Source organism: Caniella muris (assembly GCF_943193035.1).
GTDB classification, from domain to species: domain Bacteria; phylum Actinomycetota; class Coriobacteriia; order Coriobacteriales; family Atopobiaceae; genus Granulimonas; species Granulimonas faecalis.
The window spans coordinates 575349-688129 of the sequence record NZ_CALPCK010000001.1 but is presented as its reverse complement, the minus strand read 5'-3'; the positions used below and the strand labels follow the sequence as shown (position 1 = coordinate 688129).

Here is a 112781-nt window from a genome sequence, read left to right as displayed (position 1 = left end):
TCCTGCAGGTGAACACCATCCTGTCCGACGTGGGGACCGTCACCGGGGCCGCCTCCGACGCCACCACCGCCGTGAGCGGCGTCGTCGACAAGGCCGCCGCCGTCGCGGGCCGCGCCGTCAGCAAGATCACCGGCAAGGGCGGCGAGCAGGAGGCCCAGCCGCTGCCCGAGGCCGAGGCCGCGGCCATCGACGCCGCGGCCCCCGAGGTCGAGACCGTCTCCGACGACAGCGGGTACTTCACCTATCCCGCCAGCGCCCCCACCGACAGCGACAACGAGTAGGAGAGGTCCCATGGAAAGCAAGATCGTCGAGCTCAAGACCCCCGCAGCGGCGGAGTTCGCCCGCTCGGTGCGCATGCTGGCAGCCAACCTGGCCGTGGTCTGCGGCCTGTCCATCGACGACGTCGAGGACGTCCGCATGGCCGCCGAGGAGGGCTTCGTCTACGCCTGCGCCACCGAGCAGGACTTCTGCGACATCCTCTTCGCCATCGACGAGGCCCAGATCCAGATGAGCTTCTCCCTGGGCCCCTGCCGCGACGTGGAGGACGCCTACGAGGAGGGCTCGTTCGACTACGCCCAGCTCATCCTCGGCTCGGTCACCGACGAGTACTCCATCGACGACGGCCACACGCGCCTCACGGTCCTCAAGAAGATGGGAGGGGCCGAGTGAGCGAGTCCAGGCCCCAGGTCTCCCGGACCTCCGGCATTCACGCCCGCCGCATGTCCGCCGGTGCCGGCAGAGGCAAGCTGGCGTGGGACAAGGAACGCACGCGGGAGCTCTTCGCCCTGTACAAGGACGAGGGCGACGAGGACGCCCGCGAGCAGCTCATCGTGAGCCACCTCAACCTCGTGCGCTTCCTCGCCTCCAAGTTCAAGAACCGCGGCGAGTCGCTCGACGACCTCATCCAGGTGGGCACGATCGGCCTCATCAAGGCCATCGACCGCTTCGAGCCGGAGCGCGGCCTGGAGTTCACTACCTACGCCACGCCCACCATCATGGGCGAGATCAAGCGCCACTTCCGCGACAAGGGCTGGTCCGTGCGCGTGCCCAGACGCCTGCAGGAGCTCTCGGCCAAGGTCAACCAGGCCACCGACGAGCTCACCAAGGACCTCCAGCGCTCGCCCTCCGTGGACGAGATCGCGGCCTCCCTCGGCGTCACCGTCGACGAGGTCCTCGAGGCCATGGAGTCCTCGAGCGCCTACAGCTCCGTGCCCCTCGAGGGCGGCGGGTCCGGCGACCAGGACGCCCCCTCGGTCATCGACCACTACGCCACCGAGGACCAGGACCTCCTCGCCTCCGACGACCGCATGGTCATCGAGGACACCATCGGCTCCTTCTCGCCGCGCGAGCAGGAGGTCCTCAAGATGCGCTTTCAGGACGGCCTCACCCAGGTGGAGATCGCCAAGCGCCTCGGCGTGAGCCAGGTGCAGGTCTCGCGCTTCCTGCGCCGCACCCTCAAGAAGGTCCAGGACCGCATCGACCCCGAGGGGTTGATGGGGTAGCATGGCCGGCCAACCGTCAGGACAGCAGCCGACGGGGGTCCCCGCGTCCGACCGCCTGCGCATGGTGCGCGTGTGGACGGTCGTGGGGTTCGTCCTCGTCTTCATCTTCGTGGTCTGGGCCCTGGGCTTCCTGGCCCCGGCCATCGAGTTCCTCGCCGTGGGCATCATCGTGGGCTTCATCTGCAGCCCGCTCGTCAACTGGCTCGAGAACCACGGCGTGGGGCGCGCCCTCGGCGCCATCATGGCCCTCGTGTGCGTGCTCGGCGTGGCCGCCGCCGTGGTGGCGGTGCTGGGCCCCGCGTTCACCGAGCAGCTCACGTCGCTCCTCGAGCGCATCCCCGGCTACCTCCGCGAGACCCAGGACTGGCTGCGCTCGCTCTTCGAGCGCTACGGCAACGCGGACACCGCGGACCTCCAGCAGAACATGACCGGCGTGGTGGACGCCCTGTCCACCATGGGGTCGAGGTTCGCCACCGACCTCGCGAGCCAGCTCTCCAGCGGCCTGCTGCCCAACCTCATGAACATCGTCAACGTGTTCTTCATGTTCTTCCTGGGCCTCGTCATGGCCTACTGGCTCGCGCGCGACTACCCCAGGATCGTGCGGGAGTTCGCCGTCATCGCCGGCCCCGCCCACCGCGACGACCTCACGCTGCTCCTGGCCGTCGCCAGCCGCTCCATGGGCGGCTACATGCGCGGCATCGTCATCACGTCCATCGTGGGCGGCTCCCTGGCGTTCCTCGGCTTCACGGTCGTTGGCCAGCCCTACGCCCCGCTCATGGGCATCCTCACGGGCCTGCTCCACTTCGTGCCCGTCGTGGGCCCCTGGATCAGCGCGGCCATCGCCACGGTGACGGCCCTGTTCGTGAGCCCGGTGTGCGCCTTCTGGACCCTCGTGGCGGCCATGGTGGCCGAGAACGTCACCGACAACGTCGTGAGCCCCGTCGTCATGCGCTCCGCCGTCCAGGTGCACCCCGCCCTGTCGCTCCTCGCCATCGTGGTGGGCTCGAGCCTCGGTGGCGCCGTGGGCATGGCCATCTCCATCCCGGTGAGCGCCGCCATCAAGGGCGTGTTCATCTACTACTTCGAGACCCGCACGGGCCGCCAGCTCGTGTCCCGGGACGGCGCGCTCTTCCAGGGCACGCCCTACCGCCATGCCGACGGCAGCCCGGCGCCCTCCTGCGACGCCCTCGACGACGACCACTTCTTCGCCACGAGCCGCCTCGTGTCCGAGCCGCCCGAGACCGACGTCACGGCCGAGGCCGACCCGGCGCCCAGGCCCGACGTCACCGAGGTCATCCGACGCCACGCCGCGGAGGCCGCCTCCATCCTCGAGCGCGGCCACGACCGCGCGTCGGGGCAGCGCGGCGACGCCCCCGACGACGGCCGGGACCGGGACAAGCGGTAGAATGCCCCCTGTATGCGACCAGCCTGCAAAGGAGAAGCCCCGTGGCTGAACTTGACTACCCGACCATGACCACCGCAGAGATCCGCTCCTCGTTCCTCGACTTCTTCGAGGCCCACGGCTGCAAGCGGTTCCCGTCCTCCTCGCTGGTCCCCGACGACCCGTCGCTGCTCCTCGCCAACGCCGGCATGAACCAGTTCAAGCAGTACTACCTGGGCACCAAGACCCTCAAGGACGCCATCGGCGCCACCTCGTGCCAGAAGTGCCTGCGCACCAACGACATCGACGCCATCGGTCTCGACGGGCGCCACCTCTCGTTCTTCGAGATGCTCGGCAACTTCGCCTTCGGCGGCTACTCCAAGCGCCAGGCCTGCGAGTGGGCGTTCGACTTCATCGTCAACCACCTGCACCTCCCGCTCGACCGCCTCTACTTCACCGTCTTCACCGACGACGACGACTGCGCGGCCATCTGGGAGTCCCTGGGCGTGGACCCGGGCCACATCTCGCGTCTGGGCGAGGATGACAACTTCTGGGCCGCCGGCCCCACCGGCCCCTGCGGCCCCTGCTCCGAGATCTACTTCGACCAGGGCGAGGAGCACGGCTGCGGCAGCCCCGACTGCGCCCCGGGCTGCGACTGCGACCGCTTCCTCGAGTTCTGGAACCTCGTGTTCACCCAGTACGACCGCCAGGAGGACGGCACGCTGGTGGACCTCCCGCACCAGAACGTCGACACCGGCATGGGCCTCGAGCGCATGGCCGCCATCATGCAGCACAAGTCGTCCAACTACGACGGCGACATCCTCTGGAGCCTCATCGAGCTCGGCGAGCGCCTCTCCGGCGCCACCTACGGCGAGGAGTTTTCCAAGGACGTCTCGCTGCGCATCATCGCCGACCACTCCCGCGCCGTCACGTTCATGATCGGCGACGGCATCCTGCCCTCCAACGAGGGCCGCGGCTACGTGCTGCGCCGCCTGCTCCGCCGCGCCGTCTTCCACGGCCGCCTGCTGGGCATCGAGGACGCCTTCCTCTGCGACTACGTGGCCGAGGTGACGCGCCTCATGGGCGACACCTACCCCGAGCTCGTGGAGAACGCCGCCCTCATCGAGGGCACCGTGCGCGCCGAGGAGGCCCGCTTCTCCTCCGTCATCGAGACCGGCCGCCTCTACCTGGAGGGGGAGCTCGAGAGGCTCGCGGAGGGGGAGACCCTCTCCGGCCACGTGGCCTTCACCCTGCACGACACCTACGGCTTCCCCGTGGACCTCACCCGCGAGATCGCCCTCGGCGCCGGCCACGACATCGACCAGGAGGCCTTCGACGCCGACATGGAGGCCCAGCGCTCCCGCGCCCGCGCCGCCGGCGCCACCGACTCCGACGCCTGGAGCCAGGTGGACGTCTGGACGGCCCTGTCCGACTCCGTGGACGCCACGGAGTTCCACGGCTACGAGGAGGGCGAGCTCCGCGGCTGCACCGTGCTGTCCATCGTGCGCGACGGCGAGAGCGTCATGCGCGCCGAGACCGGCGACGACGTGGAGGTCGTGCTCGACCGCACCCCGTTCTACGCCGAGATGGGGGGCGAGGTGGGCGACACCGGCGAGCTCTCCGGCATCGAGTTCCGCATGGACGTGGACGACACCGTCTCCCACGACGGCCTCACGGCCCACGTGGGTCGCGTCAAGGGCGGCTTCGTGCGTGTGGGCGACATCGTGACCGCCGAGGTCGACGAGCGCCGCCGCGAGCTCATCCGCCGCAACCACACGGCCACCCACCTGCTGGATGCCGCCCTCAAGCGTGTCCTGGGCGACCACGTGCACCAGGCCGGCTCCCTCGTGGCCCCCGACCGCCTGCGGTTCGACTTCACCCACTTCGAGGCCCTGACCCAGGCGCAGGTCCAGGAGATCGAGGGGCTCGTCAACGAGCAGATCTTCCTCGCCCTGCCGGTGACCACCGAGCTCATGTCCATCGAGGACGCCAAGGCCTCCGGCGCCGTGGCGCTCTTCGGCGAGAAGTACGGCGACGAGGTGCGCGTGGTGCGCGCCGGCGAGGGCCCCGAGCCCTTCTCGGCGGAGCTCTGCGGCGGCCTCCACGCCTCCAACACCGCCGAGCTCGGCATCTTCAAGATCGTCTCCGAGGGCTCCGTGGGCAGCGCCGCCCGGCGCATCGAGGCCGTGACCTCGCTCGGCGCCCTGGACTTCGTCAACGGCCGCCTCGACGCCCTCGACGCCGCGGCCGCCTCCCTCAAGAGCCGCCCCGCCTCCGTGGCCGGCGCCGTGGACGACATGCTCGCCCGCGAGCGCGACCTCAAGGCCAAGCTCAAGCGCGCGCTCTCCGGCGCCGGCGCCAACGCCGCCGCGGACGCCCTGGCCGACGCCATCCAGTGCGACGGCTACAGGGCCGTGGTGACGCGCCTGGACGGCCGCGACGCGCGCGACCTCCGTGGCGTCTGGGACACCCTACGCGAGCAGGCCAAGGGCCCCGTGGCGTGCTTCCTCGTCTCCCAGTCCGACGAGGGCAAGGTGTCGCTTCTGGCCGCCGGCACCAAGGAGGCCGTCGAGGCCGGCTTCGACGGCGGCGCCGTCGTGAAGGCGGTCACCGGCGCCTTCGGCGGCCGCGGCGGCGGCAAGCCCGCCATGGCCCAGGGCGGGCTGCCCGGCCCTGCGGTCGTCGCCGACGCCCTCGACGCCGTGCGCGAGCGTCTGGGCCAGGGGAAGTAGCCGGTGCGGTACCTCGCCCTTGACATCGGGGAGCGGCGCATCGGCGTGGCGGCGTCCGACGCCTCGGGCGCCGTCGCCTTCCCGGTGTGCGTGCTCCCCGCCAACGAGGTGCTCTCGGGCGCCCGGACGTTCCGGCGCGTCCTGGAGGACCACGAGCCCGACGCCCTGGTGTGCGGCAGGCCCAGGACCATGGCCGGCGACGACGGCCCCCAGGCCGAGCGGGTCATGGCCCAGGCGCGCGACATCGCCCGTGCCTGCGGTCTTCCTCTGGAATTCGCGGACGAGCGTCTCTCCAGCGCCGAGGCGAAGCGTATCTTGAGGGCCCAGGGCATGGACGAGCGCTCCATGCGGGGCAAGGTAGACATGGTCGCGGCGTCGCTCTTCCTCCAGGCGTTCCTCGACGCCCGACCCCACGAGAGTTAGGAACCCATGGCAGACCCCAGGAACCCCCGCGGCGGTGCCGGAACGGGGCCGGGACGTCCCGACCGCGCGCCCCGTCACAGCCGCCAGCAGGGCCGTCGTGCCGCGGAGACCTCCCGCGCCGGCGCCCCGCGGGCCCGCCATGCCGCCTCCCCGCGCCCCCAGGCCGCGGACCGCGCCACCTCCCCACGCCGCGAGGCCTCCCGCGCCACCTCCCCGCGCGTCGCCTCCGGCGCCACCACGCGCCGGGTCTCCGAGCGCACCCAGGCCCAGACCCGCAGCCGCGGCGCCGTGCGCCACCCCAGGTCCGGCGGCCCCGCCGCCCCCTCGCGCCTCCCCCTGGTCGTGGCCGCCGTCGCGGCGGTCGCCGCCGTCGTGGTCGCCTGCCTCGTGCTCTCGCGCTGCGCCGCCCCCGCGCCCGACGCCCCCTCCCAGGAGCCCGCGTCCGGCGAGGTCGAGATCCAGGTGGCCGAGGGCGCCGGCACCGACGCCATCGCACAGTCGCTCGTGGACGCCGGCCTCGTCAAGGACTCCGCCACGTTCACCAAGGCCGTCATGGCCCAGGGGGCGGGCCAGTCGCTCAAGCCCGGCACCTACCGCTTCGCCGCGGGCACCCCGGTCACCCAGATCGTGGAGCAGCTCGTGGAGGGCCCCAACACCACGTCCAACCGCGTCACCGTGCCGGAGGGCCTCACCGTTGCCAAGACGGCCGCCTGCGTGCAGGACGCCCTCGGCATCCCGGCTGACGACTTCGTGGCCCAAGCGAAGGCCTCCAACTACTCCGCCGACTACCCGTTCCTCTCCGAGGCCGCCGACGACTCCCTCGAGGGCTTCCTCTGGGCCTCCACCTACGACTTCTCCGGCAAGGAGGTCTCGGCCGACGCCGTGATCCGCGCCATGCTCGACCGTTACGCCACAGCCACCGCGTCGCTGGACTGGCAGTCCGGGGAGGCCGCCCTCAAGAGCACGTACGGCGTGGACTTCGACGACTACGACGTGCTCACCCTCGCCTCGGTCATCGAGCGCGAGGCCGTGACCGAGCAGGACCGCCCGCTCGTCTCGTCCGTCTTCTACAACCGCATGCGCGACGGCATGCCTCTGCAGTCCGACGCCACCATGGGCTACGTGACCGGCGGCGAGGTGACGGCCGACGACCTCAAGACGGAGTCTCCGTACAACTCCTACCTCAACAAGGGTCTGCCCCCCACGCCCATCTGCACGCCCTCCATCGAGTGCATCCAGGCGGCGCTGAACCCGCAGTCCACCGACTACCTGTACTTCCTCATCATCGAGAACGGCACCTACTCCAACCACACGTTCTCGCGCACCTACGACGAGCACATGGCCGCCATCGAGCAGGCCAAGCGGGACCAGGCGTCATGAGCGCCGAGCGCGGGGGCACGCCCCTGACCCGCCCGTGGGCCCGCTACCACGCGGTCCCCGACATCCCCGTGGGGCGCCTCGTGGACGAGGGTGTGCGGCTCGTGCTGCTCGACCGCGACAACACCTGCGTTCCCGGGGACGCCGAGCACGCGCCGGCCGAGGTGGCGGCGTGGTTCGACCGGGCCCGCGCGGCCGGCCTCGCCCTCTGCCTCGTCTCCAACAACTTCCACGGCACCCGGGTGGCCGCGAGCGCCGCCGAGCTGGGCGTGCCCAAGGTGGACCATGCCATGAAGCCGGCGCCCTTCGCCCTCTGGGCCGCGTGCGGGGCCATGGGCGTGCCCGTGGAGCAGACGGTGCTCGTGGGCGACCAGGTGTTCACCGACGTCATGGCCGCCAACCTGGCCGGCGTGCGCCCCATCCTCGTTGACCCGCAGTCCACCGAGGAGCTCTGGTACACCCGCGTCTTCCGCCTGTTCGAGCGGGCCGCCTCGGGCGACCCCGCCTACACCGCCGACCGCCCCTGACGCGGCCGTGGCAGCCTTCCTCGCCCTCGCCGCCTGGGCCTCCGTCGCCGACGCCCGCGAGCGCAGGCTGCCCAACGCCCTCCTGGCCGCCATGGCGGCCGTCGCCCTGGCCTTCCAGATGGCCCGGGCCCTCTCCCTGCCGCTCTCCCCGGGGCTCCCGTGGCTCGCCGCCCTCGCCGGCTGCCTTCCCGCCCCCGGGCCCCTGCTCGCGGGTGCCGTCGCCGTGACGGTCGCCGCCGCTGCGGCCGAGCTCTGCGCCCGGCGCCTCGGCCGGGGTGCGGTCGGCATGGGCGACGTCAAGCTCCTCGGCTGCTGGGCCGCGCTCCTCGGCTGGGGGCCGGCCGTGGCCGCCATGGCCGCCGGGCTCTGCCTCGGCGCCGCCGTCGCCGCCCTGCGCGGGCGGGCCACGTTCGCCGTGGGCCCGTGGGCGTGCCTCGCGGGCGCCGTCGCCGCATTCCTCTGCGCCTTCGGACCGGTGATACTATCGTTCAGGTGAAACCGGCGAGACGGGGGAGGGGGAGCCACCCATGGAACATGACGGCATGGTCGTGCATGACGACTGCGACCACGTGCTCTTCGTGGGCTTCTCCGGCGCCGGCAAGTCCACGGTGGCCCGCAACCTCGGCCACATGTTCCACCGGCGCTACGTGGACACCGACCGCCTCGTCGAGCGCCGGCTCCATGCCTCGCTGCCCGTGCTCTGGCACTCGAGAGGCGAGGCGGCGTTCCGCGACGCGGAGGCCGGGGTGCTCGAGTCGCTCAAGGCCGAGAAGTCGCTCCTTGTCTCCTGCGGGGGCGGCACCGTGGAAAGCGGGCGCAACCGGAGGCTCATGGGGGAGCTCGGCCACGTGGTCTTCCTCGACGGCACGTTCGAGGACTCCCTCGCCCAGATGCGGTCCATGCGGCGCAGGCCCGACCTCGTCGACCTCGCCCACGCCGCCAACGTGTATGAGCTCAGGCGCCCGCTCTACGAGAGCGTGTGCGACTACCGCGTGATCATTACCGGCAAGACGTTCGAGGAGGTCGCCTGCGAGTGCGGCGCCCTGCTCTGGGAGGAGGGGCTGCTGTGAGCGAGGAGACCGTGAACGACACGGCCGGGGCCGTCGAGGGAGTCTCGCCGGCCTCCCCGGACGCCGGTGCGGGGGCCGTGGCCCCGCTGCGCCAGACGGTGTCCGCCAACGGCGCCTCGTGCGACGTGCGGGTGGGCGACGGCGTGCTCGACAGGTTCGGCCGCGACCTGCGGGTCTGCTGCGGCCGCACCGGCACCGCCGCCCTCCTCGTGGAGGAGGGGGCGGATCCTGCTCTCGTGGAGTCGCTCCGCCGCCTCGTGACCGACGCCGGGTTCCTCGTGCGGCGTCTGGCGGACGTGCCGGCCGCCGACGCTGCGGAGGCGTCGCGCCTGCCCGGCCTCTGGGAGGCGCTCGGCTCGTCCGGCGTCACCTCCTCCGACGCCCTCGTGGCCGTCGGGGGCAGGGCCACGCTGTCCCTGGCGTCGTTCGCCGCGAGCACCTGGTGCGGCGGGACCCCGCTGGCCTGCGTGCCCCTGTCCCTCGACGCCCTCGTGCTCTGCCCTGCCCTGCCGCTGCCGCTCTCCTCGGGCGGCGAGGGGGCCATGGTCTCGGCGCGCTGCCGCATGGCCATGTGCTACGCCGAGCCCGGGACCCTGGACATCGCCGCCCTCACGCCGGGCAACGTTGCCGGCCGCGCCGCCATGGTGGCGGCCGCCGTGTGCGAGTCCCGCGACGCCTTCAACACCCTCGTGATGCGCTCGGAGGCCATGGCCGCCGGCGACGCGGCCGAGACGGCCCGGCAGGCCCTCGAGGCCGCCCGCGGCGTGGGCCGCGTCAACGCGTCCACGTCCGTGGCCGTGCGCCGGTCGCTCTCCTACGGCGAGACCTTCGCCCGGGCCCTCGGGCGCTTCCTGCCCGGGGTGGGCTGGGGCCTCCGGCTCGGCGAGGGCCTGCGCTTCGCGGCGCGGCTCGCCGTGGGCGCCGTGGAGGGCGACGTCGACCTCGTCTTCGCTCAGGATGCCCTGCTCGACCGCCTGTCGGTGCCCGAGGTGCCCTGCGCCCTCGACCCGGCGGCGCTCGGCCGCGCCTTCCGCGAGGAGGAGCTCGCCCGAACCAACCGCGCCATGGTGGCGCTGCCCCACGCCGTGGGGCGCGTGCGCATGGCCGCCGTGGACGACGCCGTGCTCGAGGAGCACCTCGGTGCGTGGTGCGCGGCGAGGTCGATCCTGTGAACCGCGCCCGGGGACGGGCAGGAGAGAAAGGGGAGTGCCGCATGTCCGAGGCACAGCAAGGAAGGGTCGCGCGCCTGCGCGCCCTCATGGGGGAGCGGGGCTACGACGCCGTGGTCCTGCGCAACAACGCCGACCTCCGGTGGCTCACCGGGGCCGAGCGCACCTTCGACGACGAGGTGGCCCACACCGCGGTGGTGACGGCCGACACGCTGCTGCTCCACACCGACTCGCGCTACTACAACACCTTCATGGAGCGCCTCGGGCCCGACGGCCCCTGGGAGGTCGACATGGGGAGGACACCCCATGCCGCCTGGGCCGCCCGCGCCCTCGCCTCCGCCCGGGCCCGCGTGGCCGCGGTGGAGGACACCGTCGCCGTGGGGTTCGTGGACGACCTCGCCCGCGGCCTCGACGCCGAGTCGTGGGCCTGCCTCATGCCCCGGCTCCACGGGGCCATCTCGCGCCTGCGCATGGTCAAGGACGACGAGGAGCTCGCCCTGCTCCGCCGCGCCCAGGAGATCACCGACGCGGCCTGGGAGCACATCCGCTCCTACGTGCGACCCGGCATGAGCGAGCTCGAGATCCGCGCGGAGCTCGAGCGCTCCATGTTCGAGCACGGCGCCGAGGCCGTCTCGTTCGACTCCATCATCGCCGCCGGCCCCCAGGGGGCCAACCCCCACGCCCAGCCCGGCGACTACCGCGTGCAGGAGGGGGACTTCGTCACCATGGACTTCGGTGCCCTCTACCACGACTACCACGCCGACATGACCCGCACCCTCGTGGTGGGGGAGCCCTCCGAGAAACAGCGCGAGGTCTACGACGTCGTGCGCCGGGCCCACGAGGAGGCCGCCGCGGCCGTCAGGGCCGGCGTCGTCGGCGCCGACATCCACCGCATCGCCCAGCGCGTCATCGAGGAGGCCGGCTACGGCGAGTACTTCGGCCACGGCTTGGGCCACGGGGTGGGGGTCGAGATCCACGAGGACCCCAACTTCAGCCTCCGGTGGGAGGAGCCCGTCCCCGAGGGGTCCGTCGTGACCATCGAGCCGGGTATCTACATCCCGGGCGAGTTCGGCGTGCGCATCGAGGACACCGGCGTGGTGACCGCCGACGGCTACGAGCCCTTCACCCGCCTCGGCCACGATCTGGAGTCCGCCAGGGGCTAGGATCGGCCCGTCGGTTCCACATTCTATGGATTTGGTTAAACGCCCCATGGGCTGCCCGTCGGCGCCCGTGGGGCGTCCCCTTCTGCCGGTGCCGGGGAGGGCCGCCCGGCACTACCGCGGGGCCCATGGAGAAAGGAAAAAGGTCAACGCAAACGGAAAGTTGGGTACACTGAAATACCAACGGACCGGATAATATATCGAAAGCATATCCGACGGTCTGGCGCCACGTCGGTGCAGATGAATACGGACTTATGGTCAACTTTCGGCTATTTGAGTAGTAGCTTAATATGGAAAAATAGGTTATTATATCTGCATTTGTGCGTTATAGCAACGAAAATACGCCGCAAAAACCTATCGCGGAAAAAATCCGTCTCCTCGCCTGCCCGTCGGGGTACCTGGGCTATAGTTCATGAAGGTTTTTGTACATGTAAACGACAAGGATAATTTTAGGAGGTTATGTGATGGTAGGTATTGTCCTGGCAAGCCACGGCAAATTCGCCACCGGCATCCAGCAGTCCGGCTCCATGGTCTTCGGCGACCAGGAGAACGTGGCCGCGGTCACCCTGATGCCCAGCGAAGGCCCCGACGACTTCAGGAAGAAGCTGGAGGAGGCTGTCAGCGGCTTCGACAAGGACGCCCAGGAGGAGGTCCTCTTCCTGGTCGACCTGTGGGGCGGCACCCCCTTCAACCAGTGCAGCGCGTTCGCCGACGGCCACGACCGGTGGGCCATCGTCACCGGGCTCAACCTGCCCATGCTCATCGAGGCCTACACCGGCCGCTTCTCCCTGGGCACCGCCCACGAGATCGCGACCAAGGTGTTCGTCGAGGGCCGCCGCGGCGTCCGCGTGAAGCCGGAGTCGCTGCAGCCCAAGCCCAAGGGGGGCGCTGCCGCGGCCGCTTCCTCCGTCGGCTCCTCCGCGCTGCCCGAGGGCACCGTGGTGGGCGACGGCCAGATGAAGCTCGTGCACACCCGCATCGACTCGCGCCTGCTCCACGGCCAGGTGGCCACCAACTGGGCCCGCTCGGTGGGGTGCAACCGCATCATCGTCGTCTCCGACGCCGTGGCCCACGACGACCTGCGCAAGTCGCTCATCGTCGAGGCCGCCCCTCCGGGAGTCAAGGCCAACGTCACCACCATCGCGCAGTTCGTCAAGTGCTACAACGACCCGCGCTTCGGCGACGTCAAGGCCCTGGTCCTCTTCGAGAACCCCGAGGACGCCCTCGCGGTCGAGGAGGCCGGCGTGCCCATCAAGCACATCAACGTCGGCTCCCTGGCGCACTCCGCCGGCAAGACCATGATCTCGCAGGCCATCGCGGTCAGCGAGCAGGACGTCCAGGCCTTCATCGCGCTCCGCGACAACGGCACCACGTTCGACACCAAGAAGGTTCCTTCTGACGGCGGCGAGGACCTCTTCGCCCTCATCCAGAAGAACAACATGATGCCGTAGCCACTCGGCTCTCTAGAAGGATGCAAAAGGAGGATTCATGGACATCCTTTCCGCCGTACTCATCTTCGTGATCGCCTTCCTGGCGGGCATGGAGTCGGTGCTCGACCAGTTCGAGCTGCACCAGCCCATCATTTCCTGCACTCTGATCGGCCTGGTCACCGGCCACCCCGTCGAGGGCATCATGCTCGCCGGCACCCTCCAGCTCATCGCCCTCGGCTGGATGAACATCGGCGCCGCCGTCGCCCCCGACGCGGCCCTCGCCGGCGTCTCCTCGGGCATCTTCGTGTGCCTCAAGGGCATGGGCGTGCAGGAGGCCGTCGCCGTCGCCATCCCCATGGCCGTGGCCGGCACCGTGCTCACCATCTTCGTCCGCACCATCACCGTGGGCTTCGCCCACGGCGCCGACGCCGCCGCCGCCCGCGGCAACGTCACGGGCGTCGAGGCCTACCTCTGGCTCTCCGTGGCCTGCCAGGGCCTCCGCATCGCCATCCCGGCCATGATCATCATGGCCATCCCCGCCGAGGCCGTTCAGGCCGCCCTGGCCGCGATCCCCGAGTGGATCACCACCGGCCTGTCCACCGCCGGCGGCTTCATCGTCGTCGTCGGTTACGCCATGGTCATGAACATGATGGCCACCGCCAAGGTCTGGCCGTTCTTCTTCCTCGGCTTCGCCCTCGCCTCCGTGTCAGAGCTCGGCCTGATCGCCATGGGCATCATCGGCGTGGCCCTCGCCTTCGTCTACCTCGACCTCTCGCCTGAGTTCAACGGCGGCGGCAACGGTGGCGCGGCTGCGGCCACCGCCGGCGGCGGCTCCGACCCGCTCGACGACATCCTGAACGACTACGAGTAAGACGAGGGAGGATTGAAACCAATGGCTGAGACCAAGAACGAGATTACCCTTGACCTCAAGGACCGCCGCGCGGTCTGGATGAGGACCTGGCTGCTTCAGGCCAACTGGAACTACGAGCGCATGCAGAACGTCGGCTGGTGCTACGCGATGATTCCGGCCATGAAGAAGCTCTACAAGGACCCCGAGGAGCAGAAGGCGTTCCTGAAGCGCCACCTCGAGTTCTTCAACACCCACCCCTACGTGGCCGCCCCCGTCTGGGGCGTGGAGCTCTCCCTCGAGGAGAACCGCGCCAACGGCGCCCCCGTCGACGACGCCGCCATCCAGGGCGTCAAGATCGGCATGATGGGCCCGCTCGCCGGCGTCGGCGACCCTATCTTCTGGGGCACCCTGCGCCCGGTCATCGGCGCCTTCGCCGCGTCGCTGGCCCTCACCGGCAACATCCTCGGCCCCATCCTGTTCTTCGTGCTGTGGAACGTCATCCGCATGGCCTTCCTCTGGTACACCCAGGAGTTCGGCTACAAGGCCGGTGCCTCCATCACCAAGGACCTCTCCGGCGGCCTGCTGCAGCGCGTCACCACCGGCGCCTCCGTGCTCGGCATGTTCATCATGGGCGTGCTGATTCCGCGCTGGACCTCCATCGACATGTCCTCCGTGGTCTTCTCCACCGCCGACATGGGCTCCACCACCAACGCCTTCCCCGCGGTCGACGAGCTCGTGGCCGCCCTCAACGGCGTTGCCAACGGCGGCACCGTCACCCCGGACGTCATGGCCAACGGCCTCAACAGCTTCCAGGGCATCGCCTCCCAGGGCTACAGCATCGTTGAGAACGCCGCCGCCGCCTCCCAGTCCGACCCCGGCGTGTGGCGCCTCATGAGCACCACCACCCTCCAGAGCGTCCTCGACCAGCTCCTGCCCGGTCTCCTGCCGCTCTGCCTGACCTTCCTCTGCATGTGGCTCCTCAAGAAGAAGGTCAACCCCATCGCGATCATCTTCGGCCTCTTCGCCGTGGGCATCCTCGGCGCCCTCGTGGGCATCTTCTAAGAGCCCTCACAGAGACCGCTCGCAGCGAGGGCGGGGTCTTCCGGGACCCCGCCCTTTCCTGTGGCGCGCCGGGCCGGGCCCGGGGCCATGGGTTAGGATTGCATTCGTTCCAGACATCCAGGGAGGTGGGACCGTGTTCGGCAAGAAGGACGACATCTCGGCCATCGAGGAGGACGGCGTCCAGACCAAGGAGGACCCCGGCGAGCTCAACCGCCGGGTGGACCTCGTCGTGAACGCCAACAGCTTCGCCTCGGCCGTGTTCCCCAAGACCGGCAAGCTCATCCTGGGCGACGTGGGCCTCGAGTTCAGGGCCGACTCCGGCGTGGGCTTCATCCAGATTCCCTGGGCGAGCGTCGAGGAGGTCAAGGTGGACATCGTGGCCAACAACTACGTCCGGGCCATCACCGTCTCCACCCCCGACTGCTCGCCGCTGGAGTTCGTGGTGTCGGACGGCAGGAACCTCGTCCGCTGCCTGGCCGGGCACGTGGGCCGCGAGCGGCTCGTGCAGGCCCCCCACGCCACCGAGGAGGTGGGCGACGCCGTCAAGCGCCGCGTAGGCAGGCTCTTCTCCCGCGGTAAGGGGGAGGAATAGGGAGGTTCGCCCCTCCTTCTGCACCGCCGCGACACAGCCAGGGCCTATACTTGACCCCCGTACGTGGCGAGAACCGCCGAGAGCTTTGTGTTAGAAAGCGAGTCACCAGTGGCAACCATCAGCACCGCAGATTTCAAGAACGGCATGGGCCTCCGGATCAAGGACAAGATCTACACCATCGTCGAGTTCCAGCACGTCAAGCCCGGCAAGGGCGGCGCCTTCGTCCGCTACAAGATCCGCGACCTCAAGAGCGGCCGCGTGATCGACCAGACCTGCAACGCCGGCTCCAAGTTCGAGAACGTCCAGCTCGTCACCAAGGAGTACCAGTACCTCTACAACGACGGCCAGGACTACTACTTCATGGACAACGAGACCTACGAGCAGCTGCCCCTCTCCGCCGACTACATCGGCGACAACGCCAAGTGGCTCCTCGAGAACGACGTCTGCCAGCTCCTCTACGCCGACGACGAGCTCCTCGGCGTGACCCCGCCCATGTTCATCGAGTGCGAGATCACCGAGACCGACCCCGGCTTCAAGGGCGACACCGTCCAGGGCGGCACCAAGCCCGCCGTCATCGAGACCGGCGCCCAGATCCAGGTGCCCATGTACCTCAACGTGGGCGAGAAGATCAAGGTCGACACCCGCGACGGCAAGTTCGTCTCCCGCGTCTAGCACCCGAGGTCCCGCCAGGCGCGGCCCGCGGCACAAGCCGGGGCCGCGCCTTCTTTGTGGCCGGGGCCCGTCCGGCGGCTCAGGGGCCGCGGATTGGGCATTTATCGGGAATCAGGCGCCCTGCGTCTATACTTGACGCGGCAGACCCCAGTTTACGGGCGCACGAGCGCAGGAAAGGACCAGGAACATGGCCAACGAGCTCTCCATCGATGGCTTCGCCATCTCCACCAACGTCATCGCAACCATCGTCACCATCGCCGCCGAGAAGGTCGACGGCGTGGCCTACGTCAACGGGCACAACGTCGCCACGAGCCTCATCACCATGTTCACCTCCAAGCCCACCGTGGCCGAGGACACGGTGGAGTGCGAGGTCACCGACGGCAAGCTCGACGTGACCCTGCCCATCGCCGTCTTCTTCGGCTACACCTTCCCCGAGGTGGCCCAGGGCGTGCGCGAGGCCGTCGCCAACGCCGTCACCACCCAGATCGGCGTGCCCGTGGGCGCCGTGAACATCCGCATCGACGAGCTCGTCTTCCCCAAGGAGTAAGCGTTGTCCAAGTCCCATCTCTCCGGCCGTCTCCTCGCCCGCGCCCAGGCCCTCCAGGTCCTCTTCCAGGCGGAGGCCACCGGCCGCCCCGTCGACCGCATCCTCGCCGACGAGTACGTGGTCACCGACGGCCCCATCGACGACTACGGCCGCGACCTCGCCCTGGCCGTGTATGACCGCCGCGACGACCTCGACCTCGTCCTCGGCACCGTGGCCCGCAACTGGTCCGTCGGGCGCATGGCCTCGGTGGACCGCAACATCCTCCGCATCGCCCTCTACGAGCTCCTCTACGAGGACGCTGTGGGCGACGCCGTGGCCATCGACGAGGCCGTGCGCCTCTCCAAGGTCTTCGGCGGCGACGACTCCTTCTCGTTCGTGAACGGCGTCCTCGGGCGCCTCCAGCGCGACATGGGCTCCGGCGTGGACCTCGTGGCCCGCGCCCGCGAGCAGCGTGCCGCCCGGGAGGCCGAGGCCCTCGCGGCCCAGGAGGCCGAGGCCGCTGCTGCGGCCGACCCGGAGCTCGAGGCCGAGGCCGACGACGCCGCGGCCGCCGACGACGCCGCGGCGGAGGCCGTGGACGCCGATGTGGCGGGGGCCTGACGTGGGCGCCCGCTCGGAGCGCGCCCACCGCGGCTTCGAGGAGGTCACCGACCGCCTCGACCAGATCGTGAGCGACGTGCGCGCCAAGGACACCTCCCTCGAGCGCTCCCTCGACCTCTTCGACGAGGCCATCGCCCTCGGCTCCAAGGCCGTGGAGCTCGTGGACCGCACGGACTTCTCGCCAGCCGAGAAGGAGCGGATGGCCGGCCTCGCCGCCGAGGACCTCGTGAGGGCGCAGGAGGGGGCCGGCGGCCAGGTCGCCGCAGAACTCCTCGACGGGCGCGCCTCCGAGGGACCCGCCATGGCCGTGCCGGGGCACCCCGGGGGCGAGAACGAGGCCCAGGCGGCCGTGGCGCGCGCCGTGGACGACGCCGACGACGGGGCCTGGGCCGACGGGCCGAAGGAGGGCTAGGCGTGCCCAGGCGGCGTCGGCTCGACGACGAGCTGGTGGCTCAGGGCCTCTTCGCCTCCCGCGACGAGGCCATGCGGGCGGTCCTCGCCGGGGACGTGTCCGGCGCCGGGTTCCGCTACTCCGCCCCCGGCGACCAGGTGGTGCCGGGGTGCGAGCTCCACGTGCGCGCGCAGCGCCCCCACGTGAGCCGCGGCGCCGAGAAGCTCGCCGCGGCCCTCGACGCCTTCTCGGTGGACCCCGCGGGGCTCTCCTGCCTCGACGTGGGCTGCTCCACGGGTGGCTTCACCGACCTCCTCCTGGAGCGCGGCGCCGCATCGGTGGACGCCGTGGACGTGGGCTACGCGCAGTTCGCCTGGAGCCTCCGGGGCGACCCCCGGGTGAGGCTCCACGAGCGCACGAACATCTGCGACCTCCCCGGCCGCGACGACGCCCCGGACCCCGTGGACCTGGCCGTGTGCGACGTGTCGTTCACCTCGGCGACCTCGGTCGTGGGCGCCGTGCGCGCCCTCCTCAAGGACGGGGGCACCTTCATCGTCCTCGTGAAGCCGCAGTTCGAGGCCGACCCCGCGGACGTGGGGGAGGGGGGCGTCGTCCGCGACCCTGCCGTCCGCCTCGCCGCCGTCAGGCGCGTGGCCGACGCCCTGGACCGGTGCGGCCTCGCCGTCCAAGGCTGGGTCCCGAGCCCCATTAAGGGGGCCAAGGGCAACCAGGAGCACCTGCTCGTCGCCCGCGAGGGCGCCACGCCCCGCCCGCTTTCCTGCACCCTTAGAGACGTCTGACAGGAGGCGCCATGGAGGTCCTGCTCGTCCCCAACTACTCGCGCGCCCAGGCCGTCGAGGGCGCCCGGATGCTCGCCTTCTATCTCGAGGGGCAGGGCGTGGGCGTCCGCTGGGTGCGCGACGGCGAGCGCGCCCCCCTCGGGGCGGTCACGGCCGAGGGCGCCGACCTCGTGGTGTCCCTGGGCGGCGACGGCACGCTGCTCCGCGCCGCCGGGATCGTCATGTACTCCGGCGTCCCCATCCTGGGCCTGTCCTACGGCCACCTCGGGTTCCTCACCGGCGCCGGCTCCGACCACGTCGTCGCGTCGGTGGCGGCGGCCCTCGCCGGCGAGCTCCATGTGTCGAGGCGCGCCACGCTCTCGGTGGACGTCGGCTTCGGCGACGCCGAGGGGCGCGCGCCGGTGGAGGAGTGGCGCCGGGGGGTCTTCTGCCTCAACGAGATGGCCCTCTCGCGGGGCGCCATGGGCAACCTCGTGGAGTTCGACGTCTCGGTGTCGGGCAGCCCCATCGACCGCCTCAGGGCCGACGGCTTCGTGGTGGCCACGGCCACCGGTTCCACCGGCTACGCGCTCTCCGCGGGCGGCCCCATCGTGACGCCCGAGTTCAACGGCATGGTCAACGTGCCCGTGGCGCCGCACACCATCCTGGCGCGCGCGTTCCTCACCTCGCCGTCGGACGTCGTGGAGCTGTCCATGACGCCGGAGCGCCCCGTGGAGCGCTGCGTCTTCTGCGACGGGCGCCTCATGGAGGGCCCCGAGGGCCTCGTGCCCATGGTCGTGCGCGTGAGCCGCGGCCCCGGCGACATCGTCCTGCTCGACGACGACACCCACGGCTTCTACCGGAGCGTCTCCCGCGTCTTCTACGGAGGCACCAGATCATGATCGACGCCATACACGCCACCGACGTCGCGCTCATCCGCGACGCGTCCATCACCTTCTCCGACGGCCTCACCGTCATCACCGGCGAGAGCGGCTCGGGAAAGACCGCCCTGCTCTCGGCCGTGAAGCTCCTCGTGGGCGAGCGGTCCAACGCCGACATGGTGCGCGAGGGCGCCAAGGGCCTCACGGTGGAGGGCCGCTACTTCGCGGGCGACGACGAGGACGGCCACGTGGTGAAGCGCCGGGTGGACGGCCGCGGACGCAGCCGGGTGACCGTCGACGGCTCCATCTCCTCGGTGAGGGAGCTGGCGGAGACCCTGGGCGCCACCGTGGACCTCTGCGGCCAGCACGAGCACCAGCGGCTCCTCTCGGCCGCCCACCACGCCGAGCTCCTCGACGCCTGGGTGGGCGCGCCCATGGACGCCGCGAAGGGGTCCTACCGGGAGGCCCTGGCCGCGGCCCGCGCCGGCGCCCGGGAGCTCGACCGCGTGCTCGAGCTCGGGCGCACGGCCGCCGGCCGCCTGGACCAGGCCCGCTACGAGCTCGACCGCATCGACGCCGTGGGGCCGGGCGAGCGCGAGCTCGAGGAGCTGGCCGAGCGCCTGCCCAAGGCCGAGAACGCCGAGATGCTCATGCGCGCCGCGAACGACGCCTACCGGGCCGTGACCGCCGACGACGGCGTGGCCGACCGCCTGTCAGAGGCCGTGCGGGACCTGCGCCAGGCCTCCTCGGCTGACCCGGCCCTCGAGGGGTTCGCCGCCTCGCTGGAGTCGGCCCTCATCGAGGCCGAGGACGTGGCCGCGTCGCTGCGTGCCTACCGCGACGCCCAGGACCTCGACCCGGCCGAGCTGGCGTCCATGCAGTCGCGCCAGGCCGAGCTCCAGGGCCTCATGCGCACCTTCGGCCCCACCATGGCCGACGTCTTCGCCCGCCGCGCCGCCGCGGCCGAGGTCGTGGAGGCCGCCGAGGGTACCGGCGAGGCCGAGGCCGCGGCCCGGGCGGCCGTGGACGCCGCCGAGCGGGAGCTCGCCGAGCGGGCTGCTGAGGTGGACCGCCTGCGGGCCGAGGCCGCCGCGGGGCTGTCCGAGGCCGTGACGGCCCAGATGGGGCGCCTCATGATGGGCGGCGCCTCGCTCGAGGTGGCCGTGACCCCGCTGGACCGCGCCGAGTGGACCGCCGCCGGCCCCAGCTCCGTGGAGCTCATGTACCGGCCCGGCGAGGCCATGGCGCCCCGGCCGCTGCGCAAGGTGGCGTCGGGCGGCGAGGTGAGCCGCGTGACGCTGGCCTGCAAGGTGGTGCTCGGCGACGCCGACGAGGTGGAGACCCTCGTGTTCGACGAGGTGGACGCCGGCGTGGGCGGCACCACGGCCGTGGCCCTGGCCCAGGTGCTCTCGGACCTCGCGGGGAGCCACCAGGTGGTCTGCGTGACGCACCTTCCCCAGGTGGCCGTGGCCGGCGACGCGCACTTCGTGGTGCGCAAGGTCGAGGGTCCCGACGGCGTGCCCGAGACCCGCATCGACGAGGTGGAGGGCGAGGAGCGCGTCGCCGAGATCGCCCGCATGCTGGCCGGCGACGAGTCGGAGGCGAGCCTCGCCCACGCCCGGGAGCTCCTGGCGGCCCGGGGGTAGGGAAGGCTCCCGGTGTCCGGGCCCGCGGCCGGGGCAACCGGCCGGGACGGAAAGAGCGGCGCGCCGCCCGGGGCCCCGGGTGGCGCGCCGCTCTTTCGAGGGGCCGTGCGGCACCCCTCAGCGGTGGTAGTAGCCCAGCCCCTCGTAACGGGGCTCGCAGCACACGTTGATGCCGAGCTTCCGGTAGACGCTCTCGTCGGCCTCCGAGAGGATGACCGAGAAGAACGCGTCGCAGCCCTTGAGGCCGGCGAGGCCCTCGAGCACGGCGGCCGCCACCTCGTCGGTGGCCGACGACTGCGAGAGGGCGATGAGCGTCTCGTCGGAGTGCAGGCGCGGGTTGTGCCCGTGGAGGAAGCGGGTCTTGAGGTGGCAGATGGGCTCGAGGGCGTCCTCGGCGATCACCGGGGTGTCCGGGTCCACCCCGGTCACGGCCTTGCAGGCGTTGAGGAGCGTGGAGCTCGCGGCGCCGAGGAGGTCGGAGGTGCGGCCCGTGACCACGGTGCCGTCCGGTAGCTCGAGGGCCCCCGCGGGCGCCCCGGTGGTCTCGGCCTTGAGGAGGGCGGCGCTCCTCGCCGGCAGCAGGTCGGCGTCCACGCCGGCCTGCTTCATGAGGAGCTCCAGGCGGGCCTGGGCGTCCTGGCCGTCGCCGGTGCGTTTGACGTGGCAGGCGGCCTGGAAGTAGCGGCGCACGATCTCGCGGCGCGAGGCCTCGCGGCACGCCCCGTCGTCCGTGATGGCCGAGCCCACCATGTTGACGCCCATGTCGGTGGGGCTCATGTAGGGGCTCTCGCCGGCGATGCGCTCCATGAGGGCGCGGACCACGGGGAACACCTCGACGTCGCGGTTGTAGTTGGTGCAGGTCTTCCCGTAGGCCTCCAGGTGGAACGGGTCGATGATGTTGGAGTCGCCGAGGTCGGCCGTGGCCGCCTCGTAGGCCACGTTCACCGGGTGGGTGAGGGGCAGGTCCCACACGGGGAACGTCTCGTACTTGGCGTAGCCGGCCGAGACGCCCCGGCGGTGCTCGTGGTAGAGCTGGGAGAGGCACGTGGCGAGCTTGCCGGAGCCGGGGCCCGGGGCCGTGACCACCACGAGGGGCTTGGAGCACGGCAGGTACTCGTTCTTGCCGAAGCCCTCGTCGGAGACGATGCGGTCGATGTCGTGGGGGTAGCCGTCGATGGTGAGGTGCAGGGCGCAGGGGATGCCGAGGGTGGCCAGGCGCCGGCGGAAGGCGTCGGCGGCGGGCTGCCCGGCGTAGCGCGTGAGGACGACGCCGGCCACGGGGACCTGCTGGGAGCGGAAGAAGTCGGCCAGGCGCAGGGCGTCCTCGTCGTAGGTGATGCCGAGGTCGCCGCGCACCTTGGACTTCTCGATGTCCTGGGCGTTGATGGCGATGACCACCTCGAGCTGGTCGCGGAGCGTCGTGAGCATCTGGAGCTTGGCGTCGGGCTCGAAGCCGGGCAGCACGCGCGAGGCGTGGTAGTCGTCGATGAGCTTGCCGCCGAACTCCAGGTACAGCCTGCCGCCGAACTGCCCGATGCGCTCGCGGATGCGCTCCGCCTGGAGCCTCACGTAGGCGTCGTTGTCAAAGCCCGTCTCCATGGGGCCCCTTTCTCTCGTGTTTGCACAGGTGCGATTATGGGCCAGGACCGGCTTGTGCGCTGGGCTCATTACCATCCCATGAACTCGGGGACGCCCTTTGGGGGAGCGGGGTGCCCGTATTAGAATGAGGTCCCGTAGGGACCCGTTTATTTTCAGTGAAAGTGCAGGTAGAACCATATGACCAAGCACGTCTTCGTCACCGGCGGCGTCGTCTCCTCACTGGGCAAGGGCATCACCGCCGCCTCCCTCGGACGACTGCTGAAGTCCCGCGGCTACAAGGTCATGATGCAGAAGGCCGACCCGTACCTGAACGTCGACCCCGGCACCATGAGCCCGTTCCAGCACGGCGAGGTCTTCGTCACCCAGGACGGCAAGGAGACCGACCTCGACCTCGGCCACTACGAGCGCTTCATCGACGAGAACCTCACACGCACCTCCAACTTCACCACCGGCCTCATCTACCAGTCGCTCATCGCCCGCGAGCGCGCGGGCGACTTCCTCGGCGGCACGGTGCAGGTGGTGCCCCACGTCACCAACGCCATCCGCGACAAGTTCCGCATGATCGAGGAGCACACCGACGCCGACGTCGTTATCACCGAGCTCGGGGGCACCATCGGCGACATCGAGGGCCAGCCCTTCGTGGAGGCCATGCGCCAGTTCCGCAACGAGAAGGGCCCGGCCGACGTCTGCTTCATCCACGTGAGCCTCGTGCCCTACATCAGCGCCGCCCACGAGGTGAAGACCAAGCCCACCCAGCACTCGGTCAAGGAGCTCCGCTCCCTGGGCATCCAGCCCGACTTCATCGTCTGCCGCAGCGACCACGAGGTCGACGAGGCCATCCGCGCCAAGATCGCCAACTTCTGCGACGTTCCGGCCGACCACGTCTTCGAGAACTCCGACTGCCCGTCCATCTACGACGTCCCCATGCACCTCGCCGAGCAGGGCTTCGACGTGGAGGTCTGCGAGCGCCTGGGCCTCGAGCCCCGCGAGCTCAAGATCGGGGACTGGACGGCCTTCACCCGCGCCATGCACGCGGCCGACGCCCAGTCCGACACCGTGCGCGTCGCCGTCGTGGGCAAGTACACCCAGCTGCCCGACGCCTACCTCTCCATCATCGAGGCCCTGCACCACTCCGGCGTCTACTTCGGCCGCCACGTGGAGGTCCAGCTGGTGGACGGCGAGAACCTCACGGCCGACGACGTCGAGGAGGTCCTGGGCTCCGCCGACGGCATCCTCGTGCCCGGCGGCTTCGGCGTGCGCGGCCTCGAGGGCAAGATCCTGGCCGCCGAGCGCGCCCGAACCCGCAAGGTGCCCTTCCTCGGCATCTGCCTCGGCATGCAGGTGGCCGTCTGCGAGTTCGCCCGCCACGTCGCCGGCATGCCCGACGCCAGCTCCACCGAGTTCGTGCCCGACTGCGAGTACCCGGTCATCGACCTCATGCCCGACCAGGAGGACGTCACCGACATGGGCGGCACCATGCGCCTGGGCGCCTACCCCTGCAAGGTGGCCCCCGGCACCCTGGCCCACGAGGCCTACGGCGAGGACCTCGTCTACGAGCGCCACCGCCACCGCTACGAGGTGAACAACGCCTACCGCGACGAGCTGCGCCAGGCCGGCCTCACCATCTCCGGCGTCTCGCCCGACGAGCGCCTCGTCGAGATGGTGGAGCTCCCCGAGGATGTGCACCCGTGGTTCGTGGCCGCGCAGTTCCACCCCGAGTTCAAGAGCCGCCCCACGCACCCGCAGCCGCTGTTCCGCGAGTTCGTGCGCGCCGCGGTGGCCTACCACGACGGCTGCGACCGCCACGGGGTGGAGCCCCCGGCGGACCTCGGGTACTGACCTGTGGACATGGACGTCGCCGTGGGCGCCTTTCTCGACTACCTCGTGGCCGAGAGGGGCGCCTCGTCCAACACGGTGGCCGCCTACGGGCGCGACCTCCGGCGCTACGCCGACGACCTCGCCGAGCACGGCGTGACCGACACCTCCGATGTCACCCGCGCCGACGTGGAGGGGCACGTCTCGCAGCTCTTCGAGGAGGGGAGGGCCGAGTCGTCGGTCAAGCGCGCCACCTCGGCCGTGAGGTCGTTCCACCGCTTCCTCGTGACCGACCGCGTGGAGGAGGCCTACCCGGCGGCCGAGGTCCGTGCCCCCAAGCAGGGGGAGCACCTGCCCGACGTGCTCTCGGTGGAGCAGGTCTTCGCCCTCCTGGACCAGCCGTTCCCCGACGACGCCGCCGGCCTGCGCGACCATGCCATCCTCGAGGTGCTCTACGGCTGCGGCCTGCGCGTCTCCGAGCTCTGCGGCCTCGACCTCCTGCGTGTCTCCCTCGCCGACGGGCTCGTGCGCGTCGTGGGCAAGGGGTCGAAGGAGCGCCTCGTCCCGCTGGTTGGCACCGCCGCCGACACCCTCGCGGCCTACCTCGACCACGCGCGGCCCCTGCTGGCCTCCACGGCGTCCGCCGCCGGGCGCAAGGCCGCCTCCCAGGGGGCGGTCTTCCTCAACCGGCGGGGAGGCCGCCTCACGCGCCAGGCCGTCCACGGGCTCTGCGAGCGCTGGGGGCGCTACGCGGGCATCGAGGGGCTGCACCCCCACACCCTGCGCCACAGCTTCGCCACCCACATGCTCCAGGGGGGCGCCGACCTCCGGGCAGTGCAGGAGATCCTGGGCCACGCCGACGTGGCCACCACCCAGCTCTACACCCACCTGGACCAGACCCACCTGCGCGGCGTCTATCTGGGGGCGCACCCCCGGGCCCACGAGCGCTGACGCCGGCGCCGCCCCGGTCGGCCGCGTGCCAGGCGTGACGGCGGTGCCCGGCCCATCTGTCACTTCGCCTGTTTCTCACTTTATGATGCTCGCCCATGCCGAAGTGGGCTCTGGCATGGATTTCGGCCTCCCGACGTCGAGAGACCCATGCCACAGCGGCCTCCGGCATGGGTCTCGGCGCCTTTTGGGCGGAGAAGCCCAATGCCGCAGGGGCCTTTGGCATGGGCGGGGCAGCCGGGCGGTACTCGCGAAACCCCAGCCCCCGACATGCGCCCCTAAGCCATTCCCGGTTGTCGGGGGCCCAGCCGTCCGGGGTCTTGCATCAAAGGGGGCGACCTCCCGGCCCGCGGCGTGCATCGTCAGATGCGCGCGGCGGAGCCGGGCCGGAGCCCCCGTGATGCAAGACCCCGGACCTGTGTGGCGAAGGCCCCGCAGCCGCCCCACCTTCTCCCACCGCCCGTCCCACCTCGCCCCACCACGGGGCCACACCGGCTCCCACCGGACGCCCCCGGGGCCAAATGTGGAGGCACGTCACAAAGAGGCAACGTCTTTTCAGGGGCCGCCCCACCTCGTCCGAAGACCGCTCCCCGCGACCCGGTTCGCAATCGCATAGATACCGATTCTGATAACACCAGCAAGTAGGGGGCGCCCTCCCGCAAACTCCGGGAGTGGGAGAACCGCCGTTCCGGGCCTGTCAGCGACCATTCAGCTCATGTAACGAAAAGGAAACAAAAAACTTCCGCAGGGATACTATGAGAATTGCAACCCATAAACCTATCTATGATAACTATTCATACTCGCAATGAAATACGACTGTCCCCGTATTTTTTAGCTAGGTTTTTGCGCCCTATCGAACAGGTTTTCGACTGATGGGCACCAAGGGGCCTGACCTGCCCGAACAGCCGTTCTGAATCAACATGAGGTATATCAAAGTCAAGGTTCGGGACCAGATGTTGTGGGTGGGTTCTGGGGGGACAAAGTGGGGCGAAGTGTTGCTAAAAGGTGGGCGCCACCCTAGAATCAGTGCCATGCAACGGCGAGGGAGCCGGGGCAGACTCGGTTTCGCGGGGGACTCCAGATGTATCTGACGGGCAGCAGGAAGCATAGCCTTGACTCCAAGGTGCGCCTCACGCTTCCCGCCGACATGCGTCGGGAGTTCGCCGAGAAGGTCTGCCTCGTCCCCCTCAACGACGCACTGTACGGGTTCACCCCCGACGGGCACCGGGCGTGGGTCGACGGGTTCTTCCCCGACGGCTTCAACCAACGGTCCAGGGACGACGTCCGTCTCCGCCAGCTCCTGAACTCCAGGACGGTGACGGTGGACATCGACTCCGCGGGGCGCATCGCGCTCGGCAAGGTGCCGGAGGACGTGCGGGCCAAGCTCGGTCTCGCTGGCGAGGTCATGGTCGTGGGCAACGACGACCACTTCGAGCTCTGGAACGTCGAGGAGTGGGAGAGGGCCCAGGAGGCCTTCGACGACGACCTCGAGGCGCTCATGTTCGGCGGGATGTAGGTGGACCATTGACAGAAGAATACCGGCACGTACCCGTACTGCTCGACGAGGTCGTCGAGCACCTCGACCCCAAACCGGGCGAGACCGTCTGCGACTGCACCCTCGGCGGGGCAGGCCACACCGTGGCCCTCGCCGCCAAGGTCGCCCCCGACGGCCTCTCCCTGGGGATCGACCAGGACGACGCGGCCCTCGCCGCGGCCTCCGGGCGCATCGGGCGTGAGGCGCCCGGGGCGGACCACCTGTTCCTCAAGGGCAACTTCGGCCAGCTCGACGAGCTCCTGCTCGAGGCCGAGGTCCCCGGGGTGGACTGCTTCCTGTTCGACATCGGGGTCTCGAGCCCGCAGCTCGACCGCGCCGAACGCGGCTTCTCGTTCCACGAGGACGCCCCGCTCGACATGCGCATGGACCCGGGGAACAACCCCACAACCGCAGCAGAGGTCATCAACACCTACTCCGAAGCCGACCTCGCCCGGATCCTGCGCGTCTACGGAGACGAGCGCCACGCGGCCGCCATCGCCAAGGAGGTGGCCCGCCGGCGGGCCAAGGCGCCCATCGAGACGACCTTGGAGCTCGCCGACGCCGTGTCCTCGGCCTACCCGGCCCGGGACCGCCGTGGCAAGCACCCGGCGCGCAAGACCTTCCAGGCCCTGCGCATCGAGGTGAACCGCGAGCTCGAGGTGCTGCAGAGCGGCCTCGAGGCGGCCGTCCGCTGGGCCAACCCCGGCGGGCGCATCTGCGTCATCAGCTACCACTCCCTGGAGGACCGGCTGGTGAAGCACGTGTTCGCCGAGGCCTCGCAGGGCTGCACCTGCCCACCGGACCTCCCGGTCTGCGTGTGCGGGAACGTGCCGGTACTCCGAGTCGAGACCCGTCGGCCCATAACGGCCACCGACGGGGAGGTACAGGCGAACCCCCGGGCACGGAGCGCCAAGATGCGCGTCGCGGTCAAGCTGTGACGCCCACGCGGCACCGGGCCCACCCCAATCAGCTTTATCTGGGCCGCAAGGCCCTCGGATAAAGACGCGGGCACCACCGACGCACCACCACCACACCACAACGCACCTCAAACACACCACCAACGCACCACACCACACTCCACCGCACCACACTTTCATTGGGGGCACCATGAGCTACCGGGGATCTGAGGCCGAGCGCCTCGACAGTCGCGAGTTCGCGCAGCAGGGCGCGCGCCGCTCCTTCGACGTCGTCGAGGGCGCGGGGCTCGACTCCGCCGCCCGACGCGGCGTGGCCCCGGAGCGCCTGGCGGCCTTCAGGCTCGCGCTCGCGTGCGTGGCGGTCTTCCTCGTCCTGGGCGTCGCCCGCGTCGCCGTCACGGCGGCCACCGTCCAGACCCTCGAGGCCAACTCCGGGCTCACCGGCCAGGTCAGCGCCGCCGAGGACACCGCCAAGGAGCTCCGCATCGAGGCCGCGGTGCTCTCCAACAACTCGCGAATCACCACCATCGCCACCGAGAACCTCGGCATGGTCTACGCGGGTGCCGGCGAGTCGCTCACCGTGAGCGTCTCCTAAGGCACGCCAGCGACCTGCCGGGGCCGCCCCGAGGAGGGCCCGTGTCACGGAACCAACAACCCAAGCGCCCCAGGAGCCCCCGCAACCGCGGGGGCTCTTCCTACGACGGCGAGCAGAGCCAGGCCCAGAAGGGCCTCTTCTCGTCCATGGGCTACCTGCTCATGGCCATGGGGGTCGTGGGCGTCGCGCTCGTCGCCCGCCTCGTGTGGCTCCAGGTGGTCGACGGCCCCCGCATCGCGGAGGACGCCCGCACCCAGCGCACCAACGTCATAACCCTCCAGGCCAAGCGCGGCACCATCTACGACCGCAACGGCAACGTGCTGGCCACCTCCGTGGAGTGCCGCACCCTCTACGCCAACCCCAAGGAGGTCACCGACCCCCAGGCCGTGGCCAAGGTGCTCGCCGACAACCTCGGCGGCACGGCCCAGGACTACCTCTCGTACCTCACCCAGGACACCACGTTCGTCTACGTCAGGCGCAAGGTGGACACCTCGGTGGCCGACAAGATCCGCACCGCCCTGGCCAAGGCCGAGCTCACCGGCCTCTACCAGCTGCCCGACATGAAGCGCGTGTACCCCTACGGCGCCGTGGCCGGCCAGGTGCTGGGCCTCGTGGGCACCGACGGCGAGGGCCTCACGGGCCTCGAGCTCCAGTACAACGACATCCTCTCGGGCAAGAACGGTGAGCGCGTCCTAGAGACCGGTGTCGGCGGCACCCCCATCGCCGGTGGCGCCTACATGGAGGAGCCCGCCCAGGACGGCACCGACATCGTCATCTCCCTCGACATCGACATCCAGGAGATCGCCGAGAAGAAGGTCAAGGAGGGCGTGGACACCTACTCCGCCGAGACCGGCTTCGCCACGGTGGTGGACCCCAAGAACGGCCAGATCCTCGCCATGTGCTCCACGCCCTTCCTCGACCCCGAGGACACCGCCGAGGTGACGCCCGAGCAGCTCACCGTCAGGAGCGTGACCGACTCCTACGAGCCCGGCTCCGTCATGAAGGTGCTGACGTTGGCCGTGGGCCTGGAGAACCACTCCTTCAACCTCGACACGAGCTTCACGGTTCCCGGGAAGGTGCAGGTGGGCGACGACTACGTCGGTGATGACGACGACCGCAAGGAGACCATGGCCATGACGCCGCGCGAGATCATGCGGCGCTCCTCCAACGTCGGCGCCGTCCTCATGGGCACCGCCGAGGGGGCCCAGGCCTTCTCGGAGGGCATCGCCAAATTCGGTATCGGCCAGACCACGGGCATCGACTACCCCGGCGAGGTGGCAGGCCTCGTGACGCCCCTCGACTCCTACACCTCGGCGTCGCTCGGCGCCATGTCCTTCGGCCAGGGCGTGGCCATCCCGGGCCTCCAGATGGTGCGGGCCGTGTCGGCCGTGGCCAACAAGGGCGTCCTCACGACGCCCCACTTCCTCATCTACAAGGGCACCGAGGAGGTGCAGTGGCCGGAGGGGGAGCGGGCCTGCTCCGAGGAGACCGCCGACCAGGTGATCGACGTCATGCGCACGGTGGTCCAGGAGGGCACCGCCACCAAGGCCGCCGTCGAGGGCTACGACATCGCGGCCAAGACCGGCACAGGCGAGCAGGCCTCCGAGGAGGGCGGGTACAAGAAGGACAGCTACCTCGCCTCCCTGGTGGGGTTCGCCCCCGCGTCCGACGCCGACGTGCTCGTGTACGTTGCGTTCAACGGTGTGTCGCAGCTGGCCTCGGATTCTGCGGCCCCGGTCTTCTCGGCTATCATGGGTGAGTCGCTCTTGGACATGGGTGTGGACCCCACCGCCTGACGAGCGCTCTTGGCTTTCACGATCGGGCGCACCGCGCCTCTAGGGGAGTGACATGTACATAGCATCGGCATCAGAGACCGCCCGACGCGGCGGCGCCACCGTGGTGGCGGGCGACGCGTCCGTCGAGGTCAGGGACTTCACGGTCGACTCGCGGTCGGTGGGGGAGGGCGGCTGCTTCGTCTGCTTCCACGGCGAGTCCCGCGACGGCAACGCCTACGCCGCCTCGGCCCTCGAGGCCGGCGCGGCCTGCGTGGTCATGACCCGCGAGGCCACGGCCGCGGAGGCCTCCCTCGCCGAGGGGCGCGGCGCCTGCCTCCTCAGGGCCGACGGCGACGACGCCGAGGGCTTCCTGCTCCGCCTCGCCGAGTCCTGGCGCCTCGAGCAGGACTGGTGCGTCGTGGGCGTCACGGGCTCCGTGGGCAAGACCACCACCAAGGACATGCTCGCCTGCGCCCTCGCCGCCGCATGGCGCGTCCACTCCAACAGGGGCAACCTCAACAGCGTCATCGGCGTGCCCCTCACCGTGCTCTCCGCCCCGGACGACACCGAGGTCTTCGTGTGCGAGATGGGCATGAACCACGTGGGCGAGATCGACGCCATCGCCCGCTGCGCCCGCCCCCACGTGGGCTGCGTGACCAACATCGGCACGAGCCACATCGGCATCCTCGGCAGCCGGGAGAACATCGCCCGCGCCAAGGCCGAGATGGTGCCCTGGCTGGCGGCAGACCGCGCCCTGGCCTCGTCCCCCGCGGCCGCCCCCGCCATGGCCCTCACGGCCTCCGACGACTTCACCGCCCTCATCGGCGGCATCTGCGAGGAGGAGGGTGTGGCCACCGACGTCGTGGGCGGCCGGGACTCCGCCGTGCGCGCCGAGGGCGTGGAGCTCGACGGCGACGGCTGCCCCCGCTTCACCGTGGTGACGCCCCAGGGGTCCTCCGAGGTGCACCTGTGCCTCAGCGGCCGCCAGACCGTGCCCGACTTCCTCCTGGCCGTGGACCTCTGCCTGCGCCTGGGCATGGGGCTCGGCGACGTGGTGGCGGCCCTCGAGGCCATGGAGCCCACGCACATGCGCACCGAGGTCGTGGCCGCCGCCCGCGGCTTCCGCGTCATCGACGACTCCTACAACGCGAGCCCGTCCTCCATGGCCGCCGCCCTCGACCTGCTCTGCGAGATGGACTGCGACGGCCGCCGCGTGGCCGTGGTGGGGGAGGTGGGCGAGCTCGGCGACGAGGCGCCCCGCCTCCACGGGCTCATGGGCGCCTACCTGGCCGCCAAGCCCCTCGACATCGTGTGCGTCGTGGGCGGGGAGATGGCCGACGCCATGGCCGACGCCGCCCTCGTCATGGGGCTGTCGGACGACCGCCTCGTCCGCGTGCCCACCGCGGCCGACGCCGCGCGCGTGCTCGGCCCCGTCCTCGGCGAGGGCGACCTCGTCCTGGCCAAGGCGTCCCGCTCCGTGGGGCTCGACGCGTTCGTGGAAGAGGTGCGTGCCTGATGCTCGCCGTCCCCGCCTACCCCACCTACACGATCTTCCTCGCCTTCGGCATGGCCGTCGTCGTCGCCATCCTGCTCATGCCGCCCTTCATCCGCTTCATGAAGCGCGACGGCATCGGCCAGCAGGTGCGTGCCGACGGCCCCCAGACCCACCTCGTCAAGCAGGGCACGCCCACCATGGGCGGCGTCGTGATCCTGGTCGCCATCCTCGTCACGCTCGTGTTCTTCGGCCTGTGGAGCCCCGACCTCATCCTCGCCGTCGGCGCCACCTACGCCACGGCCCTGCTCGGTCTGGCCGACGACATCGAGTCGGTCTCCCACGGCCGCTCCCTCGGCCTCACCCCGGCCCAGAAGATGGTGGGCCTCACCCTGGTCTCCGTGGCCTTCTGCCTCCTGGCCGTCAACTGGGCCGGCATCACCCCCACGGTCACCTTCCCGGGCGGCTTCTCCGTCGACCTCGGCGTGCTGGCCTTCTCCGTCGGCGGCGTGTCCGTCCCCTGGGTCTACATGGTCTTCGTGTTCCTGCTCTTCGCGGGGCTCTCCAACGCCGTCAACCTCACCGACGGCCTCGACGGCCTCGCCGCGGGCACGGTGCTCGTGGTCATGGTCTTCATGGCCATGGTGTGCTTCCGCTACAACGAGCTCTCCCTTGCCGTCTTCGCCGCCTGCGTGGCCGGCGCCTGCGTGGGCTTCCTCTGGTACAACTGCCACCCGGCCCAGGTCTTCATGGGGGACACCGGGTCGCTCGCCCTCGGCGCCGCCTTCGCGGCCCTGGCGGTTCTCACCAAGACCGAGGTCACCTCGCTCATCATGGGCGGCCTCTTCATCGTCGAGGCCCTCTCGGTCATGATCCAGGTGGTCAGCTTCAAGAAGACCGGCAAGCGCGTCTTCCTCATGGCGCCCCTGCACCACCACTTCGAGAAGAAGGGCTGGAGCGAGACCAAGGTGGTCATCCGCTTCTGGATCGTCTCGGCCGCCTTCGCCGCCCTCGGATTCGCACTCTACTTCCAACTCGGATAAGGAGGCACCTCCCATGGACAACGTCCGTCCCGACGCGCTGGGGGACGTGCTGGTCCTGGGCCTGGGCCACACCGGCCAGGCCGTGGCCCGCTACCTCCTGCACCTGGCCGACGACCCTGCGACCGCGGCCCGCGTGGGCTCGGTGACCGTGGTCGGCGGCGCCAAGAGCTCCGACGGCCCCGCCGCCCGGGCGCTCCGCGCCGCCGGCGCCGCCGTGACCGTGGGGGAGGACTCCGTGGAGGGCTCCTACGACCTCTGCGTCGCCAGCCCCGGCATCTCCGAGTTCTCCGGGCTGTTCGCCGCGGGCCGCGCCGCCTCGGGCGCCGTCGTCGGCGAGCCCGAGCTCGTGTGGCGCGAGAGCCCCGAGCGCTGGATCGCCATCACCGGCACCAACGGCAAGACCACCACGACGTCGCTCGCGACCGCGCTCCTGACGGGCGCCGGCATCGACGCCGTGTCCGTGGGCAACATCGGCACCAACCTCGCCGACGCCCTCGACGCGGGCCGCCCGGAGGGCCGGTGGTACGTGGCCGAGCTCTCGAGCTTCCAGCTGGCCACCACCGAGCGCCTCCACCCGCGGGTCGCCTGCCTGCTCAACGTGACGCCCGACCACCTGGAGTGGCACCGCACCTTCGACAACTACGTCGCGGCCAAGGAGCGCGTCTTCGCCAACCTCGACCCCTCCGACCTCGCCGTGCTCGTCGTGGACGACCCGGTGTGCGCGCGGGTGGCCGACGGCCTCGAGGCCCGCGGCCTCACGGTCTGCCGCGTCTCCGTGGAGGGCGTGCCCGACTCCCCGTGCCGCGCCTACCTCGACGGGGACACCCTCGCCGTGGACCTGCCCGACGGCGCCCACCGCCTCGCGGACTTCTCCGCCATGGCGCTCGAGGGGCCCCACAACGCCGCCAACGCCCTCGTGGCGAGCGCCTGCGCGCTGTTCGCCGGGGCGCCCGACGACGCCGTGACCGCCGGGCTCCTCGCCTTCGCCCCCTTGGAGCACCGCATCGAGCCCGTCCGCACCGTGGACGGAGTGCGCTACGTCAACGACTCCAAGGCCACCAACACCGACGCCGCCGTCACGGCCGTGGGCGCCTTCGCCCCCGGCACCGTGGTGTGCCTCGTGGGCGGCCACGACAAGGGCGGCGACCTCGCCGACTTCTGCCGCGCCATGGCCGGCGCCTGCCGTGCCGTCGTCGCCTACGGCGAGGCCCGGGACCGCATGGGCGGCGCCCTCGAGGAGGCCGGCGTCCCCGTGACCTACGCGCCCCACATGGCCGAGGCCCTCGAGGCCGCCCGCGCCCTCGCCCGGCCCGGCGACGTGGTGCTGCTGTCGCCGGCGTGCTCCTCCTTCGACGAGTTCTCCGGCTACGAGGAGCGCGGCCGCGCCTTCAAGGACCTCGTCCGCGCCCTCGTGCCGGAGGGGGGCCGCCGGTGAGCCGGGCCCGCGGCGACAGGGGCACCGCCAAGGCCGCGCCCGCCAAGGCTGCCCCCGCAAAGGCCGCTTCCGCCAAGGCCGCCGGCCGCGCCCGCGGCGCGTCCGACTGGCTCTCGTCGGTGGTCGCCAAGGTCCCCGCGCGCATCATGGAGCCGCGCCTCACGCTCATCCTCGCCACGACGGCCCTGGTGGTGTTCGGCCTCGTCATGGTGTACTCCGCCTCGTCCGTCAAGGGCATCATCAACGGCGAGAGCCCCTCGTCGTACCTCGTGAAGCAGCTCTTCGGCACCGTCCTCGGCCTCGTGGCCTGCGTCGTGTGCGCCAAGGTCGACTACCACACGTGGGGGCGCCGGTGGCTGCCGTACCTCTGGGCCCTCGCCGTGCTCCTCATGGTGGTCGTGCACCTGCACGGCACCGACTCCCACGGTGCCACGCGCTGGATCTACCTGGGCCCGCTCTCCTTCCAGCCGTCGGAGTTCGCCAAGATCGTGGTGGTGGTGACGGCGGCCGCGGTCGTCGCCGACTACGTGGTTGGGCGCCGCCCCGCCACGCCCATGGCCTTCCTCGGGGAGGCCGCCTGGAAGGTCGGCCTGCCCGTGGGGCTCGTCCTGTTCCAGCCCGACAAGGGCACGACGCTCGTGCTCGGGGCCGTCATCTTCTGCCTCTGCCTCATGGCGGGGCTGCCGAGGAGGCCGCTTCTCGTCTTCGCGGCCGCCGCCGTGGCCGCCTACCTCGTCCTGTCCCTCAAGGACGACTACTCGCGCAGCCGCTTCCTCATCTTCCTCAACCCCGACTCCGACCCTACCGGGGCCGGCTACCAGGTGATCCAGAGCTTCCGCGCCTTCGGATCGGGGGGCCTCTTCGGGACGGGCATCGGCATAGGCGCCATGAAGTACTCCTACCTGCCCGAGGCCCACAACGACTTCATCCTCGCCGTCATCGGCGAGGAGTGCGGCCTCGTGGGCATGGTCCTGGTCGTCGCGCTCTTCGCCCTGATCCTGTGGTCGGGCTTCCGCATCGCGCGGAACGCCCCCGACTTCTTCGGCAGCCTCCTGGCGGCGGGGTCGAGCATGCTCATCGTCTTCACGTTCCTGCTCAACCTCTCCGGCGTCATCGGCGCCTTCCCGCTCTCGGGCAAGGCCGTGCCGTTCCTGTCCTACGGCGGCACGTCGATGATGGCGTCGCTGATCGTCGTGGGGACGATCCTCTCGGTGTCGGTGCACAGCCGCCTGCCCGAGACGGTCCACGACCGGCGGCGCCGGAGCTTCGGCGTCGTGCGCGACGGTGCTGCGGCGCCCGCGCCGACGGTCGAGGGCTCCACGGCGGGCGCCCCCACGGCGCGGTCCCTGCGCCTCGTGCACGACTCCGGCCCCCGCGGCGACGCCCCGCGGGGCGGCTCGGGGGCCGGGGGCGGCCCGGGGACCGGGGGGCGTTCGGGCGACCGCGGCGGCCGCGAGGCCTCCGGCGGGGACGGGTCCCACCCGGAGGCCCGCCGCACCCGCGACTCCAGCGGGCGCGAGCGGATCGAGCTGGGGCGGAGCGCCACCGAGCGCCTCAGGCCCGAGCGGGGGCCGGAGGTGCGCGAGCGCCGGGGCCCCTCGTCAAGGAACACCGGAAGGAGATAACCCGTGGGTGATTCGCTGAACGTGGTCATCGCCGCCGGCGGCACCGCCGGCCACATCAACCCGGCCCTCGCCCTGGCCGAGGAGCTCCGCGACCGGGGCCACCGCGTCACGTTCTTCGGCCAGACGGCCAAGCTCGAGGGGACCCTCGTGCCCGAGGCGGGCTTCGACTTCGTGCCCATCGAGGTGCGGGGCTTCGACCGCTCGCGGCCCTGGACGGCCGTCTCGGCCCTCGTGCGCACCAAGATGGCGGAGCACGACGTCGCGTCCCACTTCGCCCGCACCGGCGCCCCCGACGTCGCCGTGGGCTTCGGCGCCTACGTGGAGGTCCCCCTGCTGTCCTGGTGCGCCGCGCACGGGGTGCCGGTCATCCTCCACGAGCAGAACTCGGTGCCGGGCCTCGCCAACAAGATGCTCGCCCCCAAGGCGGCCACGGTGGCCGTGGCGCTGCCCCAGGCCGTGAGGGCGCTATCCGGCCACGCCGGGGCCGGCACCAACGTCGTGGTGGTGGGCAACCCCGTGCGCCGCTCCGTCATCGAGGGCGACGGCGCCCGCGGCCGCGCCTCCCTCGGCATCCCCGACGACGCCCGGGTGCTCCTCGTCTTCGGCGGCTCCCTCGGCGCCGCCTCCGTCAACGACGCCATGGTGGCCCTCAAGGACGAGCTCCTGTCGCGCCCCGACCTCCACGTGGTCCACTCCTGCGGCCGCGACGGCTACGAGGCCACGGCCGAGAGGCTCGCCCTCACCGACGGGGAGGCGGCCCGCTGGCACGTGGTGCCCTACATCGCGGACATGGGCGACATGCTCGCCGCCGCCGACCTCGTGGTCTCGCGCGCCGGCGCCAGCTCCATAGCCGAGATCGCGGCCCTCGCGGTGCCCTCGGTGCTCGTGCCCTACCCGCACGCCACGGCAGACCACCAGACCACCAACGCGCAGTTCCTCGTGGGGGCCAAGGCGGCGGTCCTCGTCCGCGACGACGAGCTCTCCGACCCCTCCTTCCGGGGGCTGCTCACAGGCCTCCTCGACGACCGCGCGCGCCTGGACGCCATGCGGGCGGCCGCCCGCGGCCTCGCCCAGGACCAGGCCGCCGCGCGCCTGGCGGACCAAACGGAGAAACTGGGGAAACAGGGCCGCTAGCCGGCTCAGGGGCTACAGTCTTTACCGATACGGACACAGCTGTCGCGCCCCTCCCGGGGCGCTCGAGAGGGGCATCCATGGCAGACAACGGGCTTGGCTTCGAGCGCGCCCACTTCATCGGCATCGGCGGCGCGGGCATGAGCGGCATCGCCCTCGTCCTCCACGAGCGCGGCTGCGCGGTCACCGGCTCCGACCTCAAGGAGTCCCGCTACGTGCGCGACCTGCGCGACGCCGGCATCGAGGTCGCCATCGGCCACCGGGCCGAGACGATCGACGAGCACCGCCCCGACGTCGTGGTGACCTCCACGGCCGTGCCCGAGACCAACCCCGAGGTGGTGCGCGCCAAGGAGCTCGGCATCCCCGTGTGGCCCCGCGCCAAGATGCTCTCGGCGCTGTCCCGCGGCCGCCGCACCGTGGCCGTCGCCGGCACCCACGGCAAGACCACGACGTCGTCCATGACGGCCACGATGCTGGCCAACATGGGCCTCGACCCGTCGTTCCTCATCGGCGGCATCGTGGAGGACTTCGACACCAACGGCCGCAACGGCTCCGGCGACCTCTACGTGGCCGAGGCCGACGAGTCGGACGCCTCGTTCCTGCTGCTCGACCCCGACATCGTGGTGGTCACCAACATCGAGGCCGACCACCTGGACCACTACGGCAGCCTCGAGGCCATCGAGGAGGCCTTCTCCCAGTTCATGGCCTCGGCCGGCGAGGACGGCACCGTCATCTGCTGCGGCGAGAACCCCCACGTGGTGGAGCTCGCCCGCGCCGCCGGCCCCCGCGTGGTCTCCTACGGCTTCGGCGGCCAGAACGACGTCGTCTGCACCCCGGACGCCGCCACCCGCTCCATCTCCAGCTCCATGGAGGTGGGCTTCCCCGACGGTCAGCTCGCCCACGTGACCATCAAGGGCAACCCCGGCTCCCACAACCAGCTCAACGCCACGGCGGCCCTCACCGTCGCCTGGGTGCTGGGCCTCGACGTCGCCGAGGCCGCCCGGGCCCTCTCCGAGTTCGGCGGCGTGCGGCGCCGCTTCACCCACGTGGGCGACGTCGCCGGCGTCACCGTGGTGGACGACTACGGCCACCACCCCACCGAGGTGGCCGCCACCCTCGCCGCGGCCTCCGGGCTCGACTTCGACCGCGTGGTGGTGGCCTTCCAGCCCCACCGCTACAGCCGCACCCAGGCCCTCGCCCCGCAGTTCGCCCACGCCTTCGACGACGCCGACGCCCTGCTCGTCATGGACGTCTTCCCGGCCGGCGAGATGCCGGTGCCCGGCGTCTCCGGCAAGACCGTGGCGTCGGCCGTGGAGGCCGCCGGCTCGGTGGGCGACGTCCGCTACGTCCCCGGCCGCGCCGCCATCGCCGCCGCCATCGCCGAGGAGGTCCGCCCCGGCGACCTCCTCATCACCATGGGCGCCGGCGACGTGACCATGGTGGGCCGTGAGTTCATCGAGCTCATGAAGGAGCGCGAGTCCTAAGGGCGTCCCTCCCCCTCAAACGCACCGCCACCGCACCCCCGGGAGACCAATGAGCCTTTTCAACGCATTCATGGCGCTGTCCGGCGCCTACGACGCCGACGTCCGCCGCGACGAGCCGCTCTCCCGGCGCACGTCGCTGCGCGTGGGCGGGCCGGCCGCCCTCTCGTGCTGCGCCCACAGCTACCCGGCGCTGGCGCGGGTCCTCGACACCCTCCGGCGGGAGGGCGTGCCCACGGCCGTCCTCGGCAAGGGGTCCAACGTGCTCGTCTCCGACGACGGCTACGAGGGCTGCATCGTGAGCCTGGGCCGCGAGTTCTCCCGCATCGTGGTGGACGTCGAGCGGGGGACGGTCTCGGCGGGCGCCGGCGTGCAGCTCGCCAAGGTGGTCAACGCCGCCTACCAGAGCGGCCTCTCGGGCCTCGAGGACCTCGCGGGCATACCGGGCACCGTGGGGGGCGCCGTCGTCATGGACGCCGGCAGCCGCCACCACTGGATCGGCGCCGCCGTGAGGGCCGTCGTCTGCGCCAAGCCGGGGGAGGGGCTCGTCCGCCACGAGGGCCCCGACATCGACTGGGGTTACCGTCGGACCTCCATCCCCGCCGACGAGACCGTCCTCGAGGTGGAGCTCTCCCTCGCCCCGTCCACCAAGGCCCAGGTGGCCCGCGCCATGGACCGCCGGCTGGCCGTCCGCAAGGGGAAGGTCCCCATGGGCGTCCCCTCCACCGGCGAGGTCTTCATGGACCCGCCGGACCTCTCGGCCTCCCGGCTCCTCGCCGACGCCGGGCTCCGGGGGGCGCGGTCGGGGGGCGCGCTGGTGAGCCGGCTCGACCCCGGCTACATCGTCAACGACCGTCAGGCGCGCGCCGTGGACGTGCTCGCGCTCATGCACCACATGCAGGAGACCGTGGAGGAGGCGAAAGGTGTCAGGCTCAAACCGCAGGTCAAGTTCCTCGGCTTCCAGTCGTAGGCGCACGGACCGGCCCGCGAGGGGGCGGCGCCAGGCGCCCGCGCCCCGTCCCACCCGGCGCCTCGCGGCGGCGGGCAGCTCGCGCGAGACCAAGTCCGTCGGCCGCCTCTCGGTCGCGGGCCTCGGCCTCACCGACCACAGGCGCCGCCAGTGGCCGCCCGCGCTCAAGTGGGCCGTCGTGGCCCTCGTCGCCGTCGGCCTCGTGGTGGGCGCGCTCTTCGTGGCGAGCCTGACCCCCGTCCTCACGGTCACCTCCGTCGAGGCCGAGCCGTCCGATCACCTCACGGCCGAGAACATCACCAAGCTGGCCGCCGTGCCCGACGGCGCCACGCTCCTCAACGTCGACACCGGGGCCATCGCCGAGCGCCTGGCCAAGAACCCGTGGGTCGCCGACGTGAGCGTCCAGCGGGAGTACCCCGACCGCCTCCGCATCACGGTGACGGAGCGGGACATCCTCGCCATCGTTACCGTGAGCTCCGGCAACGTCGCGTGGTACCTGTCGTCCGACGGCACCTGGGTGGAGCCCGCCAAGCTCGCCGGCGGCTCCGGCAGCCTGGCCGACCAGGCCCTCGCCCTCGCGCGCCAGGAGGGCTGCCTGCTCATCCGCGACGTGCCGGGCACCGTGTCGCCCAAGGCCGGCGCCAAGACCACGGACGCCCCCATCCTCGGCGTCATCGACTACCAGAAGGGCTTCACCAAGGGCCTCGCCGACCAGGTGGTGTCCTACTCGGCCTCGAGCGAGGAGGCCATCTCGTGCGTGCTCGAGAGCGGCATCGAGGTGAGCCTCGGCGACCCCTCCCAGATCTCGTCCAAGGAGGCCGTCGTCAACGAGCTCATGGCCCAGCACCCCAACCAGCTCACCTACATCAACGTGCGAAACCCCGCCAAGCCGAGCTTCCGCAAGGTCTCGAGCGACTCCGTGGCCCAGGGCAGTGGCGTGCAGGCGCCGGCGGCGGACGGGGGAGGGGATGGCTCGCAGACCCAGGGGGACGGGTCCCAGACACCCTCCGACGACGCCGGAACGGGGGATGGTGACCAGGCCCCCGACGGCTCACCGTCCACGCAGAACGGTTGAAGGTGAGGTCGAGGGTTATGCTTGAGGAGGCCGTCGGCAAAGGCCCTAGCTGGTACGTTCATAGAACTGACAGACCGGTTGACGGGTCGCTCGAATTTGTGGCAATATAAGCCGCTTTAGTTGATTCGTAGAGCTTAACTTGAGCCTTAGGGTTCAGGCGGGGGAGGGCGAGCAGGCGTCCGCCTCGAAGAAGAATGACCTGCGCACCACACAGGAAGGCCGGGAGCATCCCGAGGAGGAACCATGAAGGACACCGAGACCCCCAACAACTACCTCGCCGTCATCAAGGTCGTGGGCGTGGGCGGCGGCGGCACCAACGCCGTCAACCGCATGATCGAGGAGGGCATCCGCGGCGTCGAGTTCGTCGCCGTGAACACCGACGCCCAGGCCCTCGCCCTCTCCGACGCCGACATCAAGGTGCACATCGGCACCGACCTCACCAAGGGCCTCGGCGCCGGCGCCAACCCCGAGGTGGGTATGCAGGCCGCCGAGGACTCCCGCGACGAGATCAAGGCCGCCCTCGCCGGCGCGGACATGGTCTTCATCACCGCGGGCGAGGGCGGCGGCACCGGCACCGGCGCCGCCCCCGTCGTGGCCGACATCGCCAAGAACGACATCAAGGCCCTCACCGTGGCCGTCGTCACCCGCCCCTTCACCTTCGAGGGCCGCAAGCGCGGCCAGCAGGCCGTGGACGGCGTGGACGCCCTCGCCGAGAACGTCGACACCCTCATCGTGATCCCCAACGACCGCCTGCTCGACCTCGCCGAGAAGAAGACCACCATGCTCGAGGCCTTCCGCATGGCCGACGACGTGCTGTGCCAGGGCACCCAGGGCATCACGGACCTCATCACGGTCCCCGGCCTCATCAACCTCGACTTCGCCGACGTCTGCACCATCATGCGCGGCGCCGGCACGGCCATGATGGGCATCGGCCTCGCCTCCGGCGACTCCCGCGCCGCCGACGCCGCCCAGGAGGCCATCTCCAGCCGCCTGCTCGAGAGCTCCGTGGACGGCGCCACCCGCGTCCTGCTCTCCATCTCCGGCAACAAGGACCTCGGCATCCAGGAGATCAACGACGCCGCCGAGGTCATCGCCCAGAACGTGGACGCCGACGCAAACATCATCTTCGGCACCGTGGTCGACGAGAGCCTCGGCGACCAGGTGCGCGTGACCGTCATCGCCACCGGCTTCAACGACGGCAACGTGCAGCCCCAGCTCAACATGGGCGGCTTCGGCGCCTCCGCGCCCAAGCGCGCCGCGGCCCCGGCCCCCAAGCCCGCCTCCAACAACTTCGGGGACCGCGAGTTCGACATCCCCGACTTCCTCAAGCGCGCCCGCGGCTGATGGGCGCCCCCTCCCTGGTGGAGAGGACCGTCGACGGCGTGACCCTGCTCGGCGACTTCGGTCGCCCGGGCAGGGTCACGTTCGCGTTCACGGAGCGCACCGGCGGCGTCTCCCTGCCCCCCTACGAGTCCCTCAACCTCGGCGACCACGTGGGCGACGACCCCGCCGCCGTGGCCGAGAACCGCGCCCGTGCCCTGGCGGCCCTGGGGGCCGGCGACATCGCCGGGTCCCTCGTGGTCCCCAACCAGGTGCACGGCGACCGCGTGGTGACCGTGCGCTCCGCCGACCCCGCGGCCGTGGCCGCTGCCCGCTCCGAGGCCGCCGAGGGCGCCGACGCCGTGGTGTGCCTCGCCCCCGGGGTGCCGGTGCTCCTGTGCTACGCCGACTGCGTCCCCGTGGTGCTCGCGGCCCCCGACGGGTTTGCCGTCGTCCACTCGGGCTGGAAGGGTACATACGCACGCATAGCCGCCAAGGCGCTCGGGGTGCTGTGCGAGGGCACCTCGACGTCCCCGTCCTCGGTGCGGGCCTACCTCGGCCCGCATATCGCGGGATGTGACTATGAGGTGTCGACCGAGCTGCTTAATCGGTTCGAAACCGAGTTTGGTAGCATTGTCGGGGTCGACGCCAGCCACCTCTCGCTGGCCGCGGCCATCGTGAACACGCTCGTGAGTGCAGGGATGGACCCGTGCAACATCGTGAACCCAGAGATATCGACGCCCGCCTCCACGGACCGTTTCTTCTCGTACCGCGCCGAGGGGGGCGTGTGCGGGCGGCACGGCGCGGTGGCCTGGCTCGCCCCGTGAGGCGCCTCGGCGCCCTGGCGTGCCTCGCGGCCTGCGTCCTCGCCCTCGCCGGCTGCGGCCCCTCGTCCGGGGAGGCCGGCGGCACCGTGACCGTCGCCGGCTCCACCACGGTCATGCCCATCGCCGAGATGGCGGCGGAGCGCTTCCAGGAGCTCACGGGCGACCGCGTCCTCGTGAGCGGGCTGGGGTCCTCCGCGGGCATCGAGGCCGTCATGAACGGCACGGCCGACATCGCCACCTCGAGCCGCGGCCTCACGGCCGCCGAGGAGGCCACCGGCGAGCTCGTCACCACCGTCATCGCCCGCGACGGCATCGCCGTCATCGTCAACGCCGGCAACCCGGTGGGCAACCTGACCCTCGACCAGCTCCGCGCCGTGTACGCCGGCGACGTCACCAACTGGTCCGAGCTCGGCGGCCCCGACCTCCCCATCCTCGTGGTCAACCGCGACGAGGCCTCCGGCACCCGCGAGGCCTTCAAGTCCATCGTCATGGACGGCACGCGCTTCGACCCCGCGGCGGCTGTGCTCCCCGGCACGGGCCAGGTCCGCGACGTCGTGAGCCGCACCCCGGGCGCCATCGGCTACATCTCCATCGGCTTCGTGGACTCCGCCTTCACCGCCTCCAAGGTCAAGGCGCTCTCCATCGACGGCGTCGAGCCCACCGAGGCCAACGTCGCCAGCGGCGTGTACCCCGTCTCGCGCAGCCTCTACCTCTTCACCAAGGGTGAGCCCTCCGGCGAGGCGAAGGCCTACATCGACGAGGTCCTGTCGCCCGACATGGCCCAGACCATCCGAGACGCCGGCTACATCCCGGCATCCGAGTCGGAGGGAGGCGACGCCTCGTGAGCAAGAAGGAAGAGCCCCTGCTCAAGCCCCCGCACCTGGATGACATCGACCCCAACACGGCGCCGGCGCACAGCTCCAACCTCAAGCTCGTGAGCCGCTCCACCATGATCAAGGAGCGCGCCCTCGAGGGCCTCTTCCTCGTGTGCGCCTGCGTGGCCGTCCTGGCCGTGCTGCTCATCTTCGTCTTCACGCTGTGGAAGGCGATGCCCGTCCTCTCCGACATCGGCATCCTGAGCTTCTTCGGGCTCACCTGGGCGCCCTCGGAGGGGGAGTACGGCATCATGGCCCTGCTCGCCGGCTCCGTCATCGTGACGGCCGGCGCCCTGGTCATCGGCGTGCCCCTCGCCATCGGCTGCGCCGTCTACCTCACCGAGATCGCCAACAAGCGTCTCTCGGGCATCGTGTCGACGGCCGTCGACCTCCTGGCCGGCGTCCCCTCGGTCATCTACGGCTTCTTCGGCCTCGTCATCCTGCGGCCCCTCGTCGCCGACGCCACGGGCGGCCTGGGCTTCGGGGCCCTCACGGCGTGGCTCGTGCTCGCCATCATGATCGTGCCCACCATCACGACGCTCACCATGGACGCCCTGCGCTCCATCCCCATGGGCGTGCGCGAGGCCAGCTACTCCATGGGCGCCACCAAGTGGCAGACCATCTACAAGGTGGTCCTCCCCGCGGCCAAGCTCGGCATCGTCAACGCCGTGGTGCTCGGCATGGGCCGCGCCATCGGCGAGACCATGGCCGTCCTCATGGTCGTGGGCAACGCCCCCGTGGTGCCCGAGAGCGTCTCGAGCCCCATCTCCACCCTCACGAGCCAGATCGCCCTCGATATGGGCTACTCCAGCGGCCTGCACCGCTCCGCGCTGTTCGGCATGGGCGTGGTGCTCTTCGTCATCTCCGCGGGGCTCGTGGGCCTCGTGCGCCTGGTGAGCCGTCCCCGCGAGGCCAAGGTGGACACCGAGAAGCTCGCCGAGGAGCGCCGCGAGAGGGAGGACGAGACCCGCGCCACCCAGTGGGAGCTCGCCGAGGACGTCGCCGCCCCTCCCGCCGGCCTCGCCGCCGACGTGGAGGTCCAGGAGGGCTCCCGCGCCCGCATCAAGCGGCTCCTGTCGTCCGGTGCGTCGCCCAAGGTGTCCAAGTCGGCCACCAACAGCGCCATGCTCGGCGTCTTCCGCGCCGCCGGCGCCGTCACCACGGCGGTGCTCGTGCTCATCATCCTGTTCGTGGCGGTCAACGGCCTGCCGGCGATGAGCCTCGACTTCGTGTTCGGCTGGCCCGAGGGCGTCAACGCCGAGGGCGGCATCTTCCCCACGATCGTGTCGTCGCTCTACGTGACGGCCCTGGCCATGCTCGTCTGCACGCCCATCGCCGTGCTCGCAGCCGTCTACCTGGCCGAGTACGCCAAGCAGGGCCGCCTCGTGAACTTCATCCGCTACGCGAGCGACACCCTGTCGTCGGTGCCCTCCATCGTCATGGGCCTGTTCGGCTTCGCGCTGTTCGTGGAGGCCTTCGGGTTCGGCCTGTCCATGCTCTCGGCCGCCCTGGCCCTGGCCCTGATGATGCTGCCCATCGTCATGCGCACCACCGAGGAGGCCATCCGCGCGGTGCCCCGCTACATCCGCTGGGGCGCCTACGGCCTGGGCGCCACCAAGTGGCAGGTCGTGAGCCGCGTCGTGCTCCCGAGCGCCTTCCCACGCATCGCCACCGGCATCGTGCTCGCCATCGGCCGAGCCGTGGGCGAGACCGCCGTGGTCATGTACACCATGGGCCAGGCCATCAACCTGCCCGTGACGCCGCTCGACTCCGGCCGCCCCATGACCATCCACCTGTACCTGCTCGCCAACGACGGCATCAACATGCAGGCCGCGTACGGCACGGCCCTGCTGCTCATGCTGCTCATCCTCGCGTTCAACCTCTTCGCCCGCCACCTCTCCCGCAAGAGCGCCAAGAAAGCCGGAGGCAAGTGATCCCATGACCGAGTACCGCAACGCTCCCCGCAACGACAAGACCGGCATCCATGTGGCCGACTTCGACTTCTGGTACGGGGACTTCCACGCCCTCACCGGCGTCACCATGGACATCGCCCAGAACAAGATCACGAGCTTCATCGGCCCGTCGGGCTGCGGCAAGTCCACGTTCCTGCGCTGCATCAACCGCATGAACGACCTCATCGAGGGCACGCGCACGGCCGGCACCATGGAGCTCGACGGCAGCGACATCTACGCCGCCGGGGTGGACCCCGTGGACCTCAGGCGCCGCGTGGGCATGATCTTCCAGCAGCCCAACCCGTTCCCCAAGTCCATCTACGAGAACGTGGCCTTCGGGCCGCGCCTCCAGGGCGTCACCTCCAAGGACGACCTCGACGGCATCGTGGAGGAGTCCCTCAAGCGCGCCAACCTCTGGAAAGAGGTGTCCAACCAGCTCGACAAGAACGGTCTGGCCCTCTCCGGCGGCCAGCAGCAGCGCCTCTGCATCGCCCGCGTGCTCGCCGTGCAGCCGGACGTCCTGCTCATGGACGAGCCCTGCAGCGCCATCGACCCCACCTCCGTGCAGAAGGTCGAGGACCTCATGTACGAGCTGGCGCCCGAGATGACCATCATCATCGTCACCCACAACATGCAGCAGGCCGCGCGCATCTCCGACTACATGGCGTTCTTCCTCCAGGAGCACGCCGGCGAGCCCGCCACGCTCATCGAGTACGGCGTCACGAGCGAGATCTTCTCCTCGCCCAAGGACCAGCGCACAGAGGACTACATCACCGGCCGGTTCGGCTGATCGGCCAGCCCCGCACGCCCTGAGAGAAAGGAGCCCCATGAGGGAGCAATTCGACCGCCAGCTGGCGCGCCTGCGCCAGGAGCTCGTGTCCATCTACGCGGAGACCGACCTCCAGCTCCACGACGCCGTGGACTCCCTGGTCCAGGGCGACAAGGCCAAGGCCCGGGCCGTCAAGAAGGCCACGCGCGCCATCGACCTGCGCTGCAACGAGCTCGAGGACCGCGCCTACAACCTGATCGTCCTGCAGAACCCCGTGGCCAGCGACCTGCGCCTCCTGCAGTTCGTCATCTACTGCAACTTCAACCTCGCGCGCATGAGCAACCACGTGCGCAACATCGCCAAGACCACCAAGCGCTGCGCCGGCCACGACGTGCCCGGCCAGCTCCTCGACCTCCTCGCCAGCGAGGCGCACCTCGTCTACCGCGTGCTCGGCGCCACGGTCCAGGCCATCGTCGACAACGACATCGCCGAGGCCGCCGAGCTCCCCGAGCTCGACCGCCCCGTGGACGACCTCTACAAGAGCTTCTACAGCTCGTTCTCGCGCCTCGGGCCCGACGACGACATCGACGCCGCCAGCCGCGTGATCATGGCCGCCCGCATGCTCGAGCGCATCTCCGACAACTCCGTCGAGGTGGGGGAGCGCCTGGTGTTCCTGCTCACGGGCAACCACGAGGCCCTCACCACCCTCGCCGACATGGACGAGGAGGAGATCGAGGACCTCTACGTGGGCCAGAACGCGTCCTTCTCCCTCGGCGCCGAGAAGATCGAGCGCCTGGCCAACCAGATCCCCGAGATCGAGGTGGGCGCCGACTCCGACCCCATCGTGGACGACGAGACCATCGCCGGGAACATGAGCCAGGCCCTCGAGATGGCCGCCCGCGCCGCCGCTCAGGCCAAGGCCGAGAAGGCCGCCAAGAAGGCCCAGAAGGCCGGCGCGCAGAAGGAGGCGCCCAAGGACGGTGCGAAGGGTGCCCAGAAGGGGGGCGATCCCCGATGAGCCCGGTGGAGGACCAGGGGGCCTACCGCGCGTTCCTCGCCCGGCGCCGCGCCGAGATCGAGGCGCGCATCGCCGCCGCCTGCGAGCGCGTGGGGCGCGACGCCTCAGATGTCCGGGTCTTCGCCGTCTCCAAGACGGTGGGGCCGGAGGAGGTCGTCTCGGCCATGGCCGCCGGCTACACCTGCTTCGCCGAGAACCGTCCCCAGGAGCTCGTGCGCAAGCTCGCTGCCCTCGAGGCCGCGGGCGTCGACGTGCCCCGCTTCGACATGATCGGCAACCTCCAGAAGAACAAGGTCAACGCGGTGCTCGGCCGCGCCACGGTCATCCAGTCGGTCTCCTCGGCGCACCTGGCCGAGGCCGTGAGCCGCCGCGCCGCCGAGCGCGGCATCGTGGCCCGGGTCCTTCTCGAGGTCAACGTGTCCGGCGAGGAGACCAAGGGCGGCTTCGCCCCCGCCGAGCTGGCCCAATGGGCCGAGCACATCGCCGACCTCCCCGGCATCCAGCCCGAGGGCCTCATGACCATGGCGCCCGCCCACGAGCCGGTCGAGGACCGCGAGACATTCAGGGGACTCCGGGAGCTTCGTGATAGTCTGGAGACCGAGACGGGCCTCGTGCTGCCGGTGCTCTCCTGCGGCATGAGCGACGACTTCGAGATCGCGGTGGAGGAGGGCTCGACCCTCGTGCGCCTCGGCCGCATCGTCTTCGACCCCGACTACACCCCCGCCGCCGGCGACCCGGCGGCCAAACGCGACTGAAACGAGACCAAGGAGGGTCTGCCGTGAGCTTCCTCGACAACATCCGCGACCGCCTCATGGGCGAGTCGGGCCAGGGCTACGACGACTACGACCGCGGCTACGACGACTACGACGACCAGTGGGGCGACGAGCACCAGACCAGCGGCGTCCTCGGCAACACGTCCCGGCCCGAGGCCGAGTCGGTCTCGGTCTACACGAGGAGCGGGCGCCCCGTGGAGGAGGGCGTCTCCTCGCCGTCCGCCGGCGGGTTCAGCACCTCGCAGCGCATGGGCGACGAGCGCTGGGGCGCCGGCAGCACCCACCGCACCGCGGGCGACTACGCGCCCTCGGCCACGAGCGTGCTCGGCAACTCCCACACCCCCACGCCGGGTGACGTGGGCCTCACGCCCGTCCCCCGCGTGAGCTCCGGCAAGCTCCCGCCCTACGTGCTCAAGCCCACGAGCTACGACGACGTCCAGCTCGTCATCCGCCGCGTGCGCACCAACCAGCCCGTGGTCATCTCGTTCAGGAACACCCAGATCGAGATCGCCAAGCGCATCCTCGACTTCTGCTTCGGCCTCTCCTGCGGCGTCGACGGCGCCGTGGAGGAGATCGACGACCGCGTGTTCGTCGTCCTGCCCAACGGCATCGAGCTCTCCACGGCCGACCTGGAGAAGCTCGCCGCCGACCGCGTGATCGGCGGTAGGTAGCGTGCGCGCCTCGGAGGCCTCGGTCTGCATCGTCGGCGGCGGGGCCATGGGCGGCGCCATCGCCCGCGGGCTCGTGGCGTCGGGCACCTGCCCGGCCTCCCACGTGACGGTGTGCGACCACAACCAACCCAAGCTCGAGGCCCTCGCCTCCGACTGCGGCGTGTCCACCGCCAGGGATGCGGCCCGCGCCCTCGCCGCGTCGCCCGACGTGGTGGTCGTGGCCGTGAAGCCGCAGGTCCTCTCCTCGCTCCTCGAGGAGGTGGGGCCCGCCGTGGCGGACTCCCTCGCCGTCTCCATCGCCGCCGGCACGCCCCTGGGCTCCATCGAGGAGCAGCTGGGGGAGGGGGCCCGCATCGTCCGCGTCATGCCCAACCTCCCCGTGGCCGTCCGTCGCGGCGCCTCCGCCGTGGCCCGGGGCCTCTGGGCCACCGACGACGACGTCGCGCTCGTGTGCGAGCTCTTCGGCGCCCTTGGCTCCGTCGCCGTCATGCGCGAGGACCAGCTCGACGCCGAGGGTGCCGTCATCGGCTGCGCGCCGGCGTACTTCGCCCTCATGGTCGACGCCCTCACCCGCGCCGGCGTGGACGCCGGCCTCCCCGCCGCGGCCGCCCGCGACCTCGCCTGCACCACCATGGGGGGCGTGAGCGAGATGCTCTCGGACTCCGGCGAGCACCCCCGCGCCTACATGGAGAAGGTGACCTCCCCCGGAGGCACCACCGCGGCGGCCCTCCGCGTGCTCGAGCCGGCCCTCGTGGAGGGCTGCTACGGCGCCGTGGACGCGGCCCTCGAGCGCACCCGTGCCCTCTCCCGGAAAGGCTGAACCCATGCTCCCACTCGCCCGCGCGGTGAGCACCCTGTTCGAGATCTACGAGTTCATCATCCTCGCCTGGTGCATCCTCAGCTGGATCCCCCGCACCCCTGGCGGCTTCGTGGACGACCTCTCCCAGGTGCTCTCCCGCCTCGTCATGCCCTATCTCGGCGTCTTCCGACGCATCATCCCCTCGTTCGGGGGCATCGACTTCTCGCCGGTGGTGGCCATCCTGGCCCTCTCCATCCTGCAGCCCCTCGTCGTGAGGCTCATCCTCATGCTGTAGCGCCGCGGCCACCCGCCTGCATTTCTCGTGGTGGGCGCGGCGCGGCGCCTCCGTGCGCTAAACTTTTCCCTGTTCGTGCAATTGCACCAGGCCATCCTTTAGTGAAGGGACCGAGAATGGCGATCACACCAGCGGACATCGAGCAGCTCACGTTCAGCGCGTCCAAGCAGGGTTACGACACCGAGGAGGTCGACGCCTTCCTCGAGGAGCTCGCCGGCGAGGTCGACGCCATGCTCCAGAAGATCATGGACCTCAAGAGCCGCCTCACGGCTTCCGAGCAGGCCCTCGACGCAGCGCGCGCCCAGGTCGCCCAGCTCGAGGCGCAGGGCTCCTCCTCGGAGATCGTGTCGGTGCAGGCCTCCAACGCCACCATCGCCTCCGAGCGCCAGATCTCCCAGGCCCTCATCGCCGCCCAGCAGACGGCCGACCGCATGGTGGCCGACGCCCGCGACAGCGCCGACAAGATCAAGAACGACGCCGACCAGAAGGCCCGCGAGGTCATCCGCCAGGCCCTCGCCGAGAAGCAGAACGAGCTCGACGAGATCGACCGCCTCAAGGCGTCCCGCGAGGACTTCCGCACCCAGTACAAGCAGCTCCTCCAGCACTTCATGGACGACGCAGAGTCGGTCTTCCCCGACCAGATCCTGTCCTCCACCTCGGGCTCCGCGCCCCGCTACGACATGCCCAAGGTGACCGAGACCGTCGACGCCAGCGCCACGGTCTACGTCCCCGCCTCCGACGGCGCGCTCGACGACCTCGACTAGCCCCGTCGCGACACGACGGTTCCGTGGACGGCCGGCCCCCCGTGCGGGGACCGGCCGTCCCCTCATTCGCGGGCCCCTTCCGTCCGTTCGCAGACAATTCAGATTACGTCCATAAACCGGAAGGTCTTCTCCTGAAGAATGGGGGCACCACCGGACGCAGATCCGGCAGCCCACGATCCCAGGGAGGCCGCCATGGCATGGACACCCATCAACGACGACTACGCCGTCAACGACGAGACCGCTACCGTCATATGCCGCGCCATGCGCACCACGGGCTTCTCCGACGACAGCTACCACGTGTGCGACGACCCGCTGACCCGCGCCACCAACCGCGGCGTGAGCTATGCGACCTTCGACGACCGCGTCGCGGCGGGGGAGCGCGGCGGTGTGCGCAGGGTCTCGTTCCCCATGGGCATGAGCTACGAGGACGTGGTGGACACCATCCGCGTGTACGGCCGCATCCGCTGACGCCCCAGACCGACGGTCCTTCCCTCCGCGCGGCCCGCGACGCCCACCCCGTCGCGGGCCGCCCTCCCATGGCGCCCCGTGGCCCTGAGGCCACGGAACGGGTATCGTCTTGGGCTGCCGACCGTCTGCGGAGAGGAGTGGGGCCCATGAGCTGGAGCCAGCCCGTAGAGACCTATCTGGAGGACCTCGGGGCGCCCACGCCGGCCCCCGGCGGCGGTGCCTCGAGCGCCCTGGCCGGCGCCGTGGGGGCCGCCCAGCTCCAGATGGTCGTCGCCCTCACCCGCGCCAACCCGCGCTACGCCGGGGTGGCGGGGCGCATGGCCGAGCTGGAGGCCGCTCTCGAGGCCGACCGCGGGCGGTTCCTCGCCCTCGCCGACGAGGACGCCGAGGCCTACGGGCGCGTGGCCCGGGCCCTCAAGCTGCCCCGCGCCACGGACGCCGAGCGCACGGCCCGCTCCGAGGAGCTCGCCGCGGCCCTCCTCGGCGCCACGGGCGCCCCTTTCGCCATCATGGACCTCGCCATCGCGTGCCTCTCCCTCTGCGACGAGGTGGCCCGCACCGGCACGTCCATGGCCGCCTCCGACGTCACCGTGGCCGCCGCCCTCCTGCGCGCGGCCGTGGACGGCTCGGTGGCCACCGTGCTCGCCAACACCCGCTGGATGGCCGACCGCGCCCTCGCGGACGGGCTCGTGGCCCGGGCCGACGCCAGCCGCGGCGAGGGCGAGCGCCTCGCCGCCTCCGCCATCCGCCGAGCCGAGGAGGACCTCCGATGAACCGAGAGCTCAGGGGCGCGCCCGTGGCCGCCTCCATCCGCGACGCCTGCCTCGCGAGGGTCGCGGCCCTCGCCGACCGCGGCGTCACCCCGCGGCTGGCCATCGTCTCCGTGGGCGACGACCCCGGCAGCCGCTGGTACCGCGCCGCCGCGGCCCGGCGCCTCGAGGGCTGCGGGTGCGAGGCCGACGTCGTGGCGTTGGACGCCGACGTGACCCAGGGGGCGCTCGAGCGCCTCGTGGCGGACCTCTCGGCCGACCCCGCCGTCCACGGCATCCTCGTGCTGCGGCCGCTGCCCGCCCACATCGACGAGGCGGCCGTCGCCGCGCTCGTGGCGCCCGCCAAGGACGTCGACGGCATGGCCCCGGCGAGCGTCGCCGGCCTCGCCGCGGGCGACCCGGCGGCCTTCGCCCCCTGCACGGCGGCTGCGGTGATGCGCCTCCTCGACCACTACGGCTTCGAGTGCCGCGGCGCCGCGGCCACGGTGGTGGGGCGCTCGTCCACGGTGGGCCGCCCCGTGTCCCAGCTGCTGCTGGCCCGCGACGCCACGGTGACCGTGTGCCACTCGCGCACCGCCGACCTCGCTGCCGCCTGCCGCACCGCCGACCTCGTGGTCACCTGCCAGGGGCGCCCCCGCTCCGTCACGGCGGACATGGTGGCCCGCGGGGCCTGGGTCGTGGACGTGGGCACGAGCGAGGACGAGGACGGCTCCATGGCGGGCGACGTCGACTGGGGGCCCGTCTCGGCCAAGGCCGACGCCGCCACCCCGGTGCCGGGCGGCGTGGGGTCGGTCACCACGGCCGTGCTGGCCGAGCACACGGTGACGGCCGCCGAGCGCGCCGCCGCGCGGGGCCGCTCCGCCTCCCCGTACCGCGACGACCCGGTGGTCTCGCAGCTCTTCGACCGCAGGTCGGTGCGCGCCTTCACCGACGACCCGGTGGGCCCCGAGCTCCGCGAGGCCGTGCTCGAGGCCGCCTGCCAGGCGCCCACGGCGGGGAACCAGCAGCTCTACTCCATCGTCCAGGTGGACGACCTGGAGGCGAGGGCGCGCCTCGCCGTGCTCTGCGACGACCAGCCGTTCATCGCCCGGGCCCCCTGGGTGCTCGTGTTCCTGGCCGACTGCCGCATCTGGCCCGCCCTCTACGCCGAGGCCGGCGTCGAGGGGTTCCGGGCGCCCGGGGTGGGCGACCTCATGCTCGCCGTCTCGGACGCCGTCATCTGCGCCCAGAACGCCGTCGTGGCGGCGCACGCCCTGGGGCTCGGCTCCTGCTACATCGGCGACGTCATGGAGCGAAAGGAGGAGGTCTCCGAGCTCCTGGGCCTGCCGCCCCACGTCTTCCCGGCGGCCATGCTCGTGCTCGGCTTCCCGACGGCCCAGCAGGCCGCACGCCCCAAGCCGGGGAGGGCCCCGCTCGCGGCCAAGGTCATGGAGGACCGCTACCGCACGCTCGAGGGCGACAGGCTCCGCTCCCTCGTGGCGGACCGCGTGGGCGCCAAGGGGTTCGACGAGTGGGTCCGCGCCTTCTGCGCCCGCAAGCACGACTCGGCCTTCTCCCGCGAGATGACCCGGAGCGTGGCGGCCTACCTCGACGGGTTCGACCGCACGGGCGAGGCGTCCGTCTGACATACGGCTCGGAACCCGGTCCCGGGGCACCTTGGAGCGTCTATACTTCCAAAGGACTGTGCACGTCCCCGGGGGTGCAGGCCCCGGTACAAACCATCCCAGGAGAGGGAGGTACACACCCCATGAAGGGAATCGTCCTCGCAGGCGGCCATGGGAAGCGCATGTATCCCATCACCCGCGCCACGTCCAAGCAGCTCCTTCCGGTCTACGACAAGCCGCTGATCTACTACTCGCTGTCCGTGCTCCTCGAGGCCGGCATCCGCGACATCCTGGTCATCTCCAAGCCCGAGCACCTCGGCTCCTTCCAGGAGCTCCTGGGCGACGGCTCCCAGCTCGGCATCAACATCGTCTACCGCCCCCAGCCCACCCGCGGCGGCATCGCCGAGGCCTTCGTCATCGGCCGCGACTTCATCGGCGACGACGACGTGGCCCTCGTGCTCGGCGACAACGTGTTCCACGGCTCCGGCTTCGGCGACAAGCTCAAGACGGCCCAGAAGAACGCCGCCGACGGCCAGGCCACGATCTTCGGCTACCGCGTCGACGACCCGCAGCACTTCGGCGTCGTGGAGTTCGACGACGACGGCAACGCGGTCTCCCTCGAGGAGAAGCCCCTCGAGCCCCGCTCCAACTACGTCGTGACCGGCCTCTACTTCTATCCCTCCGACGTCTGCGACTACGCGTCCCGCCTCCAACCCTCCACCCGCGGCGAGCTCGAGATCACGGACCTCAACCGCATGTACCTCGACGACAAGCGCCTCAAGGTGCAGCAGCTCGGCCGCGGCTTCGCCTGGTTCGACACCGGCACCATCGACCGCCTCTTCTCCGTGGGCGAGTACATCCGCTCCGTCCAGGAGGCCACGGGCGTCAAGGTGGCCGCCCTCGAGGAGATCGCCTACGACGCCGGCTGGATCCGTCGCGCCCAGCTCCTCAAGCTCGCCGACGGCCTCAAGAAGACCGAGTACGGCCACTACCTCGAGAAGATCGCCCTCTCCACGCGCCGCTAGGCCGTACGGGAGGACCGTGGCAAAGGACGGGCCCGCACCCCCTGGGGAGCGGGCCCGTTCCCTTGCCAGGGCGTCCTGTCCTCGGGCGCCGTGCCGGGCGGTGTCAGTCGGTGGGGAAGGCCTTGACCTCGGTGCCGGGGAAGAGCGGCGCCTCCCCGCTCTCCACCGCATAGGGGGAGAGGGCGTCGACGACGAGGCGGCAGCGCTCCGGCAGGATGCGGGCCGTGAACGACGAGACCTCGTGGTCGAGGGGGTCGCCGTCTATCTGCATGGGGATGGGCCGGCTCGACGATATGGTGGCCTCCCTGGCCCTGAACCGCTCGATGGACGGGCGCCCCAGGTTGGTGCCGTGGCGGTCGATGAGGCCCAGGAACAGCGGCTTCAGGAGCCCCACGGCGTCGGGGGACTCCAGGACGATGATGTCGAGGAGGCCGTCGTCGAGGCGGGAGTCGGGCACGATCTCGAGGTCTCCCTGGAGCATGGCGCTGTTGGCGGCGATGCAGGCGATGCCCTCGCGCACGAAGGTCTCGCCGTCGGCCTCCACGGTGAAGGTGACCAGCGGCGGGTTGGGGTTGCCCACGGCGGCCATGAGGTAGGCAGCCTGGCCCATGGCCTTCTTGTTGGGGACGGCGGCGCGCATGAGCTCGGCGTCGAACCCGGTGCCGCTCATGAGGGTGAAGCCCGCGCGGCGCTCGCGCCCCTCGGGGTCCCTCCAGCCCACCTCGCCGAGGTCGCACTCCATGGTCCGGCCGATGCGGCATGCGCGGGCGAGGGCGGCCGGCTCCGGGGAGTTGCCGAGGCTGGCGAAGAACAGGTTGGCCGTCCCCGAGGGGAAGACGCAGACGCTCGCCCGGTGGCGGCGCAGGGCGTAGAGGAGCGACGCCACGGTGCCGTCGCCGCCCGACACCACCACGAGATCGAAGTCGTCGGCGTCCGCCACGGCCTCGTCGGCGTCCCAGTCGGCCGCGAGCGAGCGGAACTCGCAGCGGTCGCCCGCGTGGAGGAGGTTCCGCTCGAACAGGTACACGGCGTCCGACCCGAACCCCGACGCCCCGTTGTGCACTATCAGGGTCCTCATGGGTCCCCCTCCCGCCGTGGGGCCGCACTCGCCGCGGCCTCGCCTGTCGGTCTAGTATAGGGGTCGGCCCCGGCCCGGGGCCGTGCAGCCAGCCCACGCCCCGCCGGTCCCTGTGCGGGACCGGTCAGAAGGAACCCCATTGTTCATAGACAGCGCCGCCGAGCTCGCCGCGTTCTGCGGGAGAGCCGCATCCTCGCCCATGCTCGCCCTCGACACCGAGTTCCTGCGGGAGCGCACCTTCCGCCCGCAGCCCTGCGTCCTCCAGGTGGGCACCCACGACGAGCAGGCGGCCGTGGACGTCATCGCGCTCACGGGCGAGGCGCTCGCGCCCCTACGCGACCTCCTGTTCGACCGCGCCCGGGTCAAGGTGCTGCACGCCTGCGGCCAAGACCTCGAGATCTTCCAGATCCTGTTCGGCGACATCCCCGAGCCGGTCTTCGACACCCAGGTGGCGGCCGCGTTCGTGGGGCACCGCCTGCAGATGGGCTACGGCGCCCTCGTGGAGGCCGTGTGCGGCGTGCACCTGCCCAAGACCGAGAGCCTGACCGACTGGACCCGGCGCCCCCTGGACCCGGAGCAGGTTTCCTACGCCGAGGACGACGTGCGCTACCTGCCCGCCGTCTACGACGGCCTCGTGGCCGAGCTCGTGCGCCTCGACCGCCTCACCTGGGTTCTCCCCGAGATGGAGGCCCTCGTCGCCAAGGCGCGCTGCGCCACCGACCCCGAGGACGCCTTCCGCCACGTGAAGCGCGTGGGCACCCTGAACGGCCGCCAGCTGGCCGTCTGCCGGGAGGTGGCCGCCTGGCGCGAGCGCAAGGCGGCCCAGCGCGACGTGCCGCGCAAGTGGCTGCTCTCCGACGAGGTCGTCATCGAGGTGTCCAAGCGCATGCCCCGCACCCAGGAGCGCCTGCGCCGCGTGAGGGGCACGGCCCAGCTCAAGGAGAAGGACGGCGACGCCATCGTCCTGGCCGTGCGCCGCGGCCTGGCGTGCCCGCAGGACCGGTGCCCCCGCGTCGTGCACCGCGCCCGGCCCACCCAGGAGTCCGAGAGCGTGGTCGACCTCATGAACGCCCTGGTCCGCCTCGTGGCAGAGCGGGAGTCCATCGCGCCGCAGCTCCTCTCCGGGCGAGACGACCTGATGGCGTTCCTCGACGACCCGGCGTCCTCGAGGCTGGGGGAGGGGTGGCGCCGCGACCTCATGGGCGGCCTCCTGTCCGACCTCCTCGCGGGCCGCGCCGGCCTCACCGTGAAGGACGGCCGCGTGGAGCTCCTCTGACCCTTTGCAGGTTGTATAGAACAGGTGTTCTGTAACGCCCGCTGGGCTATACTTGGGAAACCGTCAGGGTCGGGAGGTCCGGCCCTCGTACCCGAGGAGTGATCAAGCATGCCCCTGTACTATCCCATGGGGTTCGACTCCGGCTACCTGCTCCTGGTGGTCGTCTCCCTCGTCCTGGGCTTCGCCACCCAGCACTACATCGACAGCACCTACAAGCGCTGGAGCAGGGTCCCCGTGCCCGGCGGCCGCACCGGCGCCTCCATCGCCCGCTCCATGCTCGAGGCGGACGGCGTCGGCGGCGTCGGCATCGAGGTCGTCCCCGGCGAGCTCACGGACCACTTCGACCCCCGCGACAACTCCCTGCACCTGTCGCAGGCAAACCTCTCCGGCGCCTCGGTGGCCTCCGCCGCGGTGGCCTGCCACGAGGCCGGCCATGCCGTGCAGTACGACAAGGGCTATGTGCCCGGCCGCATCCGCACGGCCCTGGTCCCCGTCGTCAACCTCGCGAGCAACGTCTGGATGATCGTGCTCATCGTCGGCATCTCCATGTCGTTCGCCGGCCTCGTCGACCTCGCCATCATCCTGTTCGCGGCCTCCGTGCTCTTCCAGCTCGTCACGCTCCCGGTGGAGTTCGACGCCTCCCGGCGCGCCCTCGCGTACCTGCGGACGGCCGGGTTCGACGGCGAGGTCGTCGCGGGCGCCCGCAAGGTGCTCACCGCCGCCGCCCTCACCTACGTGGCCGCGGCCCTCGTGTCGTGCCTGCAGCTGCTCTACCTGCTCGGCGTCAGCAACAGGAGGGACTGAGGTGGCGGTCCGCCCCCTCTCGGTGTCGGCGGCCGTCGGGCTCGCCAAGCGCACCGTCGAGGACATCCCCCAGATCCAGGTCATCGGCGAGGTCAGCGGCTTCCGCGGCCCCAACGCCCGCAGCGGCCACTGCTACTTCTCGGTCAAGGACGAGTCGGCCGCCATGGACGTCATCGTGTGGCGCGGCGTCTACCAGGGCTCCGGCGTGCAGCTGCGCGACGGCCTCGAGGTGACCATGAGCGGCTCGTTCCAGGTGTACGAGCGCTCGGGGCGCCTGAGCTTCGTGGCCCGGCGCCTCTCCCTGGCGGGGGAGGGGCTCCTCCGCCAGCGGGTGGCCGAGCTCGCCCGGCGCCTCGAGGCCGAGGGCCTCATGGACCCCGCGCGCAAGCGCCCCGTGCCGTCCTTCTGCGAGCGCGTGTGCGTGGTGACCTCGCTCTCCGGCGCCGTCATCGACGACGTCAAGCGCACGCTGGCCCGCCGCAACCCCCTCGTGCGCATCGACGTCGTGGGCTGCTCCGTGCAGGGCCCCGACGCCCCGGCCACCATCGTCGAGGGCCTGCGGGTGGCCGCGGCCTCCGCGCCCGACGCCGTGCTGCTCGTGCGCGGGGGCGGCTCCTTCGAGGACCTCATGGCCTTCAACGACGAGTCGGTGGCCCGCGCCGTGGCCGCGTGCCCCGTCCCGGTGGTCACGGGCATCGGCCACGAGCCCGACCACTCCATCGCGGACGACGTGGCGGACCGCAGCTGCTCCACCCCCACCGCCGCTGCCGAGTCCGTGGCGCCCGACACCGTGTCGCTCACGGCCGCCCTGGACCGCTGGGGCCAGCGCCTCGCCTCCTCCTTCTCCCACCGCGTGGAGGGGGAGTCCCGCGCCCTCGACGCCCTGGCAGGCCGCATGGGCCAGGCCCTGGGCGCGCGCCTCTCCCTCGAGGCCGCGCGGGTGGAGGCCCTCGCGGCCCGGCCGGTGCTCTCGGGCCCCGAGGCCGTGGTGGACGCCCGGCGGGCCACGGTGGAGCTCATGGCCGACGACCTCGCTGGGGCCATGGAGGGCCTGCTCAGGACCCATGGGACGTCCCTCGACGTCCAGGGCTCGCGCCTCGGCCGGGCCGCCTCCGCGGTCACCGCGCCCTCCCTGTCCGCGCTCGAGTCGCTCTCCGGGCGGCTCGGTCGCGCGGCCCCGTCCGTGACCCGTCGCGGCGAGGAGGCCGTGAGGCGCATGGCGGCCTCCCTCGAGGCCCTCTCGCCCCTCAAGGTCATCGCCCGCGGCTATGCCATCGTGCGCGGCCCGGACGGCACGGTGGCGAGCTCGGTCGCCTCGCTCTCGCCCGGCGACAGCGTCGACGTCTCTGTGTCGGACGGCTCGTTCACGGCCACGGTCGCGGCCTGTACCCCCGCACCCACCACCCCCGCACCCACCACCCGGTAACCCACAGCGGAAGGAGCCACCCATGGCAGAACCCACCCCGGTGGACCAGCTCACGTTCAAGCAGGCGTCCGTCGAGCTCGAGCAGATCGTCTCGTCGCTCGAGCGCGGCGACCTCGAGCTCGAGGAAGCCCTCGGCGCCTACGCGCGCGGCGTCGAGCTCCTCACGAGCCTCCGCGGGCGCCTCGCGAGCGCCCAGCAGCAGGTCTCCGTGCTCTTCGACGCCACCCAGCCCCAGCAGGCCCCCGCGGGCGCCCAGGGCGCCGCGGCCCCGCAGCCGGCGGCCCAGCCCCCCTACGGCGCCGACGGCCCGCTCTTCTAGCCCGGATCCCATCCAGAGGAGGAACCCATGGAGGACTGCGTCTTCTGCAAGATCGCCGCGGGGGAGATCCCGGCCGAGAAGGTGTACGAGGACGACCTCGTGTGCGCCTTCAAGGACCTCTCGCCCCAGGCGCCGGTGCACGTGCTCGTGATCCCCAAGGCCCACTACGGGTCCGTGACCGACGGCGTGCCTGCGGAGACCCTCAAGGCCATGTTCGACGCCGTGGCCGAGGTGGCCCGCACCACCGGCGTCGACGCCACCGGCTTCCGCTGCATCGCCAACACCGGCGCCGACGCCGGCCAGACGGTGCCCCACGCCCACATCCACGTCCTGGGCGGCGCCCCGCTGGGGGAGTCCCTCGTCGTCTGCGAGGGCGGCCGATGACCCGCGAGGAGACGGTGGCGCGCGCCCTCGAGCTCCACACGGGGGGCTACAACTGCGCCCAGGCCGTGGCCTGCGCCCTGGCCGAGGCCCTCGGCGGCGCCGTCGACCTCGACGAGGCCCAGCTGTTCGCCGCCTGCGAGGGCCTCGGGCTCGGCATGGGCGACATGGGCGGCACGTGCGGGGCCATATCCGGCGCCTGCGTGGTCTCCGGCCTCGTCGGCTCCACGCGCCGCCTCGACGCCCCCGACTCCAAGGCGGCCACCTACGCCGTGGGCAGGGAGCTCCTCGGCCGCTACCGGGACGCCGTGGGCTCCGTCACCTGCGCCCGGATCAAGGGGCGCACCGGCGGCCCCGTGCTGCTCGGGTGCCACGACTGCGTGGGCACGGGCGCCGGTGTGGCCTACGACGTGCTGGTGGGCGAGGACTGAACCTGTCTCCCATTCGCGGTCAAGCGTGTACACTTGTCTGACGCCGGCCCACAAGGGCCGGCGTTTCCACGAGAGCGGGCCCCGGGCCCCCAGAGGAGGACGTCCATGAACGTACTGGTCATCAATGCCGGCAGCTCTTCCCTCAAGTACCAGCTGCTCGACGTAGACACCGGCGAGGTCTTCGCCAAGGGAAACTGCGAGCGCATCGGCATCGACGGGTCGTTCATCGGCCACCAGGAGCGCGGCGGTGAGAAGGAGCGGCTCGTCGTCGACCTCCCCGACCACAAGACCGCGGTCAAGCACGTCTTCGAGATCATCGACGGCCTCGGCCTGCCGGTGGACGGCGTCGGCCACCGCGTGGTCCAGGGCGGCTGGTACTTCCCCGAGTCCGCCGTGGTGGACGACGAGGTGCTCGCCAAGGTCCGCGAGGTCGCCCCGCTGGCCCCCCTCCACAACTACGCCGAGGCCGACGTCGTGGAGATCTGCCGCGAGCTGTACCCCTCCCTCGGCAACGTGATCGTGCCCGACACCGCCTTCCACTACAACATGCCCGAGCGCGCCTGGCGCTACGCCCTGCCGCGCGACGTGGTGGACAGCCTGCACATCCGCAAGTACGGCGCCCACGGCACCTCCCACCGCTTCATCTGGCGCGCCGTGCAGGAGTTCACGGACGGCGCCTGCCACAAGCTCGTGTCGTGCCACCTCGGCTCCGGCGCCTCCCTCTGTGCCGTCGAGGACGGCCGCTCCGTCGAGACCACCATGGGCCTCACGCCCCTCGACGGCCTCATCATGGGCACCCGCTGCGGCACCCTCGACCCCGCCACGGTCTTCTACCTGCAGCGCGAGGGCGGCTACACCGTCGACGAGGTCGACACCATGATGAACAAGCAGTCGGGCCTGCTCGCCCTCTCCGGCATCTCCAGCGACTCCCGCGACATCGAGGAGGCCGCCGCCAAGGGTGACGAGAAGGCCGAGGTCGCGCTCGACATGTTCGCCTACCGCTCCGCCCAGCTCATCCTCGAGATGGCCGAGGCCATGGAGGGCTTCGACACCATCGCCTTCTCCGCCGGCATCGGCGAGAACTCCGACGACGCGCGTGCCCGCATCTGCGCCAAGCTCGGGTGGATGGGCGTCAGGATCGACGACGCCAAGAACGCCGTGCGCAGCGACGAGGTCCGCGAGATCTCCGCGGCCGACTCCGCCATCCGCGTCCTCGTGGTGCCCACCAACGAGGAGCTCATGATCGCCCTCGACGTCCAGGAGAAGCTGGCCTAGGGCGGCCGCCCCGCATCGTCCCGGCTGTGTGAACAGGGGGCGCCCGCGACCCGACCGGTCGCGGGCGCCCCCTTTCCGTCTTCGCAGCCGTCCTTCGCCCGGGGTCTTTCGCCCGGGGCCTTCCCGCCTACTTGGTGTCGACGCAGCGGAAGCTCCAGTCGCGGGTGTCGTGGTGGAGGACCGTGTACTCGAACAGCCTGCCGTCTGACAGGAAGCTCACCTGGTCGATCTCGAGGACGGGCACCTCGGAGGGCAGGGAGAGCCAGATGCGCTCGTTGAGGTTCGGCATCACCGCGCGGATGGAGCGGTGCGTGGAGGAGACCGTGAGGCCGAGCCCCACCTCCACGTGGCGGTAGATGGACTGTGCGGCCTGCTGCTTGGTGAGGTTGGGGACCGTCTTGACGGGGATCCAGGTGTAGGCCACCGCACCGCGGCCGCCGTCGATGGAGCGGACGCGCTCGATGTGGTAGACCGGCGTCCCCTCGGGCACGCGGAGCCGCTCGGCGACGACCCCCTCGGCCCCGCACACCTCGAAGGTGAGGATCTGGGTGTCCACGGAGGCTCCGAGCTCCCGCGCGCTCTCGGAGTAGCCCTGCACGAGCTGGTCGAGGGGCGCGGAGTCCTCGGGGTCCACGTCCTTGACGTAGGTGCCCGACCCCCTGCGCTTGATCACGAGGCCGCGGTCGTAGAGCACGTCCATGGCCTTGCGCACGGTGATGCGGCTCACGTCGTAGGTCTCGCACAGCTCGTCGCACGAGGGGAGGCGCCGCTGGGGCTTGAACTCGCCGCTCCGGATCTTGGACTCTATGTCGTCGGCCACAAACAGGTATTTGAGCGGCATGTCCCTCCTCGACGGTCGACATATCAAAGCCCCTCAATGATAGCCCTCATTGCGTGCGGACCGTGGCCTTTCCCGCCGGGGCGCGCCCGCGGCCGCGGCGGGGGTTAAAGTGGGGGTGCCCGCAGAGCCTCACCCGAAGGAGCGCACCATGGCCGACCTCATCTTCCTCGAGCCCGTCTTCCACGAGAAAATCTGGGGCGGCCGGCGCCTCGCCACCGAGCTCGGCTACGACATCCCCGACGGCCCCATCGGCGAGTGCTGGGCCATCAGCGCGCACCCCCACGGCGACTGCGTCGTGGTGGGCGGGGAGTACGACGGCATGCACCTCTCCGAGGTCTGGGACGGGCACCGCGAGGCCTTCGGCTCCATGGAGGGCGACCGCTTCCCGCTCCTCATCAAGATCCTCGACGCCGAGGGCGACCTCTCCGTGCAGATCCACCCCGACGACGCCTACGCCGCCGAGCACGAGAACGGCAGCCTCGGCAAGCGCGAGTGCTGGTACGTCCTCGACTGCGAGCCCGACGCCACCATCATCGTGGGCCAGAACGCCAAGGACCCCGAGGAGTTCCGCGCCATGGTGGACGCCGGCCGCTGGGACGAGCTCCTCAACGAGCTGCCCATCCACAAGGGCGACTTCTTCCAGATCGACCCGGGCACGGTGCACGCCATCAAGCACGGCACGATGATCCTCGAGACCCAGCAGTCGAGCGACGTCACCTACCGCCTCTACGACTACGACCGCGTCACCGAGGACGGCACCAAGCGCGAGCTCCACATCGACAAGTCCTGCGACGTCGTGGACTACGGCGTCGTGGCCCCCGCCTCCGGCGAGGTGGACGTCGTGGCGGACGACCGCGGCGTGGCCGTGCTCGAGAGCAACGAGGACTACACCGTGGAGACCGTGGACGTGGACGGCTCCCTCGAGCTCGCCGAGGGCGCCCCGTTCCTGTGCGTGTCGGTCATCGCCGGCGAGGGCACGGCCAACGGCCACGCCGTCAAGGCGGGCTCCAACTTCATCGTCCCCTCCACGGTGCCCACGCTCTCCCTCGAGGGCTCCATGCGCCTCGTGGTGAGCCGCCCGTAAGGGCCGGTCGGCCCGCGGCGTCCCCGATATACCCACGAAGACGCCTGTGACGAGGGCGCCCGCAGCCGCCACCGGCCGCGGGCGCCCTCTGCGTGCCGCGCCCTTCTACGTGCCGCGCCTTCCCGGGGCGCCTAGAACGGGCGCACGGTGAAGGTGCGCTCGAAGGTCCCGCCGGGTGCGAGCAGGGTCACGCCGCGCTTCTCCTCCATGGCGTCGCCCTCGTCGGTGCCCGTGGCCGTGCCCGTCCAGGGCTCCACGGCCACGAAGGGGGCGTCGCCGGCGGCCGACCAGATGCCGCAGTACTCGAAGCCGGGGAAGTCCACCTCGACGCCGTGGCCCGACCGGGTGCCCTCCAGGCGCACGGTGCGGCCGGGCACGTCCTGGAGCACGATGGCGTCGCGGTCGAACAGCCGGTGGGAGAGGGGCAGCACGGCCTCGCCGTCGACGACCGCCACGCGGTCGGACCAGTCGATGAGGCGGTCGTGGATGACCGGCGTATCGTAGGTCCAGGGCTCGGCGAACCTGAGCACCCAGTCCTCGAACGCCTCGCCGGAGCCCGGGTCCAGCGGCACGTTGAAGGCGGGGTGGCCGCCCAGCTGGAAGGGCATGGGCACGTCGCCGGTGTTCTCCACCGTGAAGGTCTGGGCCAGCGCCCCGTCCCCGACGGCGTAGGTCATGGAGAGGGAGAAGGCGTAGGGCCACTGCTCCCGCGTGCCCTCGTCGTCGGTGAGGCGGAACGTGACGGAGGCGGGCCGGACGTCCACGACCTCGTGCTCTCGGGTGCGGGCGATGCCGTGCTGCGCCATGGTCGCGGGCCCCTGCTGGGTGGTGCAGCGGTCGCCGCGGAGCGCGCCTACGATGGGGAAGAGCACCGGGGCGCGGCGGGGCCACCACCGCCCGTCGCCCTGCCAGAGGTACTCGCGGCCGTCGAGGGTGAGCGACAGGAGCTGCGCCCCCTCGGAGTCGACGGCCGCCCTGAGGTTGTCGCTTGCGATGACGGTGGTTGCGCCCACGGCACGCTCCTCTCGGAAACGGCGCCCCCGCTGGGCGCCCCGTTCCCGTCCTACCACGGGCGCCGGTCGTGAGACAATGGCTTTCAGTCATTTACCAAGAAAGGAAGGCGATGGAAGACCTCAGGATCGCGACCGTCGGCACGTCCATGATCACCGGCCAGTTCCTGGAGGCCGTGGGGCTCGTCGACGGTATCACCTTCGCAGGCGCCTACTCCCGCTCCCTCGAGAAGGCGGAGGAGTGGTCGCGCGCCCACGGCGCGGACAGGGCCTGGGACAGCCTCGACGCCCTCGCGGCCGACGACTCCGTGGACGCCGTCTACATCGCGAGCCCCAACCTGCTCCACGCCGAGCAGGCCCTCAAGATGATCGGTGGCGGCAAGCACGTCCTCGTGGAGAAGCCCCTCGGCACCACCCGGGCCGAGGCGAGGCGCGTGTTCGAGGCCGCCAGGGAGAAGGGCGTCGTGGCCATGGAGGCCATGCGCCTCGTGCACGACCCCGCCTGGCGCGTCGTGGCCGAGAACCTCCACCTCCTCGGCACCCTCCGCAGGGCGAGCTTCCCCTACGGCAAGTACTCCAGCCGCTACGACAAGGTGCTCGCCGGGGAGCAGACCAACATCTTCGACCCCGCCTTCGCCACGGGCGCCCTCATGGACATCGGCATCTACCCGCTGAACGCCCTCGTGCTCATGCTCGGCGAGCCGGACGACCTCATGTGCTTCGCCGACACCGTCGACGTCACGGGCGAGGGCGGCACCATCGACCTCTGCGGCACCGTGCTCTTCGACTACCCCGGCGCCGTGGCCACGGTGTCGTACTCCAAGGTCACCGACGACCGCCTCCCGGCCCAGATCGAGGGGGAGAAGGGCACCATGATCGTCGACAGCGTGCCCCAGCCCAGACGCATCGAGGTCTTCTACGGCGACGGCTCGAGCGAGGTGCTCCCGGTCCCCGGGCGGAAGAACGGCACCGACCACGAGGTGGGCAACATGGAGTTCGAGGTCGCCGACTTCCTGGCCGCCTGCCGCGGCGAGCTCTCCCTGGAGCGCCTCAACGAGAACACCCTGGCCGTGATCGGCATCATGGACACCGTCCGCCTGCGCGAGGGCATCGTCTTCCCGCACGACGAGAGCTGACATCCACCCGAGAGACAAGGAACCCCATGGTCAAGAAGCGCTTCCGGGCGGCCGCCATCGCCGCCGCCCTCGCCCTGTTCGCCGTCTGCGGCCTCGCCGCCTGCGGCCCCGCCGACACCGCCGCCCCCGCCGATGACGCGGGGAAGGCGCCCGTCACCGTCCGCGTGGCGTCCATGAAGGGCCCCACCTCCATAGGCCTCCTCGACCTCATGGCCGAGACCGACGCCGGCGACGCCCCCGTGCCCTGCTCCTTCGAGGTCGTGGGCACCGCCGACGAGGTGGTCAAGAAGGTCGTGGCCGGCGACGTGGACGTCGCCCTCGTGCCCGCCAACGTGGCCGCCGTGCTCTACCAGAAGACCGACGGCGAGGTGCAGGCCGTCGACATCAACACCCTCTCGGTGCTCGAGTGCGTCACGGCCGACGCCGGCGTCACCGACGTCGCGTCCCTCGCCGGGCGCACGGTCTACCTCACCGGCAAGGGTGCCACGCCCCAGTACGTGATGGAGTACCTGCTCTCCAAGGCCGGCGTGGCCGACCAGGTGACCCTCGAGTACAAGAGCGAGGCCACCGAGGTCGTCGCCGCGCTGGCGGCCGACCCCTCCGCCGTCGCCGTGCTGCCCCAGCCCTACGCCACCGCGGCCCTCTCCAAGGTGTCCGGCGCCCGCACCGCCTTCGGCCTCGGCGACGCCTGGAAGGCCGTGGCGCCCGAGGGCTCCGAGCTCGTGACCGGCGTCACCGTGGTGCGCGCGGAGTTCCTCGCCGAGCACCCCGACGAGGTCCGCTCCTTCGTCGACGCCCAGAAGGCGTCCGTCGAGGCCGTGCTCGCCGACCCGGCGGCGGCCGCCAAGGTGGCCGTCGAGAAGGGCGTCGTGGACAACGAGGCCCTCGCCGAGAAGGCCATCCCGCACTGCGGGCTCGCCTGCGTCACCGGCCAGGAGATGAGGGACGCCCTGTCCGGCTACCTCTCGGTGCTCTTCGACGCCGACCCCGCGTCGGTGGGCGGCGGCATGCCCGAGGACGACTTCTACTGGCTCGACTAGATGGCCCGCACGTCCCCGAACGGCGGCCGCCCGGCGCCCGCGCACGGCCCCGCCGCCGCGCGCCGGGCCCGGGCGGCCGCCGTCCTCGGCTGGCTCGCCCTGTGGCAGCTCGCGGCGTGGGCCGTGGGCCGGCCGCTCCTGCTCAGCGGCCCCGTCGATGCCGCCGCCTCCCTCGCGGCGCTCGCGTCCACCGGGGCCTACTGGGGCTCCGTGGGGCTCTCGGCGCTCCACGTGGCCCTGGGCTTTCTCGGCTCCGCCGCCCTCGGCTGCCTCCTGGGGGCCCTCGCCTCGCGGCGCCCCGGGGTGCGCGTGGCCCTGGAGCCGCCCATGCTGGCCCTCAAGGCCGTCCCCGTGGCGTGCCTCGTGGTGATCCTGCTGCTCTGGGTGGGCTCCGCCGGCGTCGGCATGGCGTGCGTGGCCATGGTCGTGCTCCCGGCCTACTACTTCTCGGCCCTCGAGGGGCTCGGCGCCCGCGACCGCGCCGTCGAGGACGCCCTCGCCGCCATGGGCGTGGGCCGCTGGCCGAGGCTCCTGGCCTGCGTCTGGCCCGGCCTCCAGCCCTACCTCGCGGCGACCTCCCGCGTGGCGGTGGGCATGGCGTGGAAGGCCGGCGTCGCCGCCGAGCTCATCGCTCTGTCCGGCACCACCCTGGGCGCCCAGGTCTACCAGGCCAAGTTCCTGCTCGACACCCCGGCCCTCATGGCGTGGACCGTCACGGTCGTGGCCTGCGCGGCGGTGTCCGAGCGCCTCGTCACGGCCCTCGTGGCCGCGTCGGTGCCCTGGTCCCGGCGCCTCGCCGTGTCCCTGGCCGTGCGCCGGGGCCCGGCCGCCCGGGGGCGCGGCACCGCGCTGTGGGCCCGCGGGCTCGAGGTCTCTCGCGGCGGGGGGCCCGTCGCGGCGCCGGTCACCCTCGAGGCGGCGCCGGGCGACCCCGTGGCCGTGGTGGGGCCGTCCGGGGCGGGCAAGTCCAGCCTCGCCGCCGCCTGGTGCGGGTGGCTCGGGCCGTCGGCGGGGGAGTGCGGGCCCGGTGCCCCCCTCGGCCTGCTCACGCAGGGCACCGACCTCGTGGACGGCCTCACGGCCGAGGAGAACGTGGCGCTTGTCTGCGGCGACGCGGCGGCGGCCCGCTCCGCGCTGGGGCGGCTCCTGCCCGAGGGCTGCCTCGGTCGCCCGGTAGGTGGGCTCTCCGGCGGCCAGCGCCGCCGCGTGGCCCTGGCCCGGGCCCTCGCCGCCCCCGCGGGCCCCCTCGTCCTCGACGAGCCCTTCGCGGGACTGGACGCAGGCGCCCGGGACTCCGTCGCCGCCGCGGTGCGCGGGGCCGCCCGCACGCGCGCCGTCGTCTGCCTCGTGCACGGGCCCGAGGAGGCGGCCTGGCTCGGGGCCCGGGTCGTCCCGCTCTCGCCGGCGGGCGGCGCCTAGGCCCCCATGACGAGCCGCGGGCGGTGCGGCCCCTCCCACCCCGCGACGCAGTGCTCCCGCACGGCGGCGAGCCGGGCCGGGTCCGAGAGGGACCGCGCCCGCACGGGGCACACCCCGATGCAGGCCATGCAGCCGTCGCAGCGGGCGGTGTCGGTGAGGTAGGGCTCGTCGGCGGGGATGCAGCCGGCGGGGCACTCTCCCGCGCAGGCCCCGCACCCTACGCAGGCGGCCGGGTCGCACTCGGCCGTGAACCCGAGCTCGAGGCGCTCGCGGGGGCAGGAGGCGGGCGGGAGCGGCGGGGGAGCGAGGTCGAAGAGCCCGCCGGCGTCCCGGAGCGCGGCGGCGACGGCGGCGCCGAACGAGCGGTAGACGGCGAGGTCGTCCCCCGTGGGCCGGCCGGCGCCGAGGGCGGGGACCATGACGTGGCGCACCGGCGCGAGCACGGCCGCCACGGGGACGAGCCCGAGGCCCGGCGCGAGGCCCTCGAGGTCGTGGAGCCCGTGGCCCGGGTCGCGGTCCCCGTAGGCGCACACGAGGACGCAGGGGGAGAACGCCGTGTGAACGCGCCCGAGGCGCTCCCGCCCCAGGGCCGGCACGGCGCCGCCGGCCACCGGCGCCCCGAGCACCACGAGGGTGCCAGGGTCCACGGGCTCGGGCCGCGTGCCCCGCGCGAGGTCGCGCTCGTCCCAGGCGAGCCCCGTGCCCTCGGCGACGGCCCGGCACACCGCGGCGGTGGACCCGCACGGGCTGTAGGCCGCGACGGTCGCTGACGACGGCTCCACGGCGCCTCCCTCCCGGGGCCGCGCCCCGTCCCAAGATTTAACATCCCAACTATGGCGCCCCTCGGTCCCATGGGGCAAGATAGATTCGTTCAGACTGTGTTGCGGTGGCTCGATAGCCCGTGAAACACGCCGACAGCGCGCCGTTTCGTTCGCGTTGTTTTCCAATCCCCGTCGTCGAGACCCGGTCCCGGCCCTGTGCCGCGGCCGGGCCGCCGCGTACCCGAGGAGGTCCCATGTTCGACGAGCGACTTTCCGCCTACGGCATCCGCGTCCAGGAGGAGGACGTCCACTGGGACCTCTCCGTGACCCAGCTGGTGGAGGAGGCGCTCGTCCGCAAGGAGGGCGAGCTCGCGTCCACGGGCTCCCTCGTCGTGCGCACGGGCGACCGCTGCGGCCGCTCGCCCAAGGACCGCTTCATCGTGGACACCGAGGCCCAGCGCTCCGTCATCTGCTGGGGCGACGTCAACCGCCCCATCTCCGAGGAGCACTACCGCCGCATCAAACGCGGCATCTGCGAGCGCCTGAGCGAGCGCGACCCGTTCGTCATCCGCGGCCTCGCCGGCGCCCGGCGCCCCCACAGCCGCAAGTTCATGGTGGTGGCCGAGGAGGCCCACCAGGCGCTCTTCGTCAAGCAGATGCTCGTGCGCCCCAACCGCTTCGAGCTCTGGCGATACGGCGACCCGGACTTCGTGGTCCTGGCGTGCCCCAGCTTCAAGTGCGACCCCAAGGTCCACGGCACCAACTCCGAGGTGGCCGTCGTCATCAACTTCGAGGAGCGCGTGGTGCTCGTGGCCGGCACCGGTTACTCGGGCGAGATCAAGAAGGCCGTCTTCTCGGTCATGAACTACCTGCTGCCGGTGGAGGACGACGTCCTCACCATGCACTGCTCGGCCAACGTCGACCCCGCCACCAACTCCAGCGCCGTGTTCTTCGGCCTCTCGGGCACCGGCAAGACCACCCTCTCGGCCGACCCGCGCCGTCAGCTCATCGGCGACGACGAGCACGCGTGGTGCCGCGAGGGCGTCTTCAACATCGAGGGCGGCTGCTACGCCAAGACCATCGGCCTCACCCGCAACCGAGAGCCCGAGATCTGGGACGCCATCCGGTTCGGCACCCTCTGCGAGAACGTGGTGCTGAACCCGCTCACGCGCAAGCCCGACTACATGGACGACTCGGTCACCGAGAACACCCGCGTGTCCTACCCCGTGGAGTACGTCAAGAACGCCCTGCTCACCGGCGTGGACGGCATCCCCGACGTCGTCATCTTCCTCACGGCCGACGCCTTCGGGGTGTTGCCCCCGGTCTCGCGCCTCACCCCCGAGGGCGCCAAGTACCACTTCCTCACCGGCTTCACCTCCAAGGTGGCCGGTACCGAGGAGGGCGTCGAGGAGCCCCAGCCCACGTTCTCCTCCATGTTCGGCGAGCCGTTCATGCCGCTGGCCCCCGAGGTCTACGCCCGCAAGCTCGGCGAGAAGATCGGTCGACACCAGGTGCGCTGCTACCTCGTGAACACCGGCTGGACCGGCGGCCCCTACGGCACGGGCCACCGCATCGACCTCGGTGCCACCCGCGCCATCGTCGACGCCGTGCTCGACGGCTCCATCGAGGAGGCGACGTTCGTGCACAACGACCTCTTCAACCTCGACGTCCCGCTGTCCTGCCCCGGCGTGGAGCCGCGCATCCTCGACCCCCGGAGCACCTGGGTGGACGGCTGCGCCTACGACCGCTGCGCCCTCGAGCTGGCTATCATGTTCAAGGAGAACTTCGACCGCCGGTTCCCCGACATGGCCGACATCGCCGAGGCCGGCGGCCCCCACATCCCCGAGGCCTGACGGCCGCCCGGCCGGGGCCCTGCGAGAAAGGCTTCGCCATGGAGTACACCGACCTCGTCCGCGCCCGGTACTCGTGCCGTGCCTTCGACGGCTCGCGGGCCGTCGAGCCCGAGAAGCTCGCCGCCGTCGTGGAGGCGGCCCGCGTGGCCCCCACGGCCGTGAACCGCCAGCCGTTCCACGTGTGGCGGATCGCCTCCGAGGAGGCCCGCGCCGCCGTCGAGGGGAACTGCCGGTTCACCTTCGGCGCGCCCGAGTTCCTGCTCGTGGGCGCCAAGGCCGACGAGGCGTGGACCCGCAGGTACGACTCGGCAAACTTCGCCTGCGTGGACGCCTCCATCGCCGCGACCCAGATGATGCTCGCCGCCTCCGACCTCGGCCTCGGCAGCACGTGGGTGGCCTGCTTCGACGCCCCGGCGCTCCAGGCGGCGCTGCCCGAGACGGCCGGCTACGACCTCGTGGCCCTGTTCCCCATCGGCTACCCGGCCCCCGACGCGGCCCCGGCCGAGCAGCACGGGCGCCGCAAGCCCGTGGACGAGCTCTACTCGGAGCTCTAGGTGGCCCTTGCCCGCCGCCCGGCCACCGAGGCCGACATCCCGGCCTGCCTGGCCGTCTACGCCGCCGCGCGGCGGTTCATGGCGGCCTCGGGGAACCCCGTGCAGTGGGGCTCGTCGTGGCCCCCGGCCGCGCTCGTGGCGGAGGACGTCTCCGCGGGGCGCCTCTGGGTGACGGAGGTGGACGGCCGCGTCTGCGGGTGCTTCGCCGTCTGCCCGGGCGACGAGCCCTCCTACGCCTCCATCGACGGCGGGTGGCTCGACGCCTCTCCCTACGTCACGCTGCACCGCGTGGCGTCCGACGGCTCGGCCCACGGGGTCCTCGCCGCCGCCGTGGAGCAGGCCCGCTCCGAGAACCCCCACGTGCGCGTCGACACCCACCGGGACAACGCCCCCATGCTCCGTGCCGTCGCCGCCCGGGGTTTCTCGCCCCGCGGCACGGTCACCGTCCACGACGGCACGGAGCGCCTGGCCTTCGAGCTGGTCTGACGGGGCCTTCGGGCACCGCGCCGCGCCATGGGGGAGGGCCGGGCGCCGTCCCCGTCGGGGGAGCGGCGCCCGGCCCTCTGCGTGCGAGTGCGGTTGTCGGGCTGCGGCCTACTCGGCGGAGGCGAGCTGGGCCTGGACGGCGGTGATGGCCACCACGGCCACGATGTCGGTGGCGGAGCAGCCGCGGGAGAGGTCGTTGACCGGCTTGGCGATGCCCTGGAGCAGCGGGCCGTAGGCCTCGGCCTTGGCCAGGCGCTGCACGAGCTTGTAGCCGATGTTGCCGGCGTCGAGGTTGGGGAAGACGAGGACGTCGGCGTTGCCGGCCACCTCGGAGGTGGGGGCCTTCAGCGCGCCCACGGTCTCGTCGAGGGCGGCGTCGGTCTGGAGCTCGCCGTCGCAGAGGAGGCCGGGGGCCTTGGCGTGCACGAGGGCCGTGGCCTCGGCCACCTTGTCCACGTACTCGGAGTTGGCGGAGCCGTGGCTGGAGTAGGAGAGCATGGCCACGTGGGGCTCGGTGCCCATGAGCTGCTTCCAGGAGGCGGCGCTCGCGATGGCTATCTCGGAGAGGGCCTCGGCGTCGGGGTACTCGTTGAGTCCGATGTCGGAGAAGACGAAGGTGCCGTGGTCGCCGTACTCGCAGTCGGGCACGCACACGACCATGAAGCCGGAGACGAGCTTGGTGCCCGGGGCGGTCTTGAGGATCTGGAGCGCGGGCCGCAGCGTGTTGGCGGTGGAGTGGCAGGCGCCCGAGACGAGGCCGTCGGCGTCGCCCATCTTGACCATCATGGTGCCGAAGTACGTGGCGTCGTCCACGAGCTCGCGGGCCTGCTCGATGGTCATGCCCTTCTTGGCGCGGAGGCGGCGGAGCTCCTGGGCGTAGGCCTCGTGCTTGGGCGAGGTGCGGGGGTCGACCATGCGGGCGCCCTCCACGGGCTCGGGCTCCTCGCCGTTGTGGAGGATGACGAGGTCCGCGAGGCCCTCTTCCACGATCCGGCGGGCGGCCTCGATGGTTCTGGGGTCCTCGCCCTCGGGGAGCACGATGGTCTTGCGGTCGCCTGCCGCCTGTGCCTTCATACGTGCCAAAAAGTCGCTCATGGAAACGCTTCCTCTCTCTGGGTGGGCCCCGCGGCCGAGCGCCGGCCTTCCATGCGGGCATATCGTGGCGGCCCGTGCCGCTCGCGACCATTATAGGTACGCGTGCTAACATTTCTTGCGGAATACGTGGCTTGGCGTCTCCTGGCTGCCCGACGGTCCGGGGGCGCCTCCGTGCCGTGACAGAAGGGTTCGATCCATGAGCATACGTACCGGGCTGCCGGAGGGTTTCCGCGCCGAGGACTACGACATGGTGGTCGTCGGCGCCGGCTATGCCGGGGCGGTCTGCGCCCGCCGGCTCGCCGAGGGCTGCGGCTTCAAGGTGTGCGTCCTCGAGCGCCGCGACCACATCGCCGGCAACGCCTACGACGCCTACGACGACGCGGGGATCCTCGTGCACGTGTACGGCCCGCACATCTACCACACCTTCTCCGAGCGCGTGGACCAGTTCCTCTCCCGCTTCACCGGCTGGACGGACTACCAGCACCGCGTGCTGGCCGACATCCACGGCACCCTCATGCCAGTCCCGTTCAACCACGCCAGCCTCAAGCTCGCCTTCGGCGAGGAGCGCGGCGAGGAGCTCTACCGCAAGCTCGTGGCCGCCTTCGGCGAGAACAAGAAGGTGCCCATCATGCAGCTCCGGGAGAAGAACGACCCCGACCTGCAGGAGGTTGCGGACTACGTCTACGAGAACGTCTTCCTCTACTACACGATGAAGCAGTGGGGCAAGACCCCCGACGAGATCGACCCGTCCATCACCGGCCGCGTCCCGGTGTTCATCGGCGACGACGACCGCTACTTCCCGGCGGCCCCCTACCAGGGCATGCCCGAGCAGGGCTACACCCGCATGTTCGAGCGCATGCTCGACCACGACCTCATCGACGTCTTCCTCGAGGTCGACGCCCGCGACATCCTGGCCGTGGACGACGAGCACGTCACCGTCCAGGGCAGGCCCTACGGCGGCGAGGTCGTCTACACCGGCCCCCTCGACGAGCTGTTCGGCTGCGACCTCGGCGACCTGCCCTACCGCAGCCTCGACATGCGCTTCGAGACCCTGGACATGGACCGGTTCCAGCCCGTGGGCACCGTCAACTACACCACGAGCGAGGACTTCACTCGCATCACCGAGTTCAAGATCATGACCGGCCAGGTCAAGGAGGGCGTCACCACCATCATGCGCGAGTACCCGCAGCCCTACGAGCGCGGCCGCGGCATGACGCCCTACTACGCCATCATCGAGCCCCAGAACGAGGAGCTGTACCGCCGCTACCGCGACCGTGTGGACCACCTCACCAACTTCCACCCGGTCGGCCGCCTCGCCGAGTACCGCTACTACGACATGGACGGCGTCACCGCGTCGGCCCTGGCACTCTCCGACGAACTCATGGCCGCCCACGCCTGACGGGGGCACCACGACCCGTCAGGAAACCCGACAGATGAGGACGCACCCACCGATGAGCACCAAGACGCTTTCCGTAGGCATTCCCTGCTACAACTCGGCCGAGTACATGGACCACGCGATCTCCTCGATCCTCGAGGGGGCCCACTTCTCCGACGACATCCAGGTCATCATCGTCGACGACGGCTCCACCAAGGACGACACCTTCGCCAAGGCCAAGGCATGGGAGGCCCGCTACCCCGACCTCGTGAAGGCCATCCACCAGGAGAACGGCGGCCACGGTATGGCCGTCCTCTCCGCGCTCGAGGCGGCCGACGGCGTCTACTTCAAGGTGTGCGACTCGGACGACTGGTACGACGGCGACGCCCTCGACTCCCTGATGAAGACCCTCCGCAGCTTCATCGACTACGACGTGCGCGTGGACCTCGTCGTCACCAACTACGTCTACGAGCACGTGGAGGACGGCAAGCAGAACGTCATCGACTATCGGTTCGCCCTGCGCCGCAACAAGGTCCTCACCTGGGAGAAGATCGGGCACTTCGGCTACGACCAGAACCTGCTCATGCACGCCCTGTGCTACCGCACCGACATCCTGCGCGACGGCGGCATCCCCATGCCGGCGCACACGTTCTACGTGGACAACATCTACGCCTACGTGCCGCTGCCCCGCTGCAAGACGCTCTACTACCTGGACGTCGACCTCTACCGCTACTTCATTGGCCGCGAGGACCAGTCGGTCAACGAGAAGGTCATGGCGGGCCGCATCGACCAGCAGCTGCGGGTCACCCGCATCATGATGGACGCCTACCACCTCTACGACGACGTCGAGAGCACCAAGCTCCGCACGTACATGCTCGACTACATGAACCTCATGATGGCCGTGTGCTCCATCTTCGCGCGCCTGTCCGACGTCCCCAATGCGCGCCTCAACTGCGACGCCCTCTGGGAGTACTTCAAGCAGTACGACAAGCGCATGTACAACTACTGCCGCAAGGGCCTCATCGGCATCGGCGCCAACCTCCCCACCAAGATGGGGGAGAAGACCTCCATCGGCCTGTACCGCATCATCCAGAAGGTGGTCAAGTTCAACTAGGCCCCCCAAGGACCCGTGAGACAGGAAGGCCGCCCCCGCTCGATGCGGGGGCGGCCTTCCTTTTTGGCGCCTTTTTGGCGCCCTTGGGCGCCTTCCGGCGGTGCGGCCCCGCCGGCGGCAACCGTCAGCCCTCGAGGGAGGGGCGCACGAAGCGCTCGAGCACCTCGGGCATGCAGCCCTCGTCGCAGCTGGACCCCAAGACGACGCAGCCCTCGGGCAGCAGCGGGCGCGCCAGCTCGCTCACGTTGGACACCACGAGGGGCAGCCCGGCGACCTCGAGCATGGAGAGGTCGTTCACCGAGTCGCCCACGGCCACGGTCTCCTCCATGGGGACGCCCAGGGTGCGGGCGATCTCGGCGAGGCCGGAGCCCTTGCCCACGCCCGCGGGGTTGAACTCCACGTAGCGGTCGCTCGAGAACACCGGCTCCACCTTGTCGGCGAGGCCGCCGAGCGCCTCTTTGGCCGTGTCCAGCATGCGGTGCAGCTCGTCGAGGTCGGTGTCCTCGAACAGGATCTTGTAGACCGGCTCGTCGAGCCCCTCGGCCTCCTCCCACGTGGCGGGCACGACCTCCATGCGGCCGTCGAGGAACTCGCGCTCGCCGTCGTTGAGGTTCATGGCCAGGGTGCGGTCGGCCAGGTACATGTGGCCACAGAGGCCGTTCTCGAGGCCGAAGGCGCGGAGCCGGTCCACGACCTCGGCGTCGAGCGGGTGGGCCGCCACGACGGTGCCGTCGTTGGCGCAGACGTAGCCGCCGTTGAGGGAGATGGTGTAGGCGTCCGGGTCGCCCTTGGTGCCCACCTCCTCGAGGGTGCCCTGCACGCTGAAGTAGGGGCGGCCGGTGGCCACCACGAAGCTCACGCCGAGGTCGCCCATGGCGGCCACGGCGTCGAGGTTCGAGCGGGTGGGTCTCTTGTCGTGGCCGAGGAAGGTCTCGTCCATGTCGCTCGCGACGATGCGGTACATAAGGTCCTTTCGTTTTTGACCGATTCCGCACCCATTCTAAGCCCGCGGGCCCCGCCCGCCCCGCAGCGCTAGACTGGTCACAGAACGCTTTCAACCAAAGGGGGGACTCCCATGGAGAAGACCTGTGCCGTGCTCCTGGCCGACGGCTTCGAGACCGTCGAGGCCCTGGGGCCGCTCGACTGCCTCGACCGCAGCGGCGTGAGGGTGACCCGCGTCGGCTGCCCCGGCGCCGTCGCCACCTCGTCCAACGGCGTGCCGGTGACCTGCGACGCCACCCTGGCCGAGACCGACCTCTCCGCCTTCGACCTCGTGGTCGTGCCCGGCGGCTCCGTGGGCGTGGACAACCTTCGCGCCCTCGACGCCGTCTCCGCGGAGCTCCGCCGCCGCATGGGGGAGGGCGGCCTCCTCGGCTGCATCTGCGCCGCCCCCATGCTCCTCGCCGAGAACGGCCTGCTCGACGGCCGCACGGCCACCTGCTACCCCGGCTGCGAGACCGATTTCCCGGACGGCGTGCGCCCTGCCGCGAACGGCGTCTACCGTGACGGCGACCTCGTGACGGCCAGCGGCCCCGGCTTCGCGCTGCCCTTCGGGCTCGCCCTCGTGGCGGCGCTCGCGGGCGACGACGCCCGCGACTCCGTGGCCTCCGCCATGCTGCTGGGTTAGCGCCGTGATCCTCGCATCGGCGTCGCCGCGACGCATCGAGCTCATGCACCGCGCCGGCTTCTGCCCCCGGGTCATGCCGGCCGACATCGACGAGACCCGCCTGGCCGGCGAGTCGCCGCTCGAGCTCGTCACCCGCCTCGCCCGCTCCAAGGCCCTCGCCCTCGTGGGCGAGGCCGAGGTGAACGAGCTCGTCATCGGCGCCGACACCATCGTGTGGATGGGCGACGAGGCCCTCGGCAAGCCCTCGTCCCCCGAGGAGGCCGAGGCCATGCTCGCCGAGCTCTCCGGCCGCACGCACCACGTCTCGACGGGCTGCGCCATGGCCCTTCGCCGGGCGGACGGCACCGTGGCGGACGAGACGTTCGCCTGCACCACCGACGTCCGCTTCTTCGACCTGGACCCGGCCGAGATCGCGTCCTACGTGGCGAGCGGCGAGCCCGCCGACAAGGCCGGCGCCTACGCCATCCAGGGCCTCGGCGGCCAGCTCGTGCGCGACATCGCAGGGAACTACGACAACGTGGTGGGGCTCCCCGTGGCCGAGCTCGCCCGGAGGATGCGCTCCTTCCTCCGTCGCGCGGGCCAGCGGGGCGCGACCGCCTGAGACCGCAGGGAGAGGGGAGGGGCGCCATGAGGCTCCCGGGATTCGAGGACGTGTACGTGGGGCACGGGACGGACCCCGCGGCGGGCACCGGCGTGACCGTGGTGGTGGTGCCCGAGGGCGCCGTGGGCGCCGTGGACGTGGCGGGGGGCGCCCCGGCCACGCGCGAGACGGACCTGCTCCGCCCGGAGGAGACCGTGGACCGCGTCCACGCCGTGGTGCTCTCCGGCGGGTCGGCCTACGGGCTCGCCGCCTCCACCGGCGTCATGGGGGAGCTCGAGCGGCGCGGCCTGGGCCTCGACCTCGGGGTCTGCCGTGTGCCCATCGTCTGCGGGGCCTGCCTGTTCGACCTCGCCGTGGGCGACCCCGCCGTGCGCCCCGACGCCGCCATGGGGGCTGCCGCCTGCGCGGAGGCCCTCGACGGCGCGGGCGCCGCCGGCCTGGCCCAGGGCAACGTGGGCGCCGGCACCGGCTGCACCGTCGGCAAGTTCCTGGGGCCCGACCTCGCCATGAAGGGCGGCTTCGGCTGGGCGAGTGCCTCGACCGGCCCCCTCACCGTCACGGCCGTCACCGCCGTGAACGCCGTCGGGTCCGTGGTCGACCCCGCCACCGGCGCGCCCGTGGCGGGCGCCCGGGTGGCGTCCGACTCCGCGGTGCAGGTGGCCGACCCGCTGGCCGCCCTCTGCGCCGGCGCCCGGATGCCCCTCTCCGTCCTCGGGCGCACCAATACCACGATCTCGTGCGTGGTGGCCAACGCCCGCCTCACCAAGGCCCAGGCCACCAAGGTGGCCCAGATGTGCTCCGACGGCTACGCCCGCGCCATCGTGCCCTCCCACACCACCAACGACGGCGACGCCGTGTTCGTGCTCGCGGCGGGCGACGTGGAGGTCCCCGTCGACCTCGTGGGCGTCCTCGGCCAGCGGGTGCTCGCCGAGGCCGTGGCCAACGGCTGCCGCCACGCCCGCACGGCCTACGGGTTCCCCGGCGCCGCCGGCTGAGGCCGGGCCCGGCCGCGGGGCGCCCCGGGCCCATCGAATCGACGCGTCCCCATGGGGGAGGGGCCGGACGGGTGGCGCACCCGTCCGGCCCCTCCCGGATACCCGCGGTCCCTCCGCCAACCGTGCGGCGGCCCTAGCCGCGCGGCCTCAGCATCGTGACCGTCTCCACGTGGAAGGTCTGGGGGAAGAGGTCCACCGGCCGCACCGAGACGGGCTCGAGGCGCCCTGCCTCCTCGAACCGGGCGAGGTCCCGGGCCAGGGTCGCCGGGTCGCACGACACATAGGCGACGGCCCGGGCGTCCAGGGCCGAGATCTTCTCCACGACGTCGGCGGCGAGTCCCGCCCGGGGCGGGTCCACCACCACGATGTCGGCGCCCTCGTCGGGGAACTCCCGGCCCGCGTCGCCGCCCACGGGGTCGGCGTTGTCGATGCCGGCCCGCCCCAGGTTGCGTCGCAGGTCGCCCACGGCGGGCCCGTAGGACTCCACGGCGTCCACCCAGCCGGCGCGCCTCGCCAGGGGCAGCGTGAACGTGCCGCCGCCGGAGTAGAGGTCCATGGCGGAATCGTCCCGGGTGGGTGCGAGCCCCTCCATGACGATCTGTACGAGCCGCTCGGCCCCGAGCGTGTTCACCTGGAAGAACGACGGGGCGCTCACGCGCATGGACTCGTCGAGGACTCGCTCCGACCACCAGCCGTTGCCGGCCAGGCGCTCGGTGCCCGCGAGCCTGCGGGCCTTGAGCGGGCCCTTGGTCATGACGCGCACGATGGAGCTCGCGGCGGTGGCGTCGCCGATCACCTTGGCCGCCTGGGCGCGGGGGAAGGGGCTCGGCTCGGTCCAGAGGGCCACCTCCACGTCGCCGGTGCGCCGCGACGCGCGGATGCCCACGCGCTCGACGTCCAGGGCGTGGGAGTTGGCGAGGTAGGAGAGCGAGCCCGACACCGCCTTCACGAGCCTCTCGTGGTCCGCGTCCAGCAGCAGGCAGCGGTCGACCTTGACCACGCCGGGGCCGCCGGCCGTGTGCATGCCCACGACGCAGCGGCCGCGACGGCGCTCCACGGCGAGCTCCACCTTGTTGCGGTAGCCCCACGGCGCCCCGGGCGCCTCGACCGGGGTCACGAGGGCCTCGGCGCGCTCCGTCCCCAGGCGCCCGATGCGGGCGAGGGACTGCACGACGTTGTCGCGCTTGGCCCCGAGCTGGGCCGTGCGGTCCATGGCGGCCCAGGGGCACCCGCCGCAGACCGACGCCCAGGGGCAGCGCGGCTCCACGCGGTCGGGCGACGGCTCGAGGACCTCCGTCACCCGGGCCCTGAGGAAGCTCTTCTCCTCGCGGAGGACCTCGGCCTCCACGACGTCGCCGGGCACCGCACCCGATACGAACACCGCCCGCCCGTCCTCGGCGTGGGCGACGGCGTCGGGCCCGTAGGCCATGGACTCTATCTCGAGGCGCATCTACCGCCCCTCCCTGCGGCGCCGCTCGCGCCGCCTCTGCTCCCGCTCGTTCTTCCGGTCGGCCTTGGCCTGGGCGGCCTGGGCGGCCTCCGGGCCCATCACCAGCGTGCGAAGGCCCAGCCCGATGAGGGAGAGGGCCGTGGCCACGCGTCCCGGCGGCCTGCGCACGATGGTGGTGGGGGCGTCCCCGCCGTCGGCCCCCTCCACGGTGGCCTCCGCCGGTACCTCGTCCGGCGCGGCCGGCGCCTCGGCGCCGGCGGTCCCGTCGGGGGCGGAGGAGTCCGGGTTGCCGGGCGGCGCGCCGCCCGGCTCCACGGCGGCGACGGCGTCGGCGAGCGCCACCGCGCCGTCGGTCACGGCGCGGGCCAGGACCTCGTCCTCCACCACGGGGTCCGCCGTGGGCGGCTCCGCCTCGACGGACGACGCGACGTCGGGCACCCGGCGGGCGCCGTAGCCGGCGTAGAGGGAGATCAGGCGCCGGATGACGTCGGGGGGCAGGGAGGCGAGCTCGGGCGAGAGGGGCGCGCCCCTCCCGTCGGTCCCCATCTTGGCCATGGCGTGGTGGCAGGCGAGGGCCATGAGCACCTCCTGGCTGTTGACCAGGGGCTCGTCGGCCTCCACCTCGATGGGGTCCCAGGTGCCCCCGGCGGTCAGGCGCCTCGCCTTGACGTTGTCCGACAGCTGCAGGTCCATGTACTCCACCACCAGCTCGCGGCAGACCGGGTCGAGCACGGGGAAGGCGATCTCCACCCGGCGCTCGGTGTTCCTGGTCATCATGTCGGCGCTCGACAGGTAGAGGGTGTCGGCGTGCTCGCCGAAGGCGTAGACGCGGGAGTGCTCGAGGAGCCGGCCCACGACCTGGCGGATCTCGAGCCCCTCGGTCCTGTCGTGGATGCCCGGCAGGATGCAGCAGATGCCCCGGACCACGAGGGTCACCGACACGCCGGCCTGCACGGCCTCGGCCACCTTGTCGATGACGTCGCGGTCGGTGAAGGAGTTCATCTTCATGAACACCCGGCCGCGCCGGCCGGAGCGGGCCCTCCCGATCTCACGGTCGAGGCCCCGCATGATGAGGGGCTTGAGGCCGGAGGGGGCCACGCCCAGGTGGCGGTAGGAGCCGTGGAGGTTGCCCAGGGTGAGGTTGCGGAAGAACGCGTTGCCGTCCTCGCCGATGGCCTTGTCGGCCGTGAGCAGCATGAAGTCGGAGTAGAGCCGGGCGGTCTTCTCGTTGAAGTTGCCGGTGCCGAGGCAGGTGATGCGCCGGATGCCGTCGGCGCCGTGGTAGGTGATCTGGCAGATCTTGGAGTGGCACTTGTACCCCTCCGACCCGTAGATCACGGTGCAGCCGGCCTGGGAGAGGCGCTCGGCCCACTCGATGTTGTTCTTCTCGTCGAACCGCGCGCGCAGCTCCATGAGGACGGTGACGTCCTTGCCGTTCTCGGCGGCGGCGATGAGGCTCTCGCACAGCCGCGAGCGGGTGGCCACGCGGTAGAGGGTGATGCGGATGGCGATGCACTCGTCGTCCTCGGCCGCCTGACGCACGAGGTTGAGGAACGGGTTCATGGACTCGTAGGGGAAGTAGAGCAGCACGTCGTGGTCCATGACCTGGTCGCGCACGGGCCGTCCGCCGTCCACCATCGGCGAGGGCTGGGGCTCGAACGGGTCGAACAGGAGCGCCGCGCGGTGGCGCGCCGGGAGCCTCGACTCGAGGCCGTACACGTAGGAGAGGTCCAGGGGCATGTCCAGGAAGCTCACGCGCTCCCGGGAGAGGCCGAGCTCCTCCCGCACGAGCTCCTCGAGCCCCTCGCCCAGGTGCCCCTGGAACTCCACGCGCACCGGGTCGAGGCGCAGGCGCCTGCGCAGGATCTTCTTCATGTGCTGGCGGTAGTCCTCCTCCTCCTCGACCCCCTCGCCGTCGGGGTCGATGTCGGCGTTGCGGGTGACGCGCACCACGGCGCACTTGGTGGGCACCATGTCGCCGAAGACGTCGGAGTGGGCGAGGCCTTGGACGATGACGTCCTCCACCAGGGCGTAGCGGTAGCGGTCGGCGGCCGACGGCAGGGCCACCACCCGTCCGGCGTTGGGGGGCACCTCCACCATGCCGAGGAGCTCGCCCTCCTCGCCGGCGTCGAGGGCGCACATGACGTAGAGCTGGCCGTTCCTGAGGTTGGGGAAGGGGTGGCGGGGGTCGACGACGAGGGGCGAGAGCACCGGCATGAGCACCCGTTCGAAGTGGCGTCCCACGCAGACGTTGTCCCTGTCGTCGAAGTCGCCCACGGACACCCGCTCGAGGCCGAAGCGCTCCAGCTGGCGCTCGATGGCGTGGAACGCCTCCTCCTGGCGCCCGAGCAGGTCGGGCAGGAGGGAGAAGAGGGCGTCGAGCTGCTGGGCCGGGGTGAGGTCGCTCTTGTTGTCCCGGGGAGGGTTCTTGAGCCCCTCCATGGTGGACAGGCCCCCCACCCGGATCATGAACCACTCGTCGAGGTTGGACTGGAAGATGGCGCAGAACTTGAGCCTCTCGAAGAGGGGGACCTCGGGGGTGAGGGCCTCGGTGAGCACGCGGTCGTCGAACCTGAGCCAGCTCACCTCGCGGTTCTGGGTGTAGGAGTAGTCCCGCACCTGGCGGGGGGCGTCGCCGGCCCTGGCCTTGCGGCTCTTCTCGTGGCTCTTGTGGCTCGCGTTCTTGGCGTAGGCCCGGAGGGCCGCGGCGTCGCCCCCTCCCTTGGGGCCGCCGGCGGCCTTCCTGTCCCTCATGTCCTTCTTGGCCTTTTTCTTGGGGTGCTTGTGGCCCTGTTTTTTCAGCTTCTTGTCTTTGGGGGTCTTGGCCATGGGCTTGGGCTCCTCGGGCTCGTTTTTTCTCCACCCCATTATGCGCGGGAGACCCGGCGGGAGGGGGCTTTGTCGGCCAGGCGAAACCCGACGGTCCCCTCGGGCCGGCGAAGGGCGGTGCATCGGGCGGCGCCCCTCTTGCATTGTCCTGCAATAATATTCGGAATATAGAGGACTATATGCAAAAATTAGGGTAGGTCGATATATGACAGATATAACAGTATTATCGTATGTTGTATCAATGAAGGGATTCTTTGAATCAAGGGATTGTACTCATTTTTAGCTTATTTGCATAACCACAGGTAAATCATGGTTTGCACACAACAAATTCACCAACGGAGACAAATTAAGAGCATAGTGCCGCCTACAGCTGAAATGTAACCGTTGGCCGTGAGGCGGAAACAATATTCAGCGTCAGCGAACCATAATGGCCCTAGCGAAACAGGGGTGCGACGGGTGCCCGAGAACCCCGCCAGCCTCGCGTTCCGAGTGGTCAGGTTCGTGTAATGGCAGGCGCCTTGCAGGACAGCGAGGCGCCGTCGACAGAAGGAGGCACAATGTCCAAAGGGCTACATGTCCCGAGCGAGATCGGCAACCTGAAGAAGGTCATGCTGCATCGCCCCGGCGACGAGCTGCTCAACCTGCCCCCCGACGAGCTGGAGCGTCTGCTGTTCGACGACGTTCCCTTCCTGCCCGTCGCCCAGGAGGAGCACGACACCTTCGCCCAGACCCTGCGTGACCAGGGTGTGGAGGTGCTCTACCTCGAGAAGCTCGTGGCCGAGGCCCTCGACGCCGCTCCCGGCGCCCGTGACGAGTTCCTCGACCAGTGGATCTCCGAGGCCGGCATCACCGGCAAGCATGCCCCGGCCATCATCCGCGAGTACATCGACTCGTTCAAGGACAACTACGAGATGGTTCTCCACACCATGGCCGGTGTGACCAAGCAGGAGGTGCAGCTGCCCGTCAAGGCCAGCGAGACCCTGCGCTCCATCGTGGGTACCGACGGCGACACCGAGAGCGACCTCCTGGTCGACCCGATGCCCAACCTCTACTTCACCCGCGACCCGTTCGCGGTGGTGGGCAACGGCGTCAACCTCAACCGCATGTACTCGGTCACCCGCAACCGCGAGACCCTCTACGGCAAGTACATCTTCAAGTACCACCCCGACTACAAGGACTCCCCGCTGTGGTACCGCCGCAACTCCGCGTACCACACCGAGGGCGGCGACGTGCTGAACCTCAACAACCACGCCATCGCCGTGGGCATCTCCCAGCGCACCGAGGCCGCTGCCATCGACGTCATGGCCAACCACATGTTCTGGGGCCACGAGGACTGCCCGATCGACGAGATCTACGCCTTCAACATCCCGAGCTCCCGTGCCTTCATGCACCTGGACACGGTGTTCACGCAGATCGACGTCGACAAGTTCACCATCCACCCCGCCATCATGGGCACCCTGCAGGTGTTCAAGCTCACCCCGGGCAAGGAGGAGAACGAGGTCAAGATCGAGGAGATGAACGACACCCTCGAGCACACCCTCGCCAAGATCCTGGGCCTCGACCAGGTCACCCTGATCCCCTGCGGTGGCGGCGACCCCATCGCGGCCGCCCGCGAGCAGTGGAACGACGGCTCCAACACGCTCTGCGTGCGCCCCGGCACCATCTGCGTCTACCAGCGCAACAACGTCACCAACGACATCCTCTACAAGGCCGGCATGGAGCTGCTCGTCATCCCGAGCGCCGAGCTCTCCCGCGGCCGTGGCGGCCCCCGCTGCATGAGCATGCCGTTCTGGCGCGAGGACCTCTAAACCTCAGCCTCCTCCGGGGGCCGGCGCGTCCGGCCCCCGGTCGACGCGGGCCCTGGGGCCCGCGTCATCCCGATGCGTCAAACGCCGCGCCCCATCGGGGGCGCACGACAGAAAGGAGCCGTAACGATGGGTGTCAACATCGCCGGCCGCAGCTTTACCAAGATCCTCGACTACACCCCTGAGGAGATCCAGTACCTCGTCGACGTGTCCAAGACCTTCAAGGACATGAAGCGCAACGGCGTGCCCCACAAGTACCTCGCCGGCAAGAACATCGTCCTGCTCTTCGAGAAGACCTCCACCCGTACCCGCTGTTCCTTCGAGGTGGCCGGCAACGACCTCGGCATGGGCGTCACCTACCTCGATCCCGGCAGCTCCCAGATGGGCAAGAAGGAGTCCATCGAGGACACCGCCCGCGTCCTCGGCCGCATGTACGACGGCATCGAGTACCGCGGCTTCTCCCAGGAGCTCGTGGAGGAGCTGGCCGAGAAGGCCGGCGTCCCGGTGTGGAACGGCCTCACCGACGAGTTCCACCCCACGCAGATGATCGCCGACCTCCTCACCATCGAGGAGAACTTCCCCATGGGCGTCAAGGGCCTGAAGTTCGTCTTCTTCGGCGACACCCGCAACAACATGGGCAACTCCCTCATGGTGCTCTGCGCCAAAATGGGCATGCATTTCGTGGGCTGCGGCCCCAAGGAGCTGCGTCCCACCGACGAGCTGATCGCCACCTGCGAGAAGATCGCCACCGAGACCGGCGCCACCATCACCTTCACCGACGACCCGAAGGCCGCCGCCACCGACGCCGACGTCCTCTACACCGACATCTGGGTGTCCATGGGCGAGCCGGCCGAGCTCTGGGCCGAGCGCATCAAGGAGCTCAAGCCCTTCCAGGTCAACAGCGAGCTCATGGGCCTCGCCCACAAGGACGCCATCTTCATGCACTGCCTGCCGTCCTTCCACGACACCAAGACCACCATCGGCGAGGACGTCGCCGAGAAGTTCGGCATCAAGGAGATGGAGGTCACCGACGAGGTCTTCGAGTCCCGTCAGTCCAAGGTCTTCGACGAGGCCGAGAACCGCATGCACACCATCAAGGCCGTCATGTACGCGACCCTGAAGTAACGACCCCTCCCAGCGAGCGGCCAGAAGGGCCCCGGCGGACGCCGGGGCCCTTTTCTCGTACGTAAGAAACAACCATTAATTCTTGCTCTGTATATATACTTGAAATCAAAGGACCGAGGTCCGGGCATATACCCCAAAGCCATGTGAAACGGGGGCGGCACCCCACGGAGAAGGGGGGATCCCTTGTCAGAAGGACAAGCGCCCGCGGCCACCCAGTCGGGCCCGGGTAAGATCGGTCTGTTCGGGCTCATCGGCATCGTCGTGAGCTCCTGTATCGGGTCGGGCGCCTTCGCGCTCACCGGCCAGATCGCCCAGGTGGCCTCGCCGGGCGCCGCGCTCGTCGCCTGGCTGATCGTGGGCGTGGGCTTCCTCTGCCTGGCCCTCTCACTCAAGAACCTGGCCGACCGCCGGCCCGACCTCGACTCCATCTTCGACTACGCCACCGAGGGCTTCGGCCCGTTCGCCGGCTTCCTGTCGGGCTGGGGCTACTGGCTCTCCGCGTGGCTGGGCAACGTGGCCTTCGCCACCATCATGATGAGCGCCGTCGGCTACTTCTATCCCCCCTTCGAGGCGGGCAACACCGTGCCCTGCATCGTGATCGCCTCCGTCATCCTCTGGGGCATCACGTTCCTCGTCATGCGCGGCGTCGAGAGCGCCTCGTTCATCAACGCCATCGTCATGGTGGCCAAGGTGGCGGCCCTCGGCCTGTTCATCGTGTTCGCGCTCGTCATGTTCAACGCCGGCGTGTTCACCGCCGACTTCTGGGGCACCGTCCAGGACAACCTGGCGGCCATGGGCGCGGCCGGCGCCACCGACCTTGGCACGATCCCCGACCAGATCGTCAACTGCATGATGATCATGTTCTGGTGCTTCATCGGCATCGAGGGCGCCTCGGTCATCTCCAGCCGCGCCAAGTCCAAGGCCGACGCCGGCAGGGCCACGGTCATCGGTCTCGTCGCGCTGCTCGTCATCTACATCGGCGTCTCGGTGCTGCCGTTCGGCTACATGCCCTACAACGAGATCGCGGCCCTGCCCAAGCCGGCCATGATCTACGTGTTCGACTCCATGGCCCCCGGTTGGGGCGGCGCCTTCATCACCGTCGCCATGATCGTGTCGGTGGCCGGCTCCTGGCTGTCGTTCACCATCCTGCCCGCCGAGACCACCCAGCTCATGGCCAGCCACAGGCTCCTGCCGGCCAAGTGGGGCGAGCTCAACTCCAAGGGTGCCCCGCAGTTCTCGCTCGTCGTCGTGGGCGTCTGCACCCAGCTGTTCCTCGTCACACTGATCTTCACCGAGGACGCCTACAACTTCGCGTTCTCCCTCTGCACCGTGGCCATCGTCGTCACGTGGGCGCTGGCGTCCGCCTTCAACATGAAGGTCTCCTTCGCCGCCAAGCAGACCGGCCAGGCCGTCTGCGGCCTTGTCGCCACGGTCTTCCTCGTGGTGGGCACGCTGCTCAACGGCTGGACGTTCCTGCTGCTCACCTGCGTGGGCTACATCCCCGGCATCTTCGTCTACATCGCCGGTCGCAAGGAGCACGGCGAGCAGGCGTTCACGCCGGCCGAGAAGTGCGTCATGGCCCTCGTGGTGGCCGCCGGCATCGTGGCCGTCGTGCTCGTGGCCATGGGCCTCATCGCCTTCTAGGCCCCACGGCCCCCAAGGCCGTCTGACCGGGCGCCGGGTCCCCCTCGCAGGGCCCGGCGCCCTCTCTTTGGCGTGGCACCGTATACTGGCCCCACGGCCGGTCGGCCCGAAACGCGTTCCGAGGGGGTGCGTCATGGAGGTCACGCCCATCGCCAACGAGGTCTGGCTCAACCGCCATGAGCGGCGGGCCTCGGTGGACATCGCCCAGTCGTCCGTCACCGCCATGGGCTACCGGGAGCTCGCCGCCCTCGACGGCGAGGGAGGGGCGCGCATAGGCGCCGCCCTCGCGGACGCCCGCCTGGACTACGGCTGGATCGAGGGCTCCCCGGCGTTCAAGGCCGCCGTCTCGCGGCTCTACGGCCGCGAGATGGACCCCTCCCTCGTCCTCCAGGAGAACGGTGCCACGGGCGCCAACCGCGACGCCGTCGTCTCCCTCGTGGGGCCCGGCGACCACGTGGTGTGCGAGTGGCCCACCTACCAGCCGCTCCGGGACATCCCCCGCGCCCTCGGCGCCACGGTGGACCTCTGGCGCCTGGAGTGCGACGGCACCCGTTGGACGGCGCCCGTCGAGGCCCTCGAGCGCCTCGTGAGGCCGGGGACCAGGCTCATCTGCATCAACAACGCGGCCAACCCCACGGGCGCGCTCCTCGGCAGGGAGGAGCTCGAGGCCGTGGCCGACATCGCCCGCACCGTGGGCGCCTACGTGCTCTCCGACGAGGTCTACCTGCCGGTGGCCCAGGACCGTGGCTACGTCTCCATGCTGGACGTCTACGAGCGGGCCGTGGTCACCAACTCGCTCTCGAAGTCGTTCTCGGCGCCGGGGCTCCGCGCAGGGTGGGTCGTGGCGCCGCCGGAGGTGGCCGCGCGCATCCGGGCCCTGCGCGACTACTCCCTCATCTGCGCGGGCGTGGGCAACGACCTCCTGGCCACCCTGGTGCTCGAGCACGCCGACGAGGTGCTGGCCCGCAACCGCGCCATCGTGCGGGCCCGGGCGCGGGCGGTGGGGGAGTGGCTGGGGCGCACGCCCCGGGCCTCGTGGTGCGCCCCCGACGGCGTGCCCGTGGCCTACCTGTCGCTCGACCTCCCCGACGGCCTCGACGACGAGACGTTCTGCCTGGACCTCCTCGACCGTCACGGCCTCCTGCTCGTCCCCGGCGGCTGCTTCGACATGCCGGGCGGGGTGCGGCTCGGCTACTGCTGCCCCGAGGGGGAGCTCGGGCGCGGCCTGGACCTCCTCGGCCGGGCCCTCGAGGGGCTCGACTGACCCGGCGCCCCGCGTCACGGTGCGCCCCGCCACCGGGGCCGGGGCGGTGTGGCTGCATATGGCACCAGCTTCTTTTCAGCATATTGCACAGAAGGTGCGATTCATCGATTGCGGCGTATAAGATTTAGCGGATGCTGCATAGGATAATTAATTTATGACAAGGCGGCACGGGGCCGCCGGTGATTCCGGGCGGTCGGCGTCCCGGGGCGGGAGATAGAGAAATCAATAAACCATACGCATAAATATATGTTAGAGGTCCGTTTAACTGCAATAACGGGGGGAGCTCCGCGCATTACAGCTTGGTTTCCGCGAACGGCACTAAAGTACCAGTAAACGGCATCTGCGCCACGGATTCTCTGTTCTTGGTCTTAAGGGAATATTCATATGTATAAAATGGGTCCCGAATCGTTAGGAGTGGGGCTTCTCGGGAGCCCCGGACGGGGCGCGTCCCACGAGGGTCCGCCTCCAACGAGGAAAGGAGACCCAAGGCATGTCAGATATGACAAAGCCTAAGAAGAAGCGGGAGATGCTCTCTTCTTACACGATCCTCTTCATCATCCTGATCGTGGTGGCCCTCATCTCCATCGCCATGTCCATGGCGATTCCGGACATCACCGGCGCCACCCTAGGCGACGTGCTGATGGCCCCGGCCGAGGGCTTCGTCGACGCCGTCGACGTCTGCCTGTTCGTCATGGTGCTCGGCGGCTTCCTCGCCATCGTCGAGCGCTCCGGCGCCCTTAACGCCGGCATCTCCACCCTGGTGCGTGCCATGGGCGGCAACGAGCTCAAGCTCATCCCCATCCTCATGGTCATCTTCTCGATCATGGGCACCACCTACGGCTTCTGCGAGGAGTCCGTGGGCTTCTACGCCCTGCTGGCCGCCACCATGATGGCCGCCGGCACCGACGTGCTCGTGGGCGCGGCCATGGTGCTGCTCGGCGCCGGCTGCGGCGTCCTCGGCTCCACGGTGAACCCGTTCGCCACGGGCGTCGCCTCCGCCACCCTGACCTCCATCGGCATCCCGGTCGACCAGACGATCATCATCGTCCTCGGCCTCATCCTCATGGTCGTGGCCGACGTCATCTCGATCGTGTTCGTGTACAACTACGCCAAGAAGGTCAAGGCCGACACCGGCCGCTCCATCCTCACCGGCCACGAGATCGAGGCCGCCGAGAAGGAGTACGGCAGCGCCGCCAAGGCCGTGGCCGAGGCCAAGGCCATCACCGGCCGCCAGAAGGCCGTCCTGGTGCTCTTCGCCGTCACCTTCGTCGTCATGATCATCGGCTTCATCCCCTGGGAGGACCTCAACGTCGACGCCTTCAACGCCGGCTACGCCTCCGAGGAGGTCACCGCCCCCATCACCGGCGAGGAGATCGTGGCCGCCTGGGGCGACGGCGGCATCGACGGCGACCTCGTGTTCAACACCGAGCCCGACGCCACGGTGACCACCGAGACCACCACCTCCCTCGGCTGGTCCGCCTTCCTCACCGGCACCCCCCTCGGCCAGTGGTACTTCGCCGAGGCCACGGCCTGGTTCCTGATCATGGCCATCGTCATCGGCATCGTGGCCGGTCTCTCCGAGCGCGAGCTCGTGGACACCTTCATCGCCGGCGCCGGCGACATGATGGGCGTCGTGCTCGTCATCGCCCTCGCCCGCGGCGTCTCCGTCCTCATGGACGTCACCGGCCTCTCCAACTGGATCCTGGCCTCCGCCGCCGCCGGCCTCAAGGGCATGAGCGCCATCGTCTTCGCGCCCCTGTCCTTCATCCTCTACGTGCTCCTGTCCTTCCTCATCCCGTCGAGCTCCGGCATGGCCACCGTGTCCATGCCCATCATGGGCCCGCTGGCTGTGGAGCTGGGCTTCTCGCCCGAGGTCATGGTGCAGATCTACTCCAGCGCCAACGGCTTCGTGAACCTGTTCACGCCCACCTGCGGCGCCATCATGGGCGGCCTGGCCCTGGCCCGCGTGGAGTACTCCACCTGGCTGAAGTTCGCCACCAAGCTGCTCGTGATCCTCTTCGTGGTCCTCGTCGTCATCGTGACGGTGGCCTGCATGGTGGTGCCCGCCTAGCGCAAGGCGCCATCGGGACCCGCAACCACGGAAGGTCCGAAGAAGGGCCCCGCCGCACCGAGTGTGCGGCGGGGCCCTTTCCGTGGGGCGCGGGGTGTCGACGGGGTCGACCGGGGACGGCAGCTGCAGGGCGGCGGCCGCAGGGGGCGGGGGTGTCCCTAGTAGACCATGCCCATGGCCTCGCGCACCTGGGCGAGGGTCTCGTCGGCGACCTCGTTGGCGCGGCGGTTGCCCTCGTGGAGGATCTCGCGCACGAGGCCGGGCTGGGCGGCGAAGGCGGCGCGGCGCTCGCGGATGGGGGCCATGTAGTCGTCCACGACCTCGGTGACGTAGCGCTTGAGGGCGCCGGCGCCGGCGTCGCCGATGGAGTCGGCGATCTCCTCCGGGTCGCGGCCGGTCATGACGGAGGCCGTGGTGATGAGGGCCGAGACGCCGGGGCGGTTCTCCGGGTCGAAGGTGATGGTGCGCTCCGAGTCGGTCTTGGACTTGCGGATGAGCTTGGCGGTCTCCTCGGCGGTCATGGAGATGGCGATGGAGTTGCCGTAGCTCTTGGACATCTTGCGGCCGTCGAGGCCCGGGAGGAGCGGGGTGTCGGACAGCAGGCCCACGGGCATGGGGAACACCTTGCCGTAGCGCTCGTTGAAGCGCCGGGCGATGTTGCGGGTGAGCTCGATGTGGGGGAGCTGGTCCTTTCCCACGGGGACGCAGTCGGCCTTGCAGAACAGGATGTCGCAGGCCTGGTGCACGGGGTAGGTGAGGAGCAGGCCGGTGAGGGCGTGGCCCGAGGCCTCCTGCTCGGCCTTGACCGTGGGGTTGCGCAGGAGCTCGCTCTCGCTCACGAGGGAGAGGAACGGCAGCATGAGCTGGTTGAGCGCCGGCACGGCCGAGTGGCAGAAGATCGTGGCCCGCTCGGGGTCGATCCCCACGGCGAGGTAGTCGAGGACCATGTCGTAGGCGTACTCGGTGATGTGGGCCGTGGTGTCGCGGTCCGTGATCACCTGGTAGTCGGCGATGAGGATGTTGGTGTTGACGCCCATCTCCTGGAGCCGAACGCGCTCGCGCACGGTGCCGAAGTAGTGGCCCAGGTGCAGGCGGCCCGTGGGGCGGTCGCCCGAGAGGAGGGTGTGGGCGCCACCGTCCTCTCCAAGGGATTTCCACATGGCGTCGGACCGCCTCTGCGCCTCGGCGAAGCTCTCCTCGTTTGCCATGGTTCCTCCTTTGGTTGTGCCCCGGCGGCGGGGCGCGTCTGCAACCTCCTTATACTACCCGGTGCCGGACCCGGCGGGGGCGCCCGTCCGGCCACGGCGGGACCGCCGCCCACCACGGGACACAACATCTTGTGTCTTACTCGGGGTTCCCGGCTTTGCCCCACGGGGCGTGGGGAGGGCCCTGGAGCTGGGCGTTTCGCTCTCGGCCAAACGCGCGCCCCGTGAACCCCCTGATTGTCCCTCCAATGGGCCTATGGTTGTCATACACCACATATTGTGGTTTTTGGTATCTACACTTCTAGGGATTGTTGTTCAGGGGACTTTTGCACACCACTACACACGACCGATGTCAAGTCTGTTCCTCGTGCCGGGGCCTCCGTATCATAGGTGTCGCCGCGGTCGTGGGACCGCGGCGACACCTCGAATTCAACCACAAGATGATGTGGTCCACCGTCAACCCGCACGGCCCAAGGAGAGTCCCAATGAAGATCATCAAGCGCAACGGGTCCGAGGCGACCTTCGACGTCGCAAAGATCGTCAACGCCATCCGGGGGGCCAACGTGACCGTCCCGGAGCCCGTGCGGCTCACCGAGGCCCAGATCGACGACGCCGCCACCGCCGTCGAGGCCGAGTGCGAGGCCTGTGGCCACACCGTGACGGTGGAAGAGGTCCAGGACATGGTGGAGGACCAGATCATGGCCAAGGGCGCCTTCTCGGTGGCCCGCAACTACATCACCTACCGCTACGTCCAGAGCCTCAAGCGCACCTCCAACACCACCGACGAGCGCATCCTCTCGCTCATCGAGTGCAACAACGAGGACGTCAAGCAGGAGAACTCCAACAAGAACCCCACGGTCAACTCCGTGCAGCGCGACTACATGGCCGGCGAGGTGTCCAAGGACCTCGCCAACCGCATCCTGCTGCCGCGCGAGGTGGTGGAGGCCCACGACGAGGGCATCATCCACTTCCACGACGCCGACTACTACGCGCAGCACATGCACAACTGCGACCTCGTCAACCTCGAGGACATGCTGCAGAACGGCACCGTGATCAGCGGCACCCTCATCGAGAAGCCGCACTCCTTCTCCACGGCCTGCAACATCGCCACCCAGATCATCGCCCAGGTGGCCTCCAGCCAGTACGGCGGCCAGTCCATCTCCCTCACGCACCTCGCGCCCTTCGTGGACGTCTCGCGCCGGCGCATCCGCCGCGACTTCGTGCGCGAGCTCGAGGAGCTCGGCATCGAGCCCGAGGAGGAGCAGGTGGGCCGCATCGTCGAGGAGCGCCTCCTCGACGAGATCCGCCGCGGCGTCCAGACCATCCAGTACCAGGTGGTCACCCTCATGACCACCAACGGCCAGGCGCCCTTCGTCACGGTCTTCATGTACCTCAACGAGGCCCGCGACGCCCAGGAGAAGCACGACCTCGCCCTCATCATCGAGGAGACCCTCCGCCAGCGCTACGAGGGCGTCAAGAACGAGGCCGGCGTCTGGGTCACCCCCGCCTTCCCCAAGCTCATCTACGTGCTGGAGGAGGACAACCTCGAGCCCGGCCAGAAGTACTACTACCTCACCCAGCTCGCGGCCAAGTGCACCGCCAAGCGCATGGTGCCCGACTACATCTCCGAGAAGATGATGCGCAAGCTCAAGCTCTCCGCCGGCGAGGTCGAGGGCGAGGGCGACGTCTACACCTGCATGGGCTGCCGCTCCTTCCTCACGCCCGACCGCTCCGGCAACGGCTACGGCAACGTGGCCAACGCCGGCAACTACGAGCCGGGCAGGCCCAAGTACTACGGCCGCTTCAACCAGGGCGTGGTCACCATCAACCTCCCGGACGTCGCCCTTTCCAGCGGCGGCGACATGGAGGAGTTCTGGCGCATCTTCGACGAGCGCCTGGAGCTCTGCTACCGCGCCCTCATGTGCCGCCATAACCGCCTCAAGGGCACGCTCTCGGACGCGGCGCCCATCCTCTGGCAGTACGGCGCCCTGGCCCGCCTGCCCAAGGGCGAGGTCATCGACCCGCTGCTCTTCGGCGGCTACTCCACCATCAGCCTCGGCTACGCCGGCCTCTACGAGTGCGTGCGCTACATGACCGGCCACAGCCACACCGACGCCGAGGCCACGCCGTTCGCCCTGGCCGTCATGCAGCACATGAACGACAAGTGCGCCGAGTGGAAGGCCGCCACGGACATCGACTTCTCCCTCTACGGCACGCCCCTGGAGTCCACCACCTACAAGTTCGCCAAGTGCCTCCAGCGCCGCTTCGGCGTCGTCCCCGGCGTCACCGACCACGGCTACATCACCAACAGCTACCACGTGCACGTGACCGAGCAGATCGACGCCTTCACCAAGCTGCGCTTCGAGAGCGAGTTCCAGCGCCTCTCCCCGGGCGGCGCCATCTCCTACGTCGAGGTCCCCGACATGCAGGACAACCTCGAGGCGGTCATGAGCGTGCTGCGCTTCATCTACGACAACATCATGTACGCCGAGCTCAACACCAAGAGCGACTACTGCCAGGTCTGCGGGTTCGACGGGGAGGTCAGGATCGTGGAGGACGACGGCAAGCTCGTGTGGGAGTGCCCGCATTGCGGCAACCGCGACCAGACCACCCTCAACGTCGCCCGGCGCACCTGCGGCTACATCGGCACGCAGTTCTGGAACCAGGGCCGCACCGAGGAGATCCGCGACCGCGTCCTGCACCTCTAGGCCGGCCCCATACCCGTCACCGCCGACCGGGCCGCCCCACGGGGCGGCCCGCCCTTCCATCGAGGTCCCATGAACTGCGCCAACGTCAAGTACTGCGACATCGCCAACGGCACCGGTGTGCGGACGAGCCTGTTCGTCTCCGGCTGCACCCACCGCTGCCCCGGCTGCTTCAACGAGGTGGCCTGGGACTTCTCCTACGGCGACGCCTTCGACGAGGCGCTGCAGCGGGAGGTCATCGACTCCCTCGCCCCCTCTTATATTGCGGGTCTGTCCGTGCTCGGGGGGGAGCCCATGGAGCCGTCCAACCAGCGGGCGCTCGCGCCCTTCCTCGAGCGGGTCCGCGCCGAGTGCCCGGGCAAGGACGTGTGGGTCTACACGGGCGACGTCCTCGACGAGCTCCTCGACCCCGCCTCGCCCCGGCACACCGAGGTCACCGAGCGGCTCCTGCGGTCCGTGGACGTGCTCGTGGACGGGCCGTTCGTCCAGGAGCTCAAGGACATCACCCTGAGGTTCCGCGGCTCGCAGAACCAGCGCATCATCGACGTGCCCCGGAGCCTCGAGGCCGGCCGCACGGTGCTCTGGGAGGACGACCCGGTGTTCGCCCAGCACTCCATGGGCCGCCAGGAGCTGCACCTCTAGGGGCGGGAAACTCCCTTAAATACATTGCAAAACCATTTACCGATTGGGCGGCCCCTCTCGCGGGGGCCGTGCGGTGCCGGGTTGCCTTTCTGGGCATCGACCTGCAAGGCCGCAAGGCCGCTTTGCCGTGTCGACCCATCGGAAGGAGACCCATGGACTGTCCCTACGAGACGGAGTGGCGCCGCGCCTACACTCCCTCGACCGCCATGGAGGAGGCGAGCCGGTGCCTGCTGTGCGAGGACGCGCCGTGCAGCGCCGACTGCCCGGCGGGCACCGACCCAGGCCGCTTCATCCGCAGCATCCGCCTCCTCAACGACGAGGGCGCCGCCGCGACCATCCTCGTCAACAACGCCCTGGGCGACATCTGCGCGCGGGTGTGCCCCACCGAGCGCTACTGCGAGCGCCGGTGCACCCGCGCCGAGGTGGACCGCCCCATCGACATCAAGGGGCTCCAGCGCTACGCCACCGACTTCGCCGCGGCCCTCTCCATGGAGGTCCTCGAGGCCGGCCCCGACACGGGCCGCTCCGTGGCCGTCGTGGGCTCCGGCCCCGGCGCCCTGCAGGCCGCCGCGACGCTCCGCGGGATGGGCCACGCCGTGGACATCTACGAGCGCGACGCCGTGGCGGGCGGCATGCTCGCCCACGGCATCCCGGCCTACCGCCTGCCCGACGACGTCGTGGCCGCCGCCGTCTCCCGCGTCGAGCGCCTCGGCGCCAGGGTCCACACGGGCGTGCGGGTGGGCGCCGGCTGCGCCGTCACCTGCCAGGGGCTCCTGGAGGACCACGACGCCCTGCTCGTGGACGTGGGCCTCTCGGCCGGCAAGATGCTCCCCATCTTCGAGGGCGACCCCGCCGTGGAGCTCGCCGTGGACTTCCTCGCCCGTGTGAGGGCGGCCGGGGGCGAGGTGACGCTGCCCGACAACGTGCTCGTCATCGGCGGCGGCGACGTCGCCATGGACGTCTCCACGACGCTCAGGCGCCTGGGCGTCCACACCGTCACCGACGTCGCCTGGGAGGAGTCCGACGCGTTCCTCGCCTCCGAGGAGGAGCTCGCCGGCGCCCGCGGGGCCGGCGTGACCATCGTGGACGGCTACGCCCCCGTGGCCGCCGACGGCGGCGCCGTGACGTTCAGGCACCGCATCATCGACGCCGGGCTCACCGTCAGGGCCGACCTCGTGATCCTCGCCGTGGGCCAGCGCGCCGACGTCCTCGGTCTCGACCTCGAGCTCGAGCTCGACGGCAACGAGGTGGTCGGGGGAGGCCCCGCGACGTCGGTGCCGCGCGTCTTCGTGACCGGCGACCTCATGGCCGGCGACAAGACCGTGGTGTGGGCCGTGCGCAAGGGAAAGATAGCGGCCGCCGCCATCGACGGCATGCTCGAGAAAGGGGGCGAGTGACCATGGCGAGTCGCGACCTCTCCGTCGACTTCCTCGGCGTCCACTTCCAGAACCCGTTCTGCCTCTCCTCGTCCCCCGTCGGCAACTGCTACGAGATGTGCGCCAAGGCCTACGAGACCGGCTGGGGCGGCGTGGTCTACAAGACCCTGCATACCGACGACTTCAAGGTCGACGAGGTGTCCCCGCGCTTCGACGAGCTCACCAAGGAATGCACGCCGTTCGTGGGCTTCAAGAACATGGAGCAGATCGCCGAGCACCCGCTCGAGAGCGACCTCGCGGCCATCCGGCGCCTCAAGGCCGAGTATCCCGACGGCGTCCTCATCGCCTCGATCATGGGGCAGGACGAGGGCGAGTGGGAGGAGCTCGCCCGCACCGTGGAGGCCGCCGGCGCCGACATGGTGGAGATGAACCTCTCCTGCCCCCAGATGACGAGCCACGCCATGGGGTCCGACGTGGGGGTGAACCCGGACCTCTGCCGCCGCTACGCCGCCGCCGTCAAGCGCGGGACGTCGCTGCCGGTGCTCGCCAAGATGACGCCCAACATCACCGACATGTGCGTGGTGGCCAAGGCCTCCCTCGAGGGCGGCGCGGACGGCATCGCGGCCATCAACACCGTGAAGTCCGTGGCCAACGTGGACCTCGACCTCCACGTGGGGCTGCCCGTCATCAACGGCAAGAGCGCCATCTCCGGCTTCTCCGGCAAGGCCGTGAAGCCCATCGCCCTGCGGTTCCTCCAGCAGATGCGGTCCGACCCCGAGCTCGCCGACCTCCCCGTCTCCGGGATCGGCGGCATCGAGACCTGGCGCGACGCCTGCGAGTTCATCCTCATGGGCGCCACCACGCTGCAGGTGACCACGTCCGTCATGCAGTACGGCTACCGCGTGGTGGAGGACATGAAGGACGGCCTCGTCCGCTACATGGGGTCCCAGGGCGTCGACTCCCTCGCCGACCTCGTGGGCCTCGCCACGGCGAACATCCTCCCCGCCGAGGACCTCGACCGCGACTACCGCGTGTACCCCGAGGTGGACCAGGACGCCTGCGTGGGGTGCGGCCGCTGCTACATCTCCTGCTACGACGGCGCCCACCAGGCCATCGTGTGGGACGAGGCCGACCGCCGCGTCTCCGTGGACGAGGAGAGGTGCGTGGGCTGCCACCTCTGCCGCCTCGTGTGCCCGGTGCACGCCATCCACTTCGGCCGCGTGGCGATGAAGGGGGGCCGCGACGGCGACCCGGCCGACGTCGTCTGCAGGCCCAAGGGCGTCCCCTACGACCTCACGTAGGGGAGGGGTGTCTCCCCGGGACGGCCTTCCGAGATTGGTCGAGATTCTCGGTTGCGCCGCCGGAGGCCTGTGCTAGTATCTTCTTCGCACCACCGATGTCGGAGTGGCGGAATTGGCAGACGCGCTAGCTTGAGGTGCTAGTGACTGACTAAAAGGTCGTGCGGGTTCAAGTCCCGCCTCCGACACCATCGAGATTGAGGCCCGTGTCCCTTGGGACACGGGCTTTTTTCTTGTCTCGCCAAACTTTTTCAGGAATTGGGTACGACCGTGCGGCGGTGCGAGTATCCTCGATACCGACCGCGTTGGTTGGAGGACCGCGCCTTCCCGCCGGGTCGGCAGGGAGGCGCCCGGGGGCACCCGGGCTCGTCGGAAGGGCGGGAGAGCCATGATCTTGGGCAGCAACATCACGGCCACCGACACGGGGGGCCGCATCAAGGCCTTCTGCGGGCTCAACGCCGTCTTCGACATCCTCGCCATGGTCGACGACGCCGTGGCGGGTTACGACGCCTCCGGGCGCGTCATCATCGCCAACGAGAACCTCGCGTCGCTCTCGGGGCTCACGCGCCAGCAGCTCATCGGCATCGACGTCAGTGCCCTGTTCCTGCCGCTGTCGGGTATCCCCAACCCCCACGGCCGCCTCCCGTTCCCCCTGGACGGCTCCAAGGCGACGCTCCTCTGCCGACGCCCCACGGAGGGCACCAAGGTGCGCGTGGTGGTGCGGGCCCGCCCGATGGGGGACGACGGGTCGTTCCTCCTCGTGGCCCGACCCACGTCGGTGGCCAGCGACCCGGCCCCCGATGGCCCGCGGCCCACGTCCGACGTCTCGGTGGACGGCACGGCGCTCTCCTCCGACGAGGTCGCCGCCGTGGCCGACGCCGACGTGCGCGTGGCCTCCATCGGCCGGGAGGGGCCCGCCGACGTGGTGGCCTTGATGAGCGAGCTCGGCGGCGCCGTGGTCTCGGGCGACGCCAGCGGTGTCCAGGACATGTTGGTGTCCGAGCTCCGCGACGCCGTCGATGCGGATGCCGGCGCGCTCTACATCGCCGGCTCGGGCGGCTACATCCTCAAGAGCTTCTCGGGCGACGTGGACGGCCGGGAGATGCCCTCCTACATCACGTCCCAGGACCGCCTCGCGTCGCTCGTGGGGGAGGGCCGGCGCACCCTGGCCTTCGACCGCCACCGCGGCCTCGACGGCGAGATCGTCCTCTCCGAGAAGGCCACCAAGGAGGTGCACGACACCCCGGAGCTCGAATCCCTGCCCCTCGTCTCGTTCTTCTCGGTGCCCATCGTCTACGACGCCACGGTCGTCGCCGTGGCCCTCGTGGGATGGACCGCCCCGCACGCCCTCCACGGCCACGACGCCAAGGTCCTCGACATCCTCGCGCTGCACCATGCCAACGAGCTCATGACGGCCACGCTCTCGGCGCGGGCGCACTCCAACGAGCGCGTGTCCAACGCCGCCAGCGAGCGGCTCCTGCACCTGGAGGGGCTGGGGGAGAAGGCCACGCTCCTCGACTACTACGACGCCTTCGAGGCCATGGCGGCCGCCGTGGGCTGCTCGTTCATGCCCATCTTCAAGAACCTCCACCAGGACACCCTGTTCATCAAGACGCCCGCCGGCGAGCTCGTCGACTTCCCCTTCGACGTGGACATGCTCCGGGACGACGAGTGGCGCTACGAGGACGTCCACATCTGGCCGCTCTCCAAGCTCGTCGCGCTCCGGGGCTGGGTGTCCGAGAAGGGCATCGCCAACGACGGCATCCTCGTCATCATGGACCGTCTCGTGGGCGAGCCCCGGGGCTTCCTCGTGACCAAGGACGGCGGCACGGCCCTCCCGTCGCTCTCGTACACCTACTTCAAGCGCTTCGTGCAGGACGTCCGCCGCCTCGAGCGCCGCCAGACCCAGCGGGCCCAGGACGCCCTCATCAGCCACACGCTGCAGTCGGGCCTGGGCAACCACCTCCAGCACGTGGAGGGGCTCACGGCGCAGGCCATCTACAACTCGGCCACCGAGACGGCCGATGTGGGCGGCGACTTCTACGACCTCATCCGCCTGCCCGGCAACCGCGCCTGCATCATCCTGGGCGACGTGGCGGGCAAGGGCGTGCAGTCGGCGTCGGTGTCGGCGGCCGTTCGCACGGCCCTCGGCGCCTACTCCTGGGAGGGTCTGTCGCCCTCGCACATGGTGCGCTCGCTCAACGACTTCTTCCTGGGCTTCTCCCGGCTCGAGACGTTCGCCACCGTGTTCGTGGGCGTCGTCGACGTCGCGGAGGGCACGCTCACCTACTGCTGCGCCGGCCACCCGCCCGCGTTGCTGCTGCACCCCGCGGAGCAGCAGACGGAGCTCCTCAACGTGCAGTCGGGGGTCGTGGGGGCCTTCCGCGAGATGGTCTACCGCGACGGCCACGTGCGCCTGCGGCCCGGCGACGAGCTCCTGCTCTACACCGACGGCGCCACCGAGGCGCGGGGCGCCGACGGCACGTTCTTCGGCGAGATGGGCCTCCGCGACGCCGTGGTGCGCAACATCGACCTCGACGTCCACGACATCCCTGACAAGATCATGGCGACCCTCTACGAGTTCACCGACAACCGCCTCGACGACGACGTCGCCATGATGGCCGTGCGCTTCGACGGGTTGGACGCCGACGGCACCGCCGGGGCCTCCTCGTGACCGCCGCCGACACCCGCGGCGACCGCCTCCGCGACATAGTGAGGGTGCTCTGGGTGGTCATGGCCCTCAACCTCGTCGTGGCCGCCGCGAAGTTCCTCTACGGCCAGGCCACCGGCTCGCTCTCCATGCGCAACGACGGCATCGCGAGCGCCTTCGACGCCCTCTCCAATGTGGTGGGCATCGTGGGTGCCTCGCTGGCCGCGCAGCCGCCCGACCGCGGGCACCCCTACGGCCACGCGAAGTTCGAGACCTACGCCTCCGTCGCCATCGGGGTCATGCTCGTCGTGGCGGCCTTCAACCTCTGCGCCGACGGCGTCGACGCCCTCATGGGGCGCCGGGACGCGGTCACGGTGAACGTGGGCAGCTACGTCGTCATGGTGGGCACCCTCGTCGTGAACCTCGCCGTGAGCCGCGGCGAGCGACTGAGCGGCCGACGCCTCAAGAGCGAGGTGCTCGTGGCCGACGCGCTGCACACCCGCTCCGACGCCCTCGTCTCGGTCTCGGTCATCGTGGGCCTCGTCGTGGTCCAGATGGGCTTCCCCATGGCCGACGCGGTCGTGTCGCTCCTCGTGGGTGCCGCCATCGCCGTCTCGGCCGTGGAGGTCTTCCGTTCGGCGAGCACGACCCTCTCCGACGCCGCCCGCCTCGACGAGGGGGAGGTGCGCTCGTGCATCTCCGAGGTGCCCGGCGTACGCTCGGTTCACAACATCCGCACACGGGGAACCGAGGGGGAGGTCTTCGTCGACCTCCATGTTCTGGTTGACCCCCTTATGTCGGTGCAGGAAGGCCACGGGGTGGGGGAGGCCGTGGAGGCGCGGCTCCGCGACCACTTCGGTGAGGTCAGTGAAGTAATCGTTCACATCGAGCCCGACACCGCGCTGGAGCGGCGCCTCGGCGAGGCCGACGACGCCGCCCTCGGCGCCGCCGCGGCGGGCGGGCAGGCTGCCGGCGCTGGGGATACGCCGTCGGCCGACGGCGCCGGGCGGCCGGCGTCCCGACGCTTCCGCTGAGCTCTCCAGGCGGTAGGCCTGCGGGCGCACGGCGGAGAAACCGCCAATCAACGCGTTATTGCGACTCAGGGTGCGCTTCCCGTACTTCCTTATCCTGTCCCTCGCGTGGATTGTTTAGCGGAGTCGACCCGTTGAGGTCGCTCACAGGTGGGTATCAGATACCGTGAGGAAACATGAATAAGGGAGACGGGTTGACAGTGCACGCCGCCTCCCCAACGGGGAATAGTCTTGGGCGACAAAGCGCCAGGGGACAGAGCCCAGACAGGAGGTCACAGTGCTCATCATCTCCGACTGCATGCTCGTCCCCGTCCAGGGCGACCTCGACATCGTCACCGCCCCCGCCCTCAAGGGCCACTTGCTCGAGCTCGTGGACGGCGGCTGCAAGCGCATCATCCTCGACATGGAGAAGGCCGACTACGTCGACTCCACCGGCATGGCGTCCATCCTCACGGTCGTCCGCGCCGCCCGCTCCCACGGGGGGTCGCTCACGCTCGTGAACGTCTCCGAGCGCGTCATGCACGCCCTCAGCGTGGGGTGCCTGCTCCCCTTCGTGCCCTGTTCCGCCAGGCGCCGCCCGCCGGGGCCCGTGCCGCCCCTCTCGCCGGGGGCCTCGCCGCTCCGGAGGCTCACGCTCCGCATCATGCCCGAGAACCTCGAGATGGCCCGCGACTGCCTACGGGAGCTCCTCGAGGGCCTGCCCCTCGACGAGTCGGAGGTCTTCGACATGACGCTGGCCGCCGGCGAGGCCATGGGCAACTGCGTGCTGCACACCCCGCAGGGCACAGGCTTCCTTACGGTGGCCATCTACTCCGACCGTCTCGTCATGGAGGCCGTGGACAACGGCCCGGGTTTCGAGATGGGAGAGGACGAGGAGCCGGTCGTGACCCTCGAGCACGGTCGCGGCATCAAGATCATGCGCCTGCTCTGCGACAGCGTGGAGATCCACGCCAAGCCCTTCGGGCACGGGACCGTGGTGCGGCTGGTGAAGCTCTTCGGCCGCCCGCTCAACCCCCTGGAGGAGGGGCTGCGCATGATCATGAGCGCCTGAAGGGCCCTGCGGGGCCCTTTTCCATGGCGCGGCGCCGCGGGCGGGGGAGAGGCAGCAAAGAAGGCGGCGACAAAGAAAAAGCCGCCTGGAGGCGGCTTGGAGATTCTGGAGCGGACAACGGGATTCGAACCCGCGACCCTCACCTTGGCAAGGTGATGCTCTACCAACTGAGCCATGTCCGCGTGAAGACTCGACTACTATAGCAGCCTCAGCGGGCGGCGCAAGGGAGAAAGTCGGCAAATCGGGCGCCGGGCATATCTGTCACATCAGTCGTGGGGCCGTGCGACAAGAAAAAGGCCGGCCCCGTGGGGCCGGCCGGTCTGTCTGGAGGCGACGCCCAGATTCGAACTGGGGGTAAAGGCTTTGCAGGCCTCTGCCTTACCACTTGGCCACGTCGCCAGGGAATAAAAAGGCCGATCGAAACCGGCCCTGATAATCACTGGAGCGGACAACGGGATTCGAACCCGCGACCCTCACCTTGGCAAGGTGATGCTCTACCAACTGAGCCATGTCCGCTTGCAGGGGCTACTATAGACCAACCCCGGACGGCGATGCAAGGGGAAAAGCCCATTCCCTTTGCGGGTACCATTGCGGGAGTACGTTCGCCCGGCTTGAGAGCGGAATCGCCCTGTGATCAACACCCTTCTCGTCATACTGCTCGTCATCTTCGTCTGCATGCTCGCCGCCTGGTGCTCGCGCTCGGTGATGGACGCCCAGCTCCGCTCCCGGGGCAGGGCCCGGTCGCTCGGCGAGGAGCGCTTCGAGGCCGACTCCGCCGTGGACGCCGGCACCCTCGGCGGCCGCCGGCGCCCGCCGCGGCCCCTCTGGCGCCGCACACCGCCCGCGGACCCCGCCTACGGCTCCATGGCCACCCGGCCGGCCCCGGCCGTCTCCTCCGAGCAGCGTCGCGCCGTGCGTCGGGCCGAGCGCCTCGCCCGCGACCAGTACCTCGACCGCGCCACCCTGGGCATCACGGTCTACATCGTCGTCTTCGTCGTGGCGAGCATGCTCGGCCTCTTCGCCGAGGAGGTGTGGATGTGGCACTCCCAGGGCCGCATGGAGAACCGCGCCGGCGTGGTGTGGGGGCCCTTCTCGCCCCTCTACGGGTTCGGCGGCCTGGTGTTCACCATCGTGCTTTGGAACTTCCGCAAGGCCTCCCTCGCCGAGGTCTTCCTCGTCTCCATGGGGGCCGGCGCGGCCATCGAGCAGAGCACCGGCATGGCCATGGAGTACTTCTGGCACGCTCAGAGCTGGACCTACCTCGGCCTCCCCGACGCCATCACCCAGTGGATCTGCTGGTCGTCCATCCTCGTGTGGGGCGTCCTCGGCGTGGTGTACGCCCGCCTCGTCCTGCCCGAGATCGTGTGGGTGGTCGGCGAGCCGTCGCACCGGCTCCAGGGGGTGGTGGTGGCCGTCCTCGTGGTGGCGATCTCGGTCGACCTGCTCGCCACGGCCTACTGCTTCTACCGCATGGGCCAGCGGAGTTTGGGCATACCACCCCAGAACGCCGTCGACGTCTACGTGGACGGCCACTTCAACGACGAGTTCATAGAGGGGCGCTTCCAGAACCTCGTGGTGGGCAAGCAGCTCGCCCCCAACGGCTGAGGCGCGAGGGGAGGAGGGCCCATGGGCCACGGGAGGCAGACGGCGGCACCCGACGACCTTGCGGAGGTGGCGCTCGAGCGGCGCTTCGCGGCCTCGGACTGGGGCCACATGGGGCTCACCGGCGTGCGCAACGCCCGCGACCTCGGCGGCCTCGCCACGGCCGACGGCCGCGTGGTGGCCCCGGGGCGCCTGCTGCGCTCGGGCGAGCTCGCCGGGGCCAGCGTGGCGGACGCGCGCCTCCTGGCCGACCTCGGGCTCGCGGCCGTGGTGGACCTCCGCACGGAGCGGGAGCGCTCCGCCAAGCCCGACCCCACCTCGCTCTTCCCCGCGGCGAGCTTCGAGTTCGTGCCGGTCATCGCGGCGTCGGCCGCTGGGATCACGCGTTCCATGGGCCCGCGCGAGCTCCTCGCGCTCTTCCGTGAGTACGAGATGGGCACCGAGGGCCGCATGAGCGAGATGTACGCCCAGATCGTCACGGGCGGCGAGGGTATCGCGGGCTACCGCCGGTTCTTCGACGTGGTCATGGCCGTGGGGGAGCGGCCGGCACCGTCCGCCGTGCTCTGGCACTGCAGCGCCGGCAAGGACCGCACCGGCATCGCCGCGGCGCTCCTCGAGCACGCGCTCGGCGTTCCCGAGGAGCTCGTGGTGGAGGACTACCTCGCCTCCAACCGCTTCACCCAGCCGGGCTGGGCCCGCGCCGTGCTCGCCCTGGCCGACCGCCGCCTCTTCCCGGCCAAGCTGGCCGCCATGGCCCATGTCCTCTACACCGTGGAGGAGGAGAGCCTGCGCCGCGCCTTCGACGCCGTGCGGGGCCGCTGGGGCTCCGTGGACGCCTACCTCGACGAGGCCCTGGGCATGGACGCCGGCCGTGTGGCCCGGCTCCGAGAGCTCTACCTGGTCGACCCGGCCGGCCAGCGAGCGACCGGAAAAATGTAAAAATGGGTCTTGCGTGGCGTAGACGGGGCCCCTATACTCATTTCTGTTGCGCGGGCACATGGCGCGGCAACCAACGGGCGTTTAGCTCAGGGGGAGAGCGCTTCCCTGACACGGAAGAGGTCACAAGTTCAAATCTTGTAACGCCCACCACAAAATCGCAGGTAGGAGCCAGTGCGGCTCCTACCTGTTTTGTTATGTGCCGGACGTGTGCCGAACTTGTGCCGAACAATATCGTGCGGATGGCCCGTCGCGCCGCTCCACACAATCCGCACGCACATCAAACGTCGGACTGTGCCCTCCGGTCCGGGCCGTCGATGCGCCGCACCTCGGACTCGGCGCCGCACAGGCGGCTCACGATGCTCTCCGCGGTCCTCAGGCTCCCGCGGCTCGCGAGCCTCTGGACGAGCTGGGCGGGGGAGCACTGGGAGGTCACGACCGTGGGGCGGCGGTTGGACCACCGCTGGTCCACGATCTCCCACAGGCGCTCCAGCGCCCACTCCGTCGGCGACTCCTGGCCCATGTCGTCGAGCACCAGCAGCCGGCACCGCATGAGGGCGCCGGCAAGCTCGGCCTGGTCCCCGTGGCCGTCGTAGCACTCCCGCATCTCCTGCAGGAGGCGCGGCACGGACCGGTACCGGAAGGGGGGCGCCACGTACTCGCGGCCGTCGTAGGTGGTCGTGTGGTCCCATACCCACGCCTTGGCCACGCCGCAGGCCGTGTACGTCTTGCCGGTGCCCACGGGCCCGTAGAGGTAGAGGCCGAACCCCCGGGCGGCCAGGGCGGCCAGGCCGTCACCGTCCCGGGGGACCGACCAGAACCTCTCGGGCATGCCGGAGCGGCGCACCGCCCCCGACGCGGCCCTGACCCTGGCGGCGTCGGCCTCCGCCGCGCGGCGCCGCTCGACGTCGGCCAGGGCGCCATCGCAGGTGCAGGACTCCTCGACCTCGTAGGGCCTCCCGCCGATGGAGCGGGTGACGGTGCCGAGCGCCCTCCCGCAGTGGGGGCAGGTGCGCCCGCCCATCACTCGGCCCTGGCCAGCGTCTCGTCCGCCAGCCTGCGGCGCGCGGCCACGTGGTGCTCGTAGCACCCGGCGGCCCGGCGGCAGCACTCCTCCGCCTTGCTCAGGTCGCGCACGCGCTCGGCCGGCGTGGACCCCTTGAAGGCCCAGCGGAAGAGGTACTTGAGGGCGTTGCCGGTCCACCAGGCGGCGGCCCCTCCGACGCGGTCCCCGGCGTCCGCCAGCACGGCCTCCACCACGTCTGCGCACTCGTAGCCCCCGTGGCAGTAGTGGCCAGGGCGCGTCACGTCGTCGTAGATCCTCTCGTCCATCGTCACGCTCCTCTATCGTCCTCTCTCGGCATGGCGTTCCATGTCCCGATAGCCTTCTCCAGCGTCCAGGCAAGGGGGCCGCGCGCGCCGCAGCCGTGGCAGACCATCTGGCCCTTGGCCGGATAGCGCCCCTGTTGGCGCATGAAGGCGGGCGTAACGTTCCCGCAGAACGGGCACGGTTTCAGCTCACTCATCGGTGCCCACCCACGCGAGGGCCTTGGCTCGGCGGACGATGTCCATGGCCATGACCACATTGCAGCCCGGGTCCATGTCGTGCGGACAGCCGCCGCACTCGCAGCTTTCTGAGCCGAAGTAGGCGCAGGCCCCCTTGGCCGCGTCAGCCTCCAGCAGCAACCAGCTGTCGGGGCGCTGGTGGGTGAGCCACACCGGCTTGAGCTGCTTGGTCTCGCCCCTCGCCGCGGCCTCCACGACGTGGTCGCCCTTGTCCCACCGGATGCCGGTGACCAGCCAGTTCAGGCCGTCCTCGCCATAGACCACGTCCCCGGGCTCGATGGCCTTGCCGTCGCGTCCCAGGACCGGCGGGCGCCTGACGCGGGTCTCCGGCCCACCAACGGCGGTTCGGCCGCCGAACCCGTACGCGGACCATCCGAACTCGTCCACCGTCACGCGGAACACCTTGCACCCGCCGGTGCCGCCCGGCAGCAGCGCCTCGGACCCGATGTCCACCGGCGCGCCGTCCTCGAACCTCGGCCACATCCCGGCCGCCTGCATACCGCTCATATGTCACCCTTCTCATGTCTCTCCATGAGGAGCCTTGCCCGGGCCACGATGGCCCGTCCGCTCCTCCCCGTGTCGATCTGTGCCTGCCGCACGGCCCTCATCACGGCGAGGTCCTCGGCCACGGACCAGCGCTCCCGCATCTCGCCCGCCTCCCCGATGCCGCGCGACATGTTCTCCAGCCACACGCCACGCCGGCAGTCGATGCCGAGCCTGGAGGCCTTCAGGCCGATGGCTCCCTCCGTGCGCCCCGGGAGCACCTCGGCCCAACCCGCCCACTTGGGGCCGTGGCCCGGGTAGTGCTCCCGCAGGGCCTCCAGCTCGCGCAGGCTCCACATCCTCCCCGTGGGCCCGCCCATCAGAAGGGGATGTCTTCCGCGAATGCCGGCGCCGCCGGCGGCTCGGCCGGCGCGAACACGGCCTGGGGTTGGGACGGGTTGTCGGCGTAGGCGGCTGCCGGGGCCGAGGCGGGGCCGGCGCCGTCGTCGCGGCGCTGCATGAGGTCGACCTCGTCGACAACCACCTCCAGCTTGGAGCGGTTCTTGCCGGTCTCCCTGTCCTGCCACTGGCTCCAGCGCAGGCGCCCCTCGACGGCCACCTTCATGCCCTTGGCCAGGATGGGGGCCAGGGCCCTGGCGCGGTTGCCGAACAGCACGCAGTCGACGAAGTTCGGTCGGTCCTCCCACTGGTCGGTCTGGGGGTTGCGCCACCGGTCGTTGACGGCCACGCCGATGCGCAGGACGTCGGTGCTGGACTGGGTGGCCTGCAGCTCCGGGTCGCGGGTCAGGTTTCCCGTGATGCAGACGCGGTTCACGCTCACTCGGCCACCTCCCCGGTCTCGGCGTCGACCTCCACGGCCTCATCGCCGGCGTCGTCGAAGACCCGGAAGCCCTCGCCGTCCACGATCACCGGCGTGGCGCCGTCCTCGGCGATGGCCCGGGCGGCCTCTCGGGTCTCCACGGAGCGCGGCAGCATGCCGCGGTTGAACGCGCGGCGGATGACGGACTTCTCTGCCATGGCCTCCCAGTCTGTCTTCCACGGGCCGGACTTGGCCTTGGACCGGCCCTCCACCTCCTCCACCTCGCGGCGGCTCATGGCGCAGAAGACCGAGCCGCCGTCCTTCAGGCGGGCGCTGAGGTAGACCAGGCGCATGTGCTCCTTGCCGTGGGGGGCGTCGAGGGCCGGGCGGTAGTGGAAGTGCAGGCCGTCCTCGTCCTCGTACCAGTCGAAGTCGTCGCCCTCGTAGACGCACTGGGTGCGGATGGAGGCCACGAGGCCGGAGCGCTGCACGAGCTCCAGCATGCCGTTCTTTCCGAGGACGAACTGGGCCTCGTAGGTGCCCGTCCTGCCGTTGCGGTAGGGCAGGATGTAGGCGCGGCCGAGGCCGTCGACGGCCGAGGGCTCCATGCCCAGCGACGCCGCCCTGAGGCAGCAGCTGAGGATGCTCGACGCGTCGCACTCGGAGAGGTGCGGTGTGGTGTTCCGGGCGCTGATGGCCATCTGCACGAGCCTGTCGGCGGTGAAGCCCCTGGGCATGACCGCCTGGAAGGCGGCCTTCTTGCTCTCGATGAGGTCGTTGAACGTCATGCGCTGGGGGCGCTCGGCCATCTCGGCCCTCGCCTTCGCGATCTCTCCCATTCCTAGATCTCCTTCACTCGCAGTTGCTGTCTCTTCTCGGTGCGGCTCCATGTGACCCGGTGGCCGGCGCCCTCGACGCCCTCGGAGCCCTCGGCCGCCACGAGGTCGCGCACCCGGGCGGCCACCTCGGCCTCCCGGGCCCGGGCCTCCCTCACCCGCTCCCGGGCCTCCACGAACGACGCAACGAGGTCGGCGGCCTCGGTGTAGGTGCCGTCGCCCGCCGGGTGCCGGGCGGCGAGCAGCCGGGCCTCGCAGGACTGCACGCCCGTGGGCGGCTCCACGCCGGCCTCGACGTTGCAGTGCCAGAACAGGTCCACGTCGGAGCGGATGGCGCGCATGTCCCGGGCATCCGGGGCCACCTCGTACTCGCGGTAGTCCTGGCCGCCTATGAGGACGGCCACGACCGCCCACCCGTAGCCGGTCACGTCGAGGTAGTGCTGGACCTGGGTGAGGTAGTGGAGCGGCACGCCGCCGTCCCACATGCGGGCCGAGTGCATGCCGGCGGTCTTGACCTCCAGCACCCCCCACCCGCGCACGGGGTCCCTCGCGATGCGGTCGAGGCTCGCCTGGGCCCACGGCCTCTCCACGGACCTCATGACCCCGCGGGGGTTCACCACCCGCCGGTCCGGGTGGGCCCTGGCGTACTCGTCGGCCACGACCCCCTCGAGCAGGTGGCCCCACCGGACGGCCGGGGAGCCCCCGATGTCGGGAACCTCCACGAGGCCGGTCTTGCGGCACCAGACCTCGTAGGGCCCGCACCACGGGGAGAGGCCCATCACGGCGGCCACGTCGGAGCCGCCGACGCCGGAGCGCCGGACCTCCAGCCACTCGGGGGACCGGTCGGCGCAGGGCACGAACTCGAAGCGGCTACCCTCGTTCGGGTACATCGCGGCCCCCCTTCACGGTCTCCACGGTCACGACCACGCGGGGGTTCTCCCTGTCGACGCCGACCCAGTGGGACACCTGGTCCACGTAGCGCCGGGAGTCGTCGGGTATGACGCCGGCCTTCACGAGGCCGTCCAGGACGAACTTGACGCCGAACTCCACGTTGTCCACGTCGCGGCGGCGGTCCCGCTCGTACCACTTGACCGACACCCGCACCGGCCACCGCATGGCGGGAAGGCCCTTGGCGGCCCGGGCGACGCGGTTGGTCTCGCGCCGCTTGACGGAGCCGCCGGCCCGGGGGTTGGAGCGGCACGTGCCGGTGTACTCGTTGAGACCGCAGAGCCTCCCGTCAACCGAGAAGGTCAGGCGCGTGCACGTCGCCATGGCCCACCTCCAGACCGAACTGGGCGCGGAACCGGTGGGTGGGGACCATCCAGCGGCGCCTCACCTTGACGGCGCCGTCGATGCGGCCCGACGCGAACAGCGACTGGGCGGAGCGCAGGGAGATGCCGAGGGCGGCGGCCACCTCCGGGGCGGCCATGAACTCGGCGCCCATCACAGGTCCCACCCGTCGGCGCGGGCGTGGGCGGCGCAGACCTCGGCCGTGATGGCGGCGTTGGCGCGGGCCGGGGCGGCGTTGGCGGCCTGCATGGCGAACACGAACAGGAGCCAGGAGCCGAACAGGGCGCAGACCCAGACGACCATCTTGAGCTCGGGCGGGACGGGGGAGGGCGCCGTGCGGCGCCGGGCTTTCCTCTCGTCCATCGGGTGTCTCCTCTCTGTCTCCCGGCGCCCTCCCCGCGGGACCCTCCGATTTCCTTGCTCGTGGACAGACGCGGGCGTCCACCTGAGAGAAGAGGAGAGAGGGTCTCGACCCCGAAGAAGGCATGGTCCTGCCCCGCCTCCCGGCGGGGGCTGGCCGCGCTTTTGACCGGAGCGGCGGCTGCCGTCCGGAGGGCCCCGCGGGAGGGGCGCCGGTGGTTGTATGGCTAGCGGGTGCGCCTTGCCGCGAGCAGGACGGCCGCGGCGCCGACGGCGAAGGCAGATACGGCGGTTAGGATGTATGCCATGGGTCCTCCTGTCGAAGGGTGTCTGTCATGGGTTCGTCGCTCAAGGAGCACTGGGTTGAGCTCGTGTCGCTGCTGGCCGCACTGGCACCGGGCGCGCTGTCGTTCGCCGTTGCCGATGCCTCCTCAGCGTGGGCCGAGAGGCCTGTCGCCATGGGACTCACCGTCGTCTGCGGGATTGCCGTCGGCGCCTTGGCCGCGTGGCAAATCCCGCAGGTGCGGGATGCCATCAGGCAGAGACGTGAGGACAGGGGCGCCGAGGCATCCCTACGCCGGTCCTGTGCCGGGATGAGTGACAGGCAGAGGGCCGTCATGTGGGAGGCGCTCGATAACGGGAAGGTCGGCGCTGGTCTCGGGGATACCGAGGTGGGGGAACTGGTCAAGGCAGGTCTGCTCGCCCCGCCTGAGTGCGGATACAGCGTTGTTACCGGGCGCGCCGACCTCTCGGTGCCGCTTGAGGTCGCGGGGTTCCTGCATGGTGGGGCGGAGGACTACCTCGGCCCCCGACCGGGAAGCCCCAGATGAACGCGTGCCGCCTCTCGTAGTCGATGCCGGAGATGATGCCCGATGCCCACACGAGGACGATCACGACGAGCGTCAGGGCGCCCTCGACGGCGCTCACAGGGCACCGCCCACGTGGGAGCAGTAGCGCTTGAGCATCCACCTGAGCCCCTTGCCGGTGATCTTGGCGTAGGGCTTGGGCGGGTACAGCTCGCCGGTGCGCTGGTTGTAGCGGGCCGGGGGCTGGTAGTTGCGCACGTAGCCGCGGTCGATGCCGTAGCGGCTCGCCTGGTGGCCGACGGTGATAATGCCGTCGCGCGTCGCGAGGTCGAAGAGCCTCGTGCGGGTCATCGACGGGTCGTACTGGTGCAGCAGCCGCGACGCCTCGGTGAACGTCATCCAGACGCCGTCGTCCATGCAGGCGTCGAAGAAGCCGGCCTTGGGCGCCATCTCGTCGTTGGCGGCTGAGAGCCGGTCGATGCGGGCGCGCTGGCGCTCCATGGTGTCCCGGGCCACGAGCAGGGCGCGGGCCATGATGGCCTCGGGGTCCTCGTCGGGGGCCGCCGCCATGTAGCCGCCGTTGCGGCGGATGGCGGGGAGTACCTCCTCGAACACCCACGCCTCGAATCGCTGGGCGCTCGGGAGCTTGGACCCGGTGATGAGGCGGTAGAGGTCGGGCTCGGCGATGAAGCCCACCTCCTGCACACCTCCGGAGGTCTGAAGGGGGTAGCGTTTCACGACCCCCTTGCAGTGGCGCTTGACGGCGTCGTTGTGGTTCGAGTAGCCGAGCGCGGCGGCGACGTCCTTGGCGCAGAACATGACCTGGCCCGCATCGTCCACGGTGCGGACGGTGACGCCGAGGGCGTCGTTGGAGTAGGTCTGGATGGACTCGGTCATTGATTCCTCCTCTCAGTGGGTGTCGGTATTCCGTAAAACGGAATCACTTCGGCAAAAAAAGAGATCCGAGTGTGGTGCCGAGCAGCTGCCTGCCCGGCTGGTTCATGCTCGCATAGAGCCTGAGAAGGTCGTTGAGCTTGAACTCTCCGGGGTTGTTCTCGCGCACCGTATATGTCGGACGAGAGATTCCGCAGATAGATGCGGCATCATCCAACGAGAGGCCGGCCGCTCGCCGTACCGCCTGGAAGTCCTCGCTGAGCTCTTCCATCTGTCCTCCTTTCGACAAGCCCAGTGTTGCACACGATTCCGTTAAACGCAAGAAGAATTTCCGTTAATCTGACTTTGCGGTGCCGTAAAATCGAACCCAACGAAAGGAGAACGTCATGGGCCTCGCCGAGAACATCGACACGCTGCTGGTGAAGTACGACATCACCCAGGAGTCTCTTGCCAGCATCGCCGATGTGTCCCCATCCTCCGTGACCCGCTGGCGGCACGGGGGGTCGATACGCAAGGCGCCGCTGAGCAAGATATGCGCCTTCTTCCACCTCACCGAGGACGACCTCCTCTCCGACGCCCACGGCCTCGCGGCCAAGGAGCACGGCTACTACGACCCCCGCAAGGCGGACTGCCACCCCGTCCGCATGGTCGTGGAGAAGGGCGTGGCCGTCCCCGTGGTCGGCCGGGTCCACGCCGGGACCTTCGAGCCCGAGGAGGTCGCGGAGCGCGTCGTCCACGTCACGGAGCAGGTCGTCGCGGGCCACCCCAACGCCCGCGCCCTCATCGTGGACGGCCACTGCATGGACCGCGTCATACCGGAGGGGGCCTGCGCCGTCTACGACCCGGACGCCACCGAGCCCGCGAACGGCTCCATCGTCGTCGTGGAGACCGAGGACTACAGCGCC

At 70.7% G+C, this 112781-nt stretch carries 110 protein-coding genes and 5 tRNA genes (2 of these 115 cut by a window edge); 89 read left to right on the top strand and 26 right to left on the bottom strand.

Going from position 1 to position 112781, the window contains the following annotated elements; all coding sequences use genetic code 11:
- The 23 genes from NFR49_RS03135 to NFR49_RS03025 all read left to right on the top strand — a co-directional run.
- Nucleotides 1-281, top strand: the 3' portion of a protein-coding gene (locus NFR49_RS03135; RefSeq protein ID WP_251158209.1) for a DUF2703 domain-containing protein. Its footprint begins 259 nt before the window's first position; 281 of the gene's 540 nt are visible here — the last part of the coding sequence; the start codon falls outside the window, past its left edge; its stop codon occupies nt 279-281.
- A gap of 10 nt (nt 282-291) precedes the next feature.
- Nucleotides 292-669 carry an ATP-binding protein gene (locus tag NFR49_RS03130; RefSeq protein ID WP_251158208.1) on the top strand — a complete coding sequence of 126 codons (378 nt, stop codon included), beginning with the start codon at nt 292-294 and terminating at the stop codon, nt 667-669.
- 50 nt (nt 670-719) lie between these two features.
- A complete protein-coding gene (locus tag NFR49_RS03125; protein WP_135977454.1) occupies nt 720-1502 on the top strand; it encodes a SigB/SigF/SigG family RNA polymerase sigma factor in 783 nt (260 codons plus the stop codon).
- A 1-nt stretch (nt 1503) separates the two neighbouring features.
- Complete coding sequence (locus NFR49_RS03120) at nt 1504-2907, top strand: AI-2E family transporter (protein ID WP_251158207.1); 1404 nt, start codon at nt 1504-1506, stop codon at nt 2905-2907.
- 65 nt (nt 2908-2972) lie between these two features.
- Entirely contained in the window at nt 2973-5615 is a 2643-nt protein-coding gene (gene alaS, locus NFR49_RS03115) for an alanine--tRNA ligase (protein ID WP_251158917.1), read from the top strand.
- A 3-nt stretch (nt 5616-5618) separates the two neighbouring features.
- Complete coding sequence (gene ruvX, locus NFR49_RS03110; protein WP_251158206.1) at nt 5619-6038, top strand: Holliday junction resolvase RuvX; 420 nt, start codon at nt 5619-5621, stop codon at nt 6036-6038.
- A gap of 6 nt (nt 6039-6044) precedes the next feature.
- Entirely contained in the window at nt 6045-7418 is a 1374-nt protein-coding gene (gene mltG, locus NFR49_RS03105) for an endolytic transglycosylase MltG (protein WP_251158205.1), read from the top strand.
- Nucleotides 7415-7942: a YqeG family HAD IIIA-type phosphatase gene (locus NFR49_RS03100; protein WP_251158204.1), complete on the top strand. Its 528-nt coding sequence runs from the start codon at nt 7415-7417 to the stop codon at nt 7940-7942. Before mltG ends, NFR49_RS03100 begins: the two co-directional genes overlap by 4 nt.
- A gap of 7 nt (nt 7943-7949) precedes the next feature.
- On the top strand, nt 7950-8438 hold the full coding sequence (locus NFR49_RS03095; RefSeq protein WP_251158203.1) for a prepilin peptidase: 489 nt from the start codon (nt 7950-7952) through the stop codon (nt 8436-8438).
- 31 nt (nt 8439-8469) lie between these two features.
- Nucleotides 8470-9012: a shikimate kinase gene (locus tag NFR49_RS03090; protein ID WP_251158202.1), complete on the top strand. Its 543-nt coding sequence runs from the start codon at nt 8470-8472 to the stop codon at nt 9010-9012.
- Nucleotides 9009-10184 (top strand): 3-dehydroquinate synthase, encoded by a 1176-nt coding sequence (locus tag NFR49_RS03085; protein ID WP_251158201.1) that lies wholly within the window; start codon nt 9009-9011, stop codon nt 10182-10184. Before NFR49_RS03090 ends, NFR49_RS03085 begins: the two co-directional genes overlap by 4 nt.
- Nucleotides 10185-10225: 41 nt before the next feature.
- On the top strand, nt 10226-11344 hold the full coding sequence (locus NFR49_RS03080) for a M24 family metallopeptidase (protein WP_251158200.1): 1119 nt from the start codon (nt 10226-10228) through the stop codon (nt 11342-11344).
- Nucleotides 11345-11805: 461 nt separating this feature from the next.
- Nucleotides 11806-12792: a PTS sugar transporter subunit IIB gene (locus NFR49_RS03075; protein WP_251158199.1), complete on the top strand. Its 987-nt coding sequence runs from the start codon at nt 11806-11808 to the stop codon at nt 12790-12792.
- A gap of 37 nt (nt 12793-12829) precedes the next feature.
- A complete protein-coding gene (locus tag NFR49_RS03070; RefSeq protein ID WP_251158198.1) occupies nt 12830-13642 on the top strand; it encodes a mannose/fructose/sorbose family PTS transporter subunit IIC in 813 nt (270 codons plus the stop codon).
- 21 nt (nt 13643-13663) lie between these two features.
- Nucleotides 13664-14683 (top strand): PTS system mannose/fructose/sorbose family transporter subunit IID, encoded by a 1020-nt coding sequence (locus NFR49_RS03065; RefSeq protein ID WP_135977204.1) that lies wholly within the window; start codon nt 13664-13666, stop codon nt 14681-14683.
- Nucleotides 14684-14816: 133 nt separating this feature from the next.
- Nucleotides 14817-15275, top strand: coding sequence for a DUF956 family protein (locus tag NFR49_RS03060; RefSeq protein WP_251158197.1), 459 nt, complete (start codon nt 14817-14819; stop codon nt 15273-15275).
- Nucleotides 15276-15383: 108 nt separating this feature from the next.
- Nucleotides 15384-15947, top strand: coding sequence for an elongation factor P (efp, locus tag NFR49_RS03055; RefSeq protein WP_251158196.1), 564 nt, complete (start codon nt 15384-15386; stop codon nt 15945-15947).
- A 187-nt stretch (nt 15948-16134) separates the two neighbouring features.
- A complete protein-coding gene (locus NFR49_RS03050) occupies nt 16135-16494 on the top strand; it encodes an Asp23/Gls24 family envelope stress response protein (protein ID WP_135977207.1) in 360 nt (119 codons plus the stop codon).
- A gap of 3 nt (nt 16495-16497) precedes the next feature.
- Nucleotides 16498-17094, top strand: coding sequence for a transcription antitermination factor NusB (gene nusB, locus NFR49_RS03045; RefSeq protein ID WP_251158195.1), 597 nt, complete (start codon nt 16498-16500; stop codon nt 17092-17094).
- 1 nt (nt 17095) lies between these two features.
- Complete coding sequence (locus NFR49_RS03040; protein WP_338032516.1) at nt 17096-17506, top strand: exodeoxyribonuclease VII small subunit; 411 nt, start codon at nt 17096-17098, stop codon at nt 17504-17506.
- A gap of 2 nt (nt 17507-17508) precedes the next feature.
- Nucleotides 17509-18285, top strand: coding sequence for a TlyA family RNA methyltransferase (locus tag NFR49_RS03035; RefSeq protein ID WP_251158193.1), 777 nt, complete (start codon nt 17509-17511; stop codon nt 18283-18285).
- An 11-nt stretch (nt 18286-18296) separates the two neighbouring features.
- Nucleotides 18297-19166: an NAD(+)/NADH kinase gene (locus tag NFR49_RS03030; protein WP_251158192.1), complete on the top strand. Its 870-nt coding sequence runs from the start codon at nt 18297-18299 to the stop codon at nt 19164-19166.
- Nucleotides 19163-20791, top strand: coding sequence for a DNA repair protein RecN (locus NFR49_RS03025; protein ID WP_251158191.1), 1629 nt, complete (start codon nt 19163-19165; stop codon nt 20789-20791). The genes NFR49_RS03030 and NFR49_RS03025 overlap by 4 nt, the downstream gene beginning before the upstream one ends.
- 117 nt (nt 20792-20908) lie before the next feature.
- Here the strand turns inward: NFR49_RS03025 and NFR49_RS03020 are convergent, their stop codons facing one another.
- The gene (locus tag NFR49_RS03020; RefSeq protein ID WP_251158190.1) at nt 20909-22390 is read right to left on the bottom strand and encodes a DUF1846 domain-containing protein; all 1482 of its coding nucleotides are present in this window, start codon (nt 22388-22390) and stop codon (nt 20909-20911) included.
- Between the two features lie 177 nt (nt 22391-22567).
- Between NFR49_RS03020 and NFR49_RS03015 the strand changes: the two genes are divergently transcribed.
- The 29 genes from NFR49_RS03015 to rfbA all read left to right on the top strand — a co-directional run bounded on the left by NFR49_RS03015 (nt 22568) and on the right by rfbA (nt 54156).
- Complete coding sequence (locus NFR49_RS03015) at nt 22568-24229, top strand: CTP synthase (RefSeq protein WP_251158189.1); 1662 nt, start codon at nt 22568-22570, stop codon at nt 24227-24229.
- Between the two features lie 9 nt (nt 24230-24238).
- On the top strand, nt 24239-25156 hold the full coding sequence (xerD, locus tag NFR49_RS03010) for a site-specific tyrosine recombinase XerD (RefSeq protein ID WP_251158916.1): 918 nt from the start codon (nt 24239-24241) through the stop codon (nt 25154-25156).
- A gap of 1078 nt (nt 25157-26234) precedes the next feature.
- Entirely contained in the window at nt 26235-26669 is a 435-nt protein-coding gene (locus NFR49_RS03005; protein ID WP_135977216.1) for a division/cell wall cluster transcriptional repressor MraZ, read from the top strand.
- An 8-nt stretch (nt 26670-26677) separates the two neighbouring features.
- Nucleotides 26678-27625, top strand: coding sequence for a 16S rRNA (cytosine(1402)-N(4))-methyltransferase RsmH (gene rsmH / locus NFR49_RS03000; RefSeq protein ID WP_251158188.1), 948 nt, complete (start codon nt 26678-26680; stop codon nt 27623-27625).
- Nucleotides 27626-27794: 169 nt separating this feature from the next.
- The gene (locus NFR49_RS02995; RefSeq protein WP_251158187.1) at nt 27795-28199 is read left to right on the top strand and encodes a cell division protein FtsL; all 405 of its coding nucleotides are present in this window, start codon (nt 27795-27797) and stop codon (nt 28197-28199) included.
- A gap of 41 nt (nt 28200-28240) precedes the next feature.
- Complete coding sequence (locus NFR49_RS02990; protein WP_251158186.1) at nt 28241-29995, top strand: peptidoglycan D,D-transpeptidase FtsI family protein; 1755 nt, start codon at nt 28241-28243, stop codon at nt 29993-29995.
- A gap of 52 nt (nt 29996-30047) precedes the next feature.
- A complete protein-coding gene (locus NFR49_RS02985; RefSeq protein ID WP_251158185.1) occupies nt 30048-31490 on the top strand; it encodes a UDP-N-acetylmuramoyl-tripeptide--D-alanyl-D-alanine ligase in 1443 nt (480 codons plus the stop codon).
- Nucleotides 31490-32509, top strand: coding sequence for a phospho-N-acetylmuramoyl-pentapeptide-transferase (mraY, locus tag NFR49_RS02980; RefSeq protein WP_251158184.1), 1020 nt, complete (start codon nt 31490-31492; stop codon nt 32507-32509). The genes NFR49_RS02985 and mraY overlap by 1 nt, the downstream gene beginning before the upstream one ends.
- 13 nt (nt 32510-32522) lie before the next feature.
- A complete protein-coding gene (gene murD / locus NFR49_RS02975) occupies nt 32523-33944 on the top strand; it encodes a UDP-N-acetylmuramoyl-L-alanine--D-glutamate ligase (RefSeq protein WP_251158183.1) in 1422 nt (473 codons plus the stop codon).
- On the top strand, nt 33941-35569 hold the full coding sequence (locus tag NFR49_RS02970) for an FtsW/RodA/SpoVE family cell cycle protein (protein ID WP_251158182.1): 1629 nt from the start codon (nt 33941-33943) through the stop codon (nt 35567-35569). Before murD ends, NFR49_RS02970 begins: the two co-directional genes overlap by 4 nt.
- 3 nt (nt 35570-35572) lie before the next feature.
- Nucleotides 35573-36703 carry a UDP-N-acetylglucosamine--N-acetylmuramyl-(pentapeptide) pyrophosphoryl-undecaprenol N-acetylglucosamine transferase gene (locus NFR49_RS02965; RefSeq protein WP_251158181.1) on the top strand — a complete coding sequence of 377 codons (1131 nt, stop codon included), beginning with the start codon at nt 35573-35575 and terminating at the stop codon, nt 36701-36703.
- Between the two features lie 77 nt (nt 36704-36780).
- Entirely contained in the window at nt 36781-38184 is a 1404-nt protein-coding gene (gene murC, locus NFR49_RS02960; protein WP_251158180.1) for a UDP-N-acetylmuramate--L-alanine ligase, read from the top strand.
- Nucleotides 38185-38233: 49 nt separating this feature from the next.
- Nucleotides 38234-39151, top strand: coding sequence for a UDP-N-acetylmuramate dehydrogenase (murB, locus tag NFR49_RS02955; RefSeq protein ID WP_251158179.1), 918 nt, complete (start codon nt 38234-38236; stop codon nt 39149-39151).
- Nucleotides 39105-40226 (top strand): cell division protein FtsQ/DivIB, encoded by a 1122-nt coding sequence (locus NFR49_RS02950; protein WP_251158178.1) that lies wholly within the window; start codon nt 39105-39107, stop codon nt 40224-40226. The genes murB and NFR49_RS02950 overlap by 47 nt, the downstream gene beginning before the upstream one ends.
- Nucleotides 40227-40469: 243 nt before the next feature.
- Entirely contained in the window at nt 40470-41570 is a 1101-nt protein-coding gene (gene ftsZ / locus NFR49_RS02945; RefSeq protein WP_204407102.1) for a cell division protein FtsZ, read from the top strand.
- 17 nt (nt 41571-41587) lie between these two features.
- On the top strand, nt 41588-42373 hold the full coding sequence (locus tag NFR49_RS02940; RefSeq protein ID WP_338032515.1) for a purine nucleoside phosphorylase YfiH/LACC1 family protein: 786 nt from the start codon (nt 41588-41590) through the stop codon (nt 42371-42373).
- Nucleotides 42334-43218 carry a phosphate ABC transporter substrate-binding protein gene (locus NFR49_RS02935; protein WP_251158176.1) on the top strand — a complete coding sequence of 295 codons (885 nt, stop codon included), beginning with the start codon at nt 42334-42336 and terminating at the stop codon, nt 43216-43218. The genes NFR49_RS02940 and NFR49_RS02935 overlap by 40 nt, the downstream gene beginning before the upstream one ends.
- Complete coding sequence (gene pstA, locus NFR49_RS02930) at nt 43215-45182, top strand: phosphate ABC transporter permease PstA (RefSeq protein WP_251158175.1); 1968 nt, start codon at nt 43215-43217, stop codon at nt 45180-45182. The genes NFR49_RS02935 and pstA overlap by 4 nt, the downstream gene beginning before the upstream one ends.
- 4 nt (nt 45183-45186) lie before the next feature.
- On the top strand, nt 45187-45990 hold the full coding sequence (gene pstB / locus NFR49_RS02925) for a phosphate ABC transporter ATP-binding protein PstB (protein WP_251158174.1): 804 nt from the start codon (nt 45187-45189) through the stop codon (nt 45988-45990).
- 37 nt (nt 45991-46027) lie between these two features.
- Entirely contained in the window at nt 46028-46987 is a 960-nt protein-coding gene (locus NFR49_RS02920; protein WP_251158173.1) for a phosphate signaling complex PhoU family protein, read from the top strand.
- Nucleotides 46984-47742 (top strand): YggS family pyridoxal phosphate-dependent enzyme, encoded by a 759-nt coding sequence (locus tag NFR49_RS02915; RefSeq protein WP_251158172.1) that lies wholly within the window; start codon nt 46984-46986, stop codon nt 47740-47742. The genes NFR49_RS02920 and NFR49_RS02915 overlap by 4 nt, the downstream gene beginning before the upstream one ends.
- A 23-nt stretch (nt 47743-47765) precedes the next feature.
- Nucleotides 47766-48431: a cell division protein SepF gene (locus tag NFR49_RS02910; protein ID WP_251158171.1), complete on the top strand. Its 666-nt coding sequence runs from the start codon at nt 47766-47768 to the stop codon at nt 48429-48431.
- Between the two features lies 1 nt (nt 48432).
- Nucleotides 48433-49251, top strand: a complete 819-nt coding sequence (gene proC / locus NFR49_RS02905; RefSeq protein WP_251158170.1) for a pyrroline-5-carboxylate reductase — start codon at nt 48433-48435, stop codon at nt 49249-49251.
- A gap of 4 nt (nt 49252-49255) precedes the next feature.
- A complete protein-coding gene (locus NFR49_RS02900; protein ID WP_251158169.1) occupies nt 49256-49525 on the top strand; it encodes a YggT family protein in 270 nt (89 codons plus the stop codon).
- A gap of 116 nt (nt 49526-49641) precedes the next feature.
- Nucleotides 49642-50289, top strand: coding sequence for a DivIVA domain-containing protein (locus tag NFR49_RS02895; RefSeq protein WP_251158168.1), 648 nt, complete (start codon nt 49642-49644; stop codon nt 50287-50289).
- Between the two features lie 192 nt (nt 50290-50481).
- A complete protein-coding gene (locus NFR49_RS02890) occupies nt 50482-50757 on the top strand; it encodes a hypothetical protein (protein WP_251158167.1) in 276 nt (91 codons plus the stop codon).
- 146 nt (nt 50758-50903) lie between these two features.
- Complete coding sequence (locus tag NFR49_RS02885) at nt 50904-51530, top strand: cyclodeaminase/cyclohydrolase family protein (RefSeq protein ID WP_251158166.1); 627 nt, start codon at nt 50904-50906, stop codon at nt 51528-51530.
- Nucleotides 51527-53152 carry a tetrahydrofolate dehydrogenase/cyclohydrolase catalytic domain-containing protein gene (locus NFR49_RS02880; protein WP_251158165.1) on the top strand — a complete coding sequence of 542 codons (1626 nt, stop codon included), beginning with the start codon at nt 51527-51529 and terminating at the stop codon, nt 53150-53152. The genes NFR49_RS02885 and NFR49_RS02880 overlap by 4 nt, the downstream gene beginning before the upstream one ends.
- A 122-nt stretch (nt 53153-53274) precedes the next feature.
- On the top strand, nt 53275-54156 hold the full coding sequence (gene rfbA, locus NFR49_RS02875) for a glucose-1-phosphate thymidylyltransferase RfbA (protein WP_135977236.1): 882 nt from the start codon (nt 53275-53277) through the stop codon (nt 54154-54156).
- A gap of 103 nt (nt 54157-54259) precedes the next feature.
- Here the strand turns inward: rfbA and NFR49_RS02870 are convergent, their stop codons facing one another.
- Complete coding sequence (locus NFR49_RS02870) at nt 54260-55234, bottom strand: diacylglycerol/lipid kinase family protein (RefSeq protein WP_251158164.1); 975 nt, start codon at nt 55232-55234, stop codon at nt 54260-54262.
- A 139-nt stretch (nt 55235-55373) separates the two neighbouring features.
- Between NFR49_RS02870 and rnd the strand changes: the two genes are divergently transcribed.
- The 7 genes from rnd (at nt 55374) to NFR49_RS02835 (ending at nt 61146) form a co-directional block, all read left to right on the top strand.
- Nucleotides 55374-56510, top strand: coding sequence for a ribonuclease D (gene rnd / locus NFR49_RS02865; protein ID WP_251158163.1), 1137 nt, complete (start codon nt 55374-55376; stop codon nt 56508-56510).
- 108 nt (nt 56511-56618) lie between these two features.
- Nucleotides 56619-57314, top strand: coding sequence for a zinc metallopeptidase (locus NFR49_RS02860; RefSeq protein ID WP_251158162.1), 696 nt, complete (start codon nt 56619-56621; stop codon nt 57312-57314).
- A 1-nt stretch (nt 57315) separates the two neighbouring features.
- Nucleotides 57316-58740: an exodeoxyribonuclease VII large subunit gene (gene xseA, locus NFR49_RS02855; RefSeq protein ID WP_251158161.1), complete on the top strand. Its 1425-nt coding sequence runs from the start codon at nt 57316-57318 to the stop codon at nt 58738-58740.
- Nucleotides 58741-58762: 22 nt separating this feature from the next.
- Nucleotides 58763-59059: an exodeoxyribonuclease VII small subunit gene (gene xseB / locus NFR49_RS02850; protein ID WP_251158160.1), complete on the top strand. Its 297-nt coding sequence runs from the start codon at nt 58763-58765 to the stop codon at nt 59057-59059.
- A 27-nt stretch (nt 59060-59086) separates the two neighbouring features.
- Complete coding sequence (locus NFR49_RS02845; RefSeq protein WP_135977242.1) at nt 59087-59443, top strand: histidine triad nucleotide-binding protein; 357 nt, start codon at nt 59087-59089, stop codon at nt 59441-59443.
- Nucleotides 59440-59871, top strand: a complete 432-nt coding sequence (locus NFR49_RS02840; protein WP_251158159.1) for a C-GCAxxG-C-C family protein — start codon at nt 59440-59442, stop codon at nt 59869-59871. The genes NFR49_RS02845 and NFR49_RS02840 overlap by 4 nt, the downstream gene beginning before the upstream one ends.
- 105 nt (nt 59872-59976) lie before the next feature.
- Nucleotides 59977-61146, top strand: a complete 1170-nt coding sequence (locus tag NFR49_RS02835; RefSeq protein ID WP_251158158.1) for an acetate/propionate family kinase — start codon at nt 59977-59979, stop codon at nt 61144-61146.
- A 127-nt stretch (nt 61147-61273) separates the two neighbouring features.
- Here the strand turns inward: NFR49_RS02835 and NFR49_RS02830 are convergent, their stop codons facing one another.
- A complete protein-coding gene (locus NFR49_RS02830) occupies nt 61274-61987 on the bottom strand; it encodes a GntR family transcriptional regulator (protein ID WP_251158157.1) in 714 nt (237 codons plus the stop codon).
- A gap of 148 nt (nt 61988-62135) precedes the next feature.
- On the opposite strand from NFR49_RS02830, the gene manA reads away from it, so the two are divergent.
- Complete coding sequence (manA, locus tag NFR49_RS02825; protein WP_251158156.1) at nt 62136-63071, top strand: mannose-6-phosphate isomerase, class I; 936 nt, start codon at nt 62136-62138, stop codon at nt 63069-63071.
- A gap of 131 nt (nt 63072-63202) precedes the next feature.
- Here the strand turns inward: manA and NFR49_RS02820 are convergent, their stop codons facing one another.
- Nucleotides 63203-64084: an aldose 1-epimerase family protein gene (locus tag NFR49_RS02820; RefSeq protein ID WP_251158155.1), complete on the bottom strand. Its 882-nt coding sequence runs from the start codon at nt 64082-64084 to the stop codon at nt 63203-63205.
- Nucleotides 64085-64194: 110 nt separating this feature from the next.
- Here NFR49_RS02820 and NFR49_RS02815 point away from each other — a divergent pair, with 110 nt between their 5' ends.
- Genes NFR49_RS02815 through NFR49_RS02800 form a run of 3 tightly spaced genes read left to right on the top strand, consistent with a single transcriptional unit; the run spans nt 64195 to nt 67676 of the window.
- Entirely contained in the window at nt 64195-65217 is a 1023-nt protein-coding gene (locus tag NFR49_RS02815) for a Gfo/Idh/MocA family protein (protein ID WP_251158154.1), read from the top strand.
- Between the two features lie 26 nt (nt 65218-65243).
- Complete coding sequence (locus NFR49_RS02810; RefSeq protein ID WP_251158153.1) at nt 65244-66257, top strand: ABC transporter substrate-binding protein; 1014 nt, start codon at nt 65244-65246, stop codon at nt 66255-66257.
- On the top strand, nt 66258-67676 hold the full coding sequence (locus NFR49_RS02800) for an ATP-binding cassette domain-containing protein (RefSeq protein WP_275557126.1): 1419 nt from the start codon (nt 66258-66260) through the stop codon (nt 67674-67676).
- Here the strand turns inward: NFR49_RS02800 and NFR49_RS02795 are convergent.
- The gene (locus tag NFR49_RS02795) at nt 67673-68458 is read right to left on the bottom strand and encodes a 4Fe-4S binding protein (RefSeq protein WP_251158152.1); all 786 of its coding nucleotides are present in this window, start codon (nt 68456-68458) and stop codon (nt 67673-67675) included. The genes NFR49_RS02800 and NFR49_RS02795 overlap by 4 nt on opposite strands.
- A gap of 233 nt (nt 68459-68691) precedes the next feature.
- Between NFR49_RS02795 and pckA the strand changes: the two genes are divergently transcribed.
- Genes pckA through NFR49_RS02780 form a run of 3 tightly spaced genes read left to right on the top strand, consistent with a single transcriptional unit; the run spans nt 68692 to nt 71330 of the window.
- Nucleotides 68692-70290: a phosphoenolpyruvate carboxykinase (ATP) gene (gene pckA / locus NFR49_RS02790; RefSeq protein WP_251158151.1), complete on the top strand. Its 1599-nt coding sequence runs from the start codon at nt 68692-68694 to the stop codon at nt 70288-70290.
- Nucleotides 70291-70328: 38 nt separating this feature from the next.
- Nucleotides 70329-70844 carry a nitroreductase family protein gene (locus tag NFR49_RS02785; protein WP_251158150.1) on the top strand — a complete coding sequence of 172 codons (516 nt, stop codon included), beginning with the start codon at nt 70329-70331 and terminating at the stop codon, nt 70842-70844.
- The gene (locus NFR49_RS02780) at nt 70845-71330 is read left to right on the top strand and encodes a GNAT family N-acetyltransferase (RefSeq protein ID WP_251158149.1); all 486 of its coding nucleotides are present in this window, start codon (nt 70845-70847) and stop codon (nt 71328-71330) included.
- Nucleotides 71331-71438: 108 nt separating this feature from the next.
- Here NFR49_RS02780 and pta read toward each other — a convergent pair whose 3' ends face one another.
- Nucleotides 71439-72425 (bottom strand): phosphate acetyltransferase, encoded by a 987-nt coding sequence (gene pta / locus NFR49_RS02775; RefSeq protein WP_135977255.1) that lies wholly within the window; start codon nt 72423-72425, stop codon nt 71439-71441.
- A gap of 196 nt (nt 72426-72621) precedes the next feature.
- Between pta and glf the strand changes: the two genes are divergently transcribed.
- Nucleotides 72622-73824 (top strand): UDP-galactopyranose mutase, encoded by a 1203-nt coding sequence (gene glf, locus NFR49_RS02770; protein ID WP_251158148.1) that lies wholly within the window; start codon nt 72622-72624, stop codon nt 73822-73824.
- A gap of 52 nt (nt 73825-73876) precedes the next feature.
- Nucleotides 73877-74914 carry a glycosyltransferase family 2 protein gene (locus tag NFR49_RS02765; RefSeq protein WP_251158147.1) on the top strand — a complete coding sequence of 346 codons (1038 nt, stop codon included), beginning with the start codon at nt 73877-73879 and terminating at the stop codon, nt 74912-74914.
- A 124-nt stretch (nt 74915-75038) separates the two neighbouring features.
- Here the strand turns inward: NFR49_RS02765 and NFR49_RS02760 are convergent, their stop codons facing one another.
- A complete protein-coding gene (locus tag NFR49_RS02760) occupies nt 75039-75878 on the bottom strand; it encodes an HAD-IIB family hydrolase (RefSeq protein WP_251158146.1) in 840 nt (279 codons plus the stop codon).
- Nucleotides 75879-75989: 111 nt separating this feature from the next.
- Here NFR49_RS02760 and NFR49_RS02755 point away from each other — a divergent pair, with 111 nt between their 5' ends.
- Genes NFR49_RS02755 through NFR49_RS02745 form a run of 3 tightly spaced genes read left to right on the top strand, consistent with a single transcriptional unit; the run spans nt 75990 to nt 78137 of the window.
- The gene (locus NFR49_RS02755) at nt 75990-76541 is read left to right on the top strand and encodes a DJ-1 family glyoxalase III (RefSeq protein WP_251158145.1); all 552 of its coding nucleotides are present in this window, start codon (nt 75990-75992) and stop codon (nt 76539-76541) included.
- A 4-nt stretch (nt 76542-76545) separates the two neighbouring features.
- Nucleotides 76546-77142 carry a Maf family protein gene (locus NFR49_RS02750; RefSeq protein WP_251158144.1) on the top strand — a complete coding sequence of 199 codons (597 nt, stop codon included), beginning with the start codon at nt 76546-76548 and terminating at the stop codon, nt 77140-77142.
- Between the two features lie 26 nt (nt 77143-77168).
- Nucleotides 77169-78137 (top strand): P1 family peptidase, encoded by a 969-nt coding sequence (locus NFR49_RS02745; protein WP_251158143.1) that lies wholly within the window; start codon nt 77169-77171, stop codon nt 78135-78137.
- Nucleotides 78138-78270: 133 nt separating this feature from the next.
- Here NFR49_RS02745 and rlmD read toward each other — a convergent pair whose 3' ends face one another.
- Both rlmD and ppk1 read right to left on the bottom strand, forming a co-directional pair.
- Nucleotides 78271-79587, bottom strand: a complete 1317-nt coding sequence (rlmD, locus tag NFR49_RS02740) for a 23S rRNA (uracil(1939)-C(5))-methyltransferase RlmD (RefSeq protein WP_251158142.1) — start codon at nt 79585-79587, stop codon at nt 78271-78273.
- The gene (gene ppk1 / locus NFR49_RS02735) at nt 79588-82416 is read right to left on the bottom strand and encodes a polyphosphate kinase 1 (protein WP_251158141.1); all 2829 of its coding nucleotides are present in this window, start codon (nt 82414-82416) and stop codon (nt 79588-79590) included.
- Between the two features lie 557 nt (nt 82417-82973).
- Here ppk1 and arcA point away from each other — a divergent pair.
- The 5 genes from arcA to NFR49_RS02710 all read left to right on the top strand — a co-directional run bounded on the left by arcA (nt 82974) and on the right by NFR49_RS02710 (nt 90325).
- Complete coding sequence (gene arcA, locus NFR49_RS02730; protein ID WP_251158140.1) at nt 82974-84224, top strand: arginine deiminase; 1251 nt, start codon at nt 82974-82976, stop codon at nt 84222-84224.
- Between the two features lie 126 nt (nt 84225-84350).
- A complete protein-coding gene (gene argF / locus NFR49_RS02725; RefSeq protein ID WP_251158139.1) occupies nt 84351-85346 on the top strand; it encodes an ornithine carbamoyltransferase in 996 nt (331 codons plus the stop codon).
- A 183-nt stretch (nt 85347-85529) separates the two neighbouring features.
- Nucleotides 85530-86990: a basic amino acid/polyamine antiporter gene (locus tag NFR49_RS02720; protein ID WP_251158138.1), complete on the top strand. Its 1461-nt coding sequence runs from the start codon at nt 85530-85532 to the stop codon at nt 86988-86990.
- A 133-nt stretch (nt 86991-87123) separates the two neighbouring features.
- Nucleotides 87124-88254 carry an aminotransferase class I/II-fold pyridoxal phosphate-dependent enzyme gene (locus tag NFR49_RS02715; protein WP_251158137.1) on the top strand — a complete coding sequence of 377 codons (1131 nt, stop codon included), beginning with the start codon at nt 87124-87126 and terminating at the stop codon, nt 88252-88254.
- A gap of 490 nt (nt 88255-88744) precedes the next feature.
- Nucleotides 88745-90325, top strand: coding sequence for a YfcC family protein (locus NFR49_RS02710; protein WP_251158136.1), 1581 nt, complete (start codon nt 88745-88747; stop codon nt 90323-90325).
- Between the two features lie 158 nt (nt 90326-90483).
- Here NFR49_RS02710 and trpS read toward each other — a convergent pair whose 3' ends face one another.
- The gene (gene trpS / locus NFR49_RS02705; protein WP_251158135.1) at nt 90484-91533 is read right to left on the bottom strand and encodes a tryptophan--tRNA ligase; all 1050 of its coding nucleotides are present in this window, start codon (nt 91531-91533) and stop codon (nt 90484-90486) included.
- Nucleotides 91534-92015: 482 nt separating this feature from the next.
- Between trpS and nrdD the strand changes: the two genes are divergently transcribed.
- The 8 genes from nrdD to NFR49_RS02665 all read left to right on the top strand — a co-directional run bounded on the left by nrdD (nt 92016) and on the right by NFR49_RS02665 (nt 102283).
- Nucleotides 92016-94238 (top strand): anaerobic ribonucleoside-triphosphate reductase, encoded by a 2223-nt coding sequence (gene nrdD, locus NFR49_RS02700; protein ID WP_251158134.1) that lies wholly within the window; start codon nt 92016-92018, stop codon nt 94236-94238.
- A 69-nt stretch (nt 94239-94307) separates the two neighbouring features.
- The gene (gene nrdG, locus NFR49_RS02695; RefSeq protein WP_251158133.1) at nt 94308-94877 is read left to right on the top strand and encodes an anaerobic ribonucleoside-triphosphate reductase activating protein; all 570 of its coding nucleotides are present in this window, start codon (nt 94308-94310) and stop codon (nt 94875-94877) included.
- A gap of 152 nt (nt 94878-95029) precedes the next feature.
- Entirely contained in the window at nt 95030-96274 is a 1245-nt protein-coding gene (locus NFR49_RS02690) for an FAD-dependent oxidoreductase (protein ID WP_251158132.1), read from the top strand.
- Between the two features lie 2 nt (nt 96275-96276).
- Nucleotides 96277-97554, top strand: a complete 1278-nt coding sequence (gene preA, locus NFR49_RS02685; RefSeq protein ID WP_251158914.1) for an NAD-dependent dihydropyrimidine dehydrogenase subunit PreA — start codon at nt 96277-96279, stop codon at nt 97552-97554.
- Between the two features lie 97 nt (nt 97555-97651).
- Nucleotides 97652-97742, top strand: a tRNA-Leu gene (locus NFR49_RS02680).
- Between the two features lie 197 nt (nt 97743-97939).
- A complete protein-coding gene (locus NFR49_RS02675; RefSeq protein ID WP_251158131.1) occupies nt 97940-100225 on the top strand; it encodes a SpoIIE family protein phosphatase in 2286 nt (761 codons plus the stop codon).
- The gene (locus tag NFR49_RS02670) at nt 100222-101235 is read left to right on the top strand and encodes a cation diffusion facilitator family transporter (RefSeq protein ID WP_251158130.1); all 1014 of its coding nucleotides are present in this window, start codon (nt 100222-100224) and stop codon (nt 101233-101235) included. The genes NFR49_RS02675 and NFR49_RS02670 overlap by 4 nt, the downstream gene beginning before the upstream one ends.
- Nucleotides 101236-101509: 274 nt before the next feature.
- Nucleotides 101510-102283 (top strand): anti-sigma factor antagonist, encoded by a 774-nt coding sequence (locus NFR49_RS02665; protein ID WP_251158129.1) that lies wholly within the window; start codon nt 101510-101512, stop codon nt 102281-102283.
- Nucleotides 102284-102389: 106 nt separating this feature from the next.
- On the opposite strand, the gene NFR49_RS02660 is transcribed toward NFR49_RS02665, so the two are convergent.
- From NFR49_RS02660 to NFR49_RS02650, 3 genes are all read right to left on the bottom strand, one after another.
- A tRNA-Gly gene (locus NFR49_RS02660) sits at nt 102390-102465 on the bottom strand.
- Between the two features lie 143 nt (nt 102466-102608).
- Nucleotides 102609-102682, bottom strand: a tRNA-Cys gene (locus NFR49_RS02655).
- Nucleotides 102683-102723: 41 nt separating this feature from the next.
- Nucleotides 102724-102799 (bottom strand) — tRNA-Gly (locus NFR49_RS02650).
- Nucleotides 102800-102913: 114 nt separating this feature from the next.
- Here NFR49_RS02650 and NFR49_RS02645 point away from each other — a divergent pair.
- The 3 genes from NFR49_RS02645 to NFR49_RS02635 all read left to right on the top strand — a co-directional run bounded on the left by NFR49_RS02645 (nt 102914) and on the right by NFR49_RS02635 (nt 104974).
- The gene (locus NFR49_RS02645) at nt 102914-103888 is read left to right on the top strand and encodes a putative ABC transporter permease (protein WP_251158128.1); all 975 of its coding nucleotides are present in this window, start codon (nt 102914-102916) and stop codon (nt 103886-103888) included.
- 21 nt (nt 103889-103909) lie between these two features.
- Nucleotides 103910-104824, top strand: a complete 915-nt coding sequence (locus tag NFR49_RS02640; RefSeq protein ID WP_251158127.1) for a tyrosine-protein phosphatase — start codon at nt 103910-103912, stop codon at nt 104822-104824.
- 75 nt (nt 104825-104899) lie between these two features.
- A tRNA-Val gene (locus NFR49_RS02635) sits at nt 104900-104974 on the top strand.
- A gap of 127 nt (nt 104975-105101) precedes the next feature.
- Here the strand turns inward: NFR49_RS02635 and NFR49_RS02630 are convergent.
- The 11 genes from NFR49_RS02630 to NFR49_RS02585 are packed head-to-tail and all read right to left on the bottom strand — an operon-like array spanning nt 105102 to nt 110179.
- A complete protein-coding gene (locus tag NFR49_RS02630) occupies nt 105102-105845 on the bottom strand; it encodes an ATP-binding protein (RefSeq protein WP_251158126.1) in 744 nt (247 codons plus the stop codon).
- On the bottom strand, nt 105845-106153 hold the full coding sequence (locus tag NFR49_RS02625; protein WP_251158125.1) for a DUF3310 domain-containing protein: 309 nt from the start codon (nt 106151-106153) through the stop codon (nt 105845-105847). The genes NFR49_RS02630 and NFR49_RS02625 overlap by 1 nt, the downstream gene beginning before the upstream one ends.
- A 2-nt stretch (nt 106154-106155) precedes the next feature.
- The gene (locus NFR49_RS10220; RefSeq protein ID WP_420840255.1) at nt 106156-106347 is read right to left on the bottom strand and encodes a Lar family restriction alleviation protein; all 192 of its coding nucleotides are present in this window, start codon (nt 106345-106347) and stop codon (nt 106156-106158) included.
- The gene (locus NFR49_RS02620; protein ID WP_251158124.1) at nt 106340-106894 is read right to left on the bottom strand and encodes a hypothetical protein; all 555 of its coding nucleotides are present in this window, start codon (nt 106892-106894) and stop codon (nt 106340-106342) included. Before NFR49_RS02620 ends, NFR49_RS10220 begins: the two co-directional genes overlap by 8 nt.
- A complete protein-coding gene (locus tag NFR49_RS02615; protein ID WP_251158123.1) occupies nt 106891-107250 on the bottom strand; it encodes a hypothetical protein in 360 nt (119 codons plus the stop codon). Before NFR49_RS02615 ends, NFR49_RS02620 begins: the two co-directional genes overlap by 4 nt.
- On the bottom strand, nt 107250-107711 hold the full coding sequence (locus tag NFR49_RS02610) for a single-stranded DNA-binding protein (protein WP_251158122.1): 462 nt from the start codon (nt 107709-107711) through the stop codon (nt 107250-107252). Before NFR49_RS02610 ends, NFR49_RS02615 begins: the two co-directional genes overlap by 1 nt.
- Nucleotides 107708-108529, bottom strand: coding sequence for a recombinase RecT (locus NFR49_RS02605; protein WP_251158121.1), 822 nt, complete (start codon nt 108527-108529; stop codon nt 107708-107710). Before NFR49_RS02605 ends, NFR49_RS02610 begins: the two co-directional genes overlap by 4 nt.
- 2 nt (nt 108530-108531) lie before the next feature.
- The gene (locus tag NFR49_RS02600; RefSeq protein WP_251158120.1) at nt 108532-109416 is read right to left on the bottom strand and encodes a YqaJ viral recombinase family nuclease; all 885 of its coding nucleotides are present in this window, start codon (nt 109414-109416) and stop codon (nt 108532-108534) included.
- Nucleotides 109397-109798, bottom strand: a complete 402-nt coding sequence (locus NFR49_RS02595; protein ID WP_251158119.1) for a RusA family crossover junction endodeoxyribonuclease — start codon at nt 109796-109798, stop codon at nt 109397-109399. Before NFR49_RS02595 ends, NFR49_RS02600 begins: the two co-directional genes overlap by 20 nt.
- Nucleotides 109764-109970 carry a helix-turn-helix domain-containing protein gene (locus NFR49_RS02590; RefSeq protein WP_251158118.1) on the bottom strand — a complete coding sequence of 69 codons (207 nt, stop codon included), beginning with the start codon at nt 109968-109970 and terminating at the stop codon, nt 109764-109766. Before NFR49_RS02590 ends, NFR49_RS02595 begins: the two co-directional genes overlap by 35 nt.
- Nucleotides 109970-110179 carry a hypothetical protein gene (locus NFR49_RS02585; RefSeq protein WP_251158117.1) on the bottom strand — a complete coding sequence of 70 codons (210 nt, stop codon included), beginning with the start codon at nt 110177-110179 and terminating at the stop codon, nt 109970-109972. Before NFR49_RS02585 ends, NFR49_RS02590 begins: the two co-directional genes overlap by 1 nt.
- Nucleotides 110180-110511: 332 nt before the next feature.
- Between NFR49_RS02585 and NFR49_RS02580 the strand changes: the two genes are divergently transcribed.
- The gene (locus NFR49_RS02580; RefSeq protein WP_251158116.1) at nt 110512-111006 is read left to right on the top strand and encodes a hypothetical protein; all 495 of its coding nucleotides are present in this window, start codon (nt 110512-110514) and stop codon (nt 111004-111006) included.
- A gap of 93 nt (nt 111007-111099) precedes the next feature.
- Here NFR49_RS02580 and NFR49_RS02575 read toward each other — a convergent pair whose 3' ends face one another.
- Entirely contained in the window at nt 111100-111879 is a 780-nt protein-coding gene (locus NFR49_RS02575) for a BRO family protein (RefSeq protein WP_251158115.1), read from the bottom strand.
- A gap of 43 nt (nt 111880-111922) precedes the next feature.
- Nucleotides 111923-112147: a helix-turn-helix domain-containing protein gene (locus tag NFR49_RS02570; protein WP_251158114.1), complete on the bottom strand. Its 225-nt coding sequence runs from the start codon at nt 112145-112147 to the stop codon at nt 111923-111925.
- Between the two features lie 115 nt (nt 112148-112262).
- On the opposite strand from NFR49_RS02570, the gene NFR49_RS02565 reads away from it, so the two are divergent.
- Nucleotides 112263-112781 carry the 5' portion of a helix-turn-helix domain-containing protein gene (locus tag NFR49_RS02565; protein WP_251158113.1) on the top strand. The gene runs 171 nt beyond the window's last position, so only the first 519 of its 690 coding nucleotides appear in the window; the start codon lies at nt 112263-112265; its stop codon lies off the right edge, out of view.

Excerpts from the sequence above, each read along its gene's own strand:
- NFR49_RS02830 (WP_251158157.1), bottom strand. The coding sequence starts at position 61,987 with ATGCCGCTCAAATACCTGTTTGTGGCCGACGACATAGAGTCCAAGATC.
- NFR49_RS02845 (WP_135977242.1), top strand. The coding sequence starts at position 59,087 with ATGGAGGACTGCGTCTTCTGCAAGATCGCCGCGGGGGAGATCCCGGCC.
- NFR49_RS02870 (WP_251158164.1), bottom strand. The coding sequence starts at position 55,234 with ATGAGGACCCTGATAGTGCACAACGGGGCGTCGGGGTTCGGGTCGGAC.
- NFR49_RS03050 (WP_135977207.1), top strand. The coding sequence starts at position 16,135 with ATGGCCAACGAGCTCTCCATCGATGGCTTCGCCATCTCCACCAACGTC.
- murD (WP_251158183.1), top strand. The coding sequence starts at position 32,523 with ATGGACAACGTCCGTCCCGACGCGCTGGGGGACGTGCTGGTCCTGGGC.
- NFR49_RS03020 (WP_251158190.1), bottom strand. The coding sequence starts at position 22,390 with ATGGAGACGGGCTTTGACAACGACGCCTACGTGAGGCTCCAGGCGGAG.
- NFR49_RS02630 (WP_251158126.1), bottom strand. The coding sequence starts at position 105,845 with ATGGGCGGGCGCACCTGCCCCCACTGCGGGAGGGCGCTCGGCACCGTC.
- ftsZ (WP_204407102.1), top strand. The coding sequence starts at position 40,470 with ATGAAGGACACCGAGACCCCCAACAACTACCTCGCCGTCATCAAGGTC.
- NFR49_RS03120 (WP_251158207.1), top strand. The coding sequence starts at position 1,504 with ATGGCCGGCCAACCGTCAGGACAGCAGCCGACGGGGGTCCCCGCGTCC.
- NFR49_RS03005 (WP_135977216.1), top strand. The coding sequence starts at position 26,235 with ATGTATCTGACGGGCAGCAGGAAGCATAGCCTTGACTCCAAGGTGCGC.
- NFR49_RS02915 (WP_251158172.1), top strand. The coding sequence starts at position 46,984 with ATGAGCCCGGTGGAGGACCAGGGGGCCTACCGCGCGTTCCTCGCCCGG.
- NFR49_RS02710 (WP_251158136.1), top strand. The coding sequence starts at position 88,745 with ATGTCAGATATGACAAAGCCTAAGAAGAAGCGGGAGATGCTCTCTTCT.
- NFR49_RS02570 (WP_251158114.1), bottom strand. The coding sequence starts at position 112,147 with ATGGAAGAGCTCAGCGAGGACTTCCAGGCGGTACGGCGAGCGGCCGGC.
- NFR49_RS02625 (WP_251158125.1), bottom strand. The coding sequence starts at position 106,153 with ATGGACGAGAGGATCTACGACGACGTGACGCGCCCTGGCCACTACTGC.
- NFR49_RS02900 (WP_251158169.1), top strand. The coding sequence starts at position 49,256 with ATGCTCCCACTCGCCCGCGCGGTGAGCACCCTGTTCGAGATCTACGAG.
- NFR49_RS03090 (WP_251158202.1), top strand. The coding sequence starts at position 8,470 with ATGGAACATGACGGCATGGTCGTGCATGACGACTGCGACCACGTGCTC.
- NFR49_RS03015 (WP_251158189.1), top strand. The coding sequence starts at position 22,568 with ATGACCAAGCACGTCTTCGTCACCGGCGGCGTCGTCTCCTCACTGGGC.
- NFR49_RS02585 (WP_251158117.1), bottom strand. The coding sequence starts at position 110,179 with ATGGACGAGAGGAAAGCCCGGCGCCGCACGGCGCCCTCCCCCGTCCCG.
- NFR49_RS02760 (WP_251158146.1), bottom strand. The coding sequence starts at position 75,878 with ATGTACCGCATCGTCGCGAGCGACATGGACGAGACCTTCCTCGGCCAC.
- mltG (WP_251158205.1), top strand. The coding sequence starts at position 6,045 with ATGGCAGACCCCAGGAACCCCCGCGGCGGTGCCGGAACGGGGCCGGGA.
- rfbA (WP_135977236.1), top strand. The coding sequence starts at position 53,275 with ATGAAGGGAATCGTCCTCGCAGGCGGCCATGGGAAGCGCATGTATCCC.
- NFR49_RS02985 (WP_251158185.1), top strand. The coding sequence starts at position 30,048 with ATGTACATAGCATCGGCATCAGAGACCGCCCGACGCGGCGGCGCCACC.
- NFR49_RS02605 (WP_251158121.1), bottom strand. The coding sequence starts at position 108,529 with ATGGGAGAGATCGCGAAGGCGAGGGCCGAGATGGCCGAGCGCCCCCAG.
- NFR49_RS02615 (WP_251158123.1), bottom strand. The coding sequence starts at position 107,250 with ATGGGCGGGCCCACGGGGAGGATGTGGAGCCTGCGCGAGCTGGAGGCC.
- NFR49_RS03075 (WP_251158199.1), top strand. The coding sequence starts at position 11,806 with ATGGTAGGTATTGTCCTGGCAAGCCACGGCAAATTCGCCACCGGCATC.
- NFR49_RS02995 (WP_251158187.1), top strand. The coding sequence starts at position 27,795 with ATGAGCTACCGGGGATCTGAGGCCGAGCGCCTCGACAGTCGCGAGTTC.
- ppk1 (WP_251158141.1), bottom strand. The coding sequence starts at position 82,416 with ATGGCCAAGACCCCCAAAGACAAGAAGCTGAAAAAACAGGGCCACAAG.
- pstB (WP_251158174.1), top strand. The coding sequence starts at position 45,187 with ATGACCGAGTACCGCAACGCTCCCCGCAACGACAAGACCGGCATCCAT.
- NFR49_RS02880 (WP_251158165.1), top strand. The coding sequence starts at position 51,527 with ATGAACCGAGAGCTCAGGGGCGCGCCCGTGGCCGCCTCCATCCGCGAC.
- NFR49_RS02815 (WP_251158154.1), top strand. The coding sequence starts at position 64,195 with ATGGAAGACCTCAGGATCGCGACCGTCGGCACGTCCATGATCACCGGC.
- manA (WP_251158156.1), top strand. The coding sequence starts at position 62,136 with ATGGCCGACCTCATCTTCCTCGAGCCCGTCTTCCACGAGAAAATCTGG.
- NFR49_RS02600 (WP_251158120.1), bottom strand. The coding sequence starts at position 109,416 with ATGTACCCGAACGAGGGTAGCCGCTTCGAGTTCGTGCCCTGCGCCGAC.
- glf (WP_251158148.1), top strand. The coding sequence starts at position 72,622 with ATGAGCATACGTACCGGGCTGCCGGAGGGTTTCCGCGCCGAGGACTAC.
- NFR49_RS02590 (WP_251158118.1), bottom strand. The coding sequence starts at position 109,970 with ATGGGCGCCGAGTTCATGGCCGCCCCGGAGGTGGCCGCCGCCCTCGGC.
- NFR49_RS03130 (WP_251158208.1), top strand. The coding sequence starts at position 292 with ATGGAAAGCAAGATCGTCGAGCTCAAGACCCCCGCAGCGGCGGAGTTC.
- NFR49_RS03030 (WP_251158192.1), top strand. The coding sequence starts at position 18,297 with ATGGAGGTCCTGCTCGTCCCCAACTACTCGCGCGCCCAGGCCGTCGAG.
- NFR49_RS03065 (WP_135977204.1), top strand. The coding sequence starts at position 13,664 with ATGGCTGAGACCAAGAACGAGATTACCCTTGACCTCAAGGACCGCCGC.
- NFR49_RS02755 (WP_251158145.1), top strand. The coding sequence starts at position 75,990 with ATGGAGAAGACCTGTGCCGTGCTCCTGGCCGACGGCTTCGAGACCGTC.
- rlmD (WP_251158142.1), bottom strand. The coding sequence starts at position 79,587 with ATGCGCCTCGAGATAGAGTCCATGGCCTACGGGCCCGACGCCGTCGCC.
- NFR49_RS02895 (WP_251158168.1), top strand. The coding sequence starts at position 49,642 with ATGGCGATCACACCAGCGGACATCGAGCAGCTCACGTTCAGCGCGTCC.
- NFR49_RS03100 (WP_251158204.1), top strand. The coding sequence starts at position 7,415 with ATGAGCGCCGAGCGCGGGGGCACGCCCCTGACCCGCCCGTGGGCCCGC.
- preA (WP_251158914.1), top strand. The coding sequence starts at position 96,277 with ATGGCGAGTCGCGACCTCTCCGTCGACTTCCTCGGCGTCCACTTCCAG.
- alaS (WP_251158917.1), top strand. The coding sequence starts at position 2,973 with ATGACCACCGCAGAGATCCGCTCCTCGTTCCTCGACTTCTTCGAGGCC.
- NFR49_RS02620 (WP_251158124.1), bottom strand. The coding sequence starts at position 106,894 with ATGAGCGGTATGCAGGCGGCCGGGATGTGGCCGAGGTTCGAGGACGGC.
- NFR49_RS02595 (WP_251158119.1), bottom strand. The coding sequence starts at position 109,798 with ATGGCGACGTGCACGCGCCTGACCTTCTCGGTTGACGGGAGGCTCTGC.
- NFR49_RS02640 (WP_251158127.1), top strand. The coding sequence starts at position 103,910 with ATGGGCCACGGGAGGCAGACGGCGGCACCCGACGACCTTGCGGAGGTG.
- argF (WP_251158139.1), top strand. The coding sequence starts at position 84,351 with ATGGGTGTCAACATCGCCGGCCGCAGCTTTACCAAGATCCTCGACTAC.
- NFR49_RS10220 (WP_420840255.1), bottom strand. The coding sequence starts at position 106,347 with ATGAGTGAGCTGAAACCGTGCCCGTTCTGCGGGAACGTTACGCCCGCC.
- pckA (WP_251158151.1), top strand. The coding sequence starts at position 68,692 with ATGTTCGACGAGCGACTTTCCGCCTACGGCATCCGCGTCCAGGAGGAG.
- NFR49_RS02745 (WP_251158143.1), top strand. The coding sequence starts at position 77,169 with ATGAGGCTCCCGGGATTCGAGGACGTGTACGTGGGGCACGGGACGGAC.
- NFR49_RS02800 (WP_275557126.1), top strand. The coding sequence starts at position 66,258 with ATGGCCCGCACGTCCCCGAACGGCGGCCGCCCGGCGCCCGCGCACGGC.
- NFR49_RS03125 (WP_135977454.1), top strand. The coding sequence starts at position 720 with ATGTCCGCCGGTGCCGGCAGAGGCAAGCTGGCGTGGGACAAGGAACGC.
- NFR49_RS02835 (WP_251158158.1), top strand. The coding sequence starts at position 59,977 with ATGAACGTACTGGTCATCAATGCCGGCAGCTCTTCCCTCAAGTACCAG.
- murC (WP_251158180.1), top strand. The coding sequence starts at position 36,781 with ATGGCAGACAACGGGCTTGGCTTCGAGCGCGCCCACTTCATCGGCATC.
- NFR49_RS02860 (WP_251158162.1), top strand. The coding sequence starts at position 56,619 with ATGCCCCTGTACTATCCCATGGGGTTCGACTCCGGCTACCTGCTCCTG.
- NFR49_RS02885 (WP_251158166.1), top strand. The coding sequence starts at position 50,904 with ATGAGCTGGAGCCAGCCCGTAGAGACCTATCTGGAGGACCTCGGGGCG.
- NFR49_RS02690 (WP_251158132.1), top strand. The coding sequence starts at position 95,030 with ATGGACTGTCCCTACGAGACGGAGTGGCGCCGCGCCTACACTCCCTCG.
- NFR49_RS02715 (WP_251158137.1), top strand. The coding sequence starts at position 87,124 with ATGGAGGTCACGCCCATCGCCAACGAGGTCTGGCTCAACCGCCATGAG.
- murB (WP_251158179.1), top strand. The coding sequence starts at position 38,234 with ATGAGCCTTTTCAACGCATTCATGGCGCTGTCCGGCGCCTACGACGCC.
- NFR49_RS02575 (WP_251158115.1), bottom strand. The coding sequence starts at position 111,879 with ATGACCGAGTCCATCCAGACCTACTCCAACGACGCCCTCGGCGTCACC.
- NFR49_RS02840 (WP_251158159.1), top strand. The coding sequence starts at position 59,440 with ATGACCCGCGAGGAGACGGTGGCGCGCGCCCTCGAGCTCCACACGGGG.
- NFR49_RS02580 (WP_251158116.1), top strand. The coding sequence starts at position 110,512 with ATGGGTTCGTCGCTCAAGGAGCACTGGGTTGAGCTCGTGTCGCTGCTG.
- nrdG (WP_251158133.1), top strand. The coding sequence starts at position 94,308 with ATGAACTGCGCCAACGTCAAGTACTGCGACATCGCCAACGGCACCGGT.
- NFR49_RS03080 (WP_251158200.1), top strand. The coding sequence starts at position 10,226 with ATGTCCGAGGCACAGCAAGGAAGGGTCGCGCGCCTGCGCGCCCTCATG.
- nrdD (WP_251158134.1), top strand. The coding sequence starts at position 92,016 with ATGAAGATCATCAAGCGCAACGGGTCCGAGGCGACCTTCGACGTCGCA.
- NFR49_RS03070 (WP_251158198.1), top strand. The coding sequence starts at position 12,830 with ATGGACATCCTTTCCGCCGTACTCATCTTCGTGATCGCCTTCCTGGCG.
- NFR49_RS02765 (WP_251158147.1), top strand. The coding sequence starts at position 73,877 with ATGAGCACCAAGACGCTTTCCGTAGGCATTCCCTGCTACAACTCGGCC.
- NFR49_RS03025 (WP_251158191.1), top strand. The coding sequence starts at position 19,163 with ATGATCGACGCCATACACGCCACCGACGTCGCGCTCATCCGCGACGCG.
- NFR49_RS02890 (WP_251158167.1), top strand. The coding sequence starts at position 50,482 with ATGGCATGGACACCCATCAACGACGACTACGCCGTCAACGACGAGACC.
- trpS (WP_251158135.1), bottom strand. The coding sequence starts at position 91,533 with ATGGCAAACGAGGAGAGCTTCGCCGAGGCGCAGAGGCGGTCCGACGCC.
- NFR49_RS02785 (WP_251158150.1), top strand. The coding sequence starts at position 70,329 with ATGGAGTACACCGACCTCGTCCGCGCCCGGTACTCGTGCCGTGCCTTC.
- mraY (WP_251158184.1), top strand. The coding sequence starts at position 31,490 with ATGCTCGCCGTCCCCGCCTACCCCACCTACACGATCTTCCTCGCCTTC.
- xseB (WP_251158160.1), top strand. The coding sequence starts at position 58,763 with ATGGCAGAACCCACCCCGGTGGACCAGCTCACGTTCAAGCAGGCGTCC.
- NFR49_RS02810 (WP_251158153.1), top strand. The coding sequence starts at position 65,244 with ATGGTCAAGAAGCGCTTCCGGGCGGCCGCCATCGCCGCCGCCCTCGCC.
- pta (WP_135977255.1), bottom strand. The coding sequence starts at position 72,425 with ATGAGCGACTTTTTGGCACGTATGAAGGCACAGGCGGCAGGCGACCGC.
- NFR49_RS02920 (WP_251158173.1), top strand. The coding sequence starts at position 46,028 with ATGAGGGAGCAATTCGACCGCCAGCTGGCGCGCCTGCGCCAGGAGCTC.
- arcA (WP_251158140.1), top strand. The coding sequence starts at position 82,974 with ATGTCCAAAGGGCTACATGTCCCGAGCGAGATCGGCAACCTGAAGAAG.
- NFR49_RS02675 (WP_251158131.1), top strand. The coding sequence starts at position 97,940 with ATGATCTTGGGCAGCAACATCACGGCCACCGACACGGGGGGCCGCATC.
- xerD (WP_251158916.1), top strand. The coding sequence starts at position 24,239 with ATGGACGTCGCCGTGGGCGCCTTTCTCGACTACCTCGTGGCCGAGAGG.